We start from the raw sequence: 115,343 nt of genomic DNA on the forward strand, positions 1-115,343 counted from the left end.
TAGCAACACCAATACGTTCTCCTGGTAATCCTGCTTTCGACAAACTCATACAGTGAATAATATTGTCCCCAAATATCGGCTGCATCTCTGTAAAGTTCAACGCCGGGAAAGGGGGCGCGTAAGCAGAATCAATCAACACAGGTACATTATAATTTGCCGCGAGGGCAGCAATTTTATTGACTTCATCGGCTGTGAGGACGTTACCAGTGGGGTTGCATGGACGGGAGAAGATAATACAACCAGTTTGTTCTGACACCGCCAATTGGCTAAAATCAGGGCGATATTTAAATTTGTGGTTAGCTGCGTCTATATCCAGCGTTGGTTTGTATGCAATTAACGCCTCTGGTTGCAAACACACGCCGCCATAGCCTGTGTAGTCGGGACTGAGTGGTAAAACAATTTGGCGCAATTCCCCATTGCTGGCGGAACCACCAAAGGAATTTGCCGCGTAGAAATAAAGGCTTTGGCTACCGGGAGTAATTAAGATATTGCGAGAGGTTAAGTTTAAACCATAGCGTTTGTTGAAGTCATTGGCGATCGCTTCAATTAACGGCGCATAACCTTGACTTGCACCATAGCGACAAACCACTTCCCCATATTCCGAACTCGCCAACAGTTCTGCCGTTGCATCCCGCCACAACTGTTCCACCTCTGGCAAAATCAACGGGTTTCCCGCACTTAAATTAATTAATTCCTGCCCCTGACTCGCCTGCAACGTTTCTACAATGTCCTTCATAATCGCTCGTACACCAGTGAGGTTGGACATTTGAGCGCCAATTTTCGTTAGGGCAGGGTTCATAAGCTTTGTAGAATTAGAATTAACTGAGATGTTGACAAAATTATAAAATTCATGCGGCGGATAGATATCATCTTCCAAGTTTGCCGCCTGTAACTAATGTACCAATCTCACAAGAAAATGCAATTTTAGATAAAAAAGATTCTTCTCAGCATCAATCAAGATAAACCCATAAGATTTTATTAATACAACTTATATCTAGGAGGGCTAACTCGTGGAAGTTAAAGCCGCAGTAGCTTATGGCGCGGGAAAGCCGCTAACTATTGAAACTGTGCAATTATCAGGGCCACAAGCAGGGGAAGTTTTAGTAGAAATTAAAGCATCGGGAGTTTGCCACACCGATGCTTATACTCTGTCTGGTGCTGATCCTGAAGGTTTATTTCCGGCAATTTTAGGTCATGAAGGCGCTGGTGTAGTCGTAGAGGTGGGTGCTGGTGTTACCAGCGTCAAACCAGGAGATCATGTCATCCCACTCTACACCCCAGAATGTCGTCAGTGTGAATATTGTCTCAGCCTCAAAACCAATCTCTGTCAAGCAATTCGCTCTACCCAAGGACGCGGTGTAATGCCCAATGGTACGAGTCGTTTTAGCATTGGTGGGGAAATGATTCACCATTATATGGGTACATCCACCTTTGCTAATTACACAGTATTGCCAGAAATTGCTGTCGCTAAAATTCGAGAAGATGCACCCTTTGATAAGGTTTGTTACATTGGCTGTGGTGTCACCACAGGTATAGGTGCAGTGATTTATACCGCCAAGGTAGAACCGGGTGCAAAAGTTGTAGTCTTCGGTTTGGGTGGTATTGGCTTAAACGTCATCCAAGGAGCGCGGATGGTAGGAGCCGATATGATTGTGGGGGTAGATATTAATCCCAGCAAACGCGCCTTAGCCGAAAAATTTGGGATGACGCACTTTGTTAACCCTAAAGAAGTGGAAGGTGATTTAGTTAGTTATTTAGTTGATTTAACTAAAGGCGGTGCAGACTACACCTTTGAATGTATTGGCAATGTTAACGTGATGCGTCAAGCTTTAGAATGCTGCCATAAAGGTTGGGGTGTCAGTGTCATTATTGGCGTAGCTGGCGCAGGACAAGAAATCAGCACACGTCCGTTTCAATTAGTTACAGGTAGAGTCTGGAAAGGTTCAGCCTTCGGTGGTGCAAGAGGACGCACAGATGTACCGAAAATTGTTGATTGGTATATGGATGGCAAAATTAATATTGATGATTTAATTACCCATGTAATGCCAATTGAAGAAATTAATCATGCTTTAGAATTAATGCACAAAGGTGAATCTATTCGCAGTGTTGTAACGTTTTAGATTCAGTTAAGAGAATAGTAATTTGGGTGTAGCGATCGCGTAACCCAACAAAGTCTTGATAATGTTGGGTTCCGTTCCTCAACCTAATTAATTTAATTGCTACCAAACTTGGGAGATGCCAATGATTACTACCAGTGAAGTGATAAGCAATCCTCAAGAAACACCGCTTGCAGAAAAGCGCGTCACACTGAATAACATTAGTTGGGATGCTTATGAGCAAATTCTTGATGCTTTGGGTGATAATCGCGCAGCCCGACTGACATATTATCAGGGAATGTTGGAAATTATGACACCTTTAGAAGAACATGAAAATGCTAATTGTTTAGTTGGTCAATTGATTGAGCTACTAGCAGAAGAACTCAACTTTAATCTCAAAAGTATGGGTTCAACTACACTCAAGATTCCAATTCTCAAGTCTAGTCCAGAACCGGATAAATGTTACTACATTCAAAACGAGCCTACTGTGAGAGGTAAAACAGTCAATTTATCCGTAGATCCACCTCCAGATTTAATCTTAGAAGTAGATATCACCCATACAGATATCAATAAAAAACAAATGTATCAGGATATGAAAGTTCCTGAATTTTGGCGTTACAACGGGACAAAATTAACTATTTACCTTTTAGAACAAGGCGAATACAGAGAATCAGAAACTAGTAATACATTTGCGATATTAACTAAAACAATGGTTTATGATTTTTTAGCCCAATGCAAAATCCAAGGCGAAACTCAAACTAAACGCGCTTTTCGGAAAATGCTGCAAGACCAGATTCAGCAATAGTTTAGCTATTGGTGATTATTTAATGACATAAAAATTGAATAAGTTTTAATTATGCAACCCCCACAAAGCAAACAAACAAATCTCTATGAAACTGATTTTTATGCTTGGAGTCAGCAACAAGCTGATTTACTGCGTCATCAACAATGGCATCAACTTGACTTATCCAATTTAATCGAGGAAATTGAATCATTGGGAAGAAAGGAACGCCAAGAATTGCGAAATCGCCTCAGCATTTTAATTGCACATTTATTAAAATGGGAATATCAACCAACAAAACGCAGCCGCAGCTGGTTATCAACAATTCGCATTCAACGGTTAGATACTGCGGAAATAGTCGCAGAAAATCCTAGTTTACAATCCTATTTACTAGAAATTGTGGATAAAGCTTATATAAAAGCGATTGCTTTAGCTGCTGGAGAAACTAACCTCCCGATGAAAAATTTCCCCAAAAATTGCCCTTATTCCTTAGAAGAGATTTTAAGCGATCGCTTTTATCCTGGTGAACCATCAAGCGATGATTTGATGTCATAGAAATTGACTTTTACTAAGCCATGCAAACCCCACAAAGTAAACAAACAAATCTCTATGAAACTGATTTTTATGCTTGGAGTCAGCAACAAGCTAATTTACTACGTCATCAACAATGGCATCAACTTGACTTATCCAATTTAATCGAGGAAATTGAATCATTGGGGAGAAAGGAACGCCAAGAATTGCGAAATCGCCTCAGCATTTTAATTGCACATTTATTAAAATGGGAATATCAACCGACAAAACGCAGTCGCAGTTGGTTAGCGACAATTCGCATTCAACGGCGGGATATTCTCAAATTGCTAGAAGAAAATCCAAGTTTAAACTCTTATTTAGAAATAGCAATTCAAGAAGCTTATGAAAATGCTAGAGATTTAGCATCAGCAGAAACAAACCTTCCACTTTCAACATTTCCTCACCAATGTTACTATATCTTCGCTGACATTTTTAACGCCAGCTTTTATCCTGGTCAACCTGCAAGCGATGATTTAATGGAATAATAGCGATCGCAACAAATTCGCTACACAAATCATGACGCATCTGCAAATTCTCTCCGAATATAAATGCTTTGACGGGAAACTCGGCTTTTACTCTCATACTTCTGCAACTTGTCACAGTGAAATGCGCTTTGCTGTTTATCAGCCTCCCCAAGCAGCACAAAAATCAGTCCCAGTCCTCTACTTCCTCTCTGGTTTGACTTGTACAGAAGAAAATTTCATGGTCAAAACTGGGGCGCAACGCTACGCCGCCGAGCATGGTTTAATGTTGGTAGCACCAGATACTAGCCCTCGCAATACAGGTATTCTAGGTGAAAATGATGCTTGGGATTTCGGCACAGGTGCAGGATTTTATGTTGATGCTACCGCAGAACCGTGGCGATCGCACTATCAAATGTATAGTTACATTGTCCAAGAATTACCTGCGGTGATTGCAGCTAACTTCCCCATCCAAGCAGACAAACAAGGTATTTTTGGTCACTCTATGGGGGGACACGGGGCGTTAGTTTGTGCTATACGTAATCCCCAACAATATAAATCAGTATCTGCTTTTGCACCCATCGCTGCACCAATAAATTGTCCCTGGGGACAAAAGGCTTTTAATGGTTATTTAGGCAATAATCAAGATAGTTGGCGTGCTTATGATGCCAGTGAATTAATCAAACAATTAGGCTATCATAGTCTCATTTTAATTGACCAAGGCACGGCAGATAAATTTTTAACTGAACAACTAAAATCAGAAATATTTGAAAAAGCCTGTGCTTCTGTAAATCAACCCCTCAACTTACGTTACCAACCCGGCTATGACCATAGTTACTATTTTATTGCTAGTTTTATTTCTGATCACATTCGCCATCATGCAATCGCGCTGAATTAAAACTTTAACACTGACCAATTTCTTGATAATATTGCTCAAGCTGATTGGGTAAGTAGTTTGTCATTTGTAAACTTTGCTGTTTCACTTGCCAACTGTGGTTAATATTGATGCGACTTAAAAAATCAACATCATGAGAAATGACTAATAAAGCGCCTTGATATTCATTGATGCCGATGACCATTTGTTCTACAGTTTCAATATCAAGATTATTAGTTGGCTCATCAAGAATTAGCAAGTCAATTTCGGATATGCTAATCATAGCGATCGCTAGTCTAGCCAACTCGCCACCACTTAACACAGATGCTGATTTATGCACATCATCATATTTAAATAAAAAGTGTCCTAGTTGTTGACGCAATAACTGATAACTCAAATTGGAATTAGCAGATTGCATATTTTCGAGAATTGTCTGCTGACGATTTACGAGTTGATAAGTTTGGTCGAGATAAACAGCTTTCATGACAGGTGTAATTAAAATCTCACCTGATTCTAATAACACTGTTTCCTTCTCCATTCCCAAAATAGCTTTAGCTAAAGTCGATTTACCTGAACCATTTGCCCCAATAATAGCAATACGTTCACCAGAAGAAATATGTAACTGAATATTTTGGATTAGTAGCCGATTAGCCACCCAAAGATTTGCACCTTGAATAGCAATTAAATTTCTGTGTTTATAGTTTGTTTCCTCTAAATTAATGCTGGTGACTTTGGTAGTTTTAATTTTTGTCTCTGCAACTTTTTGGGTTGCTTTAGTTACAGCCGCTTCATGTTTTGTTTTAGCTGTTCCTGCTGCGGCTTCGGCTTTAGTTTTAATTAATCCAGCCGCCATTCTATCAATACTACCATTCAGAAGCTTGGCTCGACCTTGACGTTGTGCCTGGGCGGCGCGTTGCTGTTCTTGCATTGCTGTAGCTTGGGTGCGTTTCAGTTCCTTTCTAGCTACTTCGTGCGATCGCATTGCCACTTCTAATTCTATTTGCTTTTGTCGTCGATAATCAGAAAAATTGCCTCCATATACTTTTAATTGATTGGGGGTAAGTTCCCAAGTCACATTAGTTACTTGATCTAAGAAAAAAGGTTTGTGGGAGACAATGACATAAGCACCAGCAAAATTTACCAGAAACTGTCTCAAGTTTTCTAATGTAGGTAAATCTATATGATTTGTTGGTTCATCTAGCAACAATAAGTTTGGCTGTTGTGCTGAACCAATTGCTAAAAATAATTTTGTCAATTCTCCACCGCTTAAATTAGCCATTGGTAATGATAAATCAATGGTTGTATTGAATTGGGTTTGTAAAATCTCTTCAATATTCCACCATTCATCAGCAATGGAAATTAAATAATTCAATACCGTATCTGCATTAATTGATTCTTGAATAGTACTAATTTGGGGTAAATAGTAAACGCTACCATGCCGAAAAACAGAACCGGATTTAGCCTGAATCTGTCCTGAAATTATCTTTAATAGCGTTGATTTTCCAACACCATTGCGACCAACTAAAGCAATGCGATCGCCTATTGTAATACTAGCTTGAATCCCTTGAAACAATGGCTGCATATCACTGAGTTCATAACTTAAGTTCTCAGCGATTAATATTGATTTTTTCTGCATTCTTAGCAAACCTCAAATCATCAAATTTCACCCATATATGTACAAAGATTACGGGTGAATTGAACAGATAAAATATTCAGATGCAATCACATCTGCATCAAGAATCAACCACAGATAAATGTGGTTAAACTCACAATATTGAAGATAAAAACAAAAATTCTAGCTCATGATTATTTGAAGTAACCCTGTCAAACTTGGCGTATTTATTCGGTTTTGACAATTTTTGTCTGGTACTACTTCATTTCAGTTATCTCGATGATATGTGATGAGGCTTGTTATAGACTACAGTGTAGCACAAAAGCATTACGGAAAGCGAAGAATATTCACAAAGATGTAGTTGGTGTCACAAAAATTAAATCTCTTCTCCTGCTGGTTGCAAACTCACACCTTCATAAATATCCCTCAAGGGAATTTCAAAATCTACTGTTTGGAGTGATAAAACCGCGTCTAATGACTCATATTCTGTTAATACCCATTGATTATTAGCATTTTTAGCGTAATGCTCAACTAAATATTCATATTGATTAACAATAATATATTCTTTGAAGGTGGGTATAGAACGGTAAAATCTAAATTTATCAGTTTTATCATGGCTCTGTGTTGATTTAGATAATACTTCTATAATGACTTGAGGATTCGTAACTGTAGTAGTGCTATTTCCTTCATATATTGGTTCTCCTTCAATCACCATAGCGTCGGGATAACTATAGATGCGGTAACGAGGTATCCACAATCTTACATCGACCATATAAATCTTGTAATTTTTACCCCGCATCTTAAATTTGAAATTAGTGCAGAAGTTTCCCACTATTTCATTGTGGCTTGTAGTGCAACTTGCCTTTGCTACAATTTCCCCATCGTAGTATTCATGTTTAAATTCCGATGTCTCTTCTAGTTGGAGATACTCTTTGGGGGTATAGGATTTTTTTGGTGTTGGAATTTGCATAAATTTTTCACGCAGAGTCGCAGAGTCGCTGAGATGAGAACAGAGTTTATTGAGGATAATTATTGGCTAAAAATTGTTCGGCTTCAGGTTGATTTGTAATTACTCTATCTAACGTAGCGGCAAGAATATCATCAAGAATTTGACGATATTGAGGGCCTGGCTTGTAGCCTAATTGCTTCAGGTCGTTACCATTTAGAATGGGTTGGATGTGAGTCAATACTGTTAAGTAATGCCAAATTTGTTTTCTGAGCGATCGCGGGCTTTGCAAGGCGATTAAAATCAGCATTGGTAAGTCATATTTTTTCAGTAACTGCACAATTTGACTAGGACGCTGCAATTCCGGTAATAATTCCCTAACTTCTGCTTGGGCTTGGGCTAAATTTTGCAAGCGGTGAATGCTATCGTCTTGTAATTGCAGATTTTTGGCGACTTTTTCCCGATATTTTGGTTTAAGGTGGGCAATTAAAGCTTCTAGGCGCATTTGCCAGTGAACAAGGGTGAGTTGGGGATCAAATCTGTGCAGACAGCGTTCTAATAACCGCAACTGGCGTAAAAGTTCCGCATCTAAGGTAAGGGTGGAATGAATGCACTGCAAAGCTTGTAAGTTATCGAGTAATTGCAAAGCTGATTTCCAGTACGATGCTTCTAAGATATGTTTAAGTTCAGTTTTCAGCCGAGTTTGCAAAGCGGGAGTTCTGCTATTGTGTTGAGCAGTGCGATCGTAAACACCACTGTTAATTGCATAGCGAATATATTCTTCTGTTCGCGGTTCAAAATCAAAGCCAAAGCGCACAGCAAAGCGCACACCACGATAAATCCGGGTAGGATCTTCAATAAAGCTATTGGCGTGTAACACCCGAATTTCCTTGGCTTGTAAATCTAATAAACCACCAAAAAAATCGAGTAATTCACCCGCACGGGGAGAAGTTAGCCGCAATGCCAGTGCATTGATAGTAAAATCCCGGCGGTACAAATCTTGACGAATAGAACTCGCCTCAACTTCAGGGTTTGCGGCTGGATAAGGATAAAATTCTGTTCTAGCGGTGGCAATATCCACCCACAAGGAATCTAATTCTGCATCTTTATGCCACAACAAAGCCGCAGTTTGAAACGCACCATGAATTTCTAACCGCGCTGCTGGGTAAAGTTCTTGCAGTGCTTTTGCTAATTCCACCCCAGCACCAACATCTGCTGATTTATGAAAGCCATCAACAACCAAATCAATATCTTTAATCATTAATTGGTCTGCTGTTTCGGCTAACAGCAAGTCCCGCACAGCACCACCAACTAGGTAAAGATGCCAACCGCGTTTTTCTGCTGCTTGGGAGGCTTTGGTGAGTAATTGCCACAGTTGGGGTGCAAGACGTGATTGTAAGTTAGTGGTGAGTAGGGAGTGGGGAGTGGGGAGTGGGGAGTGAAGAGGATTGAAAGTTTGAAACTCGTCATCAGCTTGATGTAACTCCCGTAGGACATCGGTACGGGTGACGATACCAACTAATTGCCCATCTGCTAACACTGGTAAACGCCCAATATCATAAGTCACCATCAGCGACTCGATTTGTGGCAGGGTGGTATCTGGGGTGATGGTTTTGAGATTGATAGTCATGTAACCTTTGACTGGCGCATGACTAAAGCCGTGGTGAAAGGCAATATCTAAATCTCGCCGGGAAATAATGCCGACTAGCTGTCCTTGGGCATCAACTACAGATAAACCAGAATGCCCATAACGTAATAAAATTCGCTGTGCTTCTTCAATAGTAGTTTCTGGGCGAATAGTGCGGACTGGGGATGACATCAAATCTCTGGCGGTGAGGGGATGGGGAATGGAGGCTTTTAAACCTTCTAAAAGTTGTTCTAAGGTGGCTTGTGTATCGACTCCCCGCAAGTTGAGTGATGCAGCTTGGGAATGTCCGCCCCCACCAAAGGGTTGAAATAACAAGTTAAGATTGACACCAGGAATTTGCGATCGCCCAATCACAGTTAATCTTGATTCATCTTCCCCCAATGGATATTCATTGACTAACAATAAAGCATCAATTTCGGTTAACTCGACTAACTGCGATGCTAAACTCGATAACCCAGGCACAAAAGCATCAGTTTTTAAAGTAACCCAAGCGATCGTATAACCCCGTAAGCAAAGATATTCTAATTCCTGTAAGGCTGTGGTTAATAGCTGTTGCAACTGCGGTGATAAACCAGGGTCGCGGTAAGTCGAAATCACAGGTAAACTTGCACCTTGCTGCATCAACCAAGCCAAAGCTAAAGCATCCCTAGCTGTTGATAAATCATAAGTTAAGGAACCCGTATCCACATGGATACCCAAAGCCATCACCGTAGCTTGAGATGGGGTGAGGGAAATTTGCTGTTGTTGTAATTGCTCCACCATAAGAGTTGTGCAAGCACCCACCGGGGCAATATGCAATTGCGTCGCCGGAATATCGCCCTCTTGCCCTAAGTGATGGTCATAAACTACAATTTCTTTCACACTGGGTAAATCTAACCATTCAGATGCTTTACCCAGGCGATCGCGGTGTTGTGTATCCACCACAGTAATCGAACGAATGCTTTGCGGATTCACTGAACGTCGCTCAATTAACGGATACTCATCTCGATGTAACGCCAAAAAATCTCTCACAGGTGGATGTGCGCCGCCTGTTAACACAATCTTACTTCCCGGTAGCAAGCAAGTCAGCCCAACCGCCGCCCCTAAAGCATCAAAATCAGCCGTTGTGTGGCAAAGAATTAAATCCATAATCCTTAGTCATTGGTCATTAGTCATTAGTACCTAAACAAAGAACAAAGGACAAATAACCAAAGTGTATCAATTTCTGCTAGGTTAAAAAATAAGGAAAAACTGTCAGTGTCGCCCTTTAGCTGAAGCCGACAGAAGCCCCACGCCTGAACCGATAGGGCAGCGTGGCACGGACACTTTGCTCAAGTCGGGAAACCCGCCCACGCAAGTGTCCTCGTGAATGGCAGGGTGACGACGAGTTGACCCCCGACTGTTATCAACCGTTAGGTTGATCAGAGAGAGGGGTCGGGGAGGAGTCACCAGTTTTTTGACTAGGCAACCTATCAATCCAATCTTCAATAAGTTGCGTGACCGTTTTTTCTCTGTCCTGTGCATAAGTCTTGAGCTTGTCGTGCCTTCTAGAAGATATACGAATATGTAAATCTTTTTTACTCATAAGTATGTTCGCATTATGTACATACTTATAGTAATATATAAATGGTCGTTGACCCACCCACACGGCTGTAAACAACACAAAGTAGCGATACGACGCTTGCGGATGTAACTAGCGTGAGTAAGGGGGAAGGAACATTGCCAACTGGTAAGCCATTGCTGTAATTCCATGTGATGTTGTACGTAAAACAATTAAAGCTTCGGCTACGCTCAGGGTTAAAGCTGAACGTAGCCGAATGGTTAAACTGCCTGCGGGAGGCGGGCGGCTGCCTGGGTTCTGGATTTGACCAGATAAAGGGGAGAACCCCAGAGATGCTACATAAGACTCAGAGCGTTTTTGGTAACGCACATTGTTTAACAATGTTCCTAACAGAGCAGTGGCAAGTGAGACAGGAAGCCTACACTTACTGCTTGCAGAAGTGTAGGTACTTCACGATATTCTATCTTTAGTATTACGCTGTCTTGGGAGAAGCAAAAATGACCATAATATTCCAGTTCGCTTTAGTAGCTCTTGTTTTGATGTCTTTTGTACTGGTTGTTGGCGTTCCTGTTGCCTATGCTACCCCACAAAGTTGGGTGGAATCGAAAAGATTATTGTGGCTAGGTTCTGGAGTTTGGATTGCCCTAGTAGTGGTGGTTGGTATATTAAACTTTTTTGTAGTCTAGGCTCTTGACAACAGTCTCAGAAAATTAAGATATAGCTAATAGCAAAAGAAAAAGGTAAATGGTTTTATTTACCTTTTTTCTCATTTCTGGTAGATATCGCAGAAATAAACTCAGCACTCAGCACTCAAAACTTAGCACTTTCCTAATAATTGTGCGCTTCATCTCAACCATCGGCAGAGAAGAAATGTATATTGACAAGAGTATAGTTGATTAAGAGGCAGTCATGGCAGTTTTTGAGGGAACTTTTACTCAAACTGAACCCTTGCGTTTTGCGGTGGTGATTGGTCGATTTAATGACCTGGTTACTGCAAAGCTGGTGGAAGGATGTCAAGATTGCTTAAAACGTCATGGTGTAGACCCCAACCCCCACGGTAATCAAGTCGATTATGTTTGGGTTCCGGGAAGTTTTGAAGTGCCAATTGTTGCCCGTCAACTAGCACTTTCCCAGCGTTATGATGCGATCATTTGTTTGGGTGCAGTTATTCGCGGACAAACGCCCCACTTTGATTATGTGTCTTCGGAAGTAGCCAAAGGCATTGCCGCCGCCAGCTTTCAAACCGGAGTTCCGGTAATTTTTGGCATTTTGACAGTAGATACAATGCAGCAAGCCCTAGAAAGGGCAGGAATTAAAGCGAATCATGGCTGGGATTATGCCATGAACGCTCTAGAAATGGCCAGCCTGATGCGGAAGTTACGCTCTAACCTCACAGAGACCTACACTTTAAATCCCCAGCCTTTACCTGCTGCTCCAGGTCAAGAGTCCATCGTTAACAGTCAGTAGTCAATGGTCAATGGTCAATGGTCAACAGTCAATCGTCTAATAATAAAGCACAAATGACAAATGACAAATAACCATTGACTAAAACTTAGGGGTTGACAAATCAAAAAATATCTGACAGTATAGTAAATGTGAAGTTTGCGGGTATAGCTCAGTGGTAGAGCGCAACCTTGCCAAGGTTGATGTCGCGCGTTCGAATCGCGTTACCCGCTCTAAAAAAAGTTAAATTATAAGTTATCAATTGGTTGAAGGTAATAAGCTTTAGCCGATGATGTTTTTGATTAAGTGAACGAAAATCAGGAAAAAAATATCCTGCTTTCTGTTTCATGCTCGGTAGAATTTAAAAAGTGTTCCCAGAAAAATTACTAGGTTGTCAACGTAGCCTTGGGCAACAGTTGGTTTTCCTAGTGGTTGCGGCGTAAGCTTAGAATTGTATTAGATATGTAAGCACAATAAATGCCCCACAAGTTGGACGATATTACTTTGAAAGCCACAGATGCACAGCCGGAAATTTTGCAACAAGATTGCCAGCTACAGCACCAGACAACAGATACATATACCTATTTTTTTAAAATTGGGAATCAACGCTGTTGTTAATGATGGCAGTATTTACCTGACTTCGCTATTTATATAAACAGTTGCTTGTGAGATGAACCAATTCCCAAGGCATTTAGCCGGGAAAGGAAATCTCCAACTTATGAAAAACACGCTCAAGTTAGTAGAACGCTTGTGCATCATCAAAAACCAGAAAAAATTGACTTTAACCAGGAATATCCCTGTCCCTGTCGCCGTCGGGGACGGTTAGTTCCGATTACCCTTACAGAAGCATTTGGCTGCGATCGCTGTCAGCAAATCTTTGTTGTCCAAGATAATGGGCATATCCTCGAACAACTTTCGACCACTTATCCCTACAAGCGGTCTTGGCGCTGGACGGGAAATGCTTGGCATGTTGTTCATCCCCGCTTGGGAGAAAGCTATCTGCCCATCGCCCTCGGCATTATTTTTGTGCTAGTGATTATTTGGCTACCATTAGCATTGAAATTAGCCAAAGGTTCCAGCATTGTTGCTTGGGCAATAGTGGCAGTGATATTAGCTATTCTGCCAGCACTCATGGTCTGGCTTACCTACCGACGTTAACCCAATGACCGTTGAAGTTGTACAAGATTACCCTGAACCAATGAAAAGCGCCAAACGCGCTTTTCAGGCTTCCCTGAAGTTGGGTTTGACCAAGGGAGTAGACCGCAGTCGGGCTGTGTTGGCAATGGCGCAGGCGCTAGAAAGGTCTTTTGATGATATTTTAGAAGCCAATACTCTGGATTTAGAAGCTAGTAAAGAAATGGCTGTCCCAGAGTTGATTTTAGATTGGCTAAAACTCACCCCCACACGTCTAGAAACCACCGTCGAAATACTGCGGCGCTTGGGTGAACTATCAGATCCTCTGCGGCGGGTGAGGAATGCTGACTATCAACCAGAAGACTCTCAAAGTTACTCGCAATTGATGGCTTTGGGAGTAATTGCTTTTGTTTATGAGGCATTTCCCGATTTAGGTGCGATCGCCGCAGGTTTGTGCATTAAAACTGGCAATAGTATCATCCTTAAAGGTAGTACAGAAGCCAGTCATTCTAACGCTGCGATCGCTGAAGTACTGCAAAATGCCGTGGAAGAAGTGGGGCTACCACCTGGTTGCGTCGAACTAGTCACCACAGAACATGGTGCTTCTGTGCGGGATTTAGTTACCCAAGACCAGTACCTCAATTTAGTCATCCCCTACGGACGCTCCAGCTTAGTGCAGCAGGTCATGCGACAAGCCACTTGTCCAGTGCTAAAATCCGCAATGGGTAACTGTTACCTGTACTGGTCGCTCAATGGCAGCTTAGAGATGGTACGCTGGATGATTCTCGATAGCCATCAAAGCGAACCAGACCCGGTAAATGCGATCGAAAAAGTCTTAATTCACCGCCAAGCCATGCCATCATCGCTGTCGGTACTGTGGAATAGTTTGAAAGAGAAAGGCTTTGAAATCAAAGGTGATGCAGAGTTAGTCGAAGCCTTTCCCCAACTGCAACTAGCCAAAGACAGCGAATGGGGTAGTCCCTACTTAACGAAGACTGTGGCCTTTAAACTAGTGGATAGCTTAGAAGCTGCGATCGCCTGGATTAACCAATACAGTAGCGGTCATGCTGATTGTATTGTGACTGAATCTTATCAAGAAAGCCGACAGTTTGCCCTCGGCGTGAATAGCGCCTCCACCTACATCAACACTTCCCCTAGATTTTCACGCAACCCTTCACGGGGTGACTCAATATTCTTAGGGATGTCTAACCAAAAAGGCCACCGTCGCGGATTTATTAGCTTGGAAACCTTGACCACCGTCAAGCATATTATTCAAGGGAATGGTAGGTTTTAACCGTTACGAGTTGTTCTACATTTACAATCGTAATTAAATACTAATTCTTCACTTCTCCTACTAGACAAAACTTGATAAACCGAGAGCTAAAATTATATGTCAAATCGACTCAAGCTTTTTAGAGAAAGGATGGCTGCTTTTGAAGGCGCAGCAGATCCATCAAAAGCAGTTGAAAGCGGTTATTATGTCCACGCACCTATTAAGTTACTGGTAGATCATATCTCAGGACGAATAGCTCTACGTCCATCTTCTTCCCATCTTTTGATAGGCGGTATTGGTTCAGGCAAAACCACTCAATTGTTGGTTGCTTGCGAAAAAATTAATGAGATAGAAGACATTTATGCAATTTACGTTGATGTGAGTCTATACACCGATATTTCTCAAATTTCTAGTGGCGTTCTGACGGCGATCGCTGGATTAGAACTTGCGAAACTTATGCAGGATAGTGATGATCCAAATGTCCTATCTAATATTCGCATAATTCGTAACTTGGCACATGGTCATGATGAAGATTACGATGTTCACGATGAATATTACCCAGATTCTACCTATTTACCTTACATAAAAGGTATTATTCCCAAGAAAACAGAGGGATATGGTATAAGTTCTAACTTAGTATCAACCGTTGATGAATTAGCCAAAACTACATTTGAAGAATATGGAAATATCGTTTTTCTATTTGATGGACTAGATAGGCTAGATGATGCTAAAACCTTTATGCAAATTGTATCTTCAGACGCACAAGCCATATCATCTATGGGTATTGGTTTAGTATTAGTAGGCCCATTAACTGCTATTTACGGTCAATCCCGTGATACAGTTGACAAAACTTTAGATTACTTCTACTACCAGCCGTTTTTTGATGTAGATAATGATACAGAAGCATATAATTTCTTTTCTAAAATTATTCAAGCTCGCTCATCTGAAGATTTTATAGAACAATCAGCAATTAAACTACTTATCCAGTTTTCTGGTGGAGTTTTAAGAGATTTTATTAGTTTGATACAATCATCTATTGAAGAAACATATTTATCAGGAGAAGATAAGGTAAATTTTAATCATGTTTTTCATGCTGTTGATTCTTTTGGCAGATATCAGTTATTGGGAATTTCAGACAATGAAGTAAAAATTATTAAACAAACTCTTGATACAGCAAAATTTATTCCTAGAACAGATGAAGATTTACGCTTGTTGGTAAGGCGAATAATTCTAGAGTATAGATATCCCAAAATACGTCATGTTGTTCACCCAGCTATTCAAGTACTAATTGATAAGATTGCCGCTTAATGTATATTTAGATGAGTAAATCAGTTTCCATTGATGAGTTTTTACAGCGAGTTGGTTCACAACCAGAAGCAAATACTTGGTCAGCACTGATTGTTTCTAATTCAGATGCTCAACAATTAGTAGATGATTTAAAAGACTCACTTAGCATTTTTGCAGAATGTGAAGTTGGCTGTCTTTCTGCAAATATTAATACTAGTAATCTAGTAGAAAGAATTTCCCATACAAATGAAGATTATTTAATTCTTTGGGACTTTGAGCAATGGGATAATCATAACTGGTATCAATTAGATTGCCAGAGAAGTAAACTGATGAGAAAATACGGGGTAGTTCTGATTTTATCTCCAGAATCAGCAAAAACTATGTTTTCTTATGCTCCGAATATTGTTAGCTGGTTGGGTTCTAGAGTATATTCCTTTTTAAAAGATACAGAATTACTCAGTATAGAAGAACGTCAGGAAAGACTAGAAGCACTTCGAGAATGGTCAGGTTTAACTGACTCTCAAGTAATTGATATGGCTGAAGCGCAAACTCTACCACCTGAACCTGAATATGCTGAATGGCTTGTACTTCTTGATAGAGGAGATTTAATTGAGCAGTAAAAGTGATTGGGAGCAAATTTGTGATCAGGTGCAAGAACGACTCTTGAAAAATGCTCCCATGACTGTAAAAAGTGCTAAAGTCTTGCGAAGTGAGATTTTTCAGTGTTTAACTAAAGCATACAATAATGGTCTATTAAAAACCAAGCTTCATGAAATTCAGAAGCTACTCAAAATAACTCCATCAACCCAAGGTATTATTGAAATTACTGGAGGAGAACGAAACTTTAAGAGAATTAAAGAAATCCCTCATTTTGAGAAAACTGACGGTTCCTGGTTTGATTTTGCAATTACAGTTAGCGAAAATTACAAACCTGCTGAAATTATTGCATTCGACTTTGAAATAAGATTTGTAGAAAATAAACCAATTAAATTTCTGCGCTTTGACCTGAATCTTCCTGGACATGATAACCAGGAAAGAGGAATAAGATTTCATTTGCATCCGAGTAGTGATGACTTGATGGTTCCTAGTCCTCCAATGTCACCTTTAGAAATTCTTAACTTATTTTTATATGGTCTGAAAATTCCCGAACGTCCTCGTAATTCTTAGGGAATTGTATCGCTCAAATACAGATGAAAATCCTGAGTAACAAAAAAAGATAATACAAGCTAAAATAGCGTTAGTTTTAAATAAACTAACGCTATTATTTTTCAAATAAATTCAGGAAAAAATAGTAAAATCAACTCCCTGAAATTTAATATAAATTACAGTCAATTACATCAATTAAACAGCACTGCGACGAGTTAACAAATTCCACAAAAAGACAGCGATAATTGCACCCAAAACTGCCACTAAAATACCAGGTATACTAAGAGTTGGAGCCGCGAGGGCAAAATTTCCCGTACTGAAAAATACTCCTAAGCTACCACCAATAAACGCACCGATAATACCTAACAAAATTGTTCCCAAAATACCGCCGCCTTGATGCCCAGGGTAGATAGCTTTAGCAATAGCACCAGCAATTAAGCCTAAGATAATCCAAGCAAGAATGTTCATAATGTTTTTTGTTTGTATTAATGTTTTTTCTGACAATTACAGATTAACAAGTTCAATATGTACAACCAATCTATCATCAGCATTAATTATTCATAGCCTGAAGTGGTAGTTCCATCGTTGCCATTTCTTTTGGTGTATGCCGAAATAAAGATAAGTAAAAACAGAAGAAACAGCCCATAGCTGCTGTGAAACTATGGGCTTATTAATTCATTGCTTGGTAATTGCAGTATAAGCATTTCTCATTAGCTCTATCCTCTACTAGAAGAATTAAGCTGAAATGAAAATTGTGAACATTCTTAACGAAAAAAGGGTAATTCATTTCAACTTATGATAGAGTCCAACCCTCAATTAACTACATAGGATCAATACAGTAAAGCTCAAGCACAATTGCATTGTATTAGAATTTACCGCACTTTTGAAGTAAGTGCGGTACACCATGAGTAATAAGTAAATTTCTGACTCATTATTCATTACTCATTACTTTTTTCAATCAGTTGCTGTACCTTATAAACATCGAATCTACTGTATGACATTTAATTACAGATTGACCAAAGATTAACTCAAGAAAGCCATTGATGAGATGAAAAGTGAGAGCGATCGCACCATTGAAGTAAGCTAATTTTACTCTCCACCATGACCCTTGTAAGCGATCGCCTCTCGTTTTATACTTTGAACAGGAGCGTAGACGCTGGCGGCTTGTCGTCAGACATCGCCCTCATAACACCATCATTGCACCTGCGAACACGAAACTTCGAGTAAATAAGTGGAGCGATCGCCTTTACAACACCATCATTGTACTTGCGAACACGAAACTTCAAGTAAAAAGGTCGAGCGATCGCCTTCAAAACACCATCATTCCACCTCAGAACACAAAATTTCAAGTAAAAAAGTCGAGCGATCGCCTTCAGAACACCATCATTTCACTTCAGAACACAAAACTTCGAGTTCGGAACACGAAACTTTGAGTTCAGAACACGAAACTTCCACTTCAGAACATAAAACTCCGAGTTCAGAACAAGAACATTCTCATTTAAAACAAAGCCCTTGCACTTTCCTTTGCGACTTTGCGCCTTTGCGCGAGATAAAATCATGATCTGAGACTCAAAATTACTGTTGTGGTTTTCAAGAGTCGCGCAACCTTGCCAAATTTTTACGCACTTTCACAGTATTAGGATGATTTGCCCCTAACCGTCGCTCTAAAATACCTAAAGCTTGGATGAACAAAGGTTCGGCTTCGCTATATCTTCCTTGGGAGCAGTAGAGAAACGCAAGGCTGTTGAGGCTAATGGCAACATCAGGATGTTGTTCTCCCAGCAATTTGCGACAGAGTGTTAAGGCTTTGATGCACAAAGCTTCGGCTTCGCTGTATCTACCTTGGGATTCGTAGAATACTGCTAGGTTGTTGAGACTTTCTGCGACATGGGGATGTTCTTCCCCCAGCAGTTTGAGCCTCAGTGCCAAAGCTTGGATAAACAAAGGTTCGGCTTCGCTGTATTTGCCTTGGGAGTAGTAGAATACTGCTAGGTTGTTGAGGCTTTGTGCGATATGGGGATGTTCTTCCCCCAGCAGTTTGCGCCACAGTGTCAAGCTTTGGATGTACAACGGTTCAGCTTCGCTGTATTTACCTTGGAATTCGTAGAGATTAGCAAGGTTGTTGAGGCTACAGGCGACATCGGGATGTTCTTCCCCCAGCAGTTTGCACCACAGTGCCAAAGCTTGGATAAATAAGGGTTCGGCTTCGCTGTATTTGCCTTGGGATTTGTAGAGTGCTGCTAGGTTGTTGAGGCTAGAGGCGACATGGGGATGTTCTTCCCCCAGCAGTTTGAGCCTAAGTGCTAAAGCTTGGATGTACAAGGGTTCGGCTTCGCTGTATTTGCCTTGGGATTCGTAGAGATTAGCAAGGTTGTTGAGGCTAAGTGCAATATGACGATGTTCTTCACCCAGCAGCTTGCGACACATTACCAAAGCTTGGATGTACAAGGGTTCGGCTTCGCTGTATTTGCCTTGGGATTTGTAGAGTGCTGCTAGGTTGTTGAGGCTAGAGGCGACATGGGGATGTTCTTCACCTAGCAGTTTGCGCCATAGTGCCAAGGCTTGGATAAATAAGGGTTCGGCTTCGCTGTATCTTCCTTGGAAGTCGTAGATTTGTGCTAGGTTGTTGAGGCTAGAGGCGACACCTGGATGTTCTTCTCCCAAGCGTTTTTTAGCAATTTCTAGACACTGCTCATACCAAGGTGCTGCTTTGTCATACAATCCTTGACCACTGTAAAATAAAGCGTTGCCAACGAATGGCCAAGTTAAATCATTATCGCTGACATATTGAATGAGATTATTTGCTACTTCATCTAAATGAGGTATTGCTGGGGCAACACCCCTAATTTGCTCAAGTATGGGGTTGTGAGAAATATTTTTAGCTACTGCTACCATCACCCCACAAAACGATCGCTTAAATTCCTCTTTCTCCTCTAAATCTTCCAGCTTATCTTTAAAAAACTCCCGCAGCAGGGGATGAAGTTGATAAGTTCCCTCGCCTTTGAACTGAAGTAAATGTAACTGCAACAACTCCCGCCTAGCTTGTTTCCAATTTTGAACCTCATTATTTATTTTTATCCCCTCCACCAACTCCCAAGGAATCGGAGCTAAGGCAAATAAACTCAAAACGCAGCCTAAATGTTGAGCTAGGATTTGACCCTTTTCTCGCAACCGTTTCCAACTCAACTCAAACGCAGCTGCAACACCCAACTCAGCAGTCATCTCTGGTTGAGCTTCATCTAAAGCCGGATTTTTCAGACGCTCATTTTCCAAGTCTTGCAGCATTTCTGCTAGGGATAATTCATCATCACCCAACAAATAACGCCCGACTAATTCCAAACCCAAGGGCAAATATCCCAACCACTTACAAAGCTTTTTCGCTATTAACGGTTCACGCCGCAGTCGTTCTCTACCAATTATCGATTTTAATAACTGCATCGCCGCAAGTGGTTTCAGCACATCTAAATCTAAACGCACTATCGGCGGTTGTAATTTCTCCCGCGTGGTAATTAACTGCTTAAACCGCGCCGGAACAGAATCTAAATAACATCTAACTTCTTCTCGATAGTTAGTGACGTTATCAATTACCAGTAAAACCTCACCCTCATACCATTTTGAAAGACAGAATTGCACTCGCGCAGCTAAATCTAAATCATCTGGGATGTTCAATAGCAGCTTATTACGAGCAAAATCCACCAGTTGCACTCCTACATCCTGCAATGCAGACAACCAGCAAATTCCGCCTTGGTAGGTGACGCGGTGCGAATTGGCATATTGCAAAGCTAACTCTGTTTTCCCGACTCCACCCATCCCCGCTATAGCTGCAATAGCTACCTGTTGATTTTCCCGCAACAAACGATGGAGGTTTTGCAATTCCGTTTCTCGTCCGACAAATTCCACCACGCCACTGAAGGGAAGATTTTCGTAACGGGTAGGCGAGGATTGAGTTTTTTTAGCCTTCTCACGCTGTACGCCTGGTAATTCTTCTCTTCGGCTTTGCCATTCTGCATCAAATTTCTGCAAATTCGCGTGTTTATCGCTTTTATCATGCCAAAGTTTCAGCCGAAAGTGCCAATCCTCCGAACCTCGTCTGTGTTCGCGCAAATCTTCGAGAATGTTTACAAAATCTTCGAGTCGTTTTAATGCTTCCCTGACTTCTTCTTTAGTTAAAACGCTAAGTTCTGCCAGAACTCTTAGCTGTGTTCTCACTATTACTTGCTGCGGCGTTTCCCAATTCAGGGCAATTTTATAAAGTTCACCGTCTTCTAACTCGTTATTGGCATAAGCCAAAAACTTTTCTAACAGTTTTTTTACCCGCGCTTTGACTTCATCACCGTAGCTAACACGCGCCATAGCTTATTCTTGCCCAAATTTGCGACAAAGTTTCGGGATTCCCCAAACTTAATCTAGCATCCCCAAACTCAAATCTCGGCAGATTCACGCATCACCGCCCACAGACAGCCACTTTTGCTTCCTCGCACTACCCCAAATTTACCGTTGCTTCAGCGTTTGAGGCAAAGTAAATGAAAGCTAAAAAGCTGATGGCGATCGCATTTTTTCTGATTCCCCTAATTGCTGACTGGTTCATCCCCGGTTCAGGAATTGTGATGGAGTTTGCCTTCCTGATGTGGGAATTACTGGAACAAGAAAGATAAATGTAGGTTGGGTGGAACGAAGTGAAACCCAACAATGCCAAGTTCTCTGGATGTTGGGTTGCGCTGTCGCTCCACCCAACCTACGCTTTAACCAGCTAATTCCCGATAGCGTTGTTGAACTTCTTCAATTCCAAACAACGCTTCAAACTTTAGACCAACAGACTGGTAAAGTTCTGCGCCTCCTTGCTTGCGGTCTACCAGTCCAATGACTTGCTCAACAGTATATCCTGCATCTTTTAGCCGATTTACTGCTTTTAAAGCCGACTGACCAGTTGTCACCACATCTTCCAAAACGACGATTTTTGCACCTTCAGGCAAAGTCGGCCCTTCAATATAAGCTTTCGTTCCGTAACCTTTGGCTTCTTTGCGAATAATTAGTGCTGGTATGGGTCGGTTTTCATAAACAGAAACCACACTCACTGCTGTCACAATAGGATCAGCGCCTAGTGTTAAACCTGCCACAGCTTCAGTATCCGCAGGTAGTAAGGGAAATAGTAAACGTCCAACGGCTAAAGCGCCTTGGGGATGGAGTGTTACCTGGGTTTTATTAATGTAATAGGTGCTACGTAGTCCTGAAGCCAGCACAAAATCACCTTCTTGATAGGCGAGTTGGCAAAACAAGTCTAGTAGCTTGTGGCGCAAAGTAGCTAAGTCAGCAGTGGTGGCCCAAATATCAGCCGGAGTAAGGGTTTCAGTAGAATGCGTCATTACAAATGATAATCAGTTGTGCTACACCAAAGGTTGAACTCATCAGAGTTCTGCAATTAAGCATAAGTTAAGATTCGCTCAAAATTGAGGAGTTAAGGGAATGGGTATAAAATTTAAATCCTTTGGTGGTCTTGTGGTACTTTTAGCGACTGGTTTAATTTTTCCGGCTGTGGCTTCTGCTGAAGCAGATACACCTAATTATGAAACAGCTAATGAAGCTTTTGAGCGAGCTTATTTCCGTCACGATCGCAATTTTTATGAAAATAACACAGCCAAACGTCAGTTACACAATTTTCTCGGTAATGGTTCCGGTTTTCGCAATACTTTCCCAGAAAATGAAATAGCCCGTGATGCTGAGTTAATGAACACCCTCTATCGAGATGTTATGACTCAGCAAGCCGGTAATGACCCTTATCTACGCACACCAGATTTACCCAACCCTTATGATAGTTCCTTACTGTCATCTCCTCGCTTAAATAGTGACAAACTCAAAGTCGGTACAGAATTCCGCTTTTAGAGTGCTGAGTGCTGAGTGCTGAGTGCTGAGTGCTGAGTGCTGAGTGCTGAGTGCTGAGTGCTGAGTGCTGAGTGCTGAGTGCTGAGTGCTGAGTAGTTAAAGGGGGTTATGGAGTTAAATTAACTTTGGCATACAACGGCTAGAGTCATCACTTAAAAGAACTTATTACTTAGCACTTTCAACTCAGCACTCAGCACTTAAAAAATCCAGGGTGCAGGAGTTGAACCTGCCTTGGGCGAATTATGAGTTCGCTGCCTCAACCGCTCGGCCAACCCTGGTCGAATATTAATTTTATCTCAAGTTTGCCAATTGTCTACCTTTTTACCACAGTTTATCAGATTTTTATACTACATAATTTAATTATGAAATTATGCACACTATGATTGATGAAGTTCGTTTAAGGATTGAGGTACATAACTTCAATGCTCTTAATATAGACCAGCATTCTTCAGCAACAGCTTGTCAGCGATGAAAATAAATTCTACTGTAATACTGACTTTGGTTTTGTTAATCCTGATGTTGGGCGCAGGGTCTGTCAGCGCGTTTTTAGGTTTCAATTTGGGCAGTCTAGCTCTCAAAGGAGTATCAACTCCCGATGGTCGCCCGACAACCAAATTCGCCAGTGCTAAGACCAATAACTCCCAACAGCCAGGCGTAACTTTATTAAAAGAAGAAGAAATATTAAAAATTGTTAAATCTCGGATTGACGGTAAGGCGAAAGCTAACCAATCAGAAAAATTAGACGACGAAGACGAAGAAATCAATAAAAAACAGAAGCCGCAAGAAAAGCCACAGGAAGCAGTTGAAGAAAAACCCCAACCAGGATTTCCGGTGAGTGCGGAAAGTGAAGGTGTGACGTTTGCGGTGCAATCGGCGCGTTACTCTGGAGGCGATTTACTTCTAAAAGTGAAAATGCAGAACAAAGGTAAGGATTCTGTGCGCTTTTTGTATAGTTTCTTAGATGTGACCGACGACAAAGGCAGAACCTTGAGTGCTAGTACAGAAGGTTTACCCGCAGAATTACCCGCAAATGGGCCGACATTTTCCGGTACAGTGATTATTCCTACAGCTTTACTGGATGATGTGAACAAAGTCTCTTTGTCTTTGACAGATTATCCTGCACAAAAACTCAAGTTAGATGTCGCTGACATCCCTGTAGCAAGGTAAAGACGGGAAAGTAAAAAGTCAAAAGAATCTTTTTACTTTTACCTTTTACCTTTTTACTTTAAGAGAGTTTACACGAGTTTAGGCAGTGATTGGTTTTCCTGGTTTAACTTGGGCAGATGTAGGGTTGCGATTATTATCAGTACTACTACTGATTGCCATCAATGCCTTTTTTGTGACGGCAGAGTTTTCGATGGTGACAGTGCGGCGATCGCGGATTCATCAGTTAGTCAAGGCTGGTGACATACAAGCGATCGCAGTTGAAACATTACAACGCAGTATTGATCGGCTGCTATCAACAACACAGTTAGGCATTACCCTTTCGAGTTTGGCACTGGGGTGGATTGGTGAAAGTACAATTGTGGTGCTGGTAAACACATGGCTGAAATCTTGGCCGTTACCAGCAACGACCACTAAGTTTATTTCCCATTCGCTATCAATTCCCCTGGCCTTTTTTTTGGTAGCTTATCTGCAAATTGTCTTGGGGGAATTATGCCCAAAATCACTGGCTCTACTCTATTCTGAACAATTAGCACGATTTTTAGGCCCTTCAGTTAAAGCGATCGTTCGTTTTTTCAGTCCCTTTATCTGGATTCTCAACCAATCAACTTTTTGTTTGTTACGCATTTTTGGCATTGAATACACAGGTCAAAGTTGGAGACCGCCTGTAACATCGGAAGAATTACAGATGATCATTGCCACAGAACGAGAATCTACAGGTTTAGAACATTCTGAACGCCAACTGCTGAATAATGTCTTTGAATTTGGTGATGTTACCGCCCAAGACGTAATGATTCCTCGCAATGGCATTATTGCTTTACCCAAAGATGCAACCTTCCAGCATTTACTCCAGGAAATGACCACTACTGGTCACTCCCGCTACCCCATTATTGGCGAATCTTTAGATGACATTCGCGGGATTGTTTACTTTCGAGATTTAGCCCAACCCTTGGCAATAGAGAAACTCACTTTAACATCCCATCTCCAACCGTGGATGCGTCCCGCCCGATTTGTCCCAGAAAACACACCCTTAAGTGAACTCTTGCCCATGATGCAGCAAGAAAAACCAGCTATGGTCATTGTCGTTGATGAGTTTGGTGGGACTGTAGGGCTAGTGACCATTCAAGACGTGATTGGTGAAATTATTGGCAATACAGGGGAACGGGAAAACAACGAAGACTTGTTAATTGAAATTGTCGATCAAGACACATTTTTAGTACAAGCACAAATTAATCTCGAAGACCTCAACGAAGTCTTAAATCTCAGTTTGCCTCTAGCTAGGGAATATCAAACTTTAGGCGGTTTTGTGCTTTATCAATTACAGAAAATGCCGACTAAAGGTGAAATCTTTTTATACGAAAATCTTCAGTTCACCATAGTCTCAATTGTCGGGCCAAGGCTGCATCAGATTCAAGTGCAACGCTTGTCTTAGGGGGGCAAGAGGGGCAAGGGGGACAAGGAGGACAAGGGAGACAAGGGGGCAAGGGGGACAAGGGAGACAAGGGGGACAAGGGGGACAAGGGAGACAAAGGGGACAAGGGGGGCAAGGGAGACAAGGAGGACAAGGAAGTAAGATTTATACCTTACCTCTCAACCTTGTCTACCCCCTCACCCTTGTCCCTTTCAAGGGCAGGCTTTTTTTATTAGACAAATTTTTGGGCTTTTAAAACCAAAATTATTGTCTGAACAGTTAAAACTACGTTTCATAATTGAGAATATTCTCAACTATTTATCGAAGGTTTAAAAACCTGCCCTTGAAAGCACCCTTGTCCACCCCCTTTCCCACTCCCTACTCCCTACTCCCTACTCCCCACTCCCCACTCCCCACTCCCTCCACATAAGCCAGTGGATCTTGTAATCCCAGTTCTTCAAAAGCTGCTAGTCGCAAGCGGCAAGAATCACAGACTCCACAGGCAATATCACCACCGCTATAGCAAGACCAAGTTAAGTGCCAAGGAACGCCTAATTTGTTACCAAGTTGGATGATTTCGGTTTTTTTGAGATGAATCAAAGGGGCAACGATCGCAGTTGCATCACCTTCTCGTCCTTGTTTGGTTCCCAGGCGAAAAACTTCTTGCATTGCCTGGATGTAGTCAGGACGACAATCAGGATAGCCGGAATAATCCAAGGCATTCACACCAATGTACACACGTTCAGCTGCGATCGCTTCCGCATAGCCCAAGGCAAAACTTAAAAATATCGTATTCCGTGCAGGTACGTAGGTTATAGGAATTTTTTGTGACATCTTCTCCAAGGAACGGGCTTGGGGAACATCGATTTTTTCATCTGTCAGTGCTGAACCACCCCATTTGCGTAAGTCAAAATTCACCACCTGATGTTCTTCTACACCAGCAGTTTGCGCCATCAGCATCGCTGAGTTTAACTCTCGGCGATGTCGCTGCTGATAATCAAAAGAAATGGCGTAGCACTCACAACCATCTGCTTTGGCTTGATAAAGTACAGTAGAAGAGTCTAATCCCCCAGACAACAAAATTACGGCTTTCATCTTGGCTGCCAATTTTTAGATTTCTCATTGCCAAAACATCATAATTAAAAAAACTGTCAGCCAGCCTGACCACTCGATTTTTTTTCCATACTGTACCAGTTTATAAACTGGACTATTCTTGAAGTGTTATGGTAGCTATTTTTGTAATTTTACTGACAGGAAAATTATTTATTTACAACGTTATTAAGATGGTAAATTTCCTGGTATCCAATACTCTGACTAAGATTGAGAAACTTTCACTAAAAATTGATTTTGTGTTTAAAGTTAATAAAAAAACACATTAGCTATTGTGTTAAGAGCAAAAACCTGATTGATTTAGAACTGAACAGAAAAAAGACAGCCAGATTGCGGGAACTATCGCAAACTTTGAAATTCTTCATAAACAGAGCCTCTATGTTACCATCTGGATGGTTTTAGACGGATCATAACTGGCTGTTCAGTATAATTGCCAACGGCCGCAGCGTCTCTAAATTTGGTGGTTGAGGAGAGAACAATAGTGCAAAATAGCATGTCAGTGGCAGAATCAAATTCATACACACAGCGCAATCAGCCACGACCGATTCGCGTGGGTGTAGTCGGGGTGGGTAACATGGGACAACATCATGCCCGCGTCTTGAGTTCAATGAAAGATGTTGAACTAGTCGGTGTGGCAGATATCAATGTTGAACGAGGCTTAGAAACCGCCAGCAAATACAAGGTGCGTTTTTTTGAAGATTATTGCGACTTGCTACCCCATGTGGAAGCAGTGTGCATCGCCGTACCGACTCGCCTGCATTATGCCGTGGGGATTAATTGCCTATTAGCGGGAATTCACGTTTTAATTGAAAAGCCGATCGCTGCTAGTATTTCGGAAGCAGAATCCCTCGTCAATGCAGCCGCAGAATCAGGGTGCATTTTACAAGTAGGTCATATTGAGCGATTCAATCCTGCATTTCAAGAACTCAGCAAAGTCCTGAAAACCGAAGAATTGCTGGCGCTGGAAGCTCACCGGATGAGTCCTTACTCCCATCGTGCCAATGATGTTTCCGTCGTGCTGGATTTAATGATCCACGACATTGACTTAATGCTAGAACTAGCCGCCTCTCCAGTTGTCAAACTGACAGCCAGTGGTACTCGTGCTTTAGATTCTGGTTATTTAGATTACGTCACAGCCACCTTGGGATTTGCCAATGGTATTGTTGCTACGCTGACAGCCAGTAAAGTCACGCACAAAAAGATTCGGCGCATTGTTGCTCATTGCAAAAACTCCTTTACGGAAGCAGATTTTCTCAAGAACGAAATTCTGGTTCATCGCCAAACAACCACCAATTTAACTGACAATCGTCAGTTACTTTACAAACAAGATGGTTTGATCGAAAAAGTCTCTACCACCAATATTCAGCCTTTGAGTGCAGAACTAGAACATTTTGTCAACTGTGTTCACGGTGGTAATCAACCTTCCGTTGGTGGTGAGCAGGCGCTAAAAGCTCTGAGACTAGCTAGTTTAATTGAGCAAATGGCTTTGGAAGATAGAGTGTTCAACCCATTAGACTGGCAGTCAGAATCGAGAGTTCAATCCTTAACTTCCACAATCTAATAGTTTTGTTCAATTGAATACATAAAATACTTAGGGGCGTAATTATTGCGCCCCTAAAATTTGGCTAATCATTACCCCAGAGATGACGGATTATCAGTAAAGTTTTAAGAAGATTAAGGCTAGATTAGGCAAACAAACTTGTGCCGCAGTTTTAGGAATATACTCAATGCTTGAATGGATTACTAATACGATCAATTCCTTGGGATACGTAGGAATTGCACTGTTAATGTTTGTAGAGAACCTGTTTCCCCCAATTCCTTCAGAATTGATTATGCCACTGGCAGGATTTACCGCTAGGGCAACACCAGACCGATTAAATATTCTGGGAGTATTTTTTGCTGGACTTGTAGGTTCTGTAGCTGGCGCACTTGTGTGGTACTATCCTGGTAAGTTTTTGGGCGAACAGCGCCTAAAACGATGGGCGGATCAGTACGGTAAGTGGTTAACCATATCCAGCAAAGATATTACCAAAGCAAAGCATTGGTTTGATTCTCAAGGTAGCAAAGCAGTGTTAATTGGTCGTCTTGTACCGGGAATCCGTACATTGATTTCCGTGCCAGCAGGCATTAGCGATATGCCTCTGCTACCATTTTTATTTTATACAACCTTGGGTAGTGCTGCCTGGGTAGGTTTGTTAACATACTCAGGGTATATTTTGGGTAGCCAGTATGAACTTGTGGACAAGTACCTTGCCCCAGTATCAAAAATTGTGCTTGGGACTTTGGTTTTGGCATTTGTGGTCTGGATACTCAAGCGTAGGCAGAAACGGACTAGACACTAAAATACACCACCCTGATTTAAAGTTTATTTAAAGTTGGGGGGTTACATCTGGTAAAAATTCGCCTACACTATGCCAAATAATGCTGAAGAAAGCGATCGCCTAAATCAGCATTAGGCGTATTTTTAGCTACACTTGACGAAACCTAGAATTTTTGGTATCTCGCATGTTTGTATGTAAGATGAGCAAGTTAAATTTTGACAGTTAAGAAAGGACTAGGAGCTTTCATGACAGACCAACCTTCCGCCGCTACCCCAATGAATGCTGCTGCTATCCCACTCAACCGGGTTTCAGCCGCTACCCCAATTAATACTGCTACTCCTGTTAAAACAAATGGCAGTTCTGGCAAGGCTATTCTCAGTGTGGACTTAGGCAGAACATCAACCAAGACTTCTGTCAGCCGCGAACCCGGTAATGTGGTTTTCATCCCCGCCAATGTCAAACAAATGTCAATGGAAGAAGTCCGGGGAGGTATTTTTGAAGCCCGTGCGACAGATCCTTTAATGGACTTGTGGCTGGAGTATCAAGGCAGTGGCTATGCAGTCGGTCAACTCGCCGCCGATTTTGGCGCAAACCTTGGAGTTGGTAAATCTAAGGTAGAAGACGCATTGGCTAAAGTTTTAGCTTGTGCTGGCTACTTCAAGCTAAAAGACGAAATTTCCATTGTCCTGGGTCTACCCTTCCTCTCTTTGGAGCAGTTTGAAAAAGAAAAAGCCCAGATCATCAGTCAGCTGACTGGCCCTCACGTGATGAATTTTAGAGGCGAAAGTGTCTCTCTCAACATCAATAAAGTTTGGGTAATGCCTGAAGGTTACGGTAGTCTTCTTTGGTGTGAAGCTCAACCCAAAAAAGGTGCAGGCAGCCCCGACTTTACCAAAGTATCAGCCGCTATTGTCGATATTGGACATCAAACCATCGATTTGTTGATGGTAGATAATTTCCGCTTCGCTCGTGGTGCTTCTAAGAGTGAAGATTTTGGGATGAGCAAATTCTATGAAATGGTAGCGAAAGAAATTGAAGGCGCAGACAGCCAATCTCTAGCACTCATTTCTGCGGTGAACAAACCTAGAGGAGAACGTTTCTATCGTCCCAAAGGCTCTAGCAAGCCTGCCAACCTGGATGATTTTCTCCCCAACTTGATTGAGATGTTTTCCCGTGATATTTGCAGCCGTGTCCTTGCTTGGCTACCTGAGCGTGTGACTGATGTGATTATCACAGGCGGCGGCGGCGAATTCTTCTGGGAAGATGTGCAACGTCTGTTAAAAGATGCTCAAATCAACGCCCATCTAGCTGCACCATCTCGCCAAGCTAACGCCTTGGGGCAGTATATTTATGGAGAGGCGCAATTATCCGCCGTTCGTGCTGCTAGGTCTTAAAGTCAATGTTCCAATGGTCAAAAAAAGTAGTTAAATCGGTGACGTTCAACCCAGAAGTTGCAGATGAAAGCTTGTTGTCGCTGGTAGAAAGCCATTTAGAGCCTCAACCAGACAAGACTTTTAGCGACCTCTGTAAAGAAGCCCTATGGCAATTTTTATGTGTCCCGGAAGCTGTTAAACCTGCTTCCAAACCAATAGCCGCAGAGTCGGTTGAACAGAAAATCGATGAACTGCAACGCCAAGTGGCTGACCTAGAGGAACGTTTTTTCGCTAAAGAATCGAATCGTTTGGAGGCGATGGAACGCCATATTGTGCAACTCACGCAACAGATGGCGCATCTCGCAATTTTGGTGACAGAGCGACCGCAGATTATTCACCATCAGCCTCCAACTTCACCAGCGCCAGCGCCTGTAGTGTCAACAGTCCCCGCAATGGAAATGGTTAACACTACCTACGCTGCTGCACCTTCTGAAGATGTTGACCCTGTGATTAGTCGTCTCAGTCAGTTTCTGGATGATTTTTAAGAGACGGTTTGGATTGTGAGTATTTTTATTTTTAAGGAATCCTTAGTAGTGCAGGCTATTAAGGATTATTAATTTTTATCATTCAAAAAACTTTGTGCGGCAGTCGCTACAACGGGAGAAAACCCCGTAACGCGCTGCCGCCTTTGCGTGAGATATTTAATAACTCTGCTACACCATTTCCGATGATGTTTGCACCACTGGCTGAGGCTGGGGTTGGAACATGAACAAGGAGTAAACTACATCTCGGCGGATGTTGACCATCATATCGAGGAATAGTTCATAACCTTCGCTCTTATATTCAATTAGCGGGTCTTTTTGACCGTAACCACGCAAACCTACAGACTCGCGTAAAGCATCCATTTGTTGCAGGTGTTCGCGCCACAAGGTATCAATACGCTGCAAGATGAAGAAGCGTTCGGCTTGACGCATCAGTCCTGGTTGCACTTGGTCAATTTGCGCTTCTTTCATGTCGTAGGCAATTCGCACCTGTTCGTGGAGGAATGCTTTAATCTCGCTGACAGACATATCCTCTAGTTGATTTGCCTGCATATCTGATAGCAAGTAGACGAATTCTTTGACTTTCTCAACCAGTTTTTCTAATTCCCATTCTTCTGAGGGCAAATCTGGGTTGATGTAGTAGTCAACGATGTCGTCCATCGTTTTTTCGGCGTATTTGATGACTTGTTCTTTTAAGTCTTGCCCTTCTAATACCCGACGGCGTTCGGCGTAGATGGCGCGACGTTGGTTGTTCATTACCTCGTCGTATTCAAATACTTGTTTACGGATGTCGTAGTAGTAGGTTTCGACTTTTTTCTGTGCGCCTTCTAAGCTGCGAGTCAGCATTCCCGACTCAATAGGCATATCTTCTTCGACTTGGAAGGCGTTCATTAAACCAGCGACGCGATCGCCACCAAAGATCCGCAATAAGTTATCTTCTAAACTGAGGAAAAATCTGGTGGAACCAGGGTCTCCTTGTCGTCCGGCGCGTCCCCGCAACTGGTTGTCAATGCGGCGTGACTCGTGGCGTTCTGTACCTATTACGTGCAGACCACCGATTTCGACGACGTTATTGTGTTCGCTTTCTGTGAACTGTTCGTACTCGTGCTTAATGCGGTTGTATGCTTCGCGTAACTTCTGAATTACTGGGTCTGTGGTGGGTGCTTTTTCGGCTGCCACTGCCACCTTATCTTCCGCTTCTAGTTCTGGTAAACTGCGATCGCCATATTCCCTAACTGCAACATCTACCGCTTCTTTCAGTAGTTTTTCGGTTTCTTTAGAAAGTTGGGTGGGGAAGATTTCTGGTGAAGCTTTCCAAGTTTTGACTTTTTTCCCTGGGGCAAAACCTTGGCCGCCACCATGTCCACCAGGTAGACTACCGCTTGCCCTCTGTACACCAAACACATCTTCGTCTTCTGGTTGGACAATGCGTGGCATAAAATATTCCCGCAATTTCAACCGCGCCATGTATTCGGAGTTACCACCAAGGATAATATCTGTACCTCGACCCGCCATGTTAGTCGCAATGGTAACAGCACCTCTCCGTCCTGCCTGGGCGACAATTTCCGCTTCCCGTTCCACGTTTTCGGGGCGGGCGTTGAGTAATTCGTGGGGAATACCAGCTTGTTTGAGGAGTTGGCTGAGATATTCTGATTTTTCGACACTAGTGGTTCCTACGAGTACAGGGCGACCAAGTTCGTGCATTTCGGCACATTCTCTGGCGATCGCTGTCCATTTACCCGCCTCTGTCTTAAACACCAAATCCGACAAATCTTGCCGTTTTCTGATGCGGTTAGTCGGAATGATACTGACTTCTAGTTTGTAAATTTTTTCAAACTCAGCTTCTTCTGTCTTGGCTGTTCCGGTCATTCCGCCTAATTTGGGATACAGCAAGAACAAGTTTTGATAGGTAATTGTGGCTAGAGTTTGAGTTTCCGGCTGAATTTCTACGTGTTCTTTGGCTTCAATGGCTTGGTGTAGACCATCACTCCAGCGCCGTCCCGGTAATACCCGTCCGGTAAATTCGTCTACAATGACGACCTCACCATTACGAACGATGTAATTGACATCCTTTAAGAACAATTCTTTGGCTTTAATCGCGTTAAATACAAAGTGCGCCCAAGGATCTTCCGGGTCAAATAAATCTGTGACACCTAAAAGCTCTTCTGCTTCCGCAAAGCCTTCATCAGTCAACAACACGTTACGAGCTTTTTCATCTACCTCGTAATGGTCATCTTTTCTCAGTGTCAGGGCGATTTCCGCCGCTTGTAAATATTTTTCTGTCGGTCTTTCTACCTGACCAGAAATAATCAATGGTGTACGGGCTTCATCAATTAAAATTGAGTCTACTTCATCAATGACACAATAGTTAAACGGACGTTGCACCACATCAGCCATTGAAGTGGCCATGTTGTCGCGCAGGTAGTCAAAGCCGACTTCACTATTGGTAACGTAAGTAATATCACATTCGTAGTTCTTTTGGCGCTCGCTGGGGTTCATGGTCGCCTGAATGAGTCCCACACTCAAGCCGAGGAAGCGATGCACCTGTCCCATCCACTCCGCGTCCCGACGAGCTAGGTAGTCGTTGACAGTCACGACGTGGACACCCTTACCCGTGAGAGCATTTAAATAGCTAGGTAAGGTTGCTACCAGGGTTTTGCCTTCCCCAGTTTTCATTTCCGCAATTTGCCCAGAGTGCAGGATGATACCGCCCAACATCTGGACATCAAAGTGTCGCAACCCTAAGACTCGCCGTCCTGCTTCTCTAACCACGGCAAATGCTTCGGGCAAAATATCATCCAGAGTTTCGCCTTTAGCAAGACGCTGTTTGAATTCTCCGGTTTTACCTTTTAATTCCTCATCAGAGAGAGCTTTAATTTCTTCCTCTAAGAGATTAATTTCCGTGATGTAAGGTTGGTATTTTTTCAGTTTACGAGCGTTGGGATCGCCCAACAGGAGTTTTAACATGGCGGTTATGGAACTAAATCAAGGGGGATGGGAAATATAGCTTTGGTATTGATTATAAGAATTTAACCTAACCCAGCTTTTTTAGTAGGAGATGGGTAGGAAATGAAAATTCACTCAAAAACACAAAAACGTAGATGAAATAAATCTACTAAAAGATTTGCTTTTATTTTACGTTTGATATTGAAACTCTATTAATACTATCATTTCGCCCGAAACTGAAGCAGTGAACCCCGATCATGCTGGAGTAGCGATGCCCGACTGAAGTGTAAAGTTTAGGAATGATGTGGGGTGAGGGGCTAGAGGCTAGTTTTTTTACTCAACAATTCCTCGTAAATACCCGAAGTAAAATTTAATACTTCATACTTCATACTTCATACTTCACACTCGGCATTAAATATTGCGTCAATGTATGGGCATCTACACCTAGTTCTGTGCGTTCTTGGGCTGCTAAAATTCCGGCTTGGGAATGCCACCAAGCAGCAGTAGCGACGATATCTTCTACAGGAATTTGTTTTTTTGTTGCTTGTGCCAATAAACCACCCAGTAAGCCAGTTAACACGTCACCACTACCACCACGGGCTAAGGCTGGGGTACTTTCAGGATTAATCCAGACGTTACCTTGAGAATTGGCAATGGCAGTCCTCGCGCCTTTTAACAATACCACTGCGCCACTTTGGGCTGCGGCTTCTCTGACGGCTTTGATTCTGTCGTGTTTGGCATCTGATACGTTGGGAAATAACCTGTGAAATTCACCTGTGTGGGGAGTGAGGACAGTTGTCGCTTGTCGTGTTTGTAAAGTGGGGATAGTGTCTAGCTGTGCCAAAATATTTAAACCATCGGCATCAAGAAGCAAGGTGCGATCGCTCTCAATAACTTGCTGCACAATGGGAGTAGCTTCACGGGTTAAACCAGGGCCACAGGCGATCGCACTAAAAGCACTTAAATTAGTATTCTCTGGTAATGTTAATTCTAAAATTGCCCCTGTCTCGGTTTCTGGGCAACCAATAATTAATGCTTCCGGTAAATGTGACACCAGAAGATATTTTAATGATTCAGGAACCGCTACAGAGAGCATTCCCACACCACTAGCCCGCGCCCCCAACGCTGTTAAAATTGCCCCACCAGCATAACGCCGCGAACCACAAATTAATAATAGATGTCCTTCTTTATACTTGTGGGTTACTGCTGGACGTGGCAAAGGTAAAGTAGAAAGTGCAGTTTTTCTAGTAATTCGTCTAATTTTGGGTGTATTTCCCAATACAGCTTCTATATCTGCCACGGGAATATCAAAATCAATTAACTCTGCTTTGCCGACGTACTCTAAAGCATGATCTTGCAATAAACCCAACTTCCACAAACCCAAGCATAATGTGTAAGTAGCGCGAATTGCCGTTCCTAAAACTTCTCCGGTATCGGTATGCAACCCAGACGGGATATCAATACTAATAATCGGTTGTTGCCATTCATTGAATTGATTAATTGTAGAAGCGATCGCATCAGTAAGCGGTCTTTCTAACCCAAATCCAAATAAACCATCAATTAAAAAATCACAATTCGGTAATTGTTCAATATTTTGATAACAAGAAATACCCAAACTTTGAGCATATTGTAAATGCTGTGCAGTTAATTCTTTTAACTTAGAAAAAGGCGAATATATCCAAACTTCATACCCACGAAAGTGTAATTCACGGGCTACAACCAAAGCATCCCCACCATTATGACCAGGGCCAACTAAAATACCTACACGGCATAAATTATCAGACAAAGGAAATAACTGCTGCACGCGCAGGGCAATCAGTCCAGCGACCTTTTCCATCAAAGCAGCTACAGGCATACCTACGGCAAAAATCCGTTCTTCAATGTCCCGCATCTGCACGGACGTGACTACAACTTGTGCAGTATATTCTTGTCTGTTTTGCGCGTGGTTGATCTGAATAAGAGACGGGTTTGGCATTGTTATAAATTTCCAGATTTAGTTGCTGATAGGAGTTGAGTTAAAAGTTAGTGAAAGAGAATTCAGAAGTCAGGAGTCAGAAGCCAGAATTATTAATTCATCAATATTCTGCTAACAAATTGATTATTACTGATTAACAAACTCTGAGCAATTCTGACCCTTCGACAAGCTCATACCAATTCTATGTGAGGCTGCACTTAATCTTTTATCTCTTCTTTCTTTGCGTTCTACCCTGCGGGAAGCCGCTATCGCGTCTATGCGCCCTTTGCGGTTCGTTCTTTAATTCAGTGCATATTCATACAGAATTAGTATCATGGCATCACTTCTAGATTCTGAATTATTCAAAAAATCTCCAGATATTTACTCTTTACTTTTAACTCAGAACTCGGCACTCAGCACTTACCTAGCGTAATAAACCCTCGCATCACCAAATCCTAAATCCCGGACATATCTATTCCATCTATCTGCATCACCCCGTTCCACAAATGGCCCTACAGCTACATGAGGGCCAAAGGGTCTTTGTCTTTCTTGCACTAAGCTAGAATAGCCACTTTTACGGATGATTGTATTAGCAATTACAGGTAAATCTTGAGTTCTCCCAGGAATCACAACATAATACCGATTACTTCTCTTTTGAGAATTGCTGCTACTATTACTACTGCTAAAATTTTGTATTTCCTGCCCGTTAGAAAAGCTGACAATTCTTGCACCACGAATACCAGAAAATTCTAGTTGTCTCACCCGATCCTCAGCGTTAGATCGCCTGTTAAACACTCCTGACTGAATAATCGAACGTCCTTGATATGGACGGATGTAAGCCTCTGGTTCAATTTGCCGGACTCTTTGCAGTGTTTGGTAATTATCACTGTCAACATAGACAAAGTAACGTTCAAAGTTTTGGCTATATTGATTGGGCTGACTCGGTTGAATTAATACAGGATTTTGTTGAGACTGATTATCTGTAGATGGGTAGGGAAAAGGAGTAGAATCATATTGCTCAATTTGCCCTGGTTGTATTTGGGGCAAAGTTTGTTGATTATCTGGGGTAACGGAAGTATCTGGCGGTGGTGGTAAAGTTTCAATGACTGTTTGTTGTGACAACAAAAGATGATGATTGTTGATTTGTGCTTGGGCTGGATAAATCTGGGAAATCATCGCCAAGGAACTTCCCAAAAATAAAGGCATTATCGACAATGTACTAAACTGACCTGATAACTTTATGGACATAGTAGTAACAAAATTTTTCAAACCATATAATCTAAGCATAAAATCCACAGGCACAGGTGGCAATGGATACATTATAGGAAACAGGTGACAGGAAACAGATTTGATGATGAGTCTTTTTCCTTTAGAAAATAGTAAGGTTGGGTTACGCTATCGCTATCGCTACACCCAACCTTACATCTGATGAGGATGAGATCGTGCTAGTTGATATTGGCACTCATGATGAGGTTTATTGAAAAAAGATAAAATGATGAGCTTGATTTTTAAGACAGTCGCTACTTCTGGAAAGATAATCTTTTGACTTTTGATTTTTGACTTTTGACTTCCCGTTAGGGCGTGATACACTTTACAAGTCTCTGCGCGAGAGAAGAGAAAGCGACCACCCAAAGCCACCTACAACTGACTATTGTGAGCTAAGAAGGCATCAAACATAGACGCTATAGGCAGTGACTACATCCAGATTGCCGTAAATTCCCGTAAAAAGCAACATAGTTAGACTTGCAATGCCAATAAGGTGCGTTACGCTTTGCTTCAACGCACCCTACAATTTTCTAAAATTCTCTGAATTTTTATTCAATAAGGCATAAAGGTATCTAACCTGCCAAATACTGCCATATCTTCTGCATCTAATTCTACAGGTGTGCCACTGCGAATTAATTCAGCAAAGTCTTCATTTGGAACCATAATTGTTAAGGTATACAGGCGGCTAGAGCCTGTATTTTTAATTAAGTGTGTGCCTGTGGGCGGTACTAATAAACTATCTCCGGCTTTAATAGCGACTTTTTTACCATCACAAATAGCTACTCCTTCACCTTTGAGAATAAAAAACATTTCTACTGCCCATTGATGACGATTTGGCGGTGTCTGTCCACCCACATCAAATATTTCTACACAACAAGTTAAAGAAGTATTGGCGTTGGTGGAATCAAAGATAATTGCTAATCGATTACTATCATGAGGGCTGATGCGGTATGCTTGATAATCTTTGGGAGATTTAATAACAGGAATTACGCAACGAGTAGAGTGCATCTTAATCATCCTCTCCTGTTAATTTGGGGTGGCTTAAAGCTGTGAAAATTGCTTGGGAATCGGTGACGAAACCAAAGCATTGTTTAACGTTGTATAAGGTTGCTAACCAACAATAATCGGGTGAAGTTGTCGCGGTACAATCTTTAACTAAAATGCAGTCATATCCTAAAAAATTAGCGTCACAGAGTGTAGTTAATACACATTGATCAGCATTCACACCAGCAAAAAATATTGTAGTAATTCCCAAATTCCGCAGAATACTATCTAAGGGTGTGTCCCAAAAGCCACTCATACGGTATTTGTCGATGCGGATATCTTCGGGTAACTGTGGTAGTTCATCAACTACGGCTGCTGCCCAGCTACCTGCCATTAATACCCTAGCACCGTTTTTGGGTAAGCAGTCGCCTAAGCCCACACCATCACCGCTAGGGTTATAGACGTGACGGGAAGCCGCACTGATATTGAGTAAGTCGGGACGATTACCCCAATTTACCCAAATTACCGGCACGTTAACATGACGCAGTTTGGGCAGTAAATTATTTAACGGTTCAATGGGTTGACGTGCGGGAGTCACATCCACGCCAATGTGCGCTAACCAGCCATCGGGATGACAAAAGTCGTTTTGCATGTCAATAACAAGAATTGCGGCTTTTGCCAAGTCAAGGCGCAGGGTTTTAGTTTCGGTTGTTAAGATAACGGGTTGTGGGTTTTTGGGAGAACGGGTAATATCTGCGATCGCATGATCTACCATCCAAGCATTTGGCGCAACTCCCAAAGTCCGCAGAGGCTGATTCATAAATTTGCAACACCCAACACCTATTTCTATTTTGTAACTTGAAAACAGGTAGAGCGTTCAATTACTTAATCAAGGTTTAAATCGTGAACTTTACTATTAAAAATGTCTTAATTTCTACTGATGATGGGTACTCCACCACAGATGTGCAGGTTGTAGATGGTAAAATTGCAGCGATCGCACCTCATCTTGATGTTGTGGGGACGGCAGTTAACGGCGAATATAAGCTACTACTACCCGGTTTTGTTAACGCCCACACCCATTCTTCGGAAAAGTGGCAACGGGGAATTATTCCGCCTTTGCCCTTAGAATTATGGTTGGCGCAGTTGTATGATTTCCCCCCCCTCGACACAGAAAAAGTCTATCTCAGCGCCTTGGGAACGGCGGTAGAAACTTTACTATCTGGGGGTACGAGTGTTGTAGATCATTTGGTACTGATTCCTGGGGAAGAGTTAGAAACCATCACGGCGGCGGTTCGCGCTTACCGAGAAATTGGGATTCGGGCTTTTATTGCACCGTTAATTCAAGATGAATCTTTAACCGCCGGTATTCCTTCTGGGGAAAATGAACGTAACCACGAGCCTTATTTTCGTTCGACTGCGGAAACTTTAGCACTTGTGGAGGAAGCCGTTAGACAATTTCATCGCCCGGATGAAGGGGTGAGTATTTTAGTTGCGCCTACGGGGATTCAGTTGTGTAGTGATGCTTTATTTACTGGTTGTATTGAGTTGAGCGATCGCTATAATTTATGTCGTCACTCCCATTTGTTGGAAACCAAAGCCCAAGAAAAACTCGCCCAGGAAAAATACGGTTGTAGTGCTGTTGAACATCTTAAACGCCTGGGTTATTTAGGCGATCGGACTTCTCTCGCCCATTGTGTGTGGTTAAATGAATTGGATATTGAAATTCTCGCCGAAACTCAATCTACAGTTGTGCATAATCCCTTAAGTAATTTGCGTTTAGGCAGTGGAATTGCGCCAATTTTAAAATATCGCCAAGCTCAAGTAAATGTCACATTTGGTTGTGATGGTGCTTCGAGTAATGATTCCCAAGATTTATTAGAAGCGATTAAAATTGGTTCAATTCTGCACAACACCACAGAACGAGATTATCAATATTGGATTACACCCCGACAAGCAACAGAAATGGCAGCTTTGGGTGGTGCTAAAGGTTTGAATATGTCAGATAAAATTGGTTCTTTAAATGTTGGTAAACAAGCTGATTTAGTCCTTTATGATTTGACCAGTTTATCATTATTACCTCGGACTGATCCCATCGGTCTATTAGTTTTAGGTAGACCGACAAACGCTGTTGATAGTGTGTGGGTAAATGGCAAACAAATAGTAGCTAATCATCAAGTAACTACGATTAATGTTGATGAGTTGCGACAAGAATTATTCCAACGCAGTCAGTGGGATATTCAGCGTCATTCGCCAACTGTCGTGGAGATTGAAGCTCATTATCGTACTGTCATGGGTTTGTAAATTACAAAAAAATACGGTTACATCTTATCAACTTACATCTGCTACTTTATTGCGATTAAGCGAGACTTACGTAAGTGTCATAATTGGTGTTTGGTGCGTGACGCTATAAATCTGATGACTCCGTTCAAATCTTCTCATCGCGTCACACACCCTACAGAAAAAATATGCGAGTTGCGTAAATCCTATTAAGGTAAGGTGGGCAATGCTAAAAATTTGCTGACTTATTAATTTATAATTTTTGGGAATTGCACAACCTACATTGATATGTAGCCTCTCATGGAATTGGTATAAAAAATACGGTGCAATTTCCTTATACCGTGTTTCTGTCTTAAGCTGTCATACATTTAAATTGGGTATTCCGATCTGCTGTCACAGTTCCAGCATAAGGATTTAGTGTTTTAGCCTGACCCGATCTAAATGACGAACAGCTTATTAAATTAAAAGTAATAACTGATGAATCAAGAAAATAATCAAAACCAAACAAATCAGAACCTAGATAGCCCTCAAAATAAAAATCGCAGAAATTGGTGGATTGAAATTATATCAATATTAGCATTAGGATATCTTATATTTAGCTTAATTAGTCCCATCTTTTTTAAAGAAGGACAGCAACCAAGAAAAATAGAACTTCCTGATATTTTAGTTATTGCTATTATTTTATTTTTCAACTCTGATTTGCTCAATAGATTAGAGGATTTTGGTATTTCTAAAGAAGGTGGGATTACAGCTAAGTTTAGGGAACTAAAGCAAGAAGTCAATAAACAGAAAAAAGAAATCGATGAACTGCAAGCACAACAACTAGAACAGTTAGAAAAGCAACAAAAAAACTTAGAAGAAATGCAAGCGTTTATGTATAATTTTTTATTGGGAGATAAAGATTACGAAAAAATTGCTCAACTTGATCAGCATTTACAAGCAAATACTAACTATAACTTTTATGTGTCAGAAAAGGTCGCTGATGAATTAAGACGTTTGCGAGATTTGAAATTAATTCAGACTAATTCTGGTTATATTAGCGATTTGGTGAAAGCAAGCGATTATGGTAGACAACCAATCGATTTAACTAAATATTTTTGTGTTACAGATTTAGGTAAAAAGTTTTTAACAACCCGTAATACTTTACATTTTAGCAATCAGCAAGAAATAAATAATTCTCAGGAAACACCAAAAGTTGAGTAGGTAATGGTGTCTGTTATCTATTTTTTCTCATCTGTATGCTAAGGATAGGATAATGATAGGAGGATAAAATGGATATATCCATTATCAATATTTCAGACAAAAACGCGAAATTATTATTGTGAGGCTTGTTATGCTAACTTCAACTGATTTTAGAGGCTTATTTAATGAGCGATTTTTCCGTAACTTCTTGCCAATACCTGCAATTAGTTACTTCAATTTGGAAATAGGTACACCAGATTTTCAATTACCGGATATTACTAACGGTAATTTAGTAAAATTATCAGATTATCGTGGTAAGCAACCAGTATTACTGGCGTTTACTCGCATCTTTACCGAAAAGCAATACTGCCCGTTTTGTTATCCCCATATTAAAGCTTTGAATGAAAACTATGAGGAATTTACAAAACGTGGTATTGAAGTATTAATGATTACAAGTACTGATGAAAAGCAGAGTCAAATAGTTGTCCAAGATTTGGGCTTAAAAATGCCTTTGTTAAGTGATCCCAGTTGCCAAGTATTTCGGAGATATCGAGTTGGGCAAGCTTTGGGAGCGCCTTTACCAGCGCAGTTTGTGTTAGATAAAGATGGCAAATTACTTTATCGCCATTTGTTTTCTTTTTTAGATAATAATGCGAGTGTGGAGACATTATTAGCACAGTTTGGTGCTGCATAAATGCAGGATGAATTATCTCACGCAGAGGCGCAGAGGCGCAGAGAGAACAAGGAGTTTTACATTTGAGTACCTGAAATTTCATCTCCTAATTCAGCAACACCCACAGTTTAATACCGCCAAACTTGATTGATAATATTGCCATCGGCTGCTATTAGTTGAATTTGTAAAGGCATTTGTCCGGCGGCGTGAGTTGAACAACTTAAACAGGGGTCAAAGGCACGAATCCCGGCTTCGACACGGTTGAGCATTCCTTCTGGAATATCATTACCTTGAATGAAATGTCGGGCAATTTGAGCAACTGTACGATTCATTGCTAGGTTATTTTGTCCTGTGGCAATGATTAAGTTGACTTTTTGCAGTAACCCATTTTCATCAACGCGATAATGATGAAATAATGTGCCGCGTGGTGCTTCGCTGACACCAACTCCTTCTAGTTGGTTAATGCCTGCTTCGGCACGCAGTCGTGTTGATAAAATGTCTGGGTCGTTAAGTAAAATTTCAATGTGTTCGATACAAGCGATAATTTCGATTAAGCGGGCATAGTGATAAAAGAAAGATGATTTGACTGTACCTTGACCGCGATCGCGGAATTCTTGTAATTCTTGATCAGCTAAAGGTGTGCCAATTCGATTACAAATATTCAACCTTGCCAGTGGCCCTACCCGATACATCCCACTATCTATCCGACAATGGTCATTTTGGTTAGGATAACCCAAGGGTCGATAGTAGGGAGATTTTAAGTAAGAGTCTGGTTGAACTGCTTCCCCAATAAATTCTTGATAGCGCGTGGGATCAAGTTTGTCGGCAAGGATGTTACCTGCACTATCCACAAAGCGGAGATGTCCATCGTAAGTTTCCCACAAACCATTGGGAGTGACTAACCCCATGAATAAACTAGGGAAATTACCAAAGGTTTGGGCTTCGGCGGCATAATCGTCGAGCAAGTTTTTAAATCTCGCCAACGCATTTAAAATCGTGGTGAGGGCTTCAGGAATGCGGTTTTGGATATGGCTGCGATTTTCTTGTGTGAGTGGTTCGCGCACACCACCAGGAACCGCCCAAGCTGGGTGAATCTTTTGTCCTCCCAGTAACTCAATAATTTCTTGACCAAACTGACGTAAACGAATTCCACCACGGGCAAATTCTGGTTCTGCTGCAATTAAACCAAAGACATTGCGGGTTTGGGGATTACTATCCATTCCCAATAAAAAATCAGGGGCGCTGAGATGAAAGAAGCTCAGTGCATGGGATTGGAGAATTTGCCCTAAATTCATCAACTTTCTGAGTTTAGCAGCTGTGGGTGGGATAGTAACAGCTAAAATGCGATCGCCTGCTTTAGCTGAAGCTAACAAGTGACTCACCGGACAAATACCACAAACCCTAGCGGTAATTGCCGGCATTTCCCACAACGGCCGACCTTCGCAAAACTTCTCAAACCCACGAAATTCTGTGACATGAAAGTGAGCATCACTCACTTGACCAGTATCATCCAAAAAAATACTAATCTTGGCATGTCCTTCAATGCGGGTAACGGGATCGATAACGATTTTTTTAGTCATTGCTGGTTAAGAGTGCTGAGTGGGGAGTGTGGGGAGTGTGGGGAGTGTGGGGAGTGTGGGGAGTGTGGGGAGTGTGGGGAGACAAGGTAGAAAGATGCTTGTGTGTCCTCCTTGTCTCCCTTGTCCTCCTTGTCTCCCTTGTCGCCCGTGTCTTCCTTGTCCCCTCACTTCACACTTCATACTTCACACTTTCCGAGTAATCTTCAAAAGCTGTGCTGTCGATTTTGACGGCTGTTTGATGTGCGATTTCTGATTGCATTTCGTCCACTGCATCCCAGGCTGCGGCGCATTCTTCTGAGTGGATACCTTTTTCTATGCAGATGGCGCGAGCTTTTTTAATCTCTTCTTGTAGTTGTTGTTCTAAAAGAATTGACCGGGGTTGTTCTAGAAAATCACTTAAAGCCAAAATATCAGTCAGTGAAATGATCCCTACGAGTTCACCTTGGATAACAGGCGCTCTGTGTAAACGATGTTGAGCAAACAACCGCGCGACATATTCTAAACCCAAGTCGGGATTAATGGCTATGCAAGGCTTGGTCATAACCTCGTATACCCTTGTTTTATGAGGGTCTTTACCATAAGCAATAACTTTATAGACAATATCGCTCTCGCTAATAATGCCGTAAGCATCTTGTTCGTGGCGACGGTCAACAATTAACGCCCGCCAATCTCTAGCCCGCATTAACTGTACTGCTTCTGCAACTGTGGCAGAGCTACGAATGGTGGCTACATCTTTTGTCATAATGTCTGCGGCTTTTAGCATAATTAATCTCCTATAGAGTGGGGAATAAGGGGACAAGGAGGACAAGGGAGACAAGGTGGACAAGGGGGATGAGGGGGAATTTTAACCAAATTTGATTAATTCGCGTCCTGCGAGTTGTGGTTTTTCACCTTTTAAAAGCGGTTCTAATGCGGCGCGAATGCGTGTTGCTGAGGGTGGACAACCGGGTAAATAAATATCAACGGGGACTACGTAATGTACAGGTGTGACTTGATCTAATAGCGGGGGTACTATGCCGGGTTCTTGGGGTATTTGGGGGTGAAGATCCACAAGTTCGACATAACATCGCTGGAGTACTGGTTCGGCGCTACCTAATGGATTACGTAAGGCGGTAACATTGCCCGTCACAGCACAATCACCAAAGGAAATTAAGAGTTTAGAACGTTCTCGAACGGTGCGGATTGTGGTTAAGTGTTCTTCATTAGCGATCGCACCTTCCACCAAAACTACATCTACATCCTGGGGATATTCTTTAATATCAGCGAATGGGCTGTAAACAATATCCACCAGTCCGGCTAAATCTATCAGCCATTCGTCTAAATCGAGAAAGGACATGTGACAGCCAGAACAGCCGCCTAACCATACTGTTGCTAGTCGTAAGCGAGTCATAGTTGATTGTGGGAAGTGGGGAGTGGGGAGTGGGGAGTGGGGAGTGGGGAGTGGGGAGTGGGGAGTGGGGAGTGGGGAGTTGAGGGAGACAAGGGTGAGGGGGAGACAAGGGCAAGGGGGGAGACAAGGGTGATGGGGGAGGTTTGGAAGGATGGTGAAGAAATCTTTCCCCCCTCTCTTCCCACACTTCCCACACTTCCCACACTCCCCACACCTCCCAAACTCCCACACTCCCTACTCATCCCTCATAACTTCCTGCCATTCCAGGACGACAGGGTAAGGGACTGAAATATTGATCGACTTCTGTCCAGGTAAAGGAATGGCGAGTTGTAGGGGTTCGTTGGGTAATTGGGGCAAGATATTTTGGAAGTCGTACTGGCCGATAGTTGGGGCTGGAGCTTCATCGAGGAACACGTCAGAGGCTGTGAACACTTTGCCGGATGCGGTGGTGATTTTCAGGGGTTGGGGATGAATTAATTCGGCGGAGTTGGGAAAACCCACAAGCCGCAGATTTACACTGGTATTTTGACCAGGATAAATTTGCTTAAATAGAACCACTTGCCAGACGTGTCCTGATTGATCATCTAATTTTGTTTGTGAGCGATAAAGTATTTCGCCAGGGGCGGCTTCTAAATGTGTAACAGATGCGATCGCCGTTGGTGATGTGGGACTTGCTAAAGCCAGGAATATAGATATTGTCAAAATACTGACTACTAGCAACCACCAAAATATGTTTTGGATGCGACGGAGTTTCATATATATCTCCTGGCTTCGACTCAAAATCAACGGCTAAAAATTCCATTGCTGTTTTTCTCTTGCGGTAACTAAGAAATCAAGTTTGTCCCGATGATGTTTCATTTCCCCAACACTGGAACCTTGGTAGAAAATCGCACCTGTGGGGCAAGCGTTGACACATTTACCACAAGAGGTACAAGTTTGAGATGTTCCCCAGGGCTGGCTCAAGTCAGTAATGACATGGGAGTTTGTACCCCTGCCTGCCATATCCCAAGTGTGAGCGCCTTCGATTTCGTCACAAACACGGACACAACGAGTACACAACACACATCGGTTATGGTCAATACCGAAGCGATCGTGGGAAACATCTACTTTGCGATTGGGGAAGTGATAATCTAAACGTACATGATCCATACCCATTTCAATCGCTAAGTCTTGTAATTCGCAATTACCGTTTGCTACGCACACAGAACAAATGTGATTGCCTTCCGCAAACAGCATTTCAACAATTGTGCGACGGTATTTTTGCAGGCGATCGCTATTGGTGTAAACCTCCATTCCTTCGTTAACTTTTGTCACGCAAGCAGGTTGTAATTTATTACTGCCGGCAATCTCAACTAAACACAGCCGACAAGCACCGACATCTCCCACACCTTCTACATGGCACAGTGTGGGAATATGGATTCCTGCTGCTTGCGCCGCATCTAGCAAAGTTTCTTCTTCGCTGGCGCTGACCAGTTGACCATTAATTGTTAAGGTTTTTACGGTCATAATTTAGGTGAGAGGTTACAGGTTACAGGTGAGGGACTAGGGATTAGGGGTTAGAGGTTGAGGGTTATGGTTTAAAAATTCAGGTTTAATACTTAGAAAACTAACGCCGTGTGCAACTTTCTCTAAAACCTAACCCCCAACCCCTTCCCTACTAGGGAAGGGGAGCAAGATTCAAAGCCTCTCTCCGCTCCGGGGAGCCAGCGCGTTGCGGAGGTTCCCTCCGTTGTAGCGACTGGCGTGAGAGGTTTGGAGAGGGGTGTCAAGAATAAGTCGCACATCGCGCAAACTAGTAATATTTGTCACTAATCTCTAGTCCTCACACCCTTACATCTCTAAACCCTTACACCATTACTTCCTCCTCCTTAATCAACTCCAAGTACTCTTCAATCAACTCAACGTATTCCTCGCGGAAGTAGCGTAATGTACTCAAGACGGGGTTGGGTGCAGATTGTCCTAAACCGCACAGGCTGGTGTGTTTGACCATATCGCACAGTTCTTCCAGGAGCGTCATATCAGCTTGGGTTGCTTTGCCTTGCATGAGTTTGGTTAATAATTTGTGCATCTGCACAGTGCCGACGCGGCAAGGAATACACTTACCGCAGGATTCATCCATGCAAAATTCCATGAAGAAGCGGGCAACGTCTACCATGTTGGTACTATCGTCCATGACAATCATGCCGCCGGAACCCATCATTGAGCCGAGGTTTGTCAGGGATTCATAATCTACAGGTGTATCAAAGGCGGAAGCAGGGATACATCCCCCAGAAGGGCCACCTGTTTGTACTGCTTTAGCTGTACCATCATCGGGAATACCGCCTCCCATTTCTTCGACAATTTGTCGTAAGGAGGTTCCCATTGGGACTTCGATTAAGCCTGTGTTGCGGATTTTGCCTGCGAGGGCGAAAACTTTTGTCCCTTTGCTTTTTTCCGTCCCAATATTCGCAAACCAGTCAGCACCGTTACGAATAATTGGTGCGATGTTAGCGAAGGTTTCGACGTTGTTAATTAAGGTGGGATGACCCCACAAACCCGATTCAGCCGGATAGGGTGGGCGGGGATGAGGTAGGCCACGTTTACCTTCAATACTCTCCATTAAGGCAGTTTCTTCACCGCAGACATAAGCCCCAGCACCAATGCGGATATCGATTTTGAAGTCAAAGGGAGATTCAAAAATTTGGCTACCCAATAAACCAAGGCGTTGGGCTTGATGGATGGCAGTTTGCAGCCGATGAATTGCCACGGGATATTCTGCCCGGACATAAATATAACCTTGATTTGCTCCAACTGCATAAGCCGCGATCGCCATTCCTTCTAAAACGCGATGGGGATCACTCTCTAGGACACTCCGATCCATAAATGCACCGGGATCACCTTCATCGGCGTTACAGATGACAAATTTGCGGCCGCTTTTAGCTTTAGCAACAGTCGCCCATTTAATTCCTGTGGGATAACCTGCGCCTCCCCTACCCCGCAAACCACTACGGCTAATTGTCTCGACTACTTCACCTGGTGTCATTTCGCGCAACACATGGTAAAGAGCCTGGTAACCCTTAGCGGCAATATAAGCTTGAATTTTTTCGGGGTCAATTTTGCCGCTATTTTCTAAAACGATGGGTTTTTGATAACTAAAGAATGGCTGGGATAAATCTATTTCGGAAATATGGGTTTTGCCGCCATCCAAGGCTTCAATAATTGCAAATGCGTCTTGAGTGGTGACTTGTTCGTAAAGTTTACTGCCTGCTGGGGTGTCAACTTGAACTAGTGGCCCTTGGCAACATAAACGCATACAGCCCACACCAGAAACTTGTACATCTTTTTCTAAACCTTCGGCTTTGATTCCTGCTTCCAGTTCATGTTTAACGCTGGCGGCGTTACCAGATAAACAGCCAGCAGCCGTACAGCAACGAATTTGTACTGGTTTAGCTTGAGAGCGTTCTTGTTTGGCAATTGCTAATAATTCATTGAGTTCCATTTTCCAGCCATCCTTGGATGCGATCGCAAACTGATTCTGGGGTTTGATTGCCTAAGACTGTGCCATCAAACACCACAGCCGGCGCAATTCCGCAAGCCCCTAAACATCTTGCTGTCAGTAGTGATAATTGACCGTTGGTTGTAGTTTCACCAGCCCGAATATGAGCCATTTTTTCTACACCTGCCAAAATTGCTTGAGCGCCTTTGACGTAACAAGCTGTTCCTGTACACAGCACACAACTATGAACTCCTTGGGGCGCTAAAGAAAATAAATGGTAAAAAGTCGCTACACCATAAACTCGGCTGGGAGGCAGTTTGAGTTTATGAGCAATATAAAGTAATAAGTCGCTTTCTAAGTAACCGTATAGTTCTTGGGCTTTGTGGAGAATTTCGATTAAGGCATCTTGTTGATACTGGTGACGCTTCATAGTTGCGTCTAGCATCTTCAGGCGTTTATCACCACTAGGATGGGGTAAAACTACGGTTGATGCGGTTGTCATTGTTACTGCTAGAGATTCGTGAGTTATGGCAGGAGGCAGGGGGTAGGGAGACAAGGGAGGAGGGGTAGACAAGGGAGGAAGGGAAGACAAGGGAGGAGGGGTAGACAAGGGAGAAAAAACTTAGTTAACTCAGTTTCTACCTTGTCCACCTTGTCCCCCTTGTCTTCCCTGTCCCCCTCTCGTCCCTAAGTCAAGCCTGACTAATCACCGTCACGGCTGGTTTGTCAGCCTCTTTCTTGACAGGGGGGTGATTGACGATAAAGACTGAACATTTGGCGTGATGCAGCACGTAGTTACTTACACTACCCAAGAAAAATTCTGTTATTCCCGAACGTCCCCGATGTCCCATGACAATTAAGTCTGCATTCCATTGAGCAGCCAGTTTACAAATAGTATTGCCAGGGTTGCCTAAAATTTGGCTAAATTCTGCTGTCACATTGGCTGTGTTGGCTTGAGCCGAGAAAGATTGCAACATCCCCACGCCTTCATCTTTGAATTTATCCCATTGTTTTTGGTATAAATCTAAACTTTGGGCGCTCAAACCTGGATAGTAGTCCACATTAGATAACATGGGAATATAAGGGCTACCTTCTTCCTCTGGGGAGAGAACATGCAGCAGCAATAATTGGGCGGATATAGCTTTGGCTAAGGTCAATGCTTGCTCAAAAACCTCTGTTCCCATTTCCGAACGATCCAATGCAACCAAAATCTTTTTCAGCATATAGACCTCTGGCTGTGATTGCGAATAACTTGAAAGTTTTTGGTGTGTAAATGCAGAATCACCATAATTGAGAAGTCTGCATCTGTTTTTGGCAAAAAATTGCAAAAATAATTTATTTAATAGCTGTAATCATCGAGCAACCCTGTATGTGACATCTATCTTTAATTTATAAAGAAAGAATTTGAGGAACTTGTGAGGATGATCCCCCATGAGATGACTGAGTTTAGATGTTGCGATCGCGCGGACTCAGCACTCAAGATGTTTGTGGGAGGGGATTTTCAGCTTTTAAGTACTATGCAAATTTGGCAAGGTTGAGACTACTATCTTAATAGTTATTTCAGAATTTCAATGTGCCAAGAAAAGCTTGAAGAGACGTTGTAAATTTTAGAGCTTAATGCTCTCGACAACTATTTCTAAAGATTGATAAATGTTGACAATTGTGAATTAAACTTAACATTAGAGCATGAATAATTTACTATGCTTTAAAGCGCAAATTGCCAATTTAAATTTTAAATTTTAGTACTTACACAAAAGTATGAAAAAACGTAGACGCGCAAGCGGCTTCCGGCAGGGTAGGAGACGAAGTTATAAGAGTATGAGAGAGTTTTTGCATTAAGTCATAAATTTTTTATAGCAATCCTAAATTAGTCGTGAAAAACATATATATGGAAACGAACCGCAAAGGGCGCAAAGGACGCAAAGGTAAGAAAGAAGAAAAAGATATAGAAAATTTACAAATGATTTAGGACTGCTGTACTCATCATCTATTAATACTAACATTTAGGAAATCTTAAGATATGAAAATATTAGTTGTCGAGGATGACGAGTTAAATGCCTATGCCCTAACTGCCGTTCTGACTAACCAGAACTATGCAGTGGAAGTAGCAAATGATGGTGAATCTGCCTGGGATTTAATTCAAACTTATAATTATGATTTAATTTTATTAGATGTAATTTTGCCGAAACTAGATGGAATTAGTTTGTGTCGGCAAATTCGCGCCAATAATTTGCAAATGCCTATCCTGCTGTTGACGGGATGTGATAGTAGTCATGAGAAAGCGATTGGCTTGGATGCAGGGGCGGATGATTATGTCGTGAAACCATTTGCTGAGGAAGAATTAGTCGCCCGTGTCCGGGCTTTATTGCGGCGTGGAAGTGCATCATCACAACCTGTTTTAGAATGGGGAAATTTGCGTCTTGACCCTAGTAGTTGTGAAGTGAGTTATGGTAATGATTTACTATCATTAACTCCTAAAGAATATGCACTTTTAGAATTATTTTTACGTAATAGTCGCCGCGTGTTTAGTTGCGGGATGATTTTAGAACATTTGTGGTCTTACGAAGATACACCAGGGGAAGAAGCTGTGCGGACTCATATTAAAGGGTTACGCCAGAGATTAAAAGCTGTGGGTGCGCCTGGTGATTTAATTGAGACTGTGTATGGAATTGGCTATCGGCTCAAACCCCAGGAAGAAGAGAAAACCGCTACAAAATCAGCCAAGTCTAAAAACCAGAAACCCAAAGCAGAATTATCATCACAACAACAAACACTCCAAGCCATAGCCGGAGTTTGGCAAAGATTTCAAGGGCGAGTCGATGAGCAAATCAAAGTTATCGAACAAGCGGTTTTTGCTAAGTCAGGTTTAAATAGTGAATTGCTCAACCAAGCAACGAAAGAAGCCCATACCTTAGCAGGTTCGTTAGGAACATTTGGTTTTCCGACTGGTTCAAAACTGGCGCGTCAAATTGAACAGTTACTTAAGTCTGGTCAGAAGTTAACGCCGGAAGAAATGACTCAGCTGCAAACTTGGGTGAAATCCTTGCGCCAGGAAATTCAAACTCAAGGTGAGGAGGTAAACTCAACCGCAGTTGATAGTAAATTACCTTTAGTTTTGGTGGTTGATCAAGACCAGACTATTGGGGGACATCTGAGACAAACTACGGCTGGTGCAGAATTTCAAGTCAGCGTTGCTACAAATCTAGAGTCTGCCAGAACTATACTTTACCGCGACCATCCCAGCGCGGTGTTACTTGATCCTAGTTTTTCTGAACATCCTGAAGATAGTTTGAGTTTTTTAGGAGAATTGGCACAAAGAAAACCACCTGTGCCAGTGTTAGTTTTTACTGAGCAAACAGATTTAGCCAATCGCTTGCAGTTGGCAAGGCAAGGGGGACATACCTTTTTACAAAAGCCAATGACGGCAGGACAGGTAGCAGATGCGATCGCTCAATTACTCCAACAATTACCCCACGGTGAAGCCAAAATTCTGGCTGTCGATGATGACCCAAAAATTCTGGCGCTGTTACAAACTTTACTCACACCTTGGGGTTTACAAGTAATCGGTTTGGATGATCCGCGTCGGTTTTGGGAAACTTTGGAAACAGTCAAACCAGATATGTTGATTCTGGATGTAGAAATGCCCCACAGCAACGGTATTGAGTTGTGTCAAGTGGTGCGAAATGATTCCCATTGGAGTGAATTACCGATTTTATTTCTCACAGTCCATAGTGAGGCGGACATTGTAAATCAGGTGTATAGCGTTGGTGCTGATGATTTTGTCAGCAAACCCATTGTCGGGCCAGAACTAGTTACTCGCATTGTCAACCGCCTGGAACGGATACAATTACTCAAGCGGATGGGACAAACTCAGCAACAACCATCTCAGGAAACAGAGGCGCTTTCATCTCCCATATCTAACTTTGCGGCTGACTGGCGTACCATCTTTGAAGGTGAACCGGAATGTGTGAAAGTAGTAGGGGCTGATGGCACAATTTTAGAAATCAATGCTGCGGGACTGGCGATTCTGGAAGCTAAAAGCAAAGCCAAGGTGATTGGTAAATCAGTTTACTCTTTGATTACTCCAGAATATCAAGCTGCATTTCGCCAACTGCATGAAAGTGTTTGTCAAGGTAATAAAGCTACTTTGCAGTTTGAAATGATTACTTATCAAGGTCAGCGTCGTTGGATGGAAACTCATGCTGTACCTCTGCAAAATAAAACTGATGGCAAATTTGTCCAGTTGGCAATTACCCGCGATATTACCCACTATAAACAAGTCGAAACCGAAATTCGCCGCATTAATCGGACACTCCAAACATTGAGTAGTTGCAATCAAATTATTGTCCGCACGCCAAACGAACTAGAATTACTCCAGAAAATTTGCCAAATTATTGTGGAAGTTGGTGGTTATCGGCTGGCTTGGGTAGGGTTTGCGGAAAATGATCGGGAAAAAAATATTCTACCAGTGGCGCAAGCTGGTTATGATGATGGCTATTTACAAACCCTCCAGCTTACTTGGTCAAATACTGTGCGTGGTCAAGGGCCAACAGGTACAGCCATTCGCACAGGTAAAACTTGCATTATTCAGAATATATTAACTGACCCGAAATATGAAGTTTGGCGCTGTCAAGCAGAAGAACGGGGTTATGGGGCGGCGATCGCGTTACCTTTAAAAACAGAGAATCAAACTTTTGGCGCGTTGAATATTTATGCGGCGGAAGCAAACGCTTTTGATGATGATGAAGTGCAGTTGCTGAAAAAACTGGCAGAAGATTTAACTTATGGTATTGTCGCATTACGCAACCAACGCGATCGCACTTTAGCCGAAGCCGCATTAAAACAAACTCAAGCCGCCTTACAAAAAGCCAATAATGAATTAGAGTTACGAGTTGCCGAACGTACCGCCGAATTAATTACTGTCAACCGTCAATTACAATCAGAACTAGATAAACGCCAACGCATCGAAGAAGAATTGCGGGTTTCTCAAGTAAAATTAGCCCGAATTTTAGATATTGCTGATGATGCAATTATTTCTATAGATAGCAACCAAAGCATTACTTTATTTAACCAAGGAGCCGAAAAAATCTTTGGTTATACGGCTCAAGAAATCATGGGGCAGAAATTAGATATACTTTTACCATTGCGATTTACTCAAGCTCATCGTCAACATGTATCTGACTTTGGCAAATCAACAAATTTAGCGCGAAGAATGGGAGAACGGCGGGAGTTATTTGGTCAGCGCCGAGATGGTAGTGAATTTCCGGCTGAGGCTTCCATTTCTAAGTTAAATATGGGTGAGGAAGTTTACTATACAGTGATTTTGCGAGATGTCACAGAACGCAAACAAGTTGAGCGAATGAAAGATGAGTTTGTTTCTGTGGTGAGTCACGAACTCCGCACACCTTTAACCTCAATTCATGGTTCTTTAGGAATGCTCACCAGTGGTTTATTAAAAGCAGATTCTGAGCAGGGAAAACGGCTGTTACAAATTGCCATAGATAGTAGCGATCGCTTAGTCCGATTAATTAATGATATTTTAGACATCGAACGCATTGAATCCGGCAAAGTCAAGATGGCGCGGGAAATCTGCAAGCTTGATGAGTTAATTCAATCAGCCGTCAATACTATTCAACCATTGGCAAATAAACAAGGAGTAATATTAGGAATTTCTAGCTTATCAGTAATGTTATGGGCTGACCCCGATCGCATTGTCCAAACATTAACTAATTTGTTGAGCAATGCCATTAAATTCTCCGTGAGTGGAGCGACAGTCTGGTTAGAAATTCAGCAGCAACAAAATGAAGTTTTACTCTCAGTTAAAGATACTGGACGTGGTATTCCAGAAGATAAATTAGAAAGTATTTTTGAGCGATTTCAACAAGTAGATTCATCTGATTCGCGTAACCATGATGGCACAGGTTTGGGTTTAGCAATTTGCAAAAGTATTGTGCAGCAACATGGCGGGCGTATTTGGGTGGAAAGTACTTTAGGTGAAGGTAGTACATTTTACTTTAACCTCCCCATTTACCAAGCCCCACAAATCCCCGAAACCACCCAATCTAACCACCACTGCCCACTGCCAATTGCTTATTCTCCATTGGTTTTAGTTTGTGATGATGATCCAGACATTTCTAATGAACTGCAAACTTTATTACAAAAAGGCGGTTATCGAGTTGTAACAGTTGCTACCGGACAAGAAGCGATCGCCACCGCATCATCACAACAACCAGACGTGATTTTACTCGATTTACTCATGCCAGAAATGAACGGCTGGCAAACAATGGCAATTTTAAAAGAACGTCCTGATACGCAACATATTCCCATCGTCATTTGTAGTGTGTATCAATCAGATACTAATGGCAAACCAATCACAGATTTTGCAGACTGGCTCAGTAAACCAGTGCAAGAAAGTTATTTATTACAATCCCTGAAACAAGTGGTTGCCAAACCATCGAAACGCGCCCGAATTTTAATAGTAGAAGATGACAACGACTTAGCACAATTACTAATTACTTTATTTGAGCGCCATGACATCGAAACTTGCTTGGCGCAAACAGGCAGAGAAGCCATTCACCTCAGCCAAGAATTGAATCCTGACTTATTAATTCTTGACTTAATTTTGCCAGAAAGCGATGGCTTTGTGGTAATTGATTGGTTACGACAACACAATCATTTATGTACCATGCCCGTAGTAGTTTACTCCGCCAAAGATTTAGATGAGTCCGAACGCCAACGACTTAAATTAGGCTACACCGAATTTTTAACCAAAGGACGTGTAACCACCCAAGAATTTGAACAAAGAGTAATGGACTTACTTCAGCGCATTACTCATCATGCAGTTGAGAGTGCTGAGTGCTGAGTGCTGAGTCTTGAGTGCTGAGTGCTGAGTGCTGAGTCTTGAGTGCTGAGTGCTGAGTTGCTAGTAAAATATTTTTCTCCCTTGTCCCCCTTGTCCCCCTTGTCCCCCTTGTCCCTACTCCCTACTCCCCACTCCCAACCTTTACAGATAATTTCAACAATCAAACCGGATTCCTATATATTGGTATGAATTATGGCAGTAAAACGGATTCTTGTTGTAGATAACGAACAGTATATTCAAGAAGTTGCCAAAATTTGTTTAGAAACCGTCGCTGGTTGGGAAGTAGTCACAGCCAATTCTGGAAAAGAAGGTATTACCCAAGCCGAGACTTACCAGCCAGATGCAATTTTACTCGATGTGATGATGCCAGATATGGATGGAATCACCACCTTTGAACAACTCCAAGCCAATGCTGCTACAAAAGAAATTCCCGTAATTTTATTAACAGCTAAAATCCAAGCCAGCGATCGCCGTCGTTATGCTCAAATGGGTATAGTAACAGCGATCGCTAAACCCTTCAACCCCCTAGAATTAGCTAATGAAGTCGCTACAGCCCTTGGTTGGAACGTTGAGAATTAGTGCAAGGGGGCTGGGGGGCTGGGGAGCAGGGGAGTTAACGCTTCATTAGCCAAGGTGAGGGGTTAGTAATCATATTTACCAAACTACCTAAGATTTTGTTGTAGATTCTATATAACTCTCTACCTGATTCAACATCCATATAATTGCACTTCACGGCAAATTCAATCCATGTTTGTGTTTCTGCTGCTTCTGCCTCACAGTCATTCAGTTTAGCTACAAAAGCTGCCTCATATCGATGCTTTCTCCAAGCCTCCGCCAAATTTGCACAAACAGAACGAGATGATCTACGAATTTGATCAGTTAAAGAATATCGTTCCTCTACATTAAACTTTTTAGAGATTTCAAAGATTTTCATGGCTGCATCAAATGCCATTTGATAAACCTTCAAGTCTTGATGATTTTGAATTGGTTTTTTCTCCATCTCCCCTACTCCTCTGCCCCCCTGCCCCCCTGCGGCCTTAAAAGTCTTTCACTAAACACGAAAATGGACTATTGCAGCAAAGGAGTTGTACCGTTACCGTTAGTAGATGAATTTTCCATCACAGCTTGCGTAGATTGATTAACAACAACCGCCGCAACTGGAGTAACTTTAGGAGTAGATTGTCTACTGCGTTTTCGATTAGAACCACCAGCTTTAGAATACTCCATACTATTTCTGCCGTAGACAGTTGCAACACCACTTAGCATTCTTTCAGACATTTCTGAGAGGGCTTTGTCCATTTGAGTTAATGTCTTGCGCGATTCTTCCAGATTGGACACCAGGGTATTATGAGATTCTAGAATGGCACGGGTATTATTGATGAGATTGTTGTAAGCTTCTATTGTTAATCCATGTCCTAAATCTAAATTTTCACTAATAGATTTCAGCAAAGCAAGACGAAGTTGGGCTTTTTCAACAGCAGCAGAACGACGAGTTTTTAAAGCCATGAGGTATCCTTTTTTAACAGTGAACAGTGAACAGTGAACAGTAAACAGTGAACAGTGAACAGTAAACAGTAAACAGTAAACAGTAAACAGTGAATAGTGATTGATAACTGATAACTGATAACTGTTTTCAAAATAATTGAGTAACCTTTTACCTGAGATGGGTAGGTTTGTGGATTTATTTATTTAAAGGTTTCATGAAATGTTTATAAAACCTGTGTTTTTACTCATTTCTGATGCCGATTGATAATTTTGGCATAAGTATAAACAGCAAAAGTCATCGCCGAAATAACAATTGCGTACGCCGAAATAACAATTGTGTATGCAAAATCTATAATTGCATACACAAAAATAACAAATGCGTACGCTGAAATAACAATTGCGTACACAAAAATAACAAATGTGTACGCCGAAATAACAATTGCGTACGCTGAAATAACAATTGCGTATGCAAAATCTATAATTGCATACGCCGAAATAACAATTGCGTACACAAAATCTATAATTGCGATCAACTTTGGGCAATCCAAAATTCAGATCCCCCCGCCTACGGCGACCCCCTTAAAAAGGGGGTAAAAATTCATTCTTAAAGTCCCCCTTTTTAAGGGGGATTTAGGGGGATCAGTGAGATCGCACATCTTTTTTCTCTGCAAGACTAATTTACCAGTATCAAATGCTTACCTGCTGTATAGCGAATTTCACGTAAGTACTAGTAGAATATGAGAAAGTATGGGCTTTCTTATGCGCGATCATCGCCTACTTACTAACCTATTTTTAATCTTATCTCTAGCAACCACACCCCGTCTTGTAGTTGCTCAAACCAGTATTGAACAGTTATTTCAACAAGGCAACACCGCCCAGCAAGCGGGTAAATACGCTGAATCAGAAGCAGCATATCGCCAAATTATTCAAATTGAACCGAGTAACGCCACCGCTTACTACAAGCTATGTGATGTCCTAGATGATCAGGATAAACTAGATGCAGCAATAGCAGCTTGTCAAAAATCTGTTCAACTCAACCCAAAAGAAGCAAAAACACACAATCTTCTCGGTTATGTCTTTAAAAGACAAAACAAATTAGAAGCCGCCGTCGCCGCCTACGAAAAAGCGATTCAACTCAACCCTAACTATGCCACTGCTTACTACAATCTCGGCATTGCCCTGAGAAACCAAAACAAATTAGAAGCCGCCGTCGCCGCCTACGAAAAAGTCATTCAACTCAACCCTAATTCTACCGATGCTTACAACAATCTCGGCAATGCCCTGTACGACCAAAAGAAATTAGATGAAGCAGTCGCCGCCTACCAAAAAGCCATTCAACTCAACCCTAATTCTACCGATGCTTACAACAACCTCGGCATTGCCCTGAGAAACCAAAACAAATTAGATGCCGCCGTTACCGCCCACGAAAAAGCGATTCAACTCAACCCTAACGATGCCACTGCTTACAACAACCTCGGCATTGCCCTGAGTGACCAAAACAAATTAGAAGCTGCCGTCGCCGCCTACGAAAAAGCGATTCGACTCAACCCTAACTATGCTACTGCTTACTACAATCTCGGCAATGCCCTGAGTGAGCAAAAGAAATTAGATGAAGCAGTTGCCGCCTACGAAAAAGCCATTCAACTCAACCCTAACTATGCCAATGCTTACAACGGTCTCGGCATTGCCCTGAGAAACCAAAAGAAATTAGATGAAGCAGTTGCCGCCTACGAAAAAGCCATTCAACTCAACCCTAACGATGCCACTGCTTACTACAATCTCGGCATTGCCCTGTACGACCAAAAGAAATTAGATGAAGCAGTTGCCGCCTACCAAAGAGCCATTCAACTCAACCCTAATTCTACCGATGCTTACAACAATCTCGGCAATACCCTGAGTGACCAAAAAAAATTAGATGAAGCAGTCGCCGCCTACCAAAAAGCCATTCAACTCAACCCTAACTATGCCAATGCTTACAACGGTCTCGGCAATGCCCTGTACGACCAAAAGAAATTAGATGAAGCAGTTGCCGCCTACCAAAAAGCCATTCAACTCAACCCTAACGATGCCACTGCTTACAACAATCTCGGCAATGCCCTAAGTGAGCAAAAGAAATTAGATGAAGCAGTTGCCGCCTACCAAAAAGCCATTCAACTCAACCCTAATTCTACCGATGTTTACAACGGTCTTGGCAATGCCCTGAGTGAGCAAAAGAAATTAGATGAAGCAGTTGCCGCCTACGAAAAAGCGATTCAACTCAACCCTAACTATGCCAATGCTTACAACGGTCTCGGCATTGCCCTGAGAAACCAAAAGAAATTAGATGAAGCAGTCGCCGCCTACCAAAAAGCTCTAATATTACCAGAAGATACTACTGGAAGTTCTACAACTGCTCATACTGCTGCTAACAATAATTTAGGTTTCTTATTCCAACAGCAAGGAAAACTGCAAGAAGCAATACAACATTTTGACAAATCAGAAGCAATTGACCCTGATTTTATCTACGCCAGAAACAACAATAGAGAAGCACGGCGATTATGGACTGAACAACAGAATAAACTAGCTAGTGTAGAAGACGATCGCCAATGGTTGCCTAAAAATGACCCCGCCTTGCCCGTTAAGCGTTCTGTGGTACTCATCACTGCCGAGTTTTTTAACAGTCAACGCCAAGGAACAGAGATTGGTACTGGCATAGTTATTCAACGAGAAGGCAACCGCACATTAATTCTCACCAATCGTCATGTTATTTTTGATCGCAATGAACAAGGTAAAAATATTCAAGTAGAATTTTTCAGTTCACCACCACCAGACCGCGTGCGAATGCGGCGCAATGCCAAACTATTCAAAGCAACTTCCATAGATGAAAAACTAGATTTAGCTATTTTGGAAATCACCGATAAGTTGCCAGAAGATATCCAACCTTTACCTATCTTTGCAACTGCCATCAACCATAGAGTTCCCATTAAAATTATTGGTCATGCTGCTAAACGAGATGAAGATAAATCTTGGTCTACAGAATTAGGGAAAATCAGTAACTATAACAATCAGCAATTAGAAATATCTGAAGCCATACTCCAACCTGGTTACTCTGGTAGTCCTGTACTTGACTCACAAAATCGAGTTTTAGGTATAGCTTATTCTATTAGAAAAAAAAATGAAACGCAAAATTTTGCTTTTCCCATATCTGAGGTAAAAAAGCAACTCTCCGTCTGGAACATTACTTTAAACAAACGATGAATTATAAAATTATTCTTGCCAGTCTATTAATAATTACTGTTAGCCATCTTCCATCTGTTGCTGATTATTGTCCAGAGGGTAAACCTGACACTACCGACTATATTCGTCGCAAATCACCCAGCCGTTGCGAAGGTATCAAAGAAGAATTAATAAGTGGTAATAGCTTAACCCTGATTTCCATTGTCACCCGCAACATTGCCAGTTACGGCAAAACCCTGACATTACAAGTTCCTCAAATTCGTGGTGGTAAAAATCCCCAGGTAATAGTTCAATCTTTCGGTGATAATTATCGCTACCAATTAGATGATTTGTTATTGTCTAACAATAATTCACGTTTCCGCTTTAGCTGGAATACTTACGTCCTCACACAAGCAAACATTCCTGCAAACACCCTCCGCGCTTCCGCATCCTATCTACTTGGTTCCCAAAAAGTTTATGTTCCAGTTATTTTAGGGCAATCTTCTGGTAAGTATGAATTTACCTTTTATTCCGAAAGTCGAGTCAAATTCACCAGCTTTAAAATTCTTTCCCCAAATCAGAAACCAATCTATACTGCTCCCAAATTAAACCCAAAAAATGGAGAAACTATTTTTACCTGGGATGGACGCAACGCCCCAACTGGACGCTATCAAGTACACTACGTTGCGTTTATTGAACAAAGCAATCAACCAAGCGAACGCCTCGAAAGACGAATAGACTTTGAACATAACCCCAATTGGTTAAAATAAATCATGGCACATAGGCAAAAAGCCAAGGGCAAACCTTTCAAATTTATCATTTTCATCATTAATAAAATTCGGAATTTAAATTTGTCAAAATTAGTAAGATTTATTCAGCTATGTATTACCAAAATTAACCAATATTTTCAATTTATAAAAAAATATCTAGATAAGCACAAAAGATTTTTTATAGTCTTTGCAGTGTTTTTAATTTGCAGTATTATCACTTCAGCCGCAATTATCCCAGGAAATCACAAATTTGAAGGTAATCTCACTGCTCAACAAATAAACTTTACCTATAATGGACAGCAACCAAAAGTTTTTATTCAAAATATTCGTAACATTAAAGAATTAGAAAATGAAGGTATCCAAACTCTAACTTTTACAGGCAGCTTTCAAAGTCAAACCTTACCAGCAATTAATAACTTAAACTCTGTAAAAATCCAACTTAAAGACCGCAAAAGCAGATGGATAATTACACCAGTAAATCCCCAAGCAACCAGCACAATTGAATTAACTAAGTTGCGCTTAGAACCAGGGACAAAAATCAATGAACTAAATTATGATTTTCAGCGTCAGCAATTAGCCTTTGATTTACAACCTAATCCTAATAGCAATCCAAACACACTAGAGTTATATTTAGGCGAAGAACCCCTAAAAGTTATTTTAGAACGTTATAAATTACCAGGAGTAAAACTACCAAATGAATTTGATGAACAAGCACCGCTAGAATTTATCGTCAATCCAGATAACAAAGAATTTCTGTTACAAATCCAAAACAATAATAGTATTCATATCACATTAAACAAATCTCCTAAAGATAACATTCCCCAATGGTTTAGAGGAAAAATAGATACCAAAGATGTCAAATTTTTATATGTAGATAGAAACGCCAATGATAGCCGAGAAGATTTATACATTTCCGCCATTGTCGAAGGCAAAATTCGCATGGCAGGACAAGAACAAGAAATTAAACAAAATCAGTTCCTCATGGGCGAAAATCCAAATAAACCGCTAAATATTCAACTTATCCGCCATCTGCAAATAATCCCCAACAAAGGCATAGAAGCCCGCTTTTCTGGCATAACTACAAAAATTCAAATCGGACTAGATCAAGATTTTCCCGTGTCTAAAATCCAAGGTAGTTGGTTAGATGGCTTTTTACCCCGTGATGCCATTATTGCTTTGTTCTCTGCTGGTGCAGCCACAGTTGCTAACCTTTTAGCTTGGTTATTTAGTAACGCTTCTAACTCCAATTCAAACAACAGCAATCAACCTTAAATCAACGTCAATTCAACAAGTTGTTTAACCTCACCCCAACTCCTCTCCGATGCGGAGGGGCTGAAATATCAACTAATAAGCTAATCGGCACTAAAGTTGCATAATAATAAGATGAAGCCGTTCAAAAGCAACTATGCCGCCCCCAGCCAAAAACTTTTTAAAACCGTCATAAGTCAGCAATCTACAAGAAGCTCTAAAAGAAAGCGAGCTACCACACGTTAGGGAAAGAATACTTATCATTCTGCTGCAAAATGATGGGAAACCACAACAAGAAATTGCAAAGTTTTTGGGCTGTTCGCACAGAACAGTAGCATATTGGTGTATGCACGGTGATCCAGATGATCTAGAAACTCTACATAATAAAAGAGAGTACGCATATTATCGAAAAGCGACTCCTGAATATATTGAACTATTATTAAAAACTGTTGACCAAGACCCATCAGAATAAGGAAACGCCGATATTTTTTATGAGCAATTACAACAATTAAATGAATTAATTAAGCAAGAATGGATAAATCAAGGAAACAGTTTTGAAGATTTTGAAAAATCTGGGTCGAAGATTATTTTAATTTTAGATAATGCAAGCTTTCATAAACGTAAAGATATTCTAGCTAAAATATCTGAAGAATTTCCTAATTTTGTCCGAGAATTTTTACCTGCTTACAGTCCTGATTACAACATTATCGAGTTAGTCTGGCACTCATGTAAAGAATATATTGCCCATCGTCTGTTTAAATCAGTAGATGAATTTCTGAACTTTTTTGGTATGCGATCTGTTAAAGATGGGGTCATGCTTTACAACTGCTGAAATGCTTGCTATATATACATTTTCGCAGTTTTTGACCCCTTTTTTTATATCTTTGTGAGAAATCCGGGATTAGCTGTGTGCATTTTTAACGACAACTCTCAATCTACCTGTTTTTAGGCTTAACCGAAAAGTATTGGGGGTTGGGGGTTAGGTTTAAGAGCAAATTGCACACAGCGTTATAAGTAGTCGTGCAAAATTAAGTTCTTGTGGTAACAACAGCCTTTGCATTTGTTACCAACATAGAAACACTGAGTGCAAAAATTACTTGCAGCAGGCAACATTTAAGTAGTTAAACATAATTAATTACACAAAGTCATTGCGAATGGAGCGAAGCGAAATGAAGCAATCGCAAGGGCTGGGATTGCTTCGCTTCGCTCGCAATGACTGTAATTAATTTTGCGTGGTTACTTAACGTTTCAACTCATTTCTAACCAATTCAGGAATCAGAGAAGGACGATCCGCGACAGGAACTTCTGCTTCTTTTAAAGCTGTTAATTTACTTTGAGCTGTACCAAAATTAGGGTCACGGCCAATTACTGCGGCTAAAGTGCCAGTTTGTTGCCAATTTTTCACAGGGGATACTTGTCTACCGGCGATGTAAGCAATGACTGGTTTATCAATTGCTTCTGTAATATATCGGGCTGCGGCTTCTTCACTACCACCACCAGGTTGACCAACTAAAACGATCGCTTCTGTATTTTCATCTTCATCGAGAATTTGCAACCATTGTAAAAATGATGAACCCACGATCGCATCACTGCCAATGCTGACACTAATTGATTGTCCTAAACCTGCTTTGGTTAATTCCCTAGCAACTTCGTAGGTTAAAGTGCTGCTGCGGCTGACAATTCCCACAGGGCCGGGGGTATAAAATTCACTTGGTTGTGTGCCTAACAGAATTTTTCCAGGGACAATGATTCCGGGGCTGTTCGGCCCGACAATCAAAGTTTCACAAGCTTCGGCTTTGCGGAGTAATTGCACCATATCTAATGGTGGCATTCCCGCCGAGATAATTATAATTTGACGAATGTTAGAAGCGATCGCTTCTAAAGCTGCATCTAATACTTGATAAGGATGAACACAAATAATTGTAGTGTCAATTGTGCCGAACTGTGCCACAACTTCTTCAACTAAATCAAAGACTGGCAAATTATATTGTTTTTGTCCACCAAAACCAGGATTCACACCAGCAACTAAATTTGTACCATAAGCTTGCATCTGCACAATATTAGTTTCTGAGATAAATTCACTAAAACCTTGGATGATAACTTTACTATCTGGCGTTAAGTTCATAAGAAGTATGAAGTATGAAAGATAAATTGGCGCAATATATAGAAATCCGGTTGAATTTCCGAATTTAGTTGTGTAGGTAGGGATTGGGGAGTAGGAAATAAACCTTGTTTAAGTTCACTGATTTTTTTCCCAAATCAAATATTAGCCCTATACAACTTGAATACTTAACATCTGATCTACCTTGTCTCCCCTGTCTCCCTAATCTCCTTACTTAACCTTGACACGTTGATAAGTAACAGGTTTAGCGAGACGAACAGCTTGGGCGACGGCTTCATCTAAATCTTCGACTAATACAAGTTCACCTTGATTTTCCACACCGGCTAATAAATCTTGCGCTACATTCAACTCTGAACCAGCCAAGCGGACAACCAAGTGGGGAATATGGGACTCCCGGCGATTTTGACTTTGATAATCTTGGATAAATTTGGCAATGACTTGGGCGGCGGCTTCGGCTTGGGGGATACTACCAAGCAGGTTAATCAGAATTACTTGAATACTTTTGTCAGCCGCGAGGAGATTCAGACCTTTATTTAAGCGATCGCCAAAACTTGTTGGGGAAGTGTCGGTTAACAAACCATGTCGCAAATTCAGGGGATGACTTGGTTTACCGCCAAGACTGGCGACTAAATCAAAGGTAGCCATAATTGAACCCGCACCATTTCCCAAAATGCCGATTTTACCTTGGGTGTCGCCACCATTTAAATCTTTTAATTTACTGTGATTTTTCTGACTGCTGTGACGGTGACTAATTTTGGCTGCTAATTCCGCCAGTTCTGGATGACGACCAATAGCCCGTTCGTTAATGCTGACTTTACCATTGAGTGCCATCACTTCATTAGCGGCATTAACAGCTAGGGGATTAATTTCTACTAAGTCTAAATCTTTTTGGATAAATAACTCATACATCTTTTCCACAACGCTGCTGACTGACTGCATCAGCGCACCTTGCAGCCCCATTTTTAAAGCGAGTCGCCGCGCATAAAAAGGCGAAAATTCTTGTTCTACAACGACATACTGTAATTTTTCGCCGGCTGATTCCCAATCAATATTTGCTTCTTTACAACCTAAAAGTACAGGTCGGCAAACAGCAGTGTCTAAAACTACTGCTAAATAAAATTCTTGTTTGCTATCATATTTAGTTTCTGCCAATAACACCTCTGGTAACTCGCCCCAGATTGGCAAATTAAAAATAGTTTGGGCGGCAGCGATCGCATCAATGGTTGTCTCAACAATTCTCACCCCACCAGCATGAATCCTTTCGCCTGCATACACTTGGGATTTGAGGACAACTGGATAACGAATTTTTAAGCGTTTGAGGTCAGTGGGATGATCTATTCTTTGGGAAGGCAAGACAGGAATACCGATGTTCCCAAACCATTCTTTAACTTGATACTCTAATAAATCCATTGTTATGCACCTTGTTTTGCCACTACCAACAGTATTTTTATGGTGCTGTTGTTTCTTTTTTACAGCACCATAATTGCATAATCAAGTCTAGTTCATCTTTATACATTAATTTTTTATGGTTCAATTCTATCGGATTCAGCAAATGCCGCAAATGATTTTCTAACATTAACCCATATACAGCACTTTGGAAGTAAGTGAGGTACACCATAAGTATTAAGTAATGAGTAATAAGTAGTGAGTAATAAGTAAATTCCTAAGTCATTACTCATTACTTTTTTCAATCAGTTGCTGTAACTCATAAATATCGAATCTGCCCTCAATGATTTACAATCTCTCTCCCTTGTCCTCCTTGTCTCCTTTGTTGATATATCAAATAAGACTGCTAGATAACTAAATTTATATACTGTCATCAATCTTCTCAGTGGGATTGACAGCATATAACAAAATTAGCTGTTGTGTCAAAAATTGTGGCTGAGTAAGTTTCCCAAAATAGAAATATTTTTGTAACGAATGCAACATTTAGACTTGACTGAGTAACTGACTGTAACCTTAGTGCGATCGCTGCTGTCATTTTTTTCATACTTGAGACTGTTAACAAATTAGTTAAGGTTGTGATAAATAAGGGCAGTATATTGTTTAATTTTGGGATAAGTATAGAGAATACAAAATATTAATCATTCTGACTTTTGACTCCGAAATTATTCTTCAAGTCTAATAGCAAAACTTTAAAGCAAGTTTGGGCATAATCAGGAAGAGATATCTATAAAAGTAAATTATTAAATTAAGATTTGGTGAACTCAAAACAGTAACAGAGGCAAACCAATCACTAATTAATTATGATCATTAAATTATGCCTGTTGGACTTTTACTATCGGCATAGTTAGTAAATTCGCGCAGAAAAAAATTAAAAATCCTAAAAATACGAATAATTACTGATATTAGATTTGGTCATAACAGTCAAAATTTATGTTAGAAAGTTGGTCTATTTTATTTTTGGCTATGGTTGGTTAAATTGTGCATCTGGATTCAAAGAACCCAAGCAATTCATTTACTTCCTTCAACGATAAAAAAACAATTATAGATAATAAGCGGGAACGCTCTATGACAGTGGCAGTCCAGCAGGAAGATTTACAGCTATTAGCCAGAACTTTGCAAGAACAACTTCTGGCGCAAGTTCCATCGGGTAAAGTCTTCCAAATTAGGTGTGCAGTCAACAAAGATGAGTTAATGATTCTGATTCAACATCCCGTTGGTCTCACAGTTGACACAGAACAAGTTTTTGAGGTTATTGAGGATGCACTTCAATCCTTACCAACCTACAAGGAGCAACGGGTACAGTGTTTTATCAGAGTCACCAGTGAAAAGCTTCCCTATGCCAAGCGTGTAATAACCATCAAGCAAAGAGAAGAAAATTTAGGAATTTGGGAAAGTGAGGATGTTAACGGCTTTGGAGATTCGGCTGGATTTCCCGCCAATGCTTCATTCTCAGAGGCGGTAAATACTGATTCAGCATTTATCGCCGAAACTTTAGAAGATTCAGAACTCGAAACACCTTATGATCCCCTAGCGGATGCACCAGATTTAACTTCTAATCGCCGTAAACCTTTGTTAGTTTTCTCACCACTATTTTTAGGTGTAGGTTTGGTGGTGATTGTGGGTTTAGGAATTGGTGGTTATTTATTAAGTCAGCCTTGTGTGATGTCTGAGTGCAAAGAGTTAGAAGCGGCGATGCAACTCAAAACAGAATCTCGCCAACTGATGAATCGTGCAAAGTCAGAAAATGAATTAACCAGAGTTAAACAACAATTAGAGACAACCAGCGAAGCTTTGAATGTAATTCCGCAGTGGTCTCCCCGTCATCAACAAGCCCAGGAACTCAAAACTACCTTGGCTACACAGTCCGACAAAATTAATCAGGTGGTTACGGCTTTGCAAGCTGGTGCGACGGCTGAACAAAAAACCCAAACCCCCACCAATAGTTTAGAAGAATTACAAGCCAGACAACATCTTTGGCGACAAGCGATCGTTCCTTTAGAAACAGTTAACCCTAATAGCGAACTTTATAATTTCATCCAGCCAAAATTACTGAAGTATCGGATTAATTTACAAACTGTTAATAAGCAGTTAGTTGCTCAAGAACAATGGTTGAAGAAATTAACAGCCGCGAAGGGGGTAGCTAGTGTAGCAATGAAGTGGCAAACTTCTGCCAAATCTTTAAAAGACTGGCAAAAGGTACAGTCTACTTGGCAAGTTGCTGTTAACGCTTTGAATGCAATTCCGCCAACTAGTCCGGCTTATCCCCAAGCCCAAAAGCTGCTAATAGAATATAAACCACAATTAGCGCGATCGCGCGATCGTGCCACCTTAGAACAACTAGCAGCGAAAAGCTACCTCCAAGCACTGAACATTGCCAAACAAGCCCAAGCCTACGAAAAACTCAATCAATGGCAAGCTGCGGCTGCATACTGGGAACAAGCTTTACAAACAGCTAAAAATATTGCTCAAGATAGCTTGTACTACAACCAAGCACAAAGTCTCATCGCACCTTATTCTGAAGGACTCAAGCAAGCCCAAACCAAAGTCCAACAACTAAATGCTTGGCAAGAAGCCCGCGTTGAATTAGCTCAAACTTGTACTAGGGAAATTCGGATTTGTAACTTTACCTTAAATTACACCGGAATTATTGTCAGACTCACCCCTGAATATGAACAAGTTATTCAAGGCCAATTGTCACCAGCTAATCCAGAAAATCCCACAACCACCAATGAAAATAGTCATTGGCAAGCTTTACAAGAAGCACTCACAGTCATTAGTGAGAATTCTAATTTACCAATCGTCGTCTACAATTCTCAAGGACAAGAAATTTATGTCCGAACATCAGGTGGTTAATTAATTTATTTTGACAATTTTTTAAGTAAGAAAATCATTCAAGGAACGCGATTTTATAAAGTCTGTGAATCTTTTACATCCAGCCTTTATAGTAGCCAGTGCTGCCTAACTTCCTTGCGAAGTCGAGCCTCGCAAGCTGGGGGGCTGGGGAAGCAGGGGAGGCAGGGGGAGAAAATTGCGATCGCTACCACGCAACAAGATAAAAGCGAGTTTGTTTTTGCACAGCTTTACGTAATATCAACTCCAAAGCACGCAAGTCCCACAAAAGCCACCATGCACCTTCAGGGCTTTTGTCAACTTGAGGATGGGCTAAAAGATATGAGAAGAGTTTCTCAACAGTATCAAGCCCCTGTTTTGGGTTATGCCACTGAGAATTACCTTGTAATTCTTCAGCCTCATCTTCATCATCCCCCTCATCTTTCATAAATGCACTAAGAGGAGTTATCCCCAGTTTTAATGCAATGTCTTCAAGTAAAACATCAGCTACAGGCAAGTTATTACCAAAAATCAGTCCTTCATTTTTTAAATCCATATCTGGGGGCAAGCTACAAGCACCCTCATCTTCAAGAATTACTGCTAGTTGACGAGACATGGCTTTCTAACTATCTTTAATACTTAAATTTAGTTTTCCCAACAAAATATGTATAAATCAAAGTTTTTAACAAGTTACCAAATATTATTTATAAGCCTGATGTCGTTTAATATGGGTTTGACGACATTCAAGGGAAAGCGGTTAAGATATAGCATCAGTTTCCGATTAGCTTGTAAAAATTGCTGTCACTCACTTAATTTTTTATTGCCATTAGCTTCATTACTCACCGTAACAAATTGCTTATAATAATTAATATGCTTTCCAAAATTATTACGTTATTTACTGTCAACTAAGAAGTCAATTTTCTTTTTTCTTCGTAAGCCTGTATACTTTCTTCAATAGTCTTTAAAAGGGTTAAGTAATTTAATGTTCCATCTTCTTTTTCGATAACTATAGGATAAAGACCTAATATTTTATAGCGTCTATCATTTGTCTCTACCCAACGCTTACCCTGATAAAAAAATACCCACCCCCATTGTTTCTCAATAGTTCTTTCATGTATAATAACCATCTCATCGCCTGAGACCGGTATTTCTCTTGTAATATACTCTTTTACTATATTTGCTGCTGTTTCCTTATCAAGCATATTGTTTATAAAAGTGATTAATTTATTTTAATATCGCAAATTTAGTAATTTATTGAATATTATTACAGCCATTTTCAGGTAAATAGACCACGCTGTAGGGGTAAGGCATCAGTAAGATTATTGTATATACCAGAAGTTTGTGGATGCTGTGCCGCTACCTGGGCTGCTGTGGTTCAATTGCATGAAAACTGCTGTAAATACAGAAATGTTGAAAACGACTCAAAAACTCTTCAACATCCATACTGAATTTTGTGCTGGGGGGCTGGAGTTAGTGTTCCTAAAAAAGATTGAGCCATTAACGCGCAGTAGAGATGCACAACACTGGCTCTCACAACCATTGATTTATCTGGGTGTGACCAGTGTTAGTAAGAACTCCAGGGTGGATGCTTACTTTGAGTGCATTGTAATTATCGCTGGATTTGGAGCGATCGCACTCGCTTATCTAGGTCATTGTAATTATCGCTGGATTTGGAGCGATCGCACTCACTCATCTAAGGCATTGTAATTATTGCTGGACTTGGGGCGATCGCACTCACTCATCTAAGGCATTGTAATTATCGCTGGATTTGGGGCGATCGCACTCACTCATCATTGCTTATTGGTTTTACTTGTTTTTTGAGCGGCCATTGATATCCAGCTTCTTAAAAAACGTCAAGTCAAAGATGCGGTGATTTAAGCACAACCCCAGAAATAATACCTACAGCATAACTACCATACCGCAGCTGATTAATTATCTAGCTGTGGTTTTTGCATTTATTTACTTCTGATGCTCTAGATACAGCAGCTTACCAGCAAGTGATTACCAAAATACCAGCCTTAAAATCCCAAATTTAAAAAATTATTAAAACTAGGTTGCTTTTAGAAAAACATGCAGGAAACTCTTTAGTAATACAGCAATTAAATAGGCTCAAAATTAGCACTCTAAGCTGGAGAGTGCTAATAAATAAGGAGGTTTATTTCCTCAGATATAAGCTAAAAATTCTCTTTTTTTAGAGATGATATTAGACGCTTTTCAAGCATAATTTTCACCAGATAAATCTCCTTGTAAGTAGTAAATTATTGGGATGAACTCAATGAAATATACTTTCGATATTGTCGGTGTATCGCCCGTTTTGCAGTTTTTCAACCATCAACAACAGAGTATGGAAAAACCACAGTATGCAGGTGTGGAATACTTAGGCACACACATCTGCACACTCGATGCGTTTATAGCAACAGTTGAACCTGTACCCGCAAAATGGGGCTGGGATGTAGACCAAGTAGTAGACACAGTAGTTAAGTTTTGGGTAAATCATTCCGAAAGTATTCAATATTGGAAAGCACGTTTAAGTGATGCAGGACAAAATAATTTAGTTGTAGCCAGACTTGCAGATATTAGGGCTTTGCAAGCAGAATTTGAAACGCTCCTAGATAAAAATGGTTATTAGCTGATTCTCAAGGTAAATATTAAGTAGGGTGTGTTACGGCTATGTAAGGATTTCGGAACTTAGGAAAGTGATAGTTAGCCGTAACGCACCCTACCGACTGAGGTTAAATGACACAAGCGCCTTAAATTGGGGAAGTTAAAAGCAAGAATAGAAAAAACAATGCTTTTGAAAGCAGCAATCAAACTTAAAATAGGTATAGGCAATTATCGCTTCATTTCCTCAAAGTGATGAAAAATAAAGTCAAACCTGATTGGGCTGGTGAAAGCATACTCTCCAAGTTCGTTAATCTGCTAATCCAGACCAAACCTATTTACAATGTGATGAAATACCAAGCTCGGCAAGTATTAATCACAACAGCAGAAAAGAATGGGATTCCCTGGCGCAAAAACTCTGAAGCTTTACAAGGGCTGATGACAAAACAATTGCTAGGGGCAGTTACTAACCCAGAAATTGTGTATCCAGAATATTACAAAGTACCATTCCATGCTTACGCTGAGGGTAATCTTTGTTGGGAAGCGGCTTTTGAAGCGGAGTCAGCTACCTATGCTATGTCTTTGCGTGTTTGGCCGCAAGAAAACCTGACTTGGGAAGCGGCTCACGCCAGACTCAGAGGAACTTTTCATGATGTTTTGGCAGCTTACGGCCCTTTGGAGGTGAGGGAAATTTTGGACATTGGCTGCTCGATAGGTTTATCTACGATGGCGCTGCACCGTTACTATCAACAGAAACAAGAGCAGCCAATTCGGACTGTGGGTTTAGATTTGTCGCCCTATATGCTGGCTGTGGCGAAGGCTAGGGATGTCAATAATGAGGTTTCCCAATGGGTTCATGCTAAGGCCGAGAATACAGGCTTACCAGATAATTCCTTTGATTTGGTGACACTTCAGTTTGTGTGTCATGAATTGCCAAGCTACGCCAGCAAAGAAATTTTCGCGGAGGCTAAACGACTACTCAAACCGGGTGGTTACATTGCCTTGGTAGATAATAACCCGCGATCGCCTGTAATTCAAAATCTCCCTCCTGCTCTGTATACTTTAATGAAAAGTACTGAACCTTGGAGTGATGATTATTACGGTTTCGACATTCCAGCAGCCTTAGAGGAAGCAGGTTTTTCACCCACAATTGAAGTTGCTAGTGACCCCCGCCACCGGACAATTATCGGGAAAAAGCCTGCATAATTGCTGAGTGCTGATTTGATAAAAAATGTAGAGACAAAAAATTTTCTGTCTCTACATCACAACAAAACGTCTACTACAAATGAAACTTATACCAATTTAAGAAAAGAATGCGACAAATAGAAATCAGGCAAGTCTTACTGGAGCTAGATTTCTTAGTTGCGTTAGCGAGGAACGAGCGTCATTGCGAATTGGTATTAGGAGTGAAAATTAACATTGTGTCGCACTAAATTCATAAACTCCTCACGAGTGCGTGCATCATCCGCAAACACACCGCGCATTGCACTTGTCACAGTCCAAGAACCGGGTTTTTGTACACCACGCATCACCATACACATGTGAGTGGCTTCGACTACAACCGCCACCCCTTGCGGTTTGAGTAAACCTTGTAACGCATCCGCAATTTGTAAAGTCAGACGTTCTTGGACTTGTAAACGGCGTGCATACATTTCACAAATACGCGCAATTTTTGATAATCCAATCACCTTACCATTGGGAATGTAGGCAACGTGCGCTCGACCGATAATCGGTAAAATGTGATGTTCGCAAGAACTGAAAATATCAATATCCCGAATTAATACCATTTCATTGGCATCTTCAGTAAAAACTGCTCCATTTAGCAGTTCATCTAGAGATTCATTATACCCTTTGGTGAGAAATTTCAATGCTTTTACAACACGCTTGGGAGTATCTATTAACCCTTCGCGGTCGGGGTTTTCTCCTAATCCAATTAGCAATGTACGTACAGCCTGCACCATTTCTGCTTCTGTAACAGTTGGCAATTGCTGAGTAGGTAAAGATGACACTACTTGAGTAGTACAAGTAGTATCGGGACGAATCGATAGAGTCATTGTTATTGGTTTAATTGGGATAAATTTATCAATTAGTTAATAGTTTCGTAGCTAGATATAACTATTAACTAATTTTGATAAGTAGGTGGACACAATTATTTAGAAGACGCATTTCGACTTCTCCCCAAGGGAGACGCTACGCGAACGCTCAATGCTCGTTAGGCTTACTAACAGAGGGTTGAGTGTAGTCGAAACTCGTTAATCTCAAGTTAATTTTAATTGAGTCTTTCTACTTAATAACTTAACAATATTAACTATAGCAAACATTTGTGAAGTTGTGTATAGATTTGGTTGCTATCCAACTTTCTACCGATAAACACTAGCTGATTTTTGGGTGTGTTTCTCCATTCATCAGCGTGTAAGTTGTAACGTGGCCCACTCAGTTGAAAAATATGGCGTAACTCGCTATCGCTAAACCACAAAATGCCTTTAGCACGAAATACGTTTTCTGGCATTTCTTCTGTGAGAAAGTTTTCAAATTTATTTACATCAAAAGGGCGATCGCTCTCAAAAGCAATAGAGACGAATCCATCATTTTCTAGATGATGAGAGTGATGTCCGTGATGGTGATGGTGATGATCATGGTCGTGATCATGATGTTCGTGGTGGTCATGGTGTTCATGTTCATGATCATCAATATATTCATGTTTAGGTGTTAAACCAACACCTAAAATCAACGGTAGTGGAACTTCACCAAATTTACTGTGTATAATTCTCGCACCATCTTTGACATCATGAATAAATTCTTCTACCTCTCGAATTTTTTCAGTAGTCGCTAGGTCAGTTTTATTCAGGAGAATCATATCACCATAAGTAATTTGTTTTAAAGCTGCTTCACTATCAAAGTGTTGCGGATTAAAAGCCTCGGCATCCACGACTGTGACAATGGAATCAAGGTTAGTTAAATCTCTGAGTTCTGTTCCCAAAAAAGTTAAGATAATTGGTAATGGATCAGCCACACCAGTCGTCTCAATTACCAGATAATCAATGCGGTCTTCTCTTTCTAACACACGATAAACAGCATCAACTAAACCATCATTGATAGTGCAGCATATACAACCATTACTTAACTCGACCATATCTTGGTCTAAAGAAACTAATAGTTGGCTATCGATATTAATATCGCCAAATTCATTAACTAAAACGGCAACTTTTAAATCATGTTTATTTTTGAGAATTTGATTGAGGAGTGTAGTTTTACCACTACCCAAAAATCCTGTAATAATTGTTACGGGCATTCCTTGTTTGGGAATATCAAAACTAGGATTGGTATTTGGTGCTGTTAGTTGGGTCATAATCGTCAGCGTTAAAAACGAGTTTCTACTGAGTCCAAAAAATGACTTAATTAAGTCATAATGATAATCGTTATCATATTAGCTCAAAAGCTGTCTAAATTGCCAAGGCTTAACGGCATTGCTTTAACTGGCTTTGGCTATACTCAGGCTGGGAGAAAAGGAGACACTTGGTTTGACAATGGCTGGAACAATTTTTTCGCAAGCCATTCTTGCACCTGATAAATTTCTGGCTGTTGGGCCTATTTGTAAAGCAGCGAGACCACCCATAATAAATAACTCACAGCCAGGCCAACGCAGACTAGTATCTAACACTGGCAAACCTTTGATGACGGGAGTTGGATAAGCTGCGAGGATATCTGTTAATAGGGGTTCAGTGGTGACATCAAATTTAGTCCCAGTGGAAAGCCAAATGTAATCAAACTCATGCTGGCTATGATCACTACATTCGACACGCCAATTTTCGCCTAACCATTCAGCTTTGATCACCTGACATTGTTCGTCAATTCTGATTTTACCAGTCCGCACTTGTCGCCGTAGTTGAGTTGCGATCGCGGGTGTCATTGAACCACCGTTTCTGGCTTGCTGAATCATCGTCCAGCGTTTTTCCCAATTTGATTGAGCAAAAAAATCTTTGAGATACTTTGGCCCCAACCATCCTGGTTCAGCATCAAACAACTTCTCTGCTAAATTTCGCCGAATCAGCAAATGCACCTTTGCACCGCGAAAAATTGCACCGATAGCCAAATGTCCACTTGTCAAACCACCACCGACAATCAAAACTTTCTTACCAGTCAAGTGTGATTTGCGTAAATCAATATTTTGTGAGTGGCAAAGTTTGTCTGGTGGGTAAGTTGTGGGGATTTCCTTAACCCAATTTGGTAATTGAATTTGAAAACCACCAGTAGCCAAGACAACCCGCCGAGCAATTACCTCTTGTCCATCTTGCAAATCAAGGCGAAATTTGGGACGTAAATTATCAACTAAAGGTGTAATACCCTTGACGGCCAGAGGAATTACTTGCTCTTGCAATTGCCAAACTTGAATCACATCTTGGCAAAAATCCTCAAATAACTTTGTCCCTGGTAAATCGTAGGGGGGAAATAATTCTTGAGGACGAGATTCAGCAAACTTGCGTAAAGCAAACGGGTTGGGGTCGGGATGATGGACGGCGGGAGAACGCAAATGGGGAATTTCTAAAGCGGCAAATTGCTGCTTCCAACCACTCAACCACATCCCACTAGGGTCAAGTACCGAAAATTTCCCCCTAATTGACTGCCGTTTTTGCAATAGATGAGTAGTTAAGGTGAGAGCATGAGGCCCTGCACCAACAATAGCCAAGTCAATGTTGTTAGTCATGGGACACTTTACACTTTACACTTCAAACTTCACACTTCATACTTCTTGATCAACGCTACGTCTTTGGCGAAGTAGGTCAAAATTAAATCTGCACCTGCACGTTTCATGCTGGTCAAGGTTTCTAAAATTACTTTTTTTTCATCTATCCAACCCATTTGAGCGGCGGCTTTAATCATGGCGTACTCACCACTGACGTTGTAGGCTGCTACTGGTAATTGGGTGGCTATGCGAATTTGTTGAATAATATCTAGATAGGCGAGGGCAGGTTTAACCATGACAATATCTGCACCTTCGGCAATGTCTAGTTCTACTTCTTTGATGGCTTCTCTAGCGTTGGCTGCATCCATTTGATAGGTCTTTTTATCACCAAATTTCGGGGCAGAATCTAACGCATCTCGAAAGGGGCCATAGTAGGCTGAGGCGTATTTAGCGGAGTATGCCAAAATCCCGACATTGATGTAACCTTCTGCATCTAACGCCTGACGAATTGCTCCAATTCTTCCATCCATCATGTCAGAAGGAGCAACAAAATCTGCTCCGGCGGCGGCTTGAGAAAGTGCCATTTTCACTAACACTTCTACCGTTGGGTCATTTAAAATTGTGCCTCGTTCATCAACTAAGCCATCGTGACCATGTGTAGTGAAGGGGTCAAGGGCGACATCGGTGATGACAACAATATCGGGAACAACTTGTTTAATGGCTTTGACTGTTTCTTGTACTAATCCTTCTGGGTTGTAGCTTTCTGTACCTGTGTCGTCTTTTTTATGTTCGGGGATGACGGGGAAAAGTGCGATCGCATTTATGCCCAAACTAGATACTTCGGCGATTTCTTTGAGTAATAAATCCAGAGAGTATCGATAACATCCTGGCATAGAAGCAATTTCTACTTTCTGCCCTTCGCCTTCCATCACAAACATCGGATAAATCAAGTCATCCACACTCAGAGTTGTTTCCCTCACCATCTGGCGCAACTTTTCAGTCCGACGCAACCGCCGGGGACGTTGGAGGAGGTTTAATGGTTTGACGGACATAGGCTGAAGTTAAATTAAAATGATAATCATTATTATATAGCAGGAGGCAGAAGGCAGTGGTTCGGCTACTTCGGCTGCGCTCAGTACAAGTTCGCTCACCAACCAGGCAAGAGAAAAGTCTTAATATTCCTGGCATTCAAGCTTTCAAATTATCCTCACATCTCTGACTACCGCTATAAATTTATTGGTAAATTAAATACAACCAATATCCTTGAGCATTGCTAAATGCTGGCTGACGGGGGCGAGGGTATTGGCGACTATCATGCCACTGGCGGCGACGGCGGGCAAACCGATACCGGGGAATGTTGAGTCACCACAACACATCAAGCCGGATAGGGGTGTCAGAGAACTGGGGAATAAACCAACATCGGCGGAAATGGCTGGGCCATAAGAACCACGGTGACGGCGTAAAAAGCGTTCGTGAGTGAGGGGTGTACCAACCAATGTGATTTCGCAACGAGAGTGAATATCAGGAATGATGCGTTCTAGAGCTTGCCACATAATTTGAGAGCGCGATCGCTTTTGTTGTTCATACTCTGAACTTTTCCTGTCCATCCCTTCCCAAAGGCTATAGGGTTCATTCCCTGGAGTATAAACGTGAATCACATGCTTACCTGGAGGCGCAAGAGACGGGTCAATAACTGAGGGAATCGATACTAAAACCAGATTTTGCGGTGCAGTGATGCCTTTGTCCCAATCATTCACGATGATGTGGTGACAGGCTAAATTAGCTGGTAAACCTTGGGCATCAATACCTAAATGGAGGTGCATAAAACTATCACACTCTGGTGTTGATTGGCGTTGGCGGCAAAACTTGTCTGGCAAGGCTTCTGGCGGGACTAACTTCAGTGTGTCCCAAACCGAGGCATTAGAAACTACAGCCCGCCGCGCCCGAATTTCTTCACCGTTACGCAAAAGCACACCAATAGCCCGTTGATTTTTGACTAATACTTGTTCAATATGCGCCCCTAGTTTTAACTCACCGCCGTGTTTTTCCAACCCCTGCACCAAAGCATTCACTAAAGCACCACTCCCGCCAACTGGATAATCTAGCTGGACTCCTGGGCGATACCAGTCAGCAAACATAAACGCTACCTCTGCGGCGTTAGTTCCTGAAGCTGGTAGCCCAGAAAGGAGGAAACACAGCATATTCAGCCAATTGCGAATAAATGAGTCACTGACAACACCATCCATGATGCGAGAGAAAGACCCAGTTAATTTGAGGACATTGGCGGCGTGACGGGCTAAAGTAGGCGCAAAACGGCTGACGGTGATAGCTGCACCTATATCCAAACGTAACGCAGCCGGAGGCAGAGCGATCGCAGCCTGGGCTAGAGGAAGCATTACTTGTTGTAACTTTCGCCATTGAATGACCGCATCTTCCCCGCGTAGTCTGGCTAACACATCACAAAATTGTTCTGCCCCTACCGATGTGTCAAAATCACCCTCTGGTAAACAGCAACCCCAAGTATTGTAGTTAACGCAGGGAAGTTGTGAACCAATAGCGTCTAAGACTTGCCGCAAAGGGTTAGGTGAAGGGCTGTAGGATAATCCTGAATACAGAGATGGCCCAGAATCAAATTTATATCCTTGACGTTCAAAAGCGTGGGCTGCACCACCAGCAATGGTATGACTTTCGCAGACAATCACATCAAAGCCATATCTAGCCAACATCGCCGCACAACTTAAACCACCAATACCGCTACCGATAACGACAACATCTGTTTGTTTCACAACTTTTCCCACAACAAGAGCCAATCTTATTTGATTTATAGACTAATTGTGAAGTTAGGGAGTGGGGAATTGGGAGTTGGGAAATCTAAAATCCAAAATTTTCTGGCTGTTGGGTGGTTTTTGGTAAACATCTGCCCCCAAACTCTCTGTGTAATGTCTATCCTGGAATAGTAGGGGAATCACCTTAGCGTAAATTGCCAGCAGGTGTTTGATGCTGCAAATAGAACAGATAATACACCACCGTTATCAAATCCAAAAGCAACTCGGTAATAATGGCATTCGCCAAACTTGGCTGGCCAAAGATTTACAAGCTGCTGATGGAGAAGAATCATTAGTTGTGGTCAAACTTTTGGCTTTCGGCGGAACTGTCCAGTGGGATGATTTGAAGTTGTTTGAGAGAGAAGCACAGATTCTCAAACAACTCAAACATCCGCGCATTCCGCAATACATTGATTACTTTTGTGTTGATGACCGGACATTATGGTTTGGCTTAGTCCAAGAATATATTCCTGGTGACTCACTCAAAGAAAAACTGGCAGTTGGTAAACGCTGCACAGAAAAGCACGCCCGGAAAATTGCGACTGAGGTTTTAAAAATTCTGATATATCTGCATGAGTTGAATCCTGGTGTTTTGCATCGGGATATCAAGCCCAGTAATTTAATTTGGGGTGAAGATAATCAGATATATTTGGTAGATTTTGGTGCAGTCCAAGATAAAGCGGCTAAAGAAGGCGTGACTTTTACAGTGGTTGGGACTTATGGTTATGCGCCGATGGAACAATTTGGTGGTCGGGCTGTTCCGGCATCTGATTTGTATGCTTTGGGCGCATCGTTAATTCATTTATTAACGGGTATTCCTCCTGGTGATTTACCGCAACAAGATTTGCGGTTGCAATTTGCTGATAAAGTTAACGTCAGTCCTAGCTTTGTGCGCTGGTTACAAAAGATGACTGAACCTGCGCCGGAAAACCGCTTTAGTAATGCCCGCCAAGCAATTGAGACTTTAAAATCTAATCTGACTGTTAAACCTGTCAGCAAAAATATAATTAATAATTCTGGTTGTGGGATTAATTCTACAGAACCAGTACCAGAAGAGATTTTGGGATGGAATTGGGGGGCTTTTTTATTACCTTGGTTATGGTTATGGACTAATCAGGTATGGTGTGGCTTATTTTGTTTTGTACCGCAGATTGGCTGGTTTATGGCGATCGCAATGGGGGCAAAAGGCAATGAATGGGCTTGGAGAAGTAGACAATGGCGCAGTATTGAACATTTTAAAGAACATCAACGCGGTTGGGCGATCGCGGGAATCCTCGTCGGCGCACCCATAAGTTTAATTTTGTGGATTACTGCATTTCTCGCGTTGAAGTCAATATTTTAGCTGAAACAGCAGAAGCCTCTCGCTCACAGCTTTGCGGGAGCGATGAGATGAATGCGAGCGAGGTGAGGAGTGCAGGTTGACCGATGCCGCATTGCATTCGGCATCGGTCAACCTGCAAGGACGAAATGAGCAAACTCTTGTGGTAAACTTGAACCATCTTGAGCCTCACTGCCGCAAGCGAAAACCAAGCTAACAGGTACAGGTTGCCAGAAAAAGTTATGGGTCTTGGGAACCAGGACTCCTGCCCTTGGAGGGAATGTAAGACCAAAGGAACTACGGAGTTCTGGCGGCGATTCCCGATGAATTGGGAAGCCCACACTGTACCGTAGGTCAGTGTGTGGTAGTTCACGACTTACTAATTATTCAACGGAGTCCAATTAGCAGAAGGAACAAACGCTGCCCAATAGTAGCTGCAAAAAAGTAATCATGAAAAAAACCAGAACCCCGGTTTTGATAAAAACGAGGTTCTGGTTGCTTAGAAAGACTTGATGACTACATCAAAATTACTTGGTGCTTTCAGCCGCTGTACCAATCATTTTGGCAGCATTTTCTTCACTTTCGAGAATACCGAACTCAATCAACAATTCTTCTAATTCTTCCATTTCAATTGGGGTAGGAATTTTGAGATTTTCGTTGTTGATGATTTTGTTAGCCAAGGTGCGGTATTCGTTAGCTTGGTTGCTGTCGGGTGCGTACTCGTTCACTGTCATCCGGCGCAATTCAGCGTGTTGAACAATATTGTCACGGGGTACAAAGTGAATCATTTGGGTGTTCAACCGTTTTGCCAAGGTTTCGATGAGTTCGTGTTCCCGGTCTGTCTTACGGCTGTTACAAATCAAACCACCCAAACGCACACCACCGGAGTGAGCGTATTTCAAAATACCACGAGCGATGTTGTTTGCAGCGTACATCGCCATCATTTCACCTGATGTCACGATGTAGATTTCTTGTGCTTTGTTTTCGCGGATAGGCATTGCGAAACCACCACATACAACGTCGCCTAATACGTCATAAGATACGAAGTCAACGTCTTGGTAAGCACCATTTTCTTCTAAGAAGTTAATGGCGGTAATAATACCACGACCCGCGCAACCTACACCGGGTTCAGGGCCACCAGACTCTACGCACTTCACACCACGGAAACCGGTGAGCATGACTTCTTCGAGTTCTAAGTCTTCTACTGCACCACGTTCAGCAGCCAAGTGTAATACTGTAGTTTGTGCTTTAGAGTGCAGCATCAAACGGGTGGAGTCAGCTTTAGGGTCGCAACCTACAATCAGGATGCGTTGACCCATTTCTGCCATCGCTGCCAAGGTGTTTTGAGAAGTGGTAGATTTACCAATACCGCCTTTACCGTAGAAAGCGATTTGTCTGATTTTTTTGTCAATACTCATGGTTGGTGTTTTCCTGTGATGATTTTGATTGCCAATTTGAAAAGTCAATAGTGGTTAAAGGCTACATACTTGAGAATTTGTCTTTCAGGAATATTGCAAGTATTACCAAATGCAGATTCAGATAAATCTCAAGAGATGAAATTGGTATTTGTAGTCTGGCTGCTATTGGGTGTGTGCAGAAATTTCATCTCATGAAAAGCAAAGTTGCGAAAAGCTAGACATACATATTGCAGGTTGCTGTAATTAAATCCCCATCGGTTGCTCAAGCCTTAAGAATGGTGACAGTGGCAATAGACATTTCCCTAGGTTTTGATAAACCCAACCAACCAAAATTGCACTCCACTCTGAATGGCTATTATTTACAACTTTCCTGTTTTGGATGTGTCAACATTTCTCAAAACTTCTGCTGTTAGTTGCTGTTTTGGTATTGCTAACAAATATTGCTGAAAATTACTCAATTTGCTAGTAACTAATGCAGTAAAATCAATCTTTTATGACAAAGAGAGAGTTAATTTGGCTTGCATTATTTTCAGTAACCGTGCTAATTTCTTTTAGATTGCCAGCTTGTACTAAGAGTCTTTCTTCCCAGGCTCCTAGAGTAATTTTTTCTGGCTGATAATACTAGCTTGTATAGCCAATTATTACTAGTAATTATCTAAGCAAGTTATCACTGACTTCAAGTTTGTACTGAGGTTACAATCCTATTTATCTGGCTGATTTCTATCGTTAGCAAAAAGCGTCACGATATTGAAGTGGATTTACCAGAGCAAAAGGACTTTATTGAGGTAAACTCAATATTTTTCTTGAAGTCTTTTGCGTTCTTGCTTTTTGATTCCTATAGTCAGCTTAACACCGTTTGATTAATTTATTTATCAAAGTTTGAAGTATTTTTGCTTTTATTTGATGATGCTGAATAAATATTTTACTTAGATATGAGTGCTGTCATGAGATTGGTGAGATTATAAAGTTTTGGCTGACATTTTAATTTTTCTGGTTTGTTTAATTTGAACTTATTAGGACTTACGCAAAAAAACGAAAAAATAAGGTTTTATAACAGGGTGCAGGGGTATGAGGGTGTAAGGGTGTAAGTATCCACAACCCTTACACCCCATACCCTTTCATCCTCACACCCAATCCCCACAGAAAATTTTGATGCGTAAGTCCTGCTTATAACACAAGTCAGTTAGAAGTCTGAAAGTTACCTAAATAGAATTTAGGAGTCAGGAGTCAGAATTCAGAAGAAATTATGTACGACACTTCGCTAAACTTAGTGCATCGCCGGCGGATGAATAAGCAATTTTAATACCCCTGGCTCTTGTTCTGACTCCTGAATTCTGACTTCTGAATTCTTATGCAATGTATTTAGATATTTTGACAAGATGAGTTTTTTACCTAATTTTAAATGTATCTTTATTGCTGTTGTGATCCGTTCGCTCTACTATCCCGATATCATCACTTCATTCTGTAAAAGCTAATGAAAACAATTATGACTGGGAGCCAAACAAGTGCAAATCACTAAGCGCAATGTTGAGTTAAGGATAGATGACAGCTTAATGCGGGTGTATGTCGCCTCTCCCAAGCCAGCCGGAACTTATCCAGCCATTTTGTTTTACAGTGATATCTATCAATTAGGTAGTCCGATGATTCGCCTGGTTAACTACCTAGCCGGGTTTGGTTATGTTGTCGCCGCACCCGAAATTTTTCACCGCTTGGAAACCGTTGGTACAGTCATTGAACCGGATGATTTGGGGAGAATGCGGGGTAATGATGATGCACGCAGAACAGCGATCGCAGAGTATGATGCAGATTGTCGCGCTGTGATTGATTTTCTCAAAACCGACGCGGCGGTTAACCCCGATAAAATTGGCACTCTCGGCTTTTGCATCGGCGGACATTTATCTTTTCGCGCCGCCTTCCACAGTGAAATCAAAGCTGCGGTTTGCTGTTACCCGACTGGTATCCCCAGTGGCAAACTTGGTCAAGGCATAGCAGATACTATTCATAGAGTGAGTGAAATTAAAGGCGAATTACTGCTGATACTTGGTACTCTTGACCCTCACATTCCCGAAAGCGATCGCCATACATTAATTAAAGCAATTACAGATGCCAATATACCTCATCAAGTATTTTTATACGAAGCCGAACATACATTTATGCGCGATGATGGTTATCGCTACGATGCTGTTGCAGCTACCTCCGCTTGGTTAGAAATCACCACGTTCTTAGCCAAAATATTTCCTTAGAGATCATAGGGGTGTGGGAAGTGTGGGAAGTGTGGGAAGTGTGGGAAGTGTGGGGAGGGGGGAAAGATTTCATCATCCTCCGACTCCTCCCACCCCTCTCACACCCCTGGATTTCTCAACAAGAGAGAAATCCAGGTTTAATGAAGGGTGACTGCCCTCATTCAATCTCACACCGTCTATGTTATTGTTTCACCAGAAATATTAGGATGCTTTACGCTTTGCCTCCATGACTGGGAGGCATTTATTTTGGGAATAATACTGCCTTGAAAGTAGGGAGTAGGGAGTGGGGAAAAGAATAGAACTTACACCAGAACACGAAAAATGAGGTTTTTAGAGAAGGGTTGAGAAGTATGAAGGTGTAAGGGGGTAGGTTTTCAAAACCCTTACATCCCTAAAACCTCAATCAAACCTTGAATTTTGCCTATCACTGCATACATCCTACTCCCCACTCCCCACTCCCTATCTGACAGGTGTAGGTTTTTTACGTTATGCCCCAAAAACCTTGATTTAGGGTGTAGGGGTGTAAGGGTGTGAGGGGGGTGGAACTCTGATTAAATCGTGATTTTTAGAGTCGCTACTCATCACTCTGTTAAAAACCTACACTTGTGAGCCACTCCCTATTCCCTCACTTTTAACTGCAATGTAAGACAATAGTCTAGAATCTAAGTTTACATATCCAAAATCAATGGATCGACGCTCATTTTTACTCAGTGTAAGTGGATTGGCACTGTCGCAACTGCTGGTAGGGTGCGAGAATAAAAACCAAACGAAACTCAGCGTTCAGTTATTAAAAAATTCTATTCCTGCTCAAGTAGTTGATCAATTTAGCCAATTTTTGCAGCCAAAGCCAAAGTTAAAATTCTCTCCCGTTGAGCAAATTCAAAATTTATATCAACAATTGCAACATTGGCAAGAACAAGCAAAAACCAACGATAAACAAAATTGGACGCGCTGGATTCCATTTATTAATTCCCAAACAACCGATGTAGTAGACTTGGTAAGTTTGGGAGATTACTGGCTAAAAAGTGCCATTGAACAAAAATTAATTCAACCGCTAGAAGCAGCAGAAGTCCAACAATTAAAATCTTGGTCGAATTTGGACGAAAGATGGCGACAATTAGTAACGCGCAATGAACAAGGAAACTTAGATCCTCAAGGAAAAGTCTGGGCTGCGCCTTATCGTTGGGGTAGTACAGTGATTGTATACGATCGCCAGAAATTTCAAGAATTAGGCTGGCAACCCCAAGACTGGAGTGATTTATGGCGGGATGGGTTGCGATCGCAAATTTCTTTACTCGATAATCCTAGAGAAGTAATCGGTCTAGCATTGAAGAAACTCGGACTATCCTACAACACAGAAAACCTCGACACCGTACCTAACCTAGAAAAAGAACTGCAAACCTTAAACCAACAAGTAAAATTCTACAGTTCTAACAACTACCTCGAAGCTTTAATTACAGGAGATACTTGGTTAGCCGTTGGTTGGTCAAGTGATATATTACCAATTTTGTCACGTTATCCCCAACTTAATGTAGTCATCCCCAAATCAGGAACAGCCATTTGGGCAGATTTATGGGTACGCCCCACTAAAGCCAGCAAAAACGACATATCATCTAAGTGGATTGACTTTTGTTGGCAACAGGAAATCGCCAAACAAATCACCACCAAAACTAAAACCAATTCACCAATTATTTCTGATATTAAAATTACTGATATTGCCGAACCAATACAGAGTTTATTACAAACAAATCAGCAAGTTTTCCCGAAAAGTGAATTTTTACTGCCATTATCGGCATCAACAACAAAACAGTATGAATCTCTGTTTACTAAAATCAAGACAAGTTAATTAAGTAGTTGAGAGAAGGCAGGAGGCAGTGGTTCGACTTCGCTCACCAAGCAGGCAGAAGGCGGGAGGCAAGAAAATTTTAGTTTAATTAACCTAAAAATACTAATAACATTTTCACCTGTAACCTATCACCTATAACCTTCATTCAGACGATTGCTGTAATACTAATCTATTTAAAGAATTAATTTGAATGCGGCATGATGTTGGATTAGTTTGAAAGTTACAGGTATAACTCCCTAAAAGTTCCTGCTGATAATTAAACACCCGCAAATTATAAACATCCTTTCTGGCAACATTGCCGAGGCGATTTATAAAACTGTAGCGTTCTAGATAATCTAGTATGCTCCAAACTTGTTGATTGACAATTACATCTACTCTTCCGGGTGTGGTTGCAGTAGCAGGATACGCTATCCAATTATCCAACAATTTACTTTCAGAATTAGCTTGCGCTAACCATAAACTTGGAGTTGTTAATCCTTGTGGGTTAATGGTGTTAGCTGTAATTACATTGCTGTTGGGTTTAGTTAATAAATCTAGTTCCAACGGCGCATCTGAAGGTAAGGGAACGGCAGCTATTTCTGCTAATGAAGGAGAAATTGGTAACAGCAAAATTGCACCCAAGCTGAAACCCAAAAGTATTGGCAAAGATTTTTGGCAAGACATAGACTAACACCCTTTGCTGATTTAGCAGTCCTATTTGATGGGGAGACTAGGGAGACTAGGAAGACAAGGAAGACAAGGGAGAATAGGAAGTCCCGATGAAACAAGTTTCATAGCCAAGCATGAAAGTGGGACTAGCATTTTTACTCAGCACTCAGCACTTTCAAGTCAAAGGTGGGGGAGAAGAGAGACTAGGGAGGGTACTTGATATCTAAAAAAGTTGTTTATTTGGTTATTTATTCAGAGTTTCCAGCCTATTTTACGCTGCTTCATCTAGTGCGCTGCAATTACCGACTTACTACAACCTTGTCCCCCTTGTCCCCCTTGTCCCCCTTGTCTCCCTTGTCCCCCTTCCCTCATCCTCACTTCCCAACATCAATTCTTGATTCCCGTTGTAGCAATTCCCCGAATAAATTGACGCTGACCAATTAAAAATAGTGCCATCACTGGTACGGTTGCAATTGTTACGGCTGCCATCATCAAAGGCCAGTTGTTGGTAAATTGTTCTTGAAACTCGGCTAATGCCAACTGTACGGTTCTTAATTCTGGGCGTGTGGTAAATACCAAAGGCTTAAACAAATCATTCCATTCCGCAATAAAGGTGAATAAAAACAACGTCACCAAAGCCGGACGGGCTAAAGGTAATAACACCCGCCATAAGATTTGTAACCTGTTTGCGCCGTCAATGATGGCTGCTTCTTCTAGTTCTACCGGAATTGTCTGAAAATATTGGCGTAAAAGAAATATGCCAAAGCCATTGACAGCCGTGGGTAAAATCAGCGCCCCATAGGTATTAATTAAGTGTCCCCACTTCAACACCAAAAATATAGGTATAACTAACAGCTGAAAAGGAATCACTAGGGTTGCTAAAACAACTAACAGCAATGCTTGTCTGCCACGAAATTTCAATCTTGCCAAGGCGTAACCAGCCAAAGCAGAGGTGATTAGCTGAAATGCGGTGACTGCGATCGCTACTACAGTAGAATTAGCAAAAGCTAAAAGGAACTTCCCGCGCTGCCACGCATCATGATAATTATCTAACGACCAATTTCGCGGCATCGTGATATCTGGAGTCGCGCCAGGGGGTGCAAAAGAAGTGAAAAACACAACAAATAGCGGTAGCAAGACAATGAATGCGCCTAACAGCAGTACCGCTAAACTAAAAATATCGCCAGATTTGAGATGCCAACTTGATTTCATCATAAGTGTGAGATAGCAGAGCTTAGGGGCTAGAGGCTAGGGACTAGCGAGAAACTTAATTATTGACTCTTGACGATTAAATCGACTCTCTGCATTTGTTTCTTTAGTACTAGAGTATCGCCCCCAGCAAAAGCTAATCTATTACATAGTGACTTGTTAAGTTAAATTAAACAACAGTGAAGATTGCCCTAAAATGACAGGGTAAATTAAGCGTTAGTATCAAATGATTCATTTTACAGGAGTGACGATACCATGCAGCAGTTAGCAGATGGATTAGAAATAGATTTCCAAAGTGAAACATATAAAGATGCCTATAGTCGCATTAATGCGATCGTGATTGAAGGGGAACAAGAAGCTTATGAGAATTACATTAAACTAGCTGAACTGCTGCCTGATCATAGTGATGATTTAATTCGCTTGTCGAAAATGGAAAGCCGCCATAAAAAAGGCTTTGAAGCTTGCGGCCGCAATTTAAACGTGACACCAGATTTGCAATTTGCTAAGGAGTTTTTTGCACCTCTGCACGATAACTTTAAAGTCGCCGCCGCCCAAGGTAAGGTTGTCACCTGCTTACTGATTCAATCTTTGATTATTGAATGTTTTGCGATCGCGGCCTACAACATCTACATCCCTGTTGCTGATGCTTTTGCCCGCAAAATTACTGAGGGTGTAGTCAAAGATGAGTATAGTCATTTAAACTTTGGTGAAGTTTGGCTGAAAGCTAACTTTGAAGCCTCCAAAGCTGAACTAGAAGAAGCAAACCGCCAAAACCTACCCATTGTTTGGAAAATGCTCAACCAAGTAGCGACCGATGCTGAAGTGTTAGCAATGGAAAAAGAAGCTTTAGTCGAAGACTTCATGATTCAATACGGTGAAGCTTTAAGTAACATTGGCTTCACAACCAGAGATATCATGCGCTTATCAGCCTACGGACTCTCAGCTGCTTAAACAAGTATGAAGGATGAAGCATGAGGAATGAAGGTTAAAAAAGAACTCAAAAGTCAGAATTAAATTCACCATTTTGCTAAAATTCCAGACTTTACACTTCATACTTCATACTTCATACTTCACACTTTGTTGTATTTTTAAGGTTAGGTATTCTCACTTACCCACTCAATTCCACGCTTTCGACGCAGCAAACGCCTAATACACACTACATGTTTGGTCTAATTGGACATCTGACTAGTTTAGAACACGCTCAAGCGGTAGCTCAACAATTGGGATACCCAGAATATGCCGATCAAGGTCTAGATTTTTGGTGCAGCGCCCCGCCGCAAATTGTTGATCACATTAAAGTTACCAGTTTGACTGGAGAAACAATCGAAGGCAAGTACGTAGAATCATGCTTTTTGCCAGAAATGCTGGCAAATAGACGAATTAAAGCGGCAACTCGCAAAATTTTAAATGCAATGGCTCATGCTCAAAAGCATGATATAGACATCACAGCTTTAGGCGGTTTTTCATCAATTATTTTTGAAAACTTTAATTTAGAGCAGTTCAGCCAAGTCCGTAACGTCACATTAGAGTTTGAACGCTTCACTACAGGTAATACACACACTGCTTATATTATCTGTCGGCAAGTAGAGGCAGCTGCCAAACAAGTTGGAATTGAACTGTCGAAAGCAACAGTGGCTATCTGTGGTGCAACTGGGGATATTGGTAGTGCAGTCACACGTTGGCTAGATGCCAAAACAGATGTCAAGGAAATTCTGCTCATCGCCCGTAACCAAGAACGCCTGCAAAATTTACAAGACGAACTAGGGCGGGGCAAAATTATGGCCTTAGAGGCAGCCTTACCCGAAGCTGATATTGTGGTTTGGGTGGCAAGTATGCCCAAAGGGGTAGAAATTGACCCCAAGATGTTAAAACAACCTTGTGTCCTGATTGATGGCGGCTATCCCAAAAATTTAGCGACAAAAATTCAACATCCTGACGTTCATGTACTCAACGGTGGCATTGTTGAGCATTCTTTGGATATTGACTGGAAAATCATGAAAATCGTCAATATGGAAGTGCCAGAACGTCAGCTATTTGCTTGTTTCGCCGAAGCGATGCTACTGGAATTTGAGAAGTTACATACGAACTTTTCTTGGGGGCGTAATCAGATTACCGTAGACAAAATGGAGCAGATTGGTCAAGCATCGGTGAAACATGGCTTTAGACCTTTGCTGCTTTAACAAAGTCAAAAGTTAAAAGTTAAAAGGTAAAAGAATGTTTTTACTTTAGCCTTTTTACTTTTTACTTCTTTAATCCCCAATCCCTAGTTCCTCATCCCTAAATTATGGCCACTACCGAGCGTAAACCACTACTGTTGGATTTTGAAAAGCCGTTAGCCGAACTCTCAAACCGCATTGAGCAGATTCGGCAACTAGCAGAAGAAAATGGTGTTGATGTATCTGGCGAAATTCGCAAGCTAGAAGCACGCGCCACAAAACTGCGTGAGGAGATTTTCAGTACATTATCTCCGGCTCAAAAGGTACAAGTCGCCCGTCATCCCCGTCGCCCCAGCACCCTGGACTATATTCAGGCAATTACCGATGAATGGATGGAGTTGCATGGCGATCGCTGTGGGACTGATGATCCGGCTTTAATTGCTGGTGTCGCTCGTTTAGGTGGGCAACCAGTAGTGATGTTAGGTCAACAAAAAGGGCGTGACACTAAGGATAACATTGCGCGGAACTTCGGGATGGCGGCTCCTGGTGGTTATCGCAAGGCAATGCGGCTAATGGAACATGCCAATAAATTTGGAATGCCGATTTTAGCTTTTGTGGATACACCAGGCGCTTTAGCGACCGTCGCCGCCGAACATCAAGGCGCAGGTGAAGCCATTGCCTATAACCTCCGGGAAATGTTTAGCTTGGATGTACCCATTATCTGCACAGTGATTGGTGAAGCAAGTTCTGGTGGGGCGCTAGGGATTGGGATTTGCGATCGCCTACTGATGTTTGAACATGCTGTTTACACTGTGATCAGCCCTGAAGGTTGTGCCGCAATTCTTTGGAAAGATGCCGGCAAAGCACCCCAAGCTGCTATGGCTTTAAAAATTACTTCCCATGATTTAAAAAATTTAGGGATTATTGACCAAATTTTGTCAGAACCTATTGGTGGCGCTCACTCTGACCCCTTAGAAGCCGCAACCACCCTTAAGCAAGCCCTTTTAGATAACTTAGATGAACTCAAACAGTTAACATCCCAAGAAAGACGGCAACTGCGTTACGATAAATTCCGCAAAATCGGTGTCTTTACAGAAATTCCCCACTAGCAAACCCAAGCTAGGTCATTAATTCAAGAGCAATGCTATAATTGCCTGTGGTTCTTAAAGATTTTTAACAATCTTTTTAACCACAGGCATTTGTATTTTTGATTAATCGACTCACTTAAACGAGAGATTTCGTTTAGTTTTGCGAGTAGACAGCCTAAACTCCCAGATGAAGACTTAATTTTCATCTTTGGGATGTATTTTATTGGGTAAAATTTCCCATACTGACAATTCAATATAGCAATTGTCAAAAAAAATTATCGGAATTTAAGGTTACTTTAATGTGGCCCATCCGAAAGACTTAAATAATTTGGTGGCAAAGGGCTGGGGTCACTGCCAAAAAAATGGGGGAAAGCATGGGTAGTAAGCAGAAACAACGCGCCCTGATTACTGGGGCGAGTAGCGGAATTGGCAAAGCAACAGCCTTGGCATTTGCCAAAGCTGGCATAGATGTTGCCTTAGTCAGCCGTTCTTTAGATAAATTAGAGGCGGTAGCAACAGCAGCCAAGGAAAGCGGAGTAGAAGCTCAAGCATACTCCCTAGATTTAGCCGATTTACCCCAAGTAGCAGCGAAAATTACCGCGATCGCCCAAGATTTTGGCAACATAGATATTTTGGTCAATAACGCCGGAATAGGCTATACAGGGAATTTAAGCGACACAAGCTTAGAAGACTGGCAAAAAGTTATTAACATCAATCTCACCAGTGTATTTGAGTGCATCAAAGGAATTTTACCGGGAATGCGCGATCGCAGCACAGGCACAATTATCAACGTAGCCTCAATCGCTGCCAAGCAAACCTTTGCTGGATGGGGAGCCTATTGTGTTAGCAAAGCCGGACTTCTAGCCCTTTCTCAAACCCTGGCTCAAGAAGAACGCGCCCACGGTATCCGTGTCACGGTCATTTGTCCTGGTTCTGTGAATACAGAAATTTGGGACACAGACACCGTTCACGCCAACTTTGACCGTTCAAAAATGTTAACTCCAGAAATTGTGGCACAGTCAATTCTCCACACTGTCTTATTGCCACCACAAGCAGTGATTGATGAATTGGTTCTGATGCCCAATGCAGGCACATTTTGAGTGCTGAGTGCTAAGTGCTGAGTGCTGAGTATCGCAAACATCCAACAAACTAACTAAAAATTACATCATGACTATTGCTAGTTCTAACGGTTCCAATCGTTTTCAATCTCCTCTGATTTCTGATTTGGCAGATGCCATCAATACCAGACCCGATCGCAACACCCACGACGGCAGACAACCGGATTTGCACCCGCCTTCTGAGGAACAGATGGAGCAAATGATGGATGCTGTCAGAAACATCATAGTCGGTGTTGGGGAAGACCCTGAACGTGAAGGATTGCTGAAAACTCCCAAACGTGTGGCGGAAGCAATGCGGTTTCTCACCAGTGGCTATAACCAATCTTTAGACGAACTATTGAACGGTGCCATTTTCGATGAAGGACATAACGAAATGGTACTCGTGCGAGATATTAACTTTTTTAGCCTCTGTGAACATCACATGCTACCTTTTATGGGCAGAGCGCATCTTGCTTATATTCCTAATCAAAAAGTTGTGGGCTTAAGTAAGTTAGCCCGGATTGTGGAAATGTATTCTCGCCGTTTGCAAGTCCAAGAAAGGTTAACCCGCCAAATCGCCGAAGCAATTCAAACGATTTTGGAACCTCAAGGTGTAGCAGTAGTCATGGAAGCCACTCACATGTGTATGGTAATGCGCGGTGTGCAGAAACCTGGTTCTTGGACTGTTACCAGTGCCATGCTAGGCGTATTCCAAGATGAACAAAAAACCCGTGAAGAATTCTTCAACTTGATTCGCCATCAACCATCATTCTTTTAAGTAGGGAATGGGGAATTGGGAGTAGGGAGTAGGGAAAATTCACTACTCCCTACTCGCTAACTTCTGAAATAACTCAGCTACTTTATTTAAATCTTTATTTCCTGGTTGAATTTCGACCCCGCTAGATAAATCGATACCGTCAGGGTTAACCAGACTTAAAGCTTCTAAGATATTTGCTGGGGTTAATCCACCAGCTAAAAACCACGGCGTGCCGGGGTGGAATTTTTCTAGCATTGCCCAATCTAAAGTTTTGCCTGTACCGCCTAACTGTTGGGGATGATAAGCATCAAGTAATAAAGTATCTACGTGTTGAGCGTAAATAGCGGCTGGTTCCAGGTGGTCAAGGCTGCGTATCCTCATTGCTTTGAGAATTTCGACATGAGGGAGATTTTGCCTGAGTTGGTAACAAAATTCTGGTGATTCGTCTCCGTGTAACTGTACACCAGTTAAACCGCCATCTTGAACTATCTGGTTAATCTCCTGAATGTCAGCGTTAGCAAAAACGCCGATTTTGTCAATGTTATCTGGTAATTGGGTAACGACTGCGCGGATTTGGGTGGCAGTTACGTAACGAGGTGAACTAGGTACACAAATAAATCCTAGGGCAGTTGCGCCTAAAGATGCGATCGCAGTTGCTTGTTTTGGCTGAGTGATGCCACAGATTTTAACCCGCATGGTTCTAAAGAGCGAATTTTTGCTAACAATCTTTGGTTGCTGACTCACTAATTCTATAATTTGGGAGGTTTTATGAATTTTTTCATTTAGGAGACCAAATCTAGATGTTATCAAATTTACTGGCAGCAGCAGCTAATGTCCCCGCCACCCCTGCGTGGACTCCTACCGTTGGCATCATTATTAGCGTTACCAGCGTGGTTATTCTGTTGTTATCTACCCGCATTGAGCAGCCCCAAGTTGGGCCTAAATTACCAGGATTGCCAGTGAGTGTTACCACCTTTATCGCGGCTATGGCTTTTGGTCACATTGTTGGCATTGGTATTGTTTTAGGACTGACTAATATTGGTCGCCTATAAATCCCCGATAACAGAGGAGTGAGAGAATCTCACAATCTCATACTCTGAAACTCATTCTTGTTCTTTCTCCAGCAATGCAACTCTCAAATCTAGGTCAGTTGAATTTGGCGATTTTTGTTACCTTAAGAACAGAACTCACAGCAACTTCATCATGACAGCTAAATTGATAGTTCTTGTCTGGAGAAAGAATTATGCAGGTGAGGTAATTGGGTTGTGATAAGTATATGCAAAATAAACTACCTCATATTATCTGGTTAGCTTCAGCCGCGATCGCACTTTTGGTAAGTGGCTGCGAAGAAATGCTAAAATATTTGCCGCCATTACCCGACATTGAATTACCATCTCAGCAACCACCCCAACCTGTAATTCCGCCAGCCTCTGCCAAAATTGCAGACATGGAAGCCGCAGTCCGCCAAGGTATCAACAAAGTCAGGCAAGAAAATGGACTTCAGCCCCTGCAAAATAACGAAAAACTCACCCAGGTAGCTCGCAACTACAGCCGCCAAATGGCGCAGCAAAAATTCTTCAGTCACACTGGTGCTGATGGTAGCACCTTAAAAGACAGAATAAGTGCAGGGAGAATCTCTTATTTGATGGTAGGAGAAAACTTATTTACCTGTACGAATGTACCGCAACCTGTACCAGCCGCCATTAAAGGTTGGATGAATAGTCCTGGACATCGGGCTAATGTTCTGCGTCCAGTGTTTCAAGAGACTGGTGTGGGAATTTGGCGAGTTGGGAATACATACTACATGACGCAGTTATTTTTGCGACGTTAGTTTATAAGGAAGAATTCAGAAATCAGGAGTCAGAATTCAGTATGGTTAAAATCAATGAATGTAGGAGGTAAGCTATATGTTAAAAACAATCCAAGGAATTTATAAAAACGGCAAAATTGAATTAGCTGAAACCCCACAAGGTATAATCGAAAGTTTAGTGTTCGTCACTTTCTTAGAAACTAAACCCAGCCGATGGCCAGAAATAATTATGCAACATACAGGTGTAAAAGAAAGTATTATCTTTGAATCATACCGGGATGAACTAATACCACCAAACGCAATAGAACTGTAATTATGTATGGGTTATCTACTAGATACTTGCGTAATTAGTGATTTTGTTAAAGGAGAAAAAAACACCCTCAAGCGAATAAAATTAATCTCGCCCACTGAAATTTTTGTTTCATCTCTAACAGTTATGGAGGTGAAATATGGATTAGCCATCAACCCACAACGCGCTGTTAAAATCCAACCAATGATTGAAATCTTACTAAGTTCAGTTGCAATTTTACCTTTTGACTCCAAAGAAGCAGAACAGGCAGCCCACATCAGAAGCTTTCTGAAATTAGCAGGTTCACCTATTGGTGCTTATGATGTACATCACATTATGGTGACATCTAATGTCCAGGAATTTCAAAGAGTACCTAACTTGCAAATCGAAAATTGGCGTTCTGTGTGAATAGCTCATTCCTGAAAGATTGTATATAAGGAAATATAAATCAAGCAAAATCAGGCGATGCCTGCGGGGGTGTAGCTATCGCTCTATGTTAAATTAAGAACTTTTCTTTTTTCCTCAATCTAAGGTTCAAGAGTGTTACTTTACAGTTGCAATCGCGCTAATGGTAAAGTCACATCCAGACTCAGGATAGGTGCAGCGATCGCAGATTCCATTTAAAATACAAATGTATTACTCTGGCAGGAGTCGTCGTGAAAGCTAGATGGATAATTACAGCAGCTTCAGCAGCTTTGTTTTTTGGCGGTAGTTTGTTCACATCGCTGCGCGACCCTTGGTTTCAAAATCTACAACGTCCTAGCTGGCTAACCTTTGAATTTCTCATTCCTCTTATCTGGACATTCATTTGGGTTTGCCTGACGATTTCTGCAATTATTGTCTGGGAAAAAAGCAATAAGAAAGGTTCTCGCCCTTGGAATTTGCTATTAGTTTATGCTGCTATTGCCTTACTCACATCGCTGTATAGTCCGGTGGTGGTAGAACTCCGCAGTTTGACTGGCGGTATGATTGTGGGCGGTTTAGCAACTGTTTTGGTATACATTTTGGCTTTTGTAGTCAAACCAATTTCGCAAACAGCCTCATGGCTATTTCTGCCTTATGCACTGTGGGGGCCTTTCGGTACTTATCTCACTTGGTTATTATTACAACTCAATAGCCCGGTCAAACCATAATGAAACGACTGACTCTGCAACTCTGGGTTTATCTAGCTTTATTATTGACTGGATGTGTTGCTAATAGAGATGTGAAAAATCCCCTAGCAACAGCACCAGTCAATGCTAATCAAGATGCCAATTACATCACTCAAGTGGTGCAGAAAGTCGGGTCAGCAGTAGTACGCATCAATTCCACTCGCACTGTCGCCGTATCTCCCCAAGACTCTTATTTAGGGCGTTTTTTTGGCGAACAGTTACCGAGTCGAGAAGAAGTACAGCGAGGCATTGGTTCAGGATTTATTATTAGTGGTGATGGAATTATTTTGACTAATGCCCATGTGGTAGCAGATGCAGATAACGTCGCCGTTGTGTTAAAAGATGGTCGCAGCCTTCAAGGTAAGGTAGTAGGAGTTGACCGCGTAACCGATGTAGCAGTAGTCAAAATTAAAGGTACAGGATTACCAACAGTTAAATTAGGTAACTCTGATAATTTGTTAGCAGGACAATGGGCGATCGCCATTGGTAATCCATTAGGATTAGATAATACAGTCACCCAAGGAATTATCAGTGCAACTCAGCGTTCTGTTGCTGATTTAGGAGTACCCACAGAACGAGTCGATTTTATTCAAACTGATGCTGCCATTAACCCTGGTAATTCTGGCGGCCCCTTGCTGAACGCTCAAGGAGAAGTAATTGGGATGAATACTGCTATCATCCAAGGAGCGCAAGGATTAGGCTTTGCAATTCCCATCAAAACAGCCCAAAGAATTGCCAATGAATTAATCGCTAAAGGAAAAGTAGATCATCCTTATGTTGGCATTCAAATGGGAGAGTTAACCCCTGATTTACGCACCAAAATTAATCAAAGTGATACAGGTTTAAAAGTTAATCAAGATACAGGTGTGATTATTTTAGCAGTCGCCCCAAACTCCCCGGCTTCTCGTGCTGGTTTGCGTCCGGGCGATATTATTGACAGTATTAACGGTGTGGCAATTCAAGATATTAGACAAGTTCAACAACAGGTAGAAACTACTAAAGTTGGTGATGTTATGCAAATTACCATCAATCGTAACGGCAAAAAACAGGCGATCTCAATTCGCACAGTCGCCCTACCTGCAAGAGATATTAGTTGAAATGCTGCTTGAAACGCCTCAAGAGTTTCTTCTCTGGGAATACCAGGTGGCCAGTATTCTTGATTTTGAGCATCTGGCCACCACCAAGTTTGATCATCTTCTGCTGCCCAAGCAACACAGTTATACTCAGTTGTATCTGGACTTGTAAGTTTATAACCGTGGATAATTAGGTTGGGATAATCACGTTCAATAAAAGATTTTACATAATTAGCCCAATTGTTATTACCTACCACTGATATCCGATTTTGGTTAAGGTTGTTTATGGGAGATCGCTTTTCTCTTGCTTTTGTTATCTAACAAGTTTAGTGGAATAGTAAACTTATCTATTAATAATTAGTTTTCATCATTAGTATTAGGCAAATTATCTATATCTATATTGTAAAGAAACTTAGCTCTAATTTTATTTAACTTACTCTTTTTCGCTAATATACGAATAGCTTCCTCTAATTTTTGCGATGCAGGTAAACCAAATGTCAAAAACCGTTTAATCATAAGATATAAATCAGGATGACCTTTTTCAAGCCATTGAGTATATTCTTCAACAGTACGGTTATTTAGAAATTCAAAATTTTCCTTCTCCCAAGGTGATATTGAAAGTGAATCACTATTGATTATATTTTTTATTGCTGTGGTGATATCTAAGGTTCGCAGATATTGATTCTTTTGTTCTTCTAGATATGCCTCTAATTCAGGATATTTACGCAATTTAGTTCTAAATATATTTAAATCATTGAAATAATGTGGTTCATCTTTTAGTTTATGTTTTAATAAAGCTCTTTCGTATTGGCTAATATCAAGTTCTATAATTGATGCAAGATTTTCAATTCTCTCAAATTCAGAAATACTTATATCTAGATGATGCTCTTCAAGAAAATGAATAATTTCTTCAGAAATTTCTTCTTTAGAATTTGCAAATGAATTATAGTATGATTTACCAAGATTATTTAATTTTTCTATAATTTGATTATTTTTCTCTCTTTCATTAAGACTATTCCCTATTTTAAGAAACTCGCTTTCAGCAGAATTAGACATAGATGTTTCAAGTGAACTGATTATAAGTTCGTCAATGTCTAGAGGTTCATAACCCAGATATGATAGTTTTTGTGTGAGTTGCATATATTCCTCAACACTATCATTATTTTTGTATTTTGAAGAGTTTGTTAAAGATAATATTCTATCTGTAGTAATAGAAAAAAGTTGCCGAAATTCTGTATCTAATTTTGATATATTAATAACAATACTATTTTTTATAACTTGATTACGTAAACTAGGCTGCCAATTATTGATTAAAGGAATAAGTTCATCAATAAGCCATTTAGTCTTACGAAGAACACGAATATTATTTGTACCAGCATTTATTAAGACTGGTTTAATTACTTCTATATAAAGATGCTCTTTGAAAATAAAATCTAAGTTTTCTTTTACTGTTGGAGCAAGTGTAAATTCTCTATCAATTACTTTCTCTCTATAAATCTGTAATATTTCTTGGGAAGATGTATCTAGATTATCATCGCTATAAATTAAAATAATTTTACATTTTAATTCCTGAACTAGATATTCAACAAAGCCAAGTAACTCATCTAACGGTAACTTAGATTTTCTTTCAAGATCATCAATACATATTATTGAGTTCTTGATTGTATTAAAAAATATATTTAATGCTAAGTCACCAGCTATAGAAATTAGTGTCCCTGTAACTGGAATAGAAGACTGTCCTGAGAACACCAAGTCTATTTTTGGAGTTCTTTCTAACCTTCCAGAATTTCGATTTATCCACTCAAAACAATCATTTAAAAACTTATTAATGTATGTTAAAAAAGACTTATTTTTAGCTTGAATATTAGTTGCTACATTATTATAGTTTGCTAATATTCTTGCTTTCAATTGTTCAATTGAAGAAATCCCAAAAACAGAAGCATAACCATAATATTCTTTATTGTTTTCATACAATACTTTATGTACTAAATAGGTTTTTCCAACACCCCATTTTCCCTTGACAGCTAAAACTTTATAATTTGGATTGTTTAAGAATTTTTTGAGAAGACTTTCTGCTTCTTGTCTATTAACTCCAGAAGGTAGTGTATTTACACTTTCATTCATAGCAACTTTTAGTAACTCATGATAAACAGTATTCCGATATCTTCTTATATATCAAAGTGCTGAGTGCTGAGTAGGAAATAAGTATTCTCAGGAGTTTCAGCCATCAAGATAGTTCTAATCTATGCTTCGACTGTTATAAGTAAAATCCTTTCCTTTCTAATAAAATCCCCCACCTCGCGGCGGGGGATTTTTATTACTTACCTACAAAACTAGTAGCCAGATCAACCGAACTTACCAGCAGTGGAGGCGATGAGGAAGGCTGCGTAGGTGAGGACATAGCCAACGGTGAAGTGAGCTAGACCAACCAAACGTGCTTGAACGATGGAGAGTGCAACGGGCTTGTCTTTCCAGCGAACTAGGTTAGCTAGAGGAGTACGCTCGTGCGCCCAAACCAAGGTTTCGATCAACTCTTGCCAGTAACCTCTCCAAGAGATGAGGAACATGAAGCCAGTTGCCCAAACTAGGTGTCCGAAGAGGAACATCCAAGCCCAAACAGACAGGTTGTTCACACCGTAGGGGTTGTAACCGTTGATCAACTGTGCAGAGTTAGCCCACAGGTAATCACGGAACCAGCCCATCAGGTAGGTAGAGTTTTCGTTGAACTGAGCAACGTTACCTTGCCAAATACCCAGGTGTTTCCAGTGCCAGTAGAAGGTTAACCAACCTACTGTGTTCAATGCCCAGAACAAAGCTAAGTAGAAGGAGTCCCAAGCGGAGATATCGCAAGTACCGCCACGACCAGGGCCATCGCAAGGGAATGCGTAACCGAAGTCTTTTTTGTCTGGCATTAATTTAGAACCACGAGCATCCAAAGCACCTTTGACTAGGATGAGGGTGGTGGTGTGCAGACCTAGTGCGATCGCATGGTGTACCAAGAAATCGCCAGGGCCAATTGTTAAGAACAGGGAGTTTGTGCCAGCGTTAATGGCATCTAACCAACCGGGCAACCATACGTTTGCATAGTTGGGGTAAGCTGTGTACGCAACACTTTCGGGGTTGGACAACAGAACATCCAATCCGTACAGTACTTTACCGTTAGCAGCTTGAACAAACTGAGCAAATACTGGCTCAATTAGGATTTGCTTTTCAGGAGTACCGAAAGCAACTACTACGTCGTTGTGAACGTACAAACCTAGGGTATGGAAGCCTAAGAAGAGAGATACCCAGCTTAAGTGAGAGATAATCGCTTCTTTGTGCTTCAGTACGCGATCTAATACGTTGTCTTTGTTTTGTTCGGGGTCGTAGTCACGTACCCAGAAAATTGCACCGTGGGCAAACGCACCGACCATCAAGAAAATCGCAATGTATTGGTGGTGGGTGTATAAAGCTGCCTGTGTGGTGTAATCCTTAGCGATGAACGCATAGGAAGGCATGGAGTACATGTGCTGCGCCACCCAAGAGGTAACAACACCCAAACAAGCCAAGTGCCAACCTAATTGGAAGTGCAGAGAGTTGTTGTAGGTATCATAAATGCCTTGGTGGGGCATGTTGAAGGGGCCTTCAACTTTTTGGCCAAAGAAAGTTTTGGCATTCATCATCTCTTTGATGCTGTGACCAATACCAAAGTTGGTACGGTACATGTGACCAGCGACGATGAATAATACTGCGATCGCTAAGTGGTGGTGAGCAATGTCAGTCAACCACAGAGCTTCTGTTTGAGGATGGAAACCACCCAAGAAGGTCAGAATCGCTGTACCAGCACCAGTGGATGTACCAAAGAGGTGGCCTGCGGTATCTGGATTTTGAGCGTAAACGTTCCAGTTCCCTGTAAAGAAAGGCTGTAAGCCTGCTGGGTGGGGAGCGGTGGTTAAGAAGTTATCCCAACCTACGTGCTGTCCACGAGCTTCGGGGATAGCAACGTGAATCAAGTGACCAGCCCAAGCCAAGGAGCTAACGCCGAACAAACCAGCTAGGTGGTGGTTGAGGCGAGATTCAGCATTCTTGAACCAAGCGAGGCTGGGGCGGAACTTGGGTTGCAAGTGCAACCAACCAGCGAACAATAACAGGGCAGCAAATAGGAGTAGACCTAATGAGCCAATGTACAGTTCTTGGTTTGTCCGCATACCGATGGTGTACCACCAGTGGTAAACACCAGAGTATGCAATATTTACAGGATTACTAGCACCCGCTTGGGTAAAAGCTTCAATTGCTGGTTTACCAAAGTGGGGGTCCCAAATCGCATGAGCGATGGGACGGACGTGTAGAGGATCTTTGATCCACTGTTCAAAGTTACCTTGCCAGGCTACATGGAACAGGAGGCTGGAAGCCCAAAGGAAGATGATTGCCAGATGTCCGAAGTGAGTAGCGAAAATCTTTTGGTAAAGATTTTCTTCGGTCATGCCATCGTGGCTCTCAAAGTCATTGCCCATTGCGATCGCATACCAAATGCGCCGCGTGGTTGGGTCCTGTGCGAGATCCTGGCTAAATTTTGGAAATTTTGTTGCCATAGCTTTGATATTTCCTCTGACCCTTAGCCATCAGGTTTCAGCTTTGGGAGTTCTGAGCTTTGAGTTCTAAGTTTTGATTACTCAGCACTCAGCACTCACTACTCAGCACTCCGTATAACTGATTGCTATCCTACTGAAAGAATGTGTGCGTGGAAGAATGCCCAGGTTGTTGCAATTCCTCCGAGGAGGTAGTGTGCTACACCAACTGCACGGCCTTGAGTGATGCTCAAAGCGCGGGGTTGGATTGCAGGTGCTACCTTCAGTTTATTATGCGCCCAAACGATGGACTCAATTAGTTCTTGCCAGTAGCCGCGACCACTGAACAGGAACATTAAGCTGAATGCCCAAACAAAGTGAGCGCCCAGGAACATTAATCCGTAAGCAGACAAAGCACTGCCGTAGGAGTTGATTACTTGAGAAGCTTGCGCCCACAAGAAATCACGCAACCAGCCGTTGATTGTGATGGCACTTTGGGCAAAGTTACCACCAGTAATATGAGACACATTACCAGCTGCGTCTACAGTTCCCCAAACATCAGATTGCATTTTCCAACTGAAGTGGAAAATCACAATAGATAGGGAGTTATACATCCAGAACAATCCGAGGAACACATGATCCCAACCGGAAACTTGGCAAGTACCGCCACGGCCAGGGCCGTCGCAAGGGAAGCGGAAACCTAAGTTGGCTTTATCGGGAATCAAGCGTGAGCTGCGAGCGAACAGTACGCCCTTCAGCAGAATCAGTACTGTTACGTGGATGGTGAAAGCATGGATATGGTGAACTAGGAAGTCAGCAGTACCCAATGCGATGGGCATCATTGCGACTTTGCCACCAATAGCCAAGATACCGCCGCCAAAGGCATAGCTAACTGGCTCTAAGGCGTTGGGAGCAGTGCCACCAGGAGCCAAGGTGTGCAGGTTCTGCACCCACTGAGCAAATACTGGTTGCAACTGAATTGCTGTGTCGGAGAACATGTCTTGGGGACGGCCCAAGGCACGCATTGTGTCGTTGTGGATGTACAAACCAAAGCTGTGGAAGCCGAGGAAAATACAAACCCAGTTGAGGTGGGAAATAATTGCATCCCGGTGACGAATCACCCGATCCAGTACGTTGTTTTGATTCACAACAGGATCATAATCCCGCACCATGAAGATGGCAGCGTGAGCCGCACCACCCACAATTAAGAATCCACCGATCCAAATGTGGTGAGTGAAGATACACAACTGAGTTGCGTAGTCAGTTGCCAAGTATGGATAAGGAGGCATCGCGTACATGTGATGCGCGATGATGATGGTCAGCGAACCCAAGAAGGCAAGGTTAGTTGCCAATTGAGCGTGCCAGGAGGTGGTCAGGTTTTCATAAAGACCCTTGTGACCTTCCCCGGTGAAGGGGCCTTTGTGGTTTTCGAGGATCTCTTTGATGCTGTGACCAATGCCCCAGTTTGTGCGGTATTGATGACCAGCGATGATGAAGAGTACAGCGATCGCTAAGTGGTGATGAGAAATATCAGTCAACCACAGACCACCAGTTACAGGGTTTAAACCACCCTTGAAGGTTAAGAAGTCAGCGTACTGACCCCAGTTCAAGGTGAAGAAAGGTGTTAAACCAGCAGCGAAGCCGGGGAATACATCAATCAACAAGCTCTTGTTGAGGATGAACTCATGGGGCAAGGGGACATCTTTAACAGCTACCCCTGCATCCAAAAGCTTGTTGATGGGAGCGGAAACGTGAATTAAGTGTCCAGCCCATCCCAAGGAACCGCAGCCTAACAGTACTTGCAAGTGGTGGTTCAGCATCGACTCCACATTCTGGAACCATTCCAGTTTGGGAGCGCGTTTGTGATAGTGGAACCAGCCAGCAAATAAGAACAAGCCTGCTAATACCAAGCCGCCAATAGCTGTGCAGTAAAGCTGGAAGGAGTTGGTGATACCCCAGCCACGCCATACTTGGAACAAGCCAGAGGTGATTTGAATACCGTGGAATCCACCACCAACATCACCATTCAAAATGTCTTGTCCCACAATGGGCCAAACGACTTGAGCACTGGGCTTCACGTTCAATGGGTCGCTTAACCAGGCTTCGTAGTTAGAGAACTTCGCGCCGTGGAATATCATCCCGCTTAACCAGATGGTCACAACGGCCAGGTGTCCGAAGTGAGCCGCAAATATTTTGCGGGAGATATCTTCTAAATCGCTTGTATGTGTATCAAAATCGTGGGCGAGAGCGTGGAGGTTCCAAATCCAAGTGGTGGTTTTGGGGCCTCTAGCTAGAGTTCTGTCGAAGTGTCCGGGTTGCGCCCATTTTTCAAATGAGGTAGGTACCGGGTCGTTATCGACTATCACTCTTGCTTTCTTTTCCTCTCGCTCCGGAGGACTAATCGTCATTCGACCTCCTCTCGTGATAAGGAATGAGGAATCATGAAACCACAAAGTGATACTTAGTCGCCTTCTCCAGGTTAGTGGCTGGAGCAGCGATGAAGACGCTATGTGGAAGTTTGTTTCTGTTGAATTATAAAGTCTTTACTTGTACATTGTTGGAGAGATTTTAACAATAATTCAAAATCCCCAAATTAATTGTCTGATCTACCTTTTAACTGTAAACTTTTGAGCAAAAAGTCAATAGTTTCTCCATTTAATTTACAAAGAATAACAATTCGTTAAACTTATGATTAATGGGTATAATGTCCGCCGGCTCAGTATTCTCAAATTAGTTAGAGATATTTTTGGCACGAGAGAAAAGCATATATTAGAGAAATAGTAAAAAAGAATACTGTTTTCCGGTGATTTTTAAAAAATACATAGTAACTGCTCAAAATTTCACCTTTTAGGCTATGGCGTGCAAAGCACAGTTTAAGGCAAAATTATTTTGCAGTTTTGCAGACTATAACTGGGTGTTAGGTATGAATTTGCGGTGTATGAAGTCTTTAAAACAGATCCTCCCCAGGAGTCTGGCTATTTTCAAGTGGCTTGTCATACTAGTATTGGTCTTGAATTTAAACAGTTGTGCAGAGAAAGCTGTTAGTCAAGATGTAGCTGTGAGTCCTAGGGAAAAATATCAACCCACTTCGCAGCAATTTACGGAAGTTGCACCACCAGAGGTCATTCAAGAACTGCGCTCAACGCTAGAAGTATACCGCCCCCAGCTAACTATCGTCACCCCTTCATTTGATGAGATTATTCAAGATACTAAAGTTAAAGTTCAAATTCAGGTAAAAGATTTACCTATATTTAAAGATCCAGCATTTGAATTAGGGCCTCATCTCCAGGTAATTTTGGATAATCAGCCTGACATCTCGGTGTATGACTTAAGCCAGCCGTTAATTTTGTCTGATTTATCTCCGGGTACACATAGTTTACGTGTATTTGCTTCTCGTCCTTGGGGTGAAAGTTTTAAAAATGAAGGCGCTTATACTCAGACATTGTTTCATGTTTTTACAAAAACAGATGACAACAACCCTGAACCTAGCGTTCCCTTACTAACTTACAGCAGTCCTCAAGGTAGTTATGGTGCTGAACCAATTTTACTAGATTTTTACTTAACAAACGCTCCATTACACTTAGGTGCTACAGATAATCCCAATGATTTGTTCAGTGATTGGCGTATCCGTTGCACTATTAATGGTGACAGTTTTGTGTTCGATCGCTGGCAAGCAGTTTACCTCAAAGGCTTCCAACCTGGAAATAATTGGGTGAAGCTAGAATTTTTAGACAATCAAGGTAACGTTGTGAAAAATGCCTTTAATACGACTGTGAGATTAATTAACTACCAACCCAAAGGTAAAGATACACTGTCTCGCATTGTTAGAGGCGAACTCAAGGCGGATGAGGTACGCAGCATAGTCAATCAAAGTTACATTCCCCAGCCACTAATTCCTACACCCGAAGTTCCAGAGGTAGTTCAACCGCAACCAACTGAGTCAGCAACGCCAGAACCGGAAGTGATACCGACACCGCAAGTTACTGCGTCGCCAATACCAGAACCAGAAGTTACACCGACACCGCAAGCTACTGCGTCACCAACACCAGAACCGGAAGTGATACCGACACCACAAGTTACTGCGTCACCAATACCAGAACCGGAAGTTATACCGACACCACAAGTTACTGCGTCACCAACACCAGAACCGGAAGTTACACCGACACCACAAGTTACTGCGTCACCAATACCAGAACCGGAAGTTATACCGACACCACAAGTTACTGCGTCACCAATACCAGAACTGGAAGTTACACCGACACCACAAGCTACTGCGTCGCCAATACCAGAACCGGAAGTGATACCGACACCACAAGTTACTGCGTCACCAATACCAGAACCAGAGGTAACACCCACAGCAGTTCCTGAAACACAAGCAACCGAGTCTTTAAAGTCGAGATTTGGTAAATATTTTCAGCGTCGTCAAATTCCAACATCTCAAGGAGAGGGATAAGAGAGGTGATTTTTTAAAAGATACTCAATTCTAATTTTTGGGCTAAAGCTTCAATAAAAGCGATCGCACCTACGGAATTTCCGACTATATTTAATGCGGGACTGTAGCAAGCGATCGCTCCGGCGTTTGGTACTATGGCTAACATGCCACCACTAATGCCTGATTTCATTGGTAAACCAATTTTGAGAGCAAATTTAGCCGAGTCTTGGTAAAGTCCACACATCAACATCACAGCGTTAACTATTCGATGATGCTGTAAATTATCACCACAAGCTAAGGCTTTTCCTAATAAGGCTAAATCTTCCACCCTACCTGAAAGACTGCATATTTGCTCGTAAGTGTCAAGAGCTATTTCAGGATTTTCGATACGATTTTGTTCAGCGAGATAGTTGGTGAGTGCTTGGTTGACTGGGGAACGTGAAGCGCGTACCGAAGCCAGCATAACTTCATCTAAATATAGTCGGGAACCTGCTAACTGATTTAACCATTGACAAAGATGTGAAGTGCGATCGCTTGCCGTCTTTCCTGGTAACTTATCAGCTAGAGTAATTGCACCACTATTAATCATCGGGTTGCGGGGATGTCCGCCATCTGTAATTAATTGTTCTAAAGAATTAAACGCCGCATCCGACGGTTCAACGCCAACCCATTGAAAAACTGTATCTGTTCCCATCATTTCTAGCAGATACAAAAATGAAAATACTTTAACTACACTCATTAAAGGAAACACACAACCTGTATCTCCCGAACTGTAAGTTTTTCCTGATAAACAGCAGATGTGAACAGCAAACCAGTTAGGATGAGCAACAGATAATTGTGGGATGCGATCGCACACTTTACCCTGTACAGTCTGAATTTTAGCTTGTTGTACCCAAGTAGCTAAATCAGTGGTAGTAAGTTTATCAAGTTTGACCAAAAGTGATACAGCCTCAAAATTATTCTCAGTTAGGTATAGCAGTAAACAGTCAACAGGCTTAAAACTTTCTTTTTGTCTAGGTTATTAAGCAGGGGTTACGTAAAATGATGAAAAAACGAACCGCAAAGGGCGCAAAGGACACAAAGTTAAGAGAATTTTAGAGGGTTATTGCGTACGTCCTGATTAAATTATCTTCCCTACACCCTCATACCCCTAAACCCCTACACCCAAAATTAAAGGATATCTCATGACTCCCTGCGTCAGAGCGCCAGAATTACCACAAAATTACACTTGGCTGAATACTGACAAACCTTTGTCCTTAAAACAACTTAGGGGTAGAGTTGTCATCTTAGACTTTTGGACATACTGCTGTATTAATTGCCTGCACATCCTACCAGACTTGAAATATTTGGAAAACAAATACAAAGATAGTCTGACAGTAATTGGTGTCCACTCCGCCAAGTTTGACAATGAACAAGAAACAGAAAATATCCGCCAAGCTATTTTGCGTTATGACATTGAACACCCAGTTTTAGTAGACCAAAATTTTCGTGTATGGCAAGAATATACTGTGCGTGCTTGGCCGACATTCATGATTATCGACCCTAAAGGTTATGTAGTTGGCTATGTTTCTGGCGAAGGTAAGCGTGAGGTTTTAGATAAGTTAATTGCTAAAACTATTGCCGAGCATCAGCAAAAAGGTACAATCAACTTTCAAGAAATCAACCATATTTTAGAAAAGCAGCAACAAGCAATAATTTCACCCTTAGCTTTTCCAGGAAAAGTCTTAGCCACGCCAATAGGTTTATTCATTGCTGACTCTGGACATCACCGCTTAGTTTTGAGTAACTTTGATGGCGAAGTTCTCCACATTATTGGTACAGGACAACCTGGTTTAATTGACGGTAGTTTTAGCGAAGCACAATTTTCTACACCACAAGGAATGGTATTTGATAGCGAAAATCAAATTCTGTTTGTTGCTGATACTGAAAATCATGCTTTGCGCCGAGTTGATTTGCAACGCCAAATAGTTGAGACAATTGCAGGAACTGGAGAACAAAGCCGTAACATTTATCCTCATGGTGGTGTTGGGTTAGAAACTGCGCTGAATTCTCCTTGGGATTTAGTCAAAGTTGGAAATATTTTATTTATTGCAATGGCGGGTTCCCATCAAATTTGGCAAATGAACTTAGCCACTAACATCATCAAAACCTATGCTGGTACAGGTGGAGAAGGTTGTGTTGATGGTTCACTAATAGAATCGGCTTTTGCTCAACCTAGTGGTATAACTACAGATGGACAACAACTATATATTGCTGATAGTGAAATTAGTACAATTCGGAGTGTAGGAATTTTTGAACCATACCAAGTCACAACTGTTTGCGGTAGTCAACAGTTATTCAGTTTTGGTGACGTGGATGGACAAAGTACAGATGTGCGATTACAACACTGTATGGCGGTAGAATATGCGGGAAATTTTTTGTGGGTAGCAGATACATACAACCACAAAATTAAATTAGTTAGTCCCAGCACAGGTAATTGTCAAACAATTTTGGGCGATGGTTTAGCTGGTTTACAAGATAGTCAAGGTAAAAACAGCCGCTTTTTTGAACCGTCTGGATTGAGTGTTATGGGTTCATATCTATATATTAGTGATACCAATAATCACGTTATTCGCTGTGTTGATTTAAATAACTTTGCAGTGTCGACAATACAGTTTTCTGGTTTATGTGCGCCAGATATATGTATTCCTCAGAATCAAGACAATCTGCTATAGCAGTCCTAAATCATTTGTGAAATTCCCTTTCTTCTCTTTCCTCTCATTCTTTGTGTCCTTTGCGTCCTTTGCGGTTCGTTAAAAAGAATATTTTTTCACAACTCAGATAGGATTGCTATATGAACTTAGTAATTTTTGATATTGATGGTACACTCACCAATACAAACCAGATTGATGAAACCTGCTTTGTAAATACCTTGGCTTCAGAATTCGGATTTATTGATATTAATTCAAACTGGGCAGAATACCAGAATATTACAGACTCCGGTATTACTCAGCAAATTTTTCAAGAAAGATTACAACGTCAGCCATCAGAATTAGACATCAAAAGATTCAAACTTGCCTTTATTGCAAAACTCCAGCAGGAAATTAGTACACAGAAACATCTATTTATTAGTATCCCTGGTGCAGAAAAGGTATTGGCTGAATTACAAACCTCCGTTAAATGGTGTGTAGCGATCGCAACTGGCGGATGGTATGATTCTGCTATATTAAAACTGCAAGCAGCCGACTTAGCAATACACAATATTCCCTTAGCTTCATCTGATGATGGCATTTCTAGAGAAGATATTATTAATGCAGCTATTCTCAAAGCTAAAAATAACTACAAAGTTGAAGATTTCACCAAAATAGTCTTTGTAGGTGATGGTATTTGGGATATTAAAGCAGTGCGTAATTTAAATATTAGTTTTATTGGGATAGCCAATCACCAAGCACCTGAAAAATTATTAGATGCTGGAGCTAAATCAGTACTGCAAAATTTCGATAACTGTGATTTTACCAAATTACTCGATACAGCAGAAGTCCCAAAATTCAACATTCCCTTCCTTCTGCATATTACACAGCGCCTACAATGGGAACAAGCGAAAGATCATGATATTTATATAGCAGAATCTCTCGCTAAAGAAGGTTTTATTCACTGCTCAAAAGTAACACAGATTATCCCAGTCGCTAACAGATTTTTTTATAACCAACAAGAATTAGTTATACTATTAATTGAGAGTCAAAAAGTAAAAGCAGAAATTCGCTATGAGGCGGCTGAAACCGGAGAAATATTTCCGCATATTTATGGAAATTTAAATATAGATGCGGTAACTCAAGTGATAGATTTTGCATCAGGAGTTGATGGTTACTTCGATTTACCCCAACAACTGCAAGATTTAATTTCAGAAATCGTATAATTAGCCAACAAGTATATTTAGCAATACCGATTGTTTATTTAGTTACCATTGCTAACAGATAGCTAGAGCAGTATCTGTGTTGACAAGACGCACAATCTGAATTTCAACTATAATTTAATCTAATCATAATGATAGAGTCTTGGGTGGGAGTTAGCTGATCCGCTTCTTTTAAGCTAATTGTACGCAAGAGTCAGTCTATGCTTAAGACAGAAAGATAAATGCAACTTTGGTAATGAACAATAGATAAAATGAACAAAGTTAGCCTTAATGTCTAATCGCCAAAACCTATATATCTCATGGATTTTGCTAATCTTGCATCCCAGTTGAATGCTGGAACAATTCTGCCAGAGGGAATTGTGATTGTTACCCTCTTAGGGGTTTTGATTGTTGATTTGATTTTGGGGCGTACATCCTCACGCTGGATTGGATATCTAGCGATCGCGGGTTTACTAGCCGCAATTGTCGCCCTATATTTTCAATGGGATAATGCCAATCCCATCTCCTTTACTGGCGGCTTCACTGGTGATGACCTCAGTATTGTGTTTCGCGGTATTATCGCTTTGTCTGCCGTTGTGACGATATTGATGTCAATTCGCTACATTGAGCAGAGTGGTACCGCTTTAGCAGAATTCATCGCAATTTTGCTAACTGCTACTCTAGGAGGAATGTTCTTATCTGGTGCTAGTGAGTTAGTGATGATTTTCATCTCACTAGAATCTTTAAGTATTTCCTCTTACCTATTGACAGGGTATACCAAGCGTGATCCCCGTTCTAACGAAGCGGCGCTAAAATACCTGTTGATTGGTGCTGCTAGTACAGCAGTATTTTTATACGGCGTTTCCTTGCTGTACGGTTTATCGGGTGGTCAAACAGAATTAAGTGCGATCGCAGATGGTATCATCACAGCCAACGTCACCCAATCTCTCGGTTTGGTGATTTCACTCGTTTTCATCATTGCAGGTATTGGCTTCAAAATTTCGGCTGCACCCTTCCACCAGTGGACACCAGACGTTTACGAAGGCGCACCCACCCCGGTAATTGCCTTTTTATCCGTTGGTTCCAAAGCAGCCGGTTTTGCTTTAGCCATTCGCCTACTAACTACAGTCTTCCCAATGGTGGCTGACGAGTGGCGATTTGTGTTTACCGCCCTCGCTATTCTCAGCATGATTTTGGGTAACGTAGTGGCTCTGGCACAAACTAGCATGAAACGGATGCTGGCTTACTCATCCATCGCTCAAGCTGGATTTGTGATGATTGGCTTAATTGCTGGTACAGAAGCTGGATACGCCAGTATGGTATTTTACCTATTGGTTTATTTGTTCATGAACCTGTGCGGCTTTACCTGCGTTATTCTCTTCTCCCTCCGAACAGGAACCGACCAAATTGCCGAATACTCAGGCTTGTATCAAAAAGACCCACTGTTGACATTGGGTTTGAGTATTTCCTTACTGTCTCTCGGCGGTATTCCACCACTCGCTGGATTTTTTGGCAAAATCTACTTGTTCTGGGCTGGTTGGCAAGCTGGTCTTTATGGATTAGTGTTGCTAGGTTTGGTAACTAGTGTGGTTTCCATCTATTACTACATTCGCGTCGTCAAAATGATGGTAGTTAAAGAACCCCAAGAAATGTCCGACGTAGTGAGAGACTACCCTGAAGTGCGTTGGAATTTACCAGGATACAGACCTTTACAAGTAGGCTTGATAGTCAGCTTAATTGCAACTACTATATCCGGGATTTTGTCAAACCCACTGTTCACATTGGCAAACAATTCCATTGCTCACACCCAAATCTTACAAGCAACAATTACTAAAGTAAGTACAGTTCCTCTAGAAGAACCAGAAAAGCTGTAACTTACTTTTACTTTTTGTATATGGCTAATAGCTGATCATGAGATTTTGACAGCTATTAGCTATTTTTTATAACTTAACGCCGTGTGCAACTTGCTCTCAAACCTAACTCCCAACCCCTTCCCTACGTTCGCGCAGCGTGTCGCAGACAGGGAAGGGGAGCAAGATTCAAAGCCTCTCCCCGAAGCGGAGAGAGGTTTGGAGAGGGGTTTCAAGAATAAGTTGCACATCTCGTAACTTAATTCTCATCTCCAATAAAAATGGAAGTTTATCCTTCAGAATCACCAGAGTTTGAAACTTGGATACAAAATTTAACTTCTGGGAGCGAATATGAGCGTATCAACCAAGTAGAAGTATTAGCTAATATTGACTCTCCTGATGTAGTTGCAGTATTCATTCATGCTTTGCAAAAGCAAAACTCATTTTTAGTACGTGAAAAGATTATCGAAGTATTAGGTAATATTGGCAATAAATCAGCAGTTCCAGCCTTGATTCAACTTTGGTATGAAGAGAAAAACCAAACTTTGGATGAATGGGAATTAGAGGCTCGCTCAAAATCACTTTGTAATATTAGCGATAAGATTATTGAAGCATTAGGTAAAATTGGCGGTGAAGCTGCCATTGTATTTTTGTTACAAGCTTTAGAAGATAGAAAGACTTGTGGTGACTTATATCTTGCTGAGGCTTTAGCCAAAAATAGTAATGAAATAATTATAGAAGCCTTACTTCAAGCCTTGTATAATCAAGATGATTTTATTAGTGGTTGTGCTGCTAACGCATTAGGATTAATTGGTAGTGAAACTGCTGTTCCTTTTCTGATTGAAGCTTTAAAGCGCCAAGAACAGAATGTTAGTTATATAGCTGCTGAAGCATTAGGTAAAATTGGTAGCGAGTTAGCAGTTCCAGCTTTATGCGAGGCTTTGAATTATCCTCACAGAATAGGTTGGGGTGCAGCCGCAGCCTTGGGAGAAATTGGCTCTGAGTCAGCAGTTCCAGCTTTATCTCAAGCTTTGAGTAGTCAAGATTTGGGAGTTCGTGAAAATGCTGCTTGGGCTTTAGGAAAAATTAGAATTCAGGAATCAGTTCCTAGATTGATCCAAGCTTTAAATGATGAAAATATTAATGTTGTGAGAATGGCAGCTAGAGCATTAGCAGAAATTGACAGTGAAGCAGCCACAGAGTCCCTCTTAGCTGCTTTGAATCATGAACGTCCTAGTGTTCGTATGATAATATCTGCCATTTTGGGTGAAAACGAAAATCAATCGCAGTAACAAAGTATTACATTATCGATATGAACATAAAATTCTAAATATTTGGAGACGTAGCACTACTACACCTCCAAATATTTACTAAATTAAATTTTGGAGATGTTTAACCAACTGGGGTGCTTGCAATACTCCCTCGATTTTATCCACAGGCTGGCCTTGCTTAAATAACATGAGTGTTGGCAAGGCTTCAATACGATATTGACTAGCCAATTCGGTGTATTTTTCTGTGTCAATTTTAACAACACGTATACGGCCATTTAATTGAGCATTAACTTGTTCTAAAATTGGCCCCATCATTTTGCAAGGGCCACACCATTCAGCGTAAAAATCTACTAATACAGGTACATCAGAACCAGAAAGCATTTCTTCAAAACTGTTGAAATGTTTTTTAGTGGCCATACGATACACACCGAATTTTTATGGATTGCTTTTAATCTTAATGCGTGCTTTCAGGAATGGCTGTAACCTTATTTTATTTTTATAGTCAAGGGTCAATAGTCATTTGTCATTTGTCTAGTGCATCGATTCAGTTGTCTAGTGCATCGATTCAGTAATCACAAACCTAACCCCCAACCCCTTCCCTACAAGGGAAGGGGAGCAAGAATCAAAGCCTCTCTCCGTTTCGAGGAGAGGTTTGGAGAGGGGTTGCAAAAATAAGTCGGACATCGCGTGAAGTAAATTCCCCAATCAAACCGGATTCATGTATAAAGTGTGAAATTTTATTGCCCTTTCACCATAAGATAATTAGCGCGGTAGTTCAAAAGCTTAAGGAATAATTCATGGAAGTTTTGCCAGAAAACTTGCAAAGTCTCAAAGGAAAAGTAGCCATTATCACTGGTGGTTCGCGGGGAATTGGAAAAGCGATCGCACTCGAATTAGCGAAATATGGCGCTAGTGTGGTGGTGAATTATGCTAGTTCTAGTACAGCAGCAGATAACGTAGTAGCAGAAATTACTTCTGTGGGTGGACAGGCTTTAGCATTGCAAGCCGATGTTTCCCAAGCAGAACAAGTCGAAGCACTCATCAACGCCACGACAGAAAAATTTGGTCGAGTCGATATTTTAGTTAACAATGCCGGAATTACCCGCGACACATTACTTTTGCGGATGAAGCCAGAAGAATGGCAAGCCGTAATTGACCTCAACTTAACTGGCGTTTTCTTATGTACCCGCGCCGTTAGCAAACTCATGCTGAAACAGCGTTCTGGGCGAATTATTAATATTACCTCCGTGGCGGGACAAATGGGCAACCCAGGCCAAGCCAACTACAGCGCCGCCAAAGCCGGAGTCATTGGTTTTACAAAAACCGTTGCTAAAGAACTAGCAACCCGTGGGATCACCGTGAACGCCGTCGCCCCTGGTTTTATCACCACCGATATGACCAGCAATCTCAGCAACACCGAAGAAATTTTGAAATTTATCCCCCTTGGTCGCTATGGACAACCAAAGGAAGTGGCCGGGATGGTGCGCTTTCTGGCTGCTGATCCCGCAGCAAATTACATCACAGGCCAAGTCTTTAACGTAGATGGTGGCATGGTGATGTAATTACGCATTATTTAAGATTCTTTGCCAAACGGTGAAGCTCAACAAAATAATAATGCCAGTGCAGGTGGCGACTATCACAGGTAAAGGCATCCCACGAATCGTCATCGCCAGTAAGTTACCCATTAAGGTCATTGTCCAAAGGGTGTAAGCGGCGTGACTTTGGGAGAATCCCCAAGCTAATAAACGGTGGTGTAAGTGATCCTTACCTGGAGTACTGAGGGGGTTTTTTCCTGCTAATAGTCGCCGTAAAAACACTTGGGTAGTGTCTAACACTGGTAATAGCAAAAATAAAACCGTCGGTACTAAGGAAAAGACTGTAGTTATCTGCAAATCACCCAAAATACTGGTAGCAGCTAAAACATAACCAAAAAAATATGCTCCAGCGTCACCCATAATTATGCGTGAGGGGTGGAAATTGTGGCGCAAGAAACCCAACGCCCCGCCTCCCAACGCTGCCAAAACCAAAGTCGCCGCCGCTTTATTGGGAAATTGGGCGGAAACTGCTAACAAACTCATCGCCGTAATAAAACTGATCCCCCCCGCCAAACCATCCATACCATCCATCAAATTGATCGCGTTGGTAATTCCAACCACCCACAACACGGTAATAAATATTGATAAAAACGAGTCTATGGGTGTGCCGAAGGCAACTTTGATGCTGATGCCATTAGCCACCAGCAACAAGGCTGTGATGATCTGTGTCCACAAGCGCACAGAAGGGGGTAAACCGAACTGATCGTCAATGAAGCCAACTAATACTAGGATTGAGCCTCCTAGTAGCACAGTTAAAACCTGTGCCAAAACACTTTGTAATTCAATTGGTCGTAACAGACTAGCAAGAACTAACGCGGCAATTACTCCTGCATAGATAGCCAACCCGCCAGCATTCGGTAAAGGTTCCCGATTTAGCCGTCGCGCATTTGGTTGATCAGCCCAACCAACTCGCAGGGCAAATTTGCGTACTGTCGGTATTAAGCGCCATGTCACTAGCCAAGCGAAGAGAAACGTGAAAACTACTGCCAACCAGCCGATGCCGCTTGGGTCGGCAATACCCAGAGACTTAAGGGAGTTGTCTAGATTCATCTCCCAATTCAACCATTACTGCCTGTATCCTACATGAGCATCAAATGTATATTAATCAATTTTTTAAGAAAAGGTACTGGTATTTACTCAAGTCTCAAGATCCCAGGGCGGAACTTCACACTTCATACCAGTACCAATCCTGATAAATTCCATTTATAATCTGACCAGTTTTGGTTATTAGCACTCTGAGTCTGTGAGTGCTAAATTGTCTAAAGGAA

100 protein-coding genes, 2 tRNA genes and 1 pseudogene (1 of these 103 cut by a window edge) are annotated in these 115,343 nt (G+C 41.6%); 57 read left to right on the forward strand and 46 right to left on the reverse strand.

Annotated features, from left to right (window positions below; genetic code table 11):
- On the reverse strand, positions 1–799 hold the 5' portion of the coding sequence (locus tag H6G79_RS05145) for a valine--pyruvate transaminase (RefSeq protein ID WP_190589932.1). Its footprint begins 485 nt before the window's first position; 799 of the gene's 1,284 nt are visible here — the first part of the coding sequence; the start codon lies at positions 797–799; the stop codon falls past the left edge of the window.
- Positions 800–1,010: 211 nt separating this feature from the next.
- On the opposite strand from H6G79_RS05145, the gene H6G79_RS05150 reads away from it, so the two are divergent.
- The 5 genes from H6G79_RS05150 (at position 1,011) to fghA (ending at position 4,806) form a co-directional block, all read left to right on the forward strand.
- Entirely contained in the window at positions 1,011–2,120 is a 1,110-nt protein-coding gene (locus H6G79_RS05150; RefSeq protein ID WP_190589931.1) for an S-(hydroxymethyl)glutathione dehydrogenase/class III alcohol dehydrogenase, read from the forward strand.
- 121 nt (positions 2,121–2,241) lie between these two features.
- Entirely contained in the window at positions 2,242–2,901 is a 660-nt protein-coding gene (locus H6G79_RS05155) for a Uma2 family endonuclease (protein ID WP_190589930.1), read from the forward strand.
- Between the two features lie 51 nt (positions 2,902–2,952).
- On the forward strand, positions 2,953–3,432 hold the full coding sequence (locus H6G79_RS05160) for a DUF29 domain-containing protein (protein WP_190589929.1): 480 nt from the start codon (positions 2,953–2,955) through the stop codon (positions 3,430–3,432).
- A gap of 20 nt (positions 3,433–3,452) precedes the next feature.
- Positions 3,453–3,932 (forward strand): DUF29 domain-containing protein, encoded by a 480-nt coding sequence (locus H6G79_RS05165; protein ID WP_190589928.1) that lies wholly within the window; start codon positions 3,453–3,455, stop codon positions 3,930–3,932.
- A 31-nt stretch (positions 3,933–3,963) separates the two neighbouring features.
- The gene (gene fghA, locus H6G79_RS05170; protein ID WP_190589927.1) at positions 3,964–4,806 is read left to right on the forward strand and encodes an S-formylglutathione hydrolase; all 843 of its coding nucleotides are present in this window, start codon (positions 3,964–3,966) and stop codon (positions 4,804–4,806) included.
- A 4-nt stretch (positions 4,807–4,810) separates the two neighbouring features.
- On the opposite strand, the gene abc-f is transcribed toward fghA, so the two are convergent.
- From abc-f to H6G79_RS05190, 4 genes are all read right to left on the reverse strand, one after another.
- A complete protein-coding gene (gene abc-f / locus H6G79_RS05175; RefSeq protein ID WP_190589926.1) occupies positions 4,811–6,418 on the reverse strand; it encodes a ribosomal protection-like ABC-F family protein in 1,608 nt (535 codons plus the stop codon).
- 352 nt (positions 6,419–6,770) lie between these two features.
- Positions 6,771–7,364 (reverse strand): Uma2 family endonuclease, encoded by a 594-nt coding sequence (locus H6G79_RS05180; protein WP_190589925.1) that lies wholly within the window; start codon positions 7,362–7,364, stop codon positions 6,771–6,773.
- 46 nt (positions 7,365–7,410) lie between these two features.
- Positions 7,411–10,116, reverse strand: coding sequence for a CBS domain-containing protein (locus tag H6G79_RS05185; RefSeq protein WP_190589924.1), 2,706 nt, complete (start codon positions 10,114–10,116; stop codon positions 7,411–7,413).
- 544 nt (positions 10,117–10,660) lie between these two features.
- Positions 10,661–10,897 carry a hypothetical protein gene (locus H6G79_RS05190; protein ID WP_190589923.1) on the reverse strand — a complete coding sequence of 79 codons (237 nt, stop codon included), beginning with the start codon at positions 10,895–10,897 and terminating at the stop codon, positions 10,661–10,663.
- Positions 10,898–11,025: 128 nt separating this feature from the next.
- Here H6G79_RS05190 and psbZ point away from each other — a divergent pair, with 128 nt between their 5' ends.
- The 9 genes from psbZ (at position 11,026) to H6G79_RS05235 (ending at position 16,832) form a co-directional block, all read left to right on the forward strand.
- On the forward strand, positions 11,026–11,214 hold the full coding sequence (gene psbZ, locus H6G79_RS05195) for a photosystem II reaction center protein PsbZ (protein WP_190589922.1): 189 nt from the start codon (positions 11,026–11,028) through the stop codon (positions 11,212–11,214).
- Between the two features lie 223 nt (positions 11,215–11,437).
- On the forward strand, positions 11,438–11,995 hold the full coding sequence (ribH, locus tag H6G79_RS05200; RefSeq protein ID WP_190589921.1) for a 6,7-dimethyl-8-ribityllumazine synthase: 558 nt from the start codon (positions 11,438–11,440) through the stop codon (positions 11,993–11,995).
- A gap of 137 nt (positions 11,996–12,132) precedes the next feature.
- Positions 12,133–12,204: transfer RNA gene (locus H6G79_RS05205), tRNA-Gly, on the forward strand.
- A 244-nt stretch (positions 12,205–12,448) separates the two neighbouring features.
- Positions 12,449–12,589, forward strand: a complete 141-nt coding sequence (locus H6G79_RS05210; protein WP_190589920.1) for a hypothetical protein — start codon at positions 12,449–12,451, stop codon at positions 12,587–12,589.
- A gap of 132 nt (positions 12,590–12,721) precedes the next feature.
- Positions 12,722–13,129: a hypothetical protein gene (locus H6G79_RS05215; protein WP_190589919.1), complete on the forward strand. Its 408-nt coding sequence runs from the start codon at positions 12,722–12,724 to the stop codon at positions 13,127–13,129.
- A 4-nt stretch (positions 13,130–13,133) separates the two neighbouring features.
- The gene (locus H6G79_RS05220) at positions 13,134–14,399 is read left to right on the forward strand and encodes a glutamate-5-semialdehyde dehydrogenase (protein WP_190589918.1); all 1,266 of its coding nucleotides are present in this window, start codon (positions 13,134–13,136) and stop codon (positions 14,397–14,399) included.
- 96 nt (positions 14,400–14,495) lie between these two features.
- Positions 14,496–15,686, forward strand: a complete 1,191-nt coding sequence (locus H6G79_RS05225; RefSeq protein ID WP_190589917.1) for a hypothetical protein — start codon at positions 14,496–14,498, stop codon at positions 15,684–15,686.
- A gap of 11 nt (positions 15,687–15,697) precedes the next feature.
- Entirely contained in the window at positions 15,698–16,285 is a 588-nt protein-coding gene (locus H6G79_RS05230) for an ABC transporter permease (RefSeq protein WP_190589916.1), read from the forward strand.
- 43 nt (positions 16,286–16,328) lie between these two features.
- Positions 16,329–16,832: a hypothetical protein gene (locus H6G79_RS05235; RefSeq protein WP_199333960.1), complete on the forward strand. Its 504-nt coding sequence runs from the start codon at positions 16,329–16,331 to the stop codon at positions 16,830–16,832.
- A gap of 174 nt (positions 16,833–17,006) precedes the next feature.
- Here H6G79_RS05235 and H6G79_RS05240 read toward each other — a convergent pair whose 3' ends face one another.
- Positions 17,007–17,279, reverse strand: coding sequence for a GlsB/YeaQ/YmgE family stress response membrane protein (locus H6G79_RS05240; RefSeq protein ID WP_190589914.1), 273 nt, complete (start codon positions 17,277–17,279; stop codon positions 17,007–17,009).
- 763 nt (positions 17,280–18,042) lie between these two features.
- Here H6G79_RS05240 and H6G79_RS05245 point away from each other — a divergent pair.
- Positions 18,043–18,372, forward strand: coding sequence for a hypothetical protein (locus H6G79_RS05245; protein ID WP_190589913.1), 330 nt, complete (start codon positions 18,043–18,045; stop codon positions 18,370–18,372).
- A gap of 29 nt (positions 18,373–18,401) precedes the next feature.
- Here the strand turns inward: H6G79_RS05245 and H6G79_RS05250 are convergent, their stop codons facing one another.
- A complete protein-coding gene (locus tag H6G79_RS05250) occupies positions 18,402–21,164 on the reverse strand; it encodes a tetratricopeptide repeat protein (RefSeq protein ID WP_190589912.1) in 2,763 nt (920 codons plus the stop codon).
- A gap of 170 nt (positions 21,165–21,334) precedes the next feature.
- On the opposite strand from H6G79_RS05250, the gene H6G79_RS37250 reads away from it, so the two are divergent.
- Positions 21,335–21,466, forward strand: coding sequence for a hypothetical protein (locus H6G79_RS37250; RefSeq protein ID WP_277877212.1), 132 nt, complete (start codon positions 21,335–21,337; stop codon positions 21,464–21,466).
- Positions 21,467–21,553: 87 nt separating this feature from the next.
- Here H6G79_RS37250 and pyrE read toward each other — a convergent pair whose 3' ends face one another.
- A complete protein-coding gene (pyrE, locus tag H6G79_RS05255; protein WP_190589911.1) occupies positions 21,554–22,174 on the reverse strand; it encodes an orotate phosphoribosyltransferase in 621 nt (206 codons plus the stop codon).
- Between the two features lie 100 nt (positions 22,175–22,274).
- On the opposite strand from pyrE, the gene H6G79_RS05260 reads away from it, so the two are divergent.
- Positions 22,275–22,691 carry a hypothetical protein gene (locus tag H6G79_RS05260; RefSeq protein ID WP_190589910.1) on the forward strand — a complete coding sequence of 139 codons (417 nt, stop codon included), beginning with the start codon at positions 22,275–22,277 and terminating at the stop codon, positions 22,689–22,691.
- Positions 22,692–22,896: 205 nt separating this feature from the next.
- On the opposite strand, the gene H6G79_RS05265 is transcribed toward H6G79_RS05260, so the two are convergent.
- Positions 22,897–22,969 (reverse strand) — tRNA-Ile (locus H6G79_RS05265).
- Between the two features lie 190 nt (positions 22,970–23,159).
- On the opposite strand from H6G79_RS05265, the gene H6G79_RS05270 reads away from it, so the two are divergent.
- Positions 23,160–23,858: a hypothetical protein gene (locus tag H6G79_RS05270; protein WP_190589909.1), complete on the forward strand. Its 699-nt coding sequence runs from the start codon at positions 23,160–23,162 to the stop codon at positions 23,856–23,858.
- 85 nt (positions 23,859–23,943) lie between these two features.
- Positions 23,944–25,287 carry a hemolysin family protein gene (locus tag H6G79_RS05275; protein ID WP_190589908.1) on the forward strand — a complete coding sequence of 448 codons (1,344 nt, stop codon included), beginning with the start codon at positions 23,944–23,946 and terminating at the stop codon, positions 25,285–25,287.
- A 357-nt stretch (positions 25,288–25,644) separates the two neighbouring features.
- Here the strand turns inward: H6G79_RS05275 and queC are convergent, their stop codons facing one another.
- Complete coding sequence (gene queC, locus H6G79_RS05280) at positions 25,645–26,361, reverse strand: 7-cyano-7-deazaguanine synthase QueC (RefSeq protein WP_190589907.1); 717 nt, start codon at positions 26,359–26,361, stop codon at positions 25,645–25,647.
- A gap of 496 nt (positions 26,362–26,857) precedes the next feature.
- On the opposite strand from queC, the gene H6G79_RS05285 reads away from it, so the two are divergent.
- The 4 genes from H6G79_RS05285 (at position 26,858) to H6G79_RS05300 (ending at position 30,615) form a co-directional block, all read left to right on the forward strand.
- Positions 26,858–27,937, forward strand: coding sequence for a Gfo/Idh/MocA family oxidoreductase (locus tag H6G79_RS05285; protein ID WP_190589906.1), 1,080 nt, complete (start codon positions 26,858–26,860; stop codon positions 27,935–27,937).
- Positions 27,938–28,103: 166 nt separating this feature from the next.
- On the forward strand, positions 28,104–28,718 hold the full coding sequence (locus H6G79_RS05290) for a DedA family protein (RefSeq protein ID WP_190589905.1): 615 nt from the start codon (positions 28,104–28,106) through the stop codon (positions 28,716–28,718).
- A gap of 224 nt (positions 28,719–28,942) precedes the next feature.
- A complete protein-coding gene (locus H6G79_RS05295) occupies positions 28,943–30,091 on the forward strand; it encodes a ParM/StbA family protein (RefSeq protein WP_190589904.1) in 1,149 nt (382 codons plus the stop codon).
- A 5-nt stretch (positions 30,092–30,096) separates the two neighbouring features.
- Positions 30,097–30,615 carry a plasmid segregation centromere-binding protein ParR gene (locus tag H6G79_RS05300; protein ID WP_190589903.1) on the forward strand — a complete coding sequence of 173 codons (519 nt, stop codon included), beginning with the start codon at positions 30,097–30,099 and terminating at the stop codon, positions 30,613–30,615.
- A 168-nt stretch (positions 30,616–30,783) separates the two neighbouring features.
- Here H6G79_RS05300 and secA read toward each other — a convergent pair whose 3' ends face one another.
- The 5 genes from secA to H6G79_RS05325 form a co-directional block, all read right to left on the reverse strand.
- A complete protein-coding gene (secA, locus tag H6G79_RS05305) occupies positions 30,784–33,579 on the reverse strand; it encodes a preprotein translocase subunit SecA (protein ID WP_190589902.1) in 2,796 nt (931 codons plus the stop codon).
- A gap of 364 nt (positions 33,580–33,943) precedes the next feature.
- Entirely contained in the window at positions 33,944–35,533 is a 1,590-nt protein-coding gene (locus H6G79_RS05310; protein WP_190589901.1) for an NAD(P)H-hydrate dehydratase, read from the reverse strand.
- Between the two features lie 399 nt (positions 35,534–35,932).
- A complete protein-coding gene (locus H6G79_RS05315) occupies positions 35,933–36,760 on the reverse strand; it encodes a hypothetical protein (protein WP_190589900.1) in 828 nt (275 codons plus the stop codon).
- 570 nt (positions 36,761–37,330) lie between these two features.
- Positions 37,331–37,786 carry a cupin domain-containing protein gene (locus H6G79_RS05320; RefSeq protein WP_190589899.1) on the reverse strand — a complete coding sequence of 152 codons (456 nt, stop codon included), beginning with the start codon at positions 37,784–37,786 and terminating at the stop codon, positions 37,331–37,333.
- 1 nt (position 37,787) lies between these two features.
- The gene (locus H6G79_RS05325) at positions 37,788–38,582 is read right to left on the reverse strand and encodes a cysteine hydrolase family protein (protein ID WP_190589898.1); all 795 of its coding nucleotides are present in this window, start codon (positions 38,580–38,582) and stop codon (positions 37,788–37,790) included.
- Between the two features lie 83 nt (positions 38,583–38,665).
- Between H6G79_RS05325 and H6G79_RS05330 the strand changes: the two genes are divergently transcribed.
- The 3 genes from H6G79_RS05330 to H6G79_RS05340 all read left to right on the forward strand — a co-directional run bounded on the left by H6G79_RS05330 (position 38,666) and on the right by H6G79_RS05340 (position 41,915).
- Positions 38,666–40,063 (forward strand): amidohydrolase, encoded by a 1,398-nt coding sequence (locus H6G79_RS05330; RefSeq protein WP_190589897.1) that lies wholly within the window; start codon positions 38,666–38,668, stop codon positions 40,061–40,063.
- Between the two features lie 453 nt (positions 40,064–40,516).
- A complete protein-coding gene (locus H6G79_RS05335) occupies positions 40,517–41,242 on the forward strand; it encodes a hypothetical protein (RefSeq protein ID WP_190589896.1) in 726 nt (241 codons plus the stop codon).
- 130 nt (positions 41,243–41,372) lie between these two features.
- Entirely contained in the window at positions 41,373–41,915 is a 543-nt protein-coding gene (locus H6G79_RS05340) for a peroxiredoxin (RefSeq protein ID WP_190589895.1), read from the forward strand.
- Positions 41,916–42,022: 107 nt separating this feature from the next.
- On the opposite strand, the gene H6G79_RS05345 is transcribed toward H6G79_RS05340, so the two are convergent.
- From H6G79_RS05345 to H6G79_RS05380, 8 genes are all read right to left on the reverse strand, one after another.
- Positions 42,023–43,474 carry a Ni/Fe hydrogenase subunit alpha gene (locus tag H6G79_RS05345; protein ID WP_190589894.1) on the reverse strand — a complete coding sequence of 484 codons (1,452 nt, stop codon included), beginning with the start codon at positions 43,472–43,474 and terminating at the stop codon, positions 42,023–42,025.
- 169 nt (positions 43,475–43,643) lie between these two features.
- Complete coding sequence (locus tag H6G79_RS05350) at positions 43,644–44,237, reverse strand: CBS domain-containing protein (protein ID WP_190589893.1); 594 nt, start codon at positions 44,235–44,237, stop codon at positions 43,644–43,646.
- 81 nt (positions 44,238–44,318) lie between these two features.
- Positions 44,319–44,864, reverse strand: coding sequence for an oxidoreductase (locus tag H6G79_RS05355; RefSeq protein WP_190589892.1), 546 nt, complete (start codon positions 44,862–44,864; stop codon positions 44,319–44,321).
- A 234-nt stretch (positions 44,865–45,098) separates the two neighbouring features.
- On the reverse strand, positions 45,099–45,620 hold the full coding sequence (locus H6G79_RS05360) for a DUF3122 domain-containing protein (protein ID WP_190591566.1): 522 nt from the start codon (positions 45,618–45,620) through the stop codon (positions 45,099–45,101).
- 33 nt (positions 45,621–45,653) lie between these two features.
- Positions 45,654–46,370 (reverse strand): bidirectional hydrogenase complex protein HoxU, encoded by a 717-nt coding sequence (gene hoxU, locus H6G79_RS05365; RefSeq protein ID WP_190591567.1) that lies wholly within the window; start codon positions 46,368–46,370, stop codon positions 45,654–45,656.
- Positions 46,371–46,710: 340 nt separating this feature from the next.
- The gene (gene nuoF, locus H6G79_RS05370; protein WP_190591568.1) at positions 46,711–48,342 is read right to left on the reverse strand and encodes an NADH-quinone oxidoreductase subunit NuoF; all 1,632 of its coding nucleotides are present in this window, start codon (positions 48,340–48,342) and stop codon (positions 46,711–46,713) included.
- Complete coding sequence (hoxE, locus tag H6G79_RS05375; RefSeq protein WP_190591569.1) at positions 48,329–48,841, reverse strand: bidirectional hydrogenase complex protein HoxE; 513 nt, start codon at positions 48,839–48,841, stop codon at positions 48,329–48,331. The genes nuoF and hoxE overlap by 14 nt, the downstream gene beginning before the upstream one ends.
- 190 nt (positions 48,842–49,031) lie before the next feature.
- The gene (locus H6G79_RS05380; protein ID WP_190591570.1) at positions 49,032–49,562 is read right to left on the reverse strand and encodes a universal stress protein; all 531 of its coding nucleotides are present in this window, start codon (positions 49,560–49,562) and stop codon (positions 49,032–49,034) included.
- Between the two features lie 797 nt (positions 49,563–50,359).
- Between H6G79_RS05380 and H6G79_RS05385 the strand changes: the two genes are divergently transcribed.
- Together H6G79_RS05385 and H6G79_RS05390 are read left to right on the forward strand one after the other, a co-directional pair.
- A complete protein-coding gene (locus H6G79_RS05385) occupies positions 50,360–55,201 on the forward strand; it encodes a response regulator (RefSeq protein ID WP_190591571.1) in 4,842 nt (1,613 codons plus the stop codon).
- A 192-nt stretch (positions 55,202–55,393) separates the two neighbouring features.
- Entirely contained in the window at positions 55,394–55,780 is a 387-nt protein-coding gene (locus H6G79_RS05390) for a response regulator (protein WP_190591572.1), read from the forward strand.
- Positions 55,781–55,814: 34 nt separating this feature from the next.
- Here the strand turns inward: H6G79_RS05390 and H6G79_RS05395 are convergent, their stop codons facing one another.
- Both H6G79_RS05395 and H6G79_RS05400 read right to left on the reverse strand, forming a co-directional pair.
- Positions 55,815–56,201 carry a four helix bundle protein gene (locus H6G79_RS05395; RefSeq protein ID WP_190591573.1) on the reverse strand — a complete coding sequence of 129 codons (387 nt, stop codon included), beginning with the start codon at positions 56,199–56,201 and terminating at the stop codon, positions 55,815–55,817.
- 68 nt (positions 56,202–56,269) lie between these two features.
- The gene (locus tag H6G79_RS05400; RefSeq protein ID WP_190591574.1) at positions 56,270–56,707 is read right to left on the reverse strand and encodes a hypothetical protein; all 438 of its coding nucleotides are present in this window, start codon (positions 56,705–56,707) and stop codon (positions 56,270–56,272) included.
- 726 nt (positions 56,708–57,433) lie between these two features.
- Between H6G79_RS05400 and H6G79_RS05405 the strand changes: the two genes are divergently transcribed.
- From H6G79_RS05405 to H6G79_RS05420, 4 genes and pseudogenes are all read left to right on the forward strand, one after another.
- Positions 57,434–59,923 (forward strand): serine protease, encoded by a 2,490-nt coding sequence (locus H6G79_RS05405; protein WP_199338587.1) that lies wholly within the window; start codon positions 57,434–57,436, stop codon positions 59,921–59,923.
- Positions 59,920–60,651, forward strand: coding sequence for a hypothetical protein (locus H6G79_RS05410; RefSeq protein ID WP_190591575.1), 732 nt, complete (start codon positions 59,920–59,922; stop codon positions 60,649–60,651). The genes H6G79_RS05405 and H6G79_RS05410 overlap by 4 nt, the downstream gene beginning before the upstream one ends.
- Positions 60,652–60,654: 3 nt before the next feature.
- Positions 60,655–61,923 carry a hypothetical protein gene (locus H6G79_RS05415; RefSeq protein ID WP_190591576.1) on the forward strand — a complete coding sequence of 423 codons (1,269 nt, stop codon included), beginning with the start codon at positions 60,655–60,657 and terminating at the stop codon, positions 61,921–61,923.
- 133 nt (positions 61,924–62,056) lie between these two features.
- Positions 62,057–62,671: pseudogene (locus H6G79_RS05420) on the forward strand (transposase); the annotation flags it as partial.
- A gap of 468 nt (positions 62,672–63,139) precedes the next feature.
- Here the strand turns inward: H6G79_RS05420 and H6G79_RS05425 are convergent.
- The 3 genes from H6G79_RS05425 to H6G79_RS05435 all read right to left on the reverse strand — a co-directional run bounded on the left by H6G79_RS05425 (position 63,140) and on the right by H6G79_RS05435 (position 65,639).
- On the reverse strand, positions 63,140–64,024 hold the full coding sequence (locus H6G79_RS05425; RefSeq protein ID WP_190591577.1) for a CoA-binding protein: 885 nt from the start codon (positions 64,022–64,024) through the stop codon (positions 63,140–63,142).
- Positions 64,025–64,231: 207 nt separating this feature from the next.
- The gene (locus H6G79_RS05430) at positions 64,232–65,431 is read right to left on the reverse strand and encodes a succinate--CoA ligase subunit beta (protein WP_190591578.1); all 1,200 of its coding nucleotides are present in this window, start codon (positions 65,429–65,431) and stop codon (positions 64,232–64,234) included.
- A 37-nt stretch (positions 65,432–65,468) separates the two neighbouring features.
- On the reverse strand, positions 65,469–65,639 hold the full coding sequence (locus H6G79_RS05435) for a hypothetical protein (RefSeq protein WP_190591579.1): 171 nt from the start codon (positions 65,637–65,639) through the stop codon (positions 65,469–65,471).
- Between the two features lie 893 nt (positions 65,640–66,532).
- Between H6G79_RS05435 and H6G79_RS05440 the strand changes: the two genes are divergently transcribed.
- On the forward strand, positions 66,533–68,320 hold the full coding sequence (locus tag H6G79_RS05440) for a hypothetical protein (RefSeq protein WP_190591580.1): 1,788 nt from the start codon (positions 66,533–66,535) through the stop codon (positions 68,318–68,320).
- 184 nt (positions 68,321–68,504) lie between these two features.
- On the opposite strand, the gene H6G79_RS05445 is transcribed toward H6G79_RS05440, so the two are convergent.
- The gene (locus H6G79_RS05445; protein WP_190591581.1) at positions 68,505–68,912 is read right to left on the reverse strand and encodes a hypothetical protein; all 408 of its coding nucleotides are present in this window, start codon (positions 68,910–68,912) and stop codon (positions 68,505–68,507) included.
- 289 nt (positions 68,913–69,201) lie between these two features.
- A complete protein-coding gene (locus H6G79_RS05450; protein WP_190591582.1) occupies positions 69,202–69,498 on the reverse strand; it encodes a YrhB domain-containing protein in 297 nt (98 codons plus the stop codon).
- 181 nt (positions 69,499–69,679) lie between these two features.
- Here H6G79_RS05450 and H6G79_RS05455 point away from each other — a divergent pair, with 181 nt between their 5' ends.
- From H6G79_RS05455 to H6G79_RS05465, 3 genes are all read left to right on the forward strand, one after another.
- On the forward strand, positions 69,680–70,003 hold the full coding sequence (locus H6G79_RS05455; RefSeq protein WP_190591583.1) for a hypothetical protein: 324 nt from the start codon (positions 69,680–69,682) through the stop codon (positions 70,001–70,003).
- A 568-nt stretch (positions 70,004–70,571) separates the two neighbouring features.
- Positions 70,572–70,925, forward strand: a complete 354-nt coding sequence (locus tag H6G79_RS05460; RefSeq protein ID WP_190591584.1) for a hypothetical protein — start codon at positions 70,572–70,574, stop codon at positions 70,923–70,925.
- Between the two features lie 227 nt (positions 70,926–71,152).
- Positions 71,153–72,103 carry a class I SAM-dependent methyltransferase gene (locus H6G79_RS05465; RefSeq protein WP_190591585.1) on the forward strand — a complete coding sequence of 317 codons (951 nt, stop codon included), beginning with the start codon at positions 71,153–71,155 and terminating at the stop codon, positions 72,101–72,103.
- 194 nt (positions 72,104–72,297) lie between these two features.
- Here H6G79_RS05465 and folE (H6G79_RS05470) read toward each other — a convergent pair whose 3' ends face one another.
- From folE (H6G79_RS05470) to H6G79_RS05490, 5 genes are all read right to left on the reverse strand, one after another.
- Positions 72,298–72,951 (reverse strand): GTP cyclohydrolase I FolE, encoded by a 654-nt coding sequence (folE, locus tag H6G79_RS05470; protein ID WP_190591586.1) that lies wholly within the window; start codon positions 72,949–72,951, stop codon positions 72,298–72,300.
- 254 nt (positions 72,952–73,205) lie between these two features.
- Positions 73,206–74,246 carry a GTP-binding protein gene (locus tag H6G79_RS05475; RefSeq protein WP_190591587.1) on the reverse strand — a complete coding sequence of 347 codons (1,041 nt, stop codon included), beginning with the start codon at positions 74,244–74,246 and terminating at the stop codon, positions 73,206–73,208.
- 123 nt (positions 74,247–74,369) lie between these two features.
- Entirely contained in the window at positions 74,370–75,602 is a 1,233-nt protein-coding gene (locus tag H6G79_RS05480) for an FAD/NAD(P)-binding domain-containing protein (protein WP_190591588.1), read from the reverse strand.
- A 29-nt stretch (positions 75,603–75,631) separates the two neighbouring features.
- Positions 75,632–76,633, reverse strand: a complete 1,002-nt coding sequence (gene hemB, locus H6G79_RS05485) for a porphobilinogen synthase (protein ID WP_190591589.1) — start codon at positions 76,631–76,633, stop codon at positions 75,632–75,634.
- A gap of 192 nt (positions 76,634–76,825) precedes the next feature.
- Positions 76,826–78,367 carry an FAD-dependent oxidoreductase gene (locus H6G79_RS05490; protein ID WP_190591590.1) on the reverse strand — a complete coding sequence of 514 codons (1,542 nt, stop codon included), beginning with the start codon at positions 78,365–78,367 and terminating at the stop codon, positions 76,826–76,828.
- A 211-nt stretch (positions 78,368–78,578) separates the two neighbouring features.
- On the opposite strand from H6G79_RS05490, the gene H6G79_RS05495 reads away from it, so the two are divergent.
- On the forward strand, positions 78,579–79,748 hold the full coding sequence (locus tag H6G79_RS05495) for a serine/threonine-protein kinase (RefSeq protein WP_190591591.1): 1,170 nt from the start codon (positions 78,579–78,581) through the stop codon (positions 79,746–79,748).
- A 107-nt stretch (positions 79,749–79,855) separates the two neighbouring features.
- Here the strand turns inward: H6G79_RS05495 and H6G79_RS05500 are convergent, their stop codons facing one another.
- Positions 79,856–80,065, reverse strand: coding sequence for a hypothetical protein (locus tag H6G79_RS05500; RefSeq protein ID WP_190591592.1), 210 nt, complete (start codon positions 80,063–80,065; stop codon positions 79,856–79,858).
- A gap of 186 nt (positions 80,066–80,251) precedes the next feature.
- Positions 80,252–81,142, reverse strand: coding sequence for a nitrogenase iron protein (gene nifH / locus H6G79_RS05505; protein WP_190591593.1), 891 nt, complete (start codon positions 81,140–81,142; stop codon positions 80,252–80,254).
- Positions 81,143–82,647: 1,505 nt separating this feature from the next.
- Between nifH and H6G79_RS05510 the strand changes: the two genes are divergently transcribed.
- Together H6G79_RS05510 and H6G79_RS05515 are read left to right on the forward strand one after the other, a co-directional pair.
- Positions 82,648–83,385, forward strand: coding sequence for a dienelactone hydrolase family protein (locus H6G79_RS05510; protein WP_190591594.1), 738 nt, complete (start codon positions 82,648–82,650; stop codon positions 83,383–83,385).
- Positions 83,386–84,070: 685 nt separating this feature from the next.
- On the forward strand, positions 84,071–85,231 hold the full coding sequence (locus H6G79_RS05515; RefSeq protein WP_190591595.1) for an extracellular solute-binding protein: 1,161 nt from the start codon (positions 84,071–84,073) through the stop codon (positions 85,229–85,231).
- Positions 85,232–85,372: 141 nt separating this feature from the next.
- Here the strand turns inward: H6G79_RS05515 and H6G79_RS05520 are convergent, their stop codons facing one another.
- On the reverse strand, positions 85,373–85,894 hold the full coding sequence (locus H6G79_RS05520; RefSeq protein WP_190591596.1) for a hypothetical protein: 522 nt from the start codon (positions 85,892–85,894) through the stop codon (positions 85,373–85,375).
- 372 nt (positions 85,895–86,266) lie between these two features.
- A complete protein-coding gene (locus H6G79_RS05525; protein WP_190591597.1) occupies positions 86,267–87,094 on the reverse strand; it encodes a carbohydrate ABC transporter permease in 828 nt (275 codons plus the stop codon).
- A 249-nt stretch (positions 87,095–87,343) separates the two neighbouring features.
- Between H6G79_RS05525 and H6G79_RS05530 the strand changes: the two genes are divergently transcribed.
- The 5 genes from H6G79_RS05530 (at position 87,344) to folE (H6G79_RS05550) (ending at position 92,207) form a co-directional block, all read left to right on the forward strand.
- Positions 87,344–88,039, forward strand: a complete 696-nt coding sequence (locus H6G79_RS05530; RefSeq protein WP_190591598.1) for an aldehyde oxygenase (deformylating) — start codon at positions 87,344–87,346, stop codon at positions 88,037–88,039.
- 209 nt (positions 88,040–88,248) lie between these two features.
- A complete protein-coding gene (locus H6G79_RS05535) occupies positions 88,249–89,268 on the forward strand; it encodes a long-chain acyl-[acyl-carrier-protein] reductase (RefSeq protein ID WP_190591599.1) in 1,020 nt (339 codons plus the stop codon).
- A gap of 104 nt (positions 89,269–89,372) precedes the next feature.
- Positions 89,373–90,353 (forward strand): acetyl-CoA carboxylase carboxyltransferase subunit alpha, encoded by a 981-nt coding sequence (locus H6G79_RS05540; protein WP_190591600.1) that lies wholly within the window; start codon positions 89,373–89,375, stop codon positions 90,351–90,353.
- Between the two features lie 353 nt (positions 90,354–90,706).
- Positions 90,707–91,432, forward strand: coding sequence for an SDR family oxidoreductase (locus H6G79_RS05545; RefSeq protein ID WP_190591601.1), 726 nt, complete (start codon positions 90,707–90,709; stop codon positions 91,430–91,432).
- 67 nt (positions 91,433–91,499) lie between these two features.
- Positions 91,500–92,207, forward strand: a complete 708-nt coding sequence (folE, locus tag H6G79_RS05550; RefSeq protein WP_190591602.1) for a GTP cyclohydrolase I FolE — start codon at positions 91,500–91,502, stop codon at positions 92,205–92,207.
- 42 nt (positions 92,208–92,249) lie between these two features.
- Here folE (H6G79_RS05550) and H6G79_RS05555 read toward each other — a convergent pair whose 3' ends face one another.
- Positions 92,250–92,882, reverse strand: coding sequence for a phosphoribosylanthranilate isomerase (locus H6G79_RS05555; RefSeq protein ID WP_190591603.1), 633 nt, complete (start codon positions 92,880–92,882; stop codon positions 92,250–92,252).
- A 104-nt stretch (positions 92,883–92,986) separates the two neighbouring features.
- On the opposite strand from H6G79_RS05555, the gene psaK reads away from it, so the two are divergent.
- The 7 genes from psaK to H6G79_RS05590 all read left to right on the forward strand — a co-directional run bounded on the left by psaK (position 92,987) and on the right by H6G79_RS05590 (position 96,681).
- Positions 92,987–93,238: a photosystem I reaction center subunit PsaK gene (gene psaK / locus H6G79_RS05560; protein ID WP_190591604.1), complete on the forward strand. Its 252-nt coding sequence runs from the start codon at positions 92,987–92,989 to the stop codon at positions 93,236–93,238.
- A 224-nt stretch (positions 93,239–93,462) separates the two neighbouring features.
- Positions 93,463–94,017, forward strand: a complete 555-nt coding sequence (locus tag H6G79_RS05565; RefSeq protein WP_190591605.1) for a CAP domain-containing protein — start codon at positions 93,463–93,465, stop codon at positions 94,015–94,017.
- Positions 94,018–94,093: 76 nt separating this feature from the next.
- Positions 94,094–94,309: a hypothetical protein gene (locus H6G79_RS05570; protein WP_190591606.1), complete on the forward strand. Its 216-nt coding sequence runs from the start codon at positions 94,094–94,096 to the stop codon at positions 94,307–94,309.
- Between the two features lie 6 nt (positions 94,310–94,315).
- Complete coding sequence (locus H6G79_RS05575; RefSeq protein WP_190591607.1) at positions 94,316–94,693, forward strand: type II toxin-antitoxin system VapC family toxin; 378 nt, start codon at positions 94,316–94,318, stop codon at positions 94,691–94,693.
- A gap of 248 nt (positions 94,694–94,941) precedes the next feature.
- Positions 94,942–95,418: a tryptophan-rich sensory protein gene (locus H6G79_RS05580; protein WP_190591608.1), complete on the forward strand. Its 477-nt coding sequence runs from the start codon at positions 94,942–94,944 to the stop codon at positions 95,416–95,418.
- On the forward strand, positions 95,418–96,533 hold the full coding sequence (locus H6G79_RS05585; protein ID WP_190591609.1) for an HhoA/HhoB/HtrA family serine endopeptidase: 1,116 nt from the start codon (positions 95,418–95,420) through the stop codon (positions 96,531–96,533). The genes H6G79_RS05580 and H6G79_RS05585 overlap by 1 nt, the downstream gene beginning before the upstream one ends.
- A gap of 1 nt (position 96,534) precedes the next feature.
- Positions 96,535–96,681 carry a hypothetical protein gene (locus H6G79_RS05590; RefSeq protein ID WP_190591610.1) on the forward strand — a complete coding sequence of 49 codons (147 nt, stop codon included), beginning with the start codon at positions 96,535–96,537 and terminating at the stop codon, positions 96,679–96,681.
- Positions 96,682–96,866: 185 nt separating this feature from the next.
- Here the strand turns inward: H6G79_RS05590 and H6G79_RS05595 are convergent, their stop codons facing one another.
- The 3 genes from H6G79_RS05595 to psaA form a co-directional block, all read right to left on the reverse strand.
- Complete coding sequence (locus H6G79_RS05595) at positions 96,867–98,633, reverse strand: P-loop NTPase fold protein (RefSeq protein ID WP_190591611.1); 1,767 nt, start codon at positions 98,631–98,633, stop codon at positions 96,867–96,869.
- A gap of 221 nt (positions 98,634–98,854) precedes the next feature.
- On the reverse strand, positions 98,855–101,080 hold the full coding sequence (gene psaB, locus H6G79_RS05600) for a photosystem I core protein PsaB (RefSeq protein WP_190591612.1): 2,226 nt from the start codon (positions 101,078–101,080) through the stop codon (positions 98,855–98,857).
- Between the two features lie 125 nt (positions 101,081–101,205).
- Positions 101,206–103,464: a photosystem I core protein PsaA gene (gene psaA, locus H6G79_RS05605; RefSeq protein ID WP_190591613.1), complete on the reverse strand. Its 2,259-nt coding sequence runs from the start codon at positions 103,462–103,464 to the stop codon at positions 101,206–101,208.
- A 515-nt stretch (positions 103,465–103,979) separates the two neighbouring features.
- On the opposite strand from psaA, the gene H6G79_RS05610 reads away from it, so the two are divergent.
- Entirely contained in the window at positions 103,980–105,509 is a 1,530-nt protein-coding gene (locus tag H6G79_RS05610) for a hypothetical protein (protein ID WP_190591680.1), read from the forward strand.
- A 13-nt stretch (positions 105,510–105,522) separates the two neighbouring features.
- On the opposite strand, the gene glsA is transcribed toward H6G79_RS05610, so the two are convergent.
- Positions 105,523–106,425: a glutaminase A gene (gene glsA, locus H6G79_RS05615; protein ID WP_190591614.1), complete on the reverse strand. Its 903-nt coding sequence runs from the start codon at positions 106,423–106,425 to the stop codon at positions 105,523–105,525.
- A gap of 247 nt (positions 106,426–106,672) precedes the next feature.
- Here glsA and H6G79_RS05620 point away from each other — a divergent pair, with 247 nt between their 5' ends.
- From H6G79_RS05620 to H6G79_RS05635, 4 genes are all read left to right on the forward strand, one after another.
- Positions 106,673–108,202 (forward strand): thioredoxin-like domain-containing protein, encoded by a 1,530-nt coding sequence (locus tag H6G79_RS05620; protein WP_190591615.1) that lies wholly within the window; start codon positions 106,673–106,675, stop codon positions 108,200–108,202.
- A gap of 119 nt (positions 108,203–108,321) precedes the next feature.
- On the forward strand, positions 108,322–109,383 hold the full coding sequence (locus tag H6G79_RS37610) for a DUF952 domain-containing protein (protein ID WP_190591616.1): 1,062 nt from the start codon (positions 108,322–108,324) through the stop codon (positions 109,381–109,383).
- 296 nt (positions 109,384–109,679) lie between these two features.
- Positions 109,680–111,233 (forward strand): NAD(P)H-quinone oxidoreductase subunit N, encoded by a 1,554-nt coding sequence (locus H6G79_RS05630; RefSeq protein WP_190591617.1) that lies wholly within the window; start codon positions 109,680–109,682, stop codon positions 111,231–111,233.
- Positions 111,234–111,490: 257 nt separating this feature from the next.
- Positions 111,491–112,501 (forward strand): HEAT repeat domain-containing protein, encoded by a 1,011-nt coding sequence (locus H6G79_RS05635; RefSeq protein ID WP_190591618.1) that lies wholly within the window; start codon positions 111,491–111,493, stop codon positions 112,499–112,501.
- Between the two features lie 78 nt (positions 112,502–112,579).
- Here the strand turns inward: H6G79_RS05635 and trxA are convergent, their stop codons facing one another.
- Entirely contained in the window at positions 112,580–112,897 is a 318-nt protein-coding gene (gene trxA / locus H6G79_RS05640) for a thioredoxin (RefSeq protein WP_190591619.1), read from the reverse strand.
- Between the two features lie 380 nt (positions 112,898–113,277).
- On the opposite strand from trxA, the gene fabG reads away from it, so the two are divergent.
- Positions 113,278–114,042, forward strand: a complete 765-nt coding sequence (gene fabG, locus H6G79_RS05645; RefSeq protein WP_190591620.1) for a 3-oxoacyl-[acyl-carrier-protein] reductase — start codon at positions 113,278–113,280, stop codon at positions 114,040–114,042.
- On the opposite strand, the gene H6G79_RS05650 is transcribed toward fabG, so the two are convergent.
- On the reverse strand, positions 114,043–115,125 hold the full coding sequence (locus tag H6G79_RS05650; protein ID WP_190591621.1) for an MraY family glycosyltransferase: 1,083 nt from the start codon (positions 115,123–115,125) through the stop codon (positions 114,043–114,045).
- Positions 115,126–115,343 lie beyond the last annotated feature (218 nt).

Origin of the sequence: Anabaena sp. FACHB-83 (genome assembly GCF_014697485.1) — a bacterium.
GTDB lineage: Bacteria > Cyanobacteriota > Cyanobacteriia > Cyanobacteriales > Nostocaceae > Nostoc_B.

Excerpts from the sequence above, each read along its gene's own strand:
- queC (WP_190589907.1), bottom strand. The coding sequence starts at position 26,361 with ATGAAAGCCGTAATTTTGTTGTCTGGGGGATTAGACTCTTCTACTGTA.
- H6G79_RS05570 (WP_190591606.1), top strand. The coding sequence starts at position 94,094 with ATGTTAAAAACAATCCAAGGAATTTATAAAAACGGCAAAATTGAATTA.
- H6G79_RS05335 (WP_190589896.1), top strand. The coding sequence starts at position 40,517 with ATGAATCAAGAAAATAATCAAAACCAAACAAATCAGAACCTAGATAGC.
- H6G79_RS05350 (WP_190589893.1), bottom strand. The coding sequence starts at position 44,237 with ATGCTAAAAGCCGCAGACATTATGACAAAAGATGTAGCCACCATTCGT.
- H6G79_RS05585 (WP_190591609.1), top strand. The coding sequence starts at position 95,418 with ATGAAACGACTGACTCTGCAACTCTGGGTTTATCTAGCTTTATTATTG.
- H6G79_RS05495 (WP_190591591.1), top strand. The coding sequence starts at position 78,579 with ATGCTGCAAATAGAACAGATAATACACCACCGTTATCAAATCCAAAAG.
- H6G79_RS05565 (WP_190591605.1), top strand. The coding sequence starts at position 93,463 with ATGCAAAATAAACTACCTCATATTATCTGGTTAGCTTCAGCCGCGATC.
- H6G79_RS05360 (WP_190591566.1), bottom strand. The coding sequence starts at position 45,620 with ATGAAACTCCGTCGCATCCAAAACATATTTTGGTGGTTGCTAGTAGTC.
- H6G79_RS05220 (WP_190589918.1), top strand. The coding sequence starts at position 13,134 with ATGACCGTTGAAGTTGTACAAGATTACCCTGAACCAATGAAAAGCGCC.
- H6G79_RS05575 (WP_190591607.1), top strand. The coding sequence starts at position 94,316 with ATGGGTTATCTACTAGATACTTGCGTAATTAGTGATTTTGTTAAAGGA.
- H6G79_RS05300 (WP_190589903.1), top strand. The coding sequence starts at position 30,097 with ATGTTCCAATGGTCAAAAAAAGTAGTTAAATCGGTGACGTTCAACCCA.
- H6G79_RS05435 (WP_190591579.1), bottom strand. The coding sequence starts at position 65,639 with ATGGTGTACCTCACTTACTTCCAAAGTGCTGTATATGGGTTAATGTTA.
- H6G79_RS05530 (WP_190591598.1), top strand. The coding sequence starts at position 87,344 with ATGCAGCAGTTAGCAGATGGATTAGAAATAGATTTCCAAAGTGAAACA.
- trxA (WP_190591619.1), bottom strand. The coding sequence starts at position 112,897 with ATGGCCACTAAAAAACATTTCAACAGTTTTGAAGAAATGCTTTCTGGT.
- H6G79_RS05160 (WP_190589929.1), top strand. The coding sequence starts at position 2,953 with ATGCAACCCCCACAAAGCAAACAAACAAATCTCTATGAAACTGATTTT.
- H6G79_RS05620 (WP_190591615.1), top strand. The coding sequence starts at position 106,673 with ATGACTCCCTGCGTCAGAGCGCCAGAATTACCACAAAATTACACTTGG.
- abc-f (WP_190589926.1), bottom strand. The coding sequence starts at position 6,418 with ATGCAGAAAAAATCAATATTAATCGCTGAGAACTTAAGTTATGAACTC.
- H6G79_RS05460 (WP_190591584.1), top strand. The coding sequence starts at position 70,572 with ATGAAATATACTTTCGATATTGTCGGTGTATCGCCCGTTTTGCAGTTT.
- H6G79_RS05635 (WP_190591618.1), top strand. The coding sequence starts at position 111,491 with ATGGAAGTTTATCCTTCAGAATCACCAGAGTTTGAAACTTGGATACAA.
- secA (WP_190589902.1), bottom strand. The coding sequence starts at position 33,579 with ATGTTAAAACTCCTGTTGGGCGATCCCAACGCTCGTAAACTGAAAAAA.
- H6G79_RS05555 (WP_190591603.1), bottom strand. The coding sequence starts at position 92,882 with ATGCGGGTTAAAATCTGTGGCATCACTCAGCCAAAACAAGCAACTGCG.
- H6G79_RS05440 (WP_190591580.1), top strand. The coding sequence starts at position 66,533 with ATGACAGTGGCAGTCCAGCAGGAAGATTTACAGCTATTAGCCAGAACT.
- H6G79_RS05340 (WP_190589895.1), top strand. The coding sequence starts at position 41,373 with ATGCTAACTTCAACTGATTTTAGAGGCTTATTTAATGAGCGATTTTTC.
- H6G79_RS05415 (WP_190591576.1), top strand. The coding sequence starts at position 60,655 with ATGGCACATAGGCAAAAAGCCAAGGGCAAACCTTTCAAATTTATCATT.
- hemB (WP_190591589.1), bottom strand. The coding sequence starts at position 76,633 with ATGTCCGTCAAACCATTAAACCTCCTCCAACGTCCCCGGCGGTTGCGT.
- H6G79_RS05385 (WP_190591571.1), top strand. The coding sequence starts at position 50,360 with ATGAAAATATTAGTTGTCGAGGATGACGAGTTAAATGCCTATGCCCTA.
- H6G79_RS05180 (WP_190589925.1), bottom strand. The coding sequence starts at position 7,364 with ATGCAAATTCCAACACCAAAAAAATCCTATACCCCCAAAGAGTATCTC.
- hoxU (WP_190591567.1), bottom strand. The coding sequence starts at position 46,370 with ATGACCGTAAAAACCTTAACAATTAATGGTCAACTGGTCAGCGCCAGC.
- H6G79_RS05410 (WP_190591575.1), top strand. The coding sequence starts at position 59,920 with ATGAATTATAAAATTATTCTTGCCAGTCTATTAATAATTACTGTTAGC.
- H6G79_RS05270 (WP_190589909.1), top strand. The coding sequence starts at position 23,160 with ATGAAAATAAATTCTACTGTAATACTGACTTTGGTTTTGTTAATCCTG.
- H6G79_RS05520 (WP_190591596.1), bottom strand. The coding sequence starts at position 85,894 with ATGTCTTGCCAAAAATCTTTGCCAATACTTTTGGGTTTCAGCTTGGGT.
- H6G79_RS05225 (WP_190589917.1), top strand. The coding sequence starts at position 14,496 with ATGTCAAATCGACTCAAGCTTTTTAGAGAAAGGATGGCTGCTTTTGAA.
- H6G79_RS05380 (WP_190591570.1), bottom strand. The coding sequence starts at position 49,562 with ATGCTGAAAAAGATTTTGGTTGCATTGGATCGTTCGGAAATGGGAACA.
- H6G79_RS05165 (WP_190589928.1), top strand. The coding sequence starts at position 3,453 with ATGCAAACCCCACAAAGTAAACAAACAAATCTCTATGAAACTGATTTT.
- H6G79_RS05250 (WP_190589912.1), bottom strand. The coding sequence starts at position 21,164 with ATGGCGCGTGTTAGCTACGGTGATGAAGTCAAAGCGCGGGTAAAAAAA.
- H6G79_RS05210 (WP_190589920.1), top strand. The coding sequence starts at position 12,449 with ATGCCCCACAAGTTGGACGATATTACTTTGAAAGCCACAGATGCACAG.
- H6G79_RS05155 (WP_190589930.1), top strand. The coding sequence starts at position 2,242 with ATGATTACTACCAGTGAAGTGATAAGCAATCCTCAAGAAACACCGCTT.
- H6G79_RS05595 (WP_190591611.1), bottom strand. The coding sequence starts at position 98,633 with ATGAATGAAAGTGTAAATACACTACCTTCTGGAGTTAATAGACAAGAA.
- hoxE (WP_190591569.1), bottom strand. The coding sequence starts at position 48,841 with ATGACAACCGCATCAACCGTAGTTTTACCCCATCCTAGTGGTGATAAA.
- H6G79_RS05400 (WP_190591574.1), bottom strand. The coding sequence starts at position 56,707 with ATGGCTTTAAAAACTCGTCGTTCTGCTGCTGTTGAAAAAGCCCAACTT.
- fabG (WP_190591620.1), top strand. The coding sequence starts at position 113,278 with ATGGAAGTTTTGCCAGAAAACTTGCAAAGTCTCAAAGGAAAAGTAGCC.
- H6G79_RS05590 (WP_190591610.1), top strand. The coding sequence starts at position 96,535 with ATGCTGCTTGAAACGCCTCAAGAGTTTCTTCTCTGGGAATACCAGGTG.
- H6G79_RS05395 (WP_190591573.1), bottom strand. The coding sequence starts at position 56,201 with ATGGAGAAAAAACCAATTCAAAATCATCAAGACTTGAAGGTTTATCAA.
- H6G79_RS05515 (WP_190591595.1), top strand. The coding sequence starts at position 84,071 with ATGGATCGACGCTCATTTTTACTCAGTGTAAGTGGATTGGCACTGTCG.
- H6G79_RS05475 (WP_190591587.1), bottom strand. The coding sequence starts at position 74,246 with ATGACCCAACTAACAGCACCAAATACCAATCCTAGTTTTGATATTCCC.
- H6G79_RS05260 (WP_190589910.1), top strand. The coding sequence starts at position 22,275 with ATGGGTATAAAATTTAAATCCTTTGGTGGTCTTGTGGTACTTTTAGCG.
- H6G79_RS05390 (WP_190591572.1), top strand. The coding sequence starts at position 55,394 with ATGGCAGTAAAACGGATTCTTGTTGTAGATAACGAACAGTATATTCAA.
- H6G79_RS05545 (WP_190591601.1), top strand. The coding sequence starts at position 90,707 with ATGGGTAGTAAGCAGAAACAACGCGCCCTGATTACTGGGGCGAGTAGC.
- H6G79_RS05480 (WP_190591588.1), bottom strand. The coding sequence starts at position 75,602 with ATGACTAACAACATTGACTTGGCTATTGTTGGTGCAGGGCCTCATGCT.
- H6G79_RS05465 (WP_190591585.1), top strand. The coding sequence starts at position 71,153 with ATGAAAAATAAAGTCAAACCTGATTGGGCTGGTGAAAGCATACTCTCC.
- fghA (WP_190589927.1), top strand. The coding sequence starts at position 3,964 with ATGACGCATCTGCAAATTCTCTCCGAATATAAATGCTTTGACGGGAAA.
- psaK (WP_190591604.1), top strand. The coding sequence starts at position 92,987 with ATGTTATCAAATTTACTGGCAGCAGCAGCTAATGTCCCCGCCACCCCT.
- H6G79_RS05295 (WP_190589904.1), top strand. The coding sequence starts at position 28,943 with ATGACAGACCAACCTTCCGCCGCTACCCCAATGAATGCTGCTGCTATC.
- psaA (WP_190591613.1), bottom strand. The coding sequence starts at position 103,464 with ATGACGATTAGTCCTCCGGAGCGAGAGGAAAAGAAAGCAAGAGTGATA.
- H6G79_RS05425 (WP_190591577.1), bottom strand. The coding sequence starts at position 64,024 with ATGAACTTAACGCCAGATAGTAAAGTTATCATCCAAGGTTTTAGTGAA.
- H6G79_RS05610 (WP_190591680.1), top strand. The coding sequence starts at position 103,980 with ATGAATTTGCGGTGTATGAAGTCTTTAAAACAGATCCTCCCCAGGAGT.
- psbZ (WP_190589922.1), top strand. The coding sequence starts at position 11,026 with ATGACCATAATATTCCAGTTCGCTTTAGTAGCTCTTGTTTTGATGTCT.
- H6G79_RS05345 (WP_190589894.1), bottom strand. The coding sequence starts at position 43,474 with ATGACTAAAAAAATCGTTATCGATCCCGTTACCCGCATTGAAGGACAT.
- H6G79_RS05525 (WP_190591597.1), bottom strand. The coding sequence starts at position 87,094 with ATGATGAAATCAAGTTGGCATCTCAAATCTGGCGATATTTTTAGTTTA.
- folE (WP_190591586.1), bottom strand. The coding sequence starts at position 72,951 with ATGACTCTATCGATTCGTCCCGATACTACTTGTACTACTCAAGTAGTG.
- H6G79_RS05315 (WP_190589900.1), bottom strand. The coding sequence starts at position 36,760 with ATGTCCATAAAGTTATCAGGTCAGTTTAGTACATTGTCGATAATGCCT.
- H6G79_RS37610 (WP_190591616.1), top strand. The coding sequence starts at position 108,322 with ATGAACTTAGTAATTTTTGATATTGATGGTACACTCACCAATACAAAC.
- H6G79_RS05325 (WP_190589898.1), bottom strand. The coding sequence starts at position 38,582 with ATGAATCAGCCTCTGCGGACTTTGGGAGTTGCGCCAAATGCTTGGATG.
- H6G79_RS05630 (WP_190591617.1), top strand. The coding sequence starts at position 109,680 with ATGGATTTTGCTAATCTTGCATCCCAGTTGAATGCTGGAACAATTCTG.
- H6G79_RS05320 (WP_190589899.1), bottom strand. The coding sequence starts at position 37,786 with ATGCACTCTACTCGTTGCGTAATTCCTGTTATTAAATCTCCCAAAGAT.
- pyrE (WP_190589911.1), bottom strand. The coding sequence starts at position 22,174 with ATGACGCATTCTACTGAAACCCTTACTCCGGCTGATATTTGGGCCACC.
- H6G79_RS05455 (WP_190591583.1), top strand. The coding sequence starts at position 69,680 with ATGAAAACTGCTGTAAATACAGAAATGTTGAAAACGACTCAAAAACTC.
- H6G79_RS05540 (WP_190591600.1), top strand. The coding sequence starts at position 89,373 with ATGGCCACTACCGAGCGTAAACCACTACTGTTGGATTTTGAAAAGCCG.
- nifH (WP_190591593.1), bottom strand. The coding sequence starts at position 81,142 with ATGAGTATTGACAAAAAAATCAGACAAATCGCTTTCTACGGTAAAGGC.
- H6G79_RS05650 (WP_190591621.1), bottom strand. The coding sequence starts at position 115,125 with ATGAATCTAGACAACTCCCTTAAGTCTCTGGGTATTGCCGACCCAAGC.
- H6G79_RS05405 (WP_199338587.1), top strand. The coding sequence starts at position 57,434 with ATGGGCTTTCTTATGCGCGATCATCGCCTACTTACTAACCTATTTTTA.
- H6G79_RS05430 (WP_190591578.1), bottom strand. The coding sequence starts at position 65,431 with ATGGATTTATTAGAGTATCAAGTTAAAGAATGGTTTGGGAACATCGGT.
- H6G79_RS05230 (WP_190589916.1), top strand. The coding sequence starts at position 15,698 with ATGAGTAAATCAGTTTCCATTGATGAGTTTTTACAGCGAGTTGGTTCA.
- H6G79_RS05355 (WP_190589892.1), bottom strand. The coding sequence starts at position 44,864 with ATGACTCGCTTACGACTAGCAACAGTATGGTTAGGCGGCTGTTCTGGC.
- H6G79_RS05310 (WP_190589901.1), bottom strand. The coding sequence starts at position 35,533 with ATGCCAAACCCGTCTCTTATTCAGATCAACCACGCGCAAAACAGACAA.
- H6G79_RS05185 (WP_190589924.1), bottom strand. The coding sequence starts at position 10,116 with ATGGATTTAATTCTTTGCCACACAACGGCTGATTTTGATGCTTTAGGG.
- H6G79_RS05290 (WP_190589905.1), top strand. The coding sequence starts at position 28,104 with ATGCTTGAATGGATTACTAATACGATCAATTCCTTGGGATACGTAGGA.
- folE (WP_190591602.1), top strand. The coding sequence starts at position 91,500 with ATGACTATTGCTAGTTCTAACGGTTCCAATCGTTTTCAATCTCCTCTG.
- nuoF (WP_190591568.1), bottom strand. The coding sequence starts at position 48,342 with ATGGAACTCAATGAATTATTAGCAATTGCCAAACAAGAACGCTCTCAA.
- ribH (WP_190589921.1), top strand. The coding sequence starts at position 11,438 with ATGGCAGTTTTTGAGGGAACTTTTACTCAAACTGAACCCTTGCGTTTT.
- H6G79_RS37250 (WP_277877212.1), top strand. The coding sequence starts at position 21,335 with ATGAAAGCTAAAAAGCTGATGGCGATCGCATTTTTTCTGATTCCCCTA.
- psaB (WP_190591612.1), bottom strand. The coding sequence starts at position 101,080 with ATGGCAACAAAATTTCCAAAATTTAGCCAGGATCTCGCACAGGACCCA.
- H6G79_RS05240 (WP_190589914.1), bottom strand. The coding sequence starts at position 17,279 with ATGAACATTCTTGCTTGGATTATCTTAGGCTTAATTGCTGGTGCTATT.
- H6G79_RS05445 (WP_190591581.1), bottom strand. The coding sequence starts at position 68,912 with ATGTCTCGTCAACTAGCAGTAATTCTTGAAGATGAGGGTGCTTGTAGC.
- H6G79_RS05450 (WP_190591582.1), bottom strand. The coding sequence starts at position 69,498 with ATGCTTGATAAGGAAACAGCAGCAAATATAGTAAAAGAGTATATTACA.
- H6G79_RS05535 (WP_190591599.1), top strand. The coding sequence starts at position 88,249 with ATGTTTGGTCTAATTGGACATCTGACTAGTTTAGAACACGCTCAAGCG.